Here is a 109871-nt window from a genome sequence, read left to right as displayed (position 1 = left end):
TGACCGAAGCGCCGTCATCGATGACTGCCGCCAACCGCTCGACTCCCGGTTTTTCGAGGCGGTCGTCGCTTCCGTACACCCGAACCGTCTCGGTGCCGCAGGGGACGAATCCCATCCCGAGTGCGTCGGCGGTCGCGGCCAACCCGAGGCCGGCGTCGGCCTTCCCGGCGAGGACCTTCCGTGCGGGCGATTCGTGGGCACGGACGGCGAACTCGAAGCCGTCGATGGCCTCCACGAGGTCGTGGCGGTCGACGCCGCGCTCCTCGGCGAGGTCGGCGACGGCGTCGCCGAGGGTGGTCCGCAGCCCGGAGTCGGTCGTTCGGTTGACGAACCGTAGCTCTCGGTCGACGAGGTCGGCGAGGCCGTCGACCTCGTCGGGGTTATCGGCCGGGACGACCAGCCCCCACTCCCGGGACCAGCCGTCAAGCTCGGTCGCGTGGTCGGGGTCGGCGTCGCCCGAGACGACGGCCACGTCGGTGACGCCGTCTCGGAGCCGTCGCAGCCCCTGTCGGCTGCCGACGCCGAGATACCGCGGGCGCTCGACTCGGTCCAACAGTCGCGAGAGCGCGGGGTCGTCCTCGCCGGCGCCGAACAGACTGGGCGGGCGAACGTCCGCGGAGAACAACTGCACCTCGACTTCTTCGCCCGAATCGAGGTACTCCACGTCGGGGTCGACGGCGACGACGCCGTCGGCTTCGACGAGACTCGTCGTCGCGCCGCTACCCTTGTCGACCGGGTAGACGAGCGTGTTTCCGTCGCCGTCCTCGACTATACCGGCGGGCATGTATCGCAGTCGCCCCTCACTGTATCGCTCCCGGACGGCCATCTCGCCGGTGACGGTGGCGGTTCGCGGTTCCGGTAGTCCCGCGGCGTGGCGCACTGCGGGCGCGACGAACGTCCGGAAGATGGTCAGCGCCGAAACCGGGTAGCCGGGCAGGCCGATGTACGCGCTCCCGTCCAACCGCCCGACGAGCATCGGCTTGCCGGGCTTGACCGCGACACCGTGCAGCAGGAGTTCGCCCGTCTCCTCGACGACGCGGTAGATGACGTCGACGGCCGACGCCGAGGTCGACCCCGACGAAAGGACGAGGTCACACTCGCTTGCAGCCTCCCGGAGCACCGACTCCATCGCCTCGTAGTCGTCGCCGGCGTGGGGATACAGCCGTGCCTCGCCGCCAGCCTCCTCGATTGCCGTCGCCGTCGTGTAGCTGTTCACGTCGTAGATTTCGCCCGAATCGCTGTCCAGCGGTTCGCCGGGACGGACGAGTTCGTCGCCGGTCGAGATGATGCCGACGGTCGGCTTCCCACGGACCGGCACTTCGTCGACACCGAGGGCGGACAGCAAGCCGATTTCCCGCGGTGTCAACACGGTTCCGGGGCCGAGGGCCCGCTCGCCGGCGGCCACGTCGGCACCCGCGAACATCACGCGGTCGCCCGGCGCCAACGAGGTGCGGACGAGGACGGTTTCGCCGTTGGTGTCGGTGCGCTCGACCATCACCACCGCGTCGGCGCCCGGCGGGAGGACGGCACCGGTCGAGATTTCGGCACACTCGCCGTCTCCCACCTCCAGGTCGGGTTCGGCGCCGGCGTGGACCTCGCCGACCAACTCCAACTCGACGGGGTCGGCCTCGTCGGCACCGAAGGTGTCGGCGGCGTTCAGCGCGTAGCCGTCGACGCTCGCGCGGTCGAATCCCGGAACGTCGAGGACGGCGTCGATGCGCTCGGACAGCACGCGGCCGCGCGCCTCTCGGAGCGGGACGGTCTCGTCCTCTGCCCGGAGGTCCAGCGAGCCGATGGCGTCGTGGGCCTCGTCGGGGTTGGCCAAATCGCGGAACTCCTTTCTACGCATTGTACTCCCAGTCCTCGACGGTCACGGTTTCGCCCTCCGGTACCCCTTCGCGGCTCTCCTCGACGACGACCCACCCATCGGCAAGGGCGACACTGGAGAGGATGCCCGACCCGCTGGCCCGTGTCGGCGTCGCTTCGAATTCGTCATCGGACTCTTCGAGCTTCACTCGGACGAACGTCCGAACGCCGGGTTCGCTCCGTATCTTCCGGGTCAGTCTGGCCTCACGAGTCGGAATCGGGTTCCTCGGCATCCGACCGAGGTGTTTGATGAGCGGTCGGAGGAACTGGACGGCGTTGACGATAGCGGCGACGGGGTAGCCGGGTAACATCACGACCGTCGTGTCCTCTACGCGGCCGAGTGCGACCGGATGGCCCGGTTTCAGGGCGACTCCGTGGACGAACACTTCGCCGAGTTCCTCGACGACTTCGGGAATGAGGTCGCGCTCGCCGACGGAGGAGCCACCGGTCGTGACCACCACGTCGCGGGTGAGGTCGCGTTCGACGGCGACGCGGAGCGCCTCGTGGTCGTCGGTGACGATGTTCCGCCGTGTCACGTCGGCACCCCAGCGCTCGGCGAGTCGCGAGACGGTAAATCGGTTCGTCTCGATGACCTCGCCCGGGTCGGGGTCGGCCTGGACGAGTTCCTCGCCGGTCGGGACGACGGCCACCTCAGGGTGAGCGACCGCCTCCACGGTGTCGATGCCGATGGCCTTCAACAGCCCGAGGTCGGAGGGGCGGAGCTGATGGCCGGGTTCGTAGAGCCGCTGGCCGGCCTCGACGTCCTCGCCGACGGGGGCGACGTTTTCGCCTTCGGCGACGGCGTCGAACACTTCGAGTTCACCGGCTAGCTTCTCCGTCTGTTCGACCATCACGACCGAATCGGCACCCTCGGGAAGTTCGCTGCCGGTGTGAACGCGGACGGCGGCGTTCGGCCCGGCCGACTCCGCGGGTCGGAGTATCGCCGGTGAGCGGTCGGAGGCGCCGAAGGTGTCCTCGGCGCGCACTGCCCACCCGTCCATCGCGGCGCGTGCGTAGTGGGGAACGTTTCGGGCGGCGTCGATGGGTTCGGAGAGGGTCCGGCCGTCCGCCACCGAAAGGGGGACGCGCTCGGTTCTGTCTAGGGGGTCCACGTCGAGTAAGCGCTCGCGGGCGTCGGCCACGCGGGTGCGCTGTTTGAACCCTGTTTCGCGTACGTCGCTCATACCGAACTCTGAGGCCGGCAAGGTGAAAAAGGGTCGCGCCCCGCACAACGGCGAGACCGACACCCGTCGGTCACGGACGACGAACAGTGGGCGTCGATAGCCGAATCACCGCCACCGAGGGCTTTAACGCGCCGGCGGGCGTACCCCGCCGTATGCAACTGCGTGAGGCACTCGGCGAGCTCCCGGAGACGGTGTTCGCCGACTTACTGGAGAGCGACGATGCCTATCTACTCGTCGTCGACCTCCCCGGTGCGACGGCCGACACCCTCGACGTGACACTCGACGACGGCCGACTCCGCATCGAGGCGCGACGCGAGAAGTCGCTGCCGACCTCCTTTCGCTACGTGACCGAGGAGCGCTCGCTGTTCCTCGACGCCGAACTGCCGTTGCCGCCCGACGTTTCGGGCGCCGACGCATCCGGTGAGATGGAGCGTGGTGTCCTCACGCTGCGGCTCCCCAAATCCACCGAAGAGAGCGGCCAGCGGATTCCCATCTCCTGACGCGTGTACTCCACTCTTATCACTACGGCGTCCCCCGTACGTCTGCGACCCTTCCGGTCGTCGAGCGGCCGGTTCGGTGAGGTGTCTCCCCGGTGAACTTTCGCGTCTATCGGCGGTTCGTCGTCGTCGCCTACCAGTTCCTGCCGCTGCTCTTGGCGTACGCACGGGACCGAAAGCGATTCTTCCTGTTCGGCTCCGGCCGCCGAGTCACGGCGGAAACCCGACGGAAACGCGCCCAGGCGCTGTTGAACTCCCTCCTCACCCTCGGCCCGACGTTCATCAAACTCGGGCAGTTGCTGTCGACGCGGCCCGATATCCTCCCCCCGGAGTACGTCGAGGAGTTCGAGAGCCTACAGGACGACGTCCCCCCGGCCGACTGGCGGGAAGCGAAGCAGATTTTCGAGGAGGACATCGGTCCCGTGGAGACGACGTTCGACGAGTTCGACACCGAGGCGATAAGCGGCGCGAGTCTCGGACAGGTGTACATCGCCTCCCTCGACGACCAGCAGGTGGCGGTGAAGATTCGCCGGCCCGGCATCGAGGACCTCGTCGAAGCCGACCTCCGGGTCATCCGGTGGTCGCTGCCGATACTGATGCAGTTCGTCGACGACACGCGGTCGTTCTCCTTGGAGACGCTCGCCGACGAGTTCGAACGGACCATCCGCGAAGAGATGAACTACGAGCGGGAGCGCCGAATGCTCGAAGAAATCGGCGGGAACCTCGCCGACAACCCCAAGGTTCGGGTTCCCGTCGCGCTCCCGGAGTTATCCAGCAAGCGCGTACTCACGATGGAGTACGTCGGTGGGACGAAAATCTCCCAAATCGACAACCTCGACAGCCTCGGTCTCGACCGAACCACGCTCGCGGAGACGCTCCAGCGCGTCTACCTCCAGATGATAGTTCAGGACGGCGTCTTCCACGCCGACCCACACCCCGGAAATCTCGCGGTTCAGGACGACGGCACCATCGTCTTCTACGACTTCGGGATGTCCGGACGGGTCGACCCGTTCATCCAGGAGAAGATAATCGACTTCTACATGGCTATCGCCCGACAGGACATCGACGACATCCTCGACACCCTCGTCGAGATGGGGACGCTCAGTCCGCAGGCCGACCGCGAGGTGATGGCGAACGTCATGGAGTTGGCCATCGCCGACGCCCGGGGAGAGGACATCGAACAGTACCGCGTCCAGCAAATCATCCAGCAGGTCGAGGACACAATCTACGAGTTCCCGCTCCGGCTGCCGCCGAACCTCGCGTTGGTGTTGCGGGTGGCGACGGTCGTCGAGGGCGTCTGTGTCACCCTCGACGAGGACTTCGACTTCATCGAGGTGGCGACCGACTACCTCCGCGAACAGGGGTTCATCGAGGAGAGCGCCCGCGGGTTCATCGAGGACCGGGTGACCGAAGCCCGCGATTTCGGCGAGTCGATGGTTCGCGTCCCGCCGAAACTGGAGAACACGCTCGACCGCGTCGAACGTGGCGACGTGACCGTCCAACTGGAGATTTCCGACGACGAACGCGCCCTCGACACGCTCGCAAAGCGGTTGATTCTGGGCGGGCTGCTGTCGGCAACCGTGATGGCGTCGGCGGTGCTGTACGCCTTCTCGACGCTGGAGGCGTCGCTCGTCGCGGCCGCCATCTCGATTCCAGTCGCGGCGCTCCTGTGGCGGTCGTTCCGAACACGGAAGGGAATCCGAGCGACGCCACAGTTCACGCGGCAGAGCCTCCGAGAGCAGCGCGACGAGAAGTGACGATTCGCGCCGCTACGAGGCACTCATTATAAATGGTGGGTTATAACCGGAAATCGATACAAGATATTACAGTGTCACTAGCGAAGCGTGCGCCCTATGAGGGGAGATGGGTCGTTCGTCGACGACCAACGTGGCGTCTCTGCGGTGTTGGGGTTCGTCCTGATGTTCGCCCTCGTCATGACGACGTTTGCAATCTATCAATCCGACGTGGTCCCCCACCAGAACGCCGAGGTCGAATCGAGTTACAGCCAATCGCTGGACGGCGAAGTTTCGGAACTGCGGTCGACGACGATGGACGTGGCAGCCAGCGGCGCCTCCGCCTCCGAAACGGTTCAGGGCGCTCCCGACTACCCCGATAGGGCGTTGGGTATCAACGCGCCACCGCCGAAGAGTCGGCTATCGACGACTGCCGAACACGAGGTCTCGATAGCGGGTCTGGAGACCTCCTACGAGCAGTACTGGAACGGCACCGACCGGACGTTCGAGACGCGCCTGCTCGCGCTCGAACCCTCCTACAACTACATCCGGACCGAGGAGACGTACTACCTGGCGAACGGCGTCGGTGTCCACGAGTCCGGCAACGGCTCGTACGCCAGTTCGGTCGGCGGCGAAGTCGTCGACGGCGACCAAATCGATATCGTTCTGTTCGACGGCGACGTGGACCAACAGGCCAGCGTCCACGACGTGTCGCTGGAACCGGTCAGCACGAACTCCGAGTATCACTCCGTGACGCCCGAAGACGACGCGAGCATCGAACTCCCGACCGTTCGAAGCGAGTCCGCGTGGGACGAGATTGCCGCCGAGAACCCGAACATCAACGACACCGAGGTGACGTGTGGCGACGGGAGCGACCCGCCGTGTGATGCTCGGGTGAACACCGTCGAAATCGAACTCAACGAGAGCGTCGAGAGCTACGACTTCCGGGTGACGAAAGTGAGTCTCGAAGAGCCGTCTTCGGCCGACGGCACGTACGTTACGATGCGGCCGGCGGGTGGCGTCACCGCGTCCAACGGGCAGACGTTCACTGTTACCGTTCGCGACGAGTACGGGAATCCGGTTTCTGGTGCGTCAATCTCTCTGAACAGAACAGGTCCCGGAGTGCTCACTGCGTCGTCGGTGACGACGGACGATAGTGGAGAGGCTATCTTTGGCGTTAAACATGCGGAAATAGGGGTCACCCAGGTGACTGCAAAAATCGACGACGGCACCCCTGATTACGAAACAACCAGTCGCGTCGTCGGCGGTGCCGGTGCTGGCGGAACGCCAACGTTCGCCGCCTACACCTCTGGGCAGTACCGACCCGGAATGGGTGACATCGAGTCGCTGACGCTCTTGGAAGGACAGATGGTCCCCAACAGCGAAGAGAAGTGTCTGCTCTTGGGCGACGGTGGCGGCCTCCTCGGTGGTCTCCTCGGTGCCATCAACTGCGTTGACGATGACTTCCTGACACTTCAGGGAAGCCTTCGTATCCAAGCGGATAGCCAGCAGTACACCTTTAAATACCAGCTCGTCGACGACGACCGAAACGGCAACATCGATAGCAGCGACGACTCCGCCGTTGTCGAAGTAACCGACAGGGACGGCAACCGGTTGTTCTGGGGCGAACTGACGAACGGCGCCGCGAACCGAATCCTCTCCGACAGTGGGGCTGACCTGCTGGAACCCAGCAATTACGACGACGAGGAGTGGGAGTTCTGTGGAGTGTTCGGCCTGAGTTGTGCGCCGCGTGATCATACTGACTTCGACGATTTCGACCTTGATGACAGCGATGTCTTCGTCGAAGAGGCGTCCGGCCGAGTGACTGTCACGGTCGACGATAACTGAGGAGACGGCGGAGTGTTTTTCTGCTGTCTAATGGATAACTGAGTATGCAAATCCCACCCTTTGCCCTCGAACGCTGGTTCGAGGAGGTCGAATACGACGCCGACATCATGCTCGCCGAAAGCGGCATCCGACCGCTGGATGCGAGTCGCTTCGACACCGACCCCGGCAGTCTCGGCTACGTCGTCCCGACGGCCGGTGACCCCGAGTTTCGCGCCGCCGTCGGCGAGCATCACGGCCGGAGCGCCGAGGAGACCCTGTTCACCTGCGGCACACAGGAGGCGAACTTGCTGGCCTTCCTCGCGTTGGTCGAAAACCACGCCGTCGTCGTCACGCCGACCTACGGGTCACTGACGGCACTGCCGGCGTCGCTGGGAGCGACGGTGACGGAGGTCCCGCTCGAGGAGGATGGGTGGACTCTCGACGCCGATACCGTCACGGAGGCGCTCCGGCCGGATACCGACTGCGTGGTGGTCAACAACCCGAACAATCCGACGGGGCGATACCACGACGAGGCGACGATGCGGGCTATCTACGAGGCGTGTGCGGACAACGGGACGTACCTGCTGTGTGACGAGGTGTACCGACTGCTGGCCGAGGAGCCACTTCCCCCCGTCGCGAGTTTCGGCCGATATGGCGTCTCGACGGCGGGCGTCTCGAAGTCATTCGGTCTGGAAGGATTGCGCTTCGGGTGGCTGTGTGCCGCGCCCGAGGTCGTCGCCGCCGCCGCGAACTGGAAGGATTACACGACCATCGCGCCGCCGGTCTTCGGCCAACACGTCGCCGAACAGGCCTTCGAACGCCGCGAGGAGTTGCTCGAAGCGAACCGCGACCTCGCGGCCGACCACCGTGCCCTCGTCGCCGAGTTCCTCGACGAGCACGGCCTCGCGTGGTCGGCCCCCGACTGCGGCGTCAACGCCTTCGTCGAGGTGCCCGCGGGATTCGCCGGCGGGGAGTCGTTCTGTCGGGGGCTGGTCGAGGAGGAATCGGTCGTCCTCGCGCCGGGTGAGGCCTTCGGCTCCCCCGACCGGTTCCGCATCGGCTACGGGCTCCCGACGGCGGAACTCGAAGAGGGCTTGGGTCGGCTTGCGGCGTTTCTCGACCGACACCGCTGAGTTCGCGAGCGATTTTTGTCCCTCGGCTTCGAACACTGATTCGTGCAACAGGAGGTCGAGGCCGTCCTCTTCGACGTCGACGACACGCTGTGTCGGTATCGACGCTCGGGGGCGGAACTGCTGGATGCGTCCTTCGAGCGGACGGGCGTAGAGCCGTTCATCACCGTCGAGGAGTATCACGACCGCTACCCGGAGTTCGTCGATTCGAGCGATTCGATGGTCGACCTCCGCGAACGGTGTTTCGCGGCTATCGCCGACGAGAAGGGGTACGACCCGGCAACCGGCCGGGAAATCGCGCAAATCTACGCCGACGAGCGCGACCACGGCAACGTCGAACCGCTGCCGGGCGTCGACCGCGCGCTGTCGGCGCTGTCGGAGTGGCCCCTCGGCGTCGTCACGAACGGCGCGCCGTCGATGCAACGGCGAAAGCTCGAGGCGCTCGGACTGGCGGAATCCTTCGATGTGGTCGTCCACGCCGGCTACGACGCTCCGGCGAAACCCAGTCCCGAACCGTTCGAGGCAGCGCTGTCGACGCTCGACGTACGACCCGAGCGGACGGTTCACGTCGGCAACTCACTGGGGTCGGACGTTGCCGGCGCCCGTGCGGCCGGGGTGGGTTCGGTGTGGGTGCCGGACACCGACGAACCGGCCGAACCGGAGCCGGATTACACCGTCTCGTCGCTGTCGGACCTCCCGTCGCTTCTCGGCGTCGAGTAGAGCCTACCGGGGCGTCCGACGCCAGTCATCGGTGTTCGCGGTCGCCATTCGAACGAGTCGCTCGATGCGCTCTTCCATCCGTGGATGTGTCGCCAGTAGTCGCGTCAACAGTCCACCCTCGTCGCCGTGGATGTACAGCGGCGAGAGGGTTCCCCACCCCGGCGTGGCGGCGCGCTCGATTTTCACGAGTGCCCGCGCGAGCGCGATTGGATTCCCCGTCGCTTCGACGGCGCGGTCGTCGGCGGCGTACTCCCGGCGGCGGGAATGGGCACGCAGCGCCAGCGTCAGCACGAACAGCGACAGCACCACGAACTGCGCGACGCGAAACTGGACGATGGCGAGGTGCTCCGAGAACGGTCGGGGCGTTTCGCCGCGCAGCCACGAGAGCGCCCGGAGGACGCCGCCGACGAGGAGGCCGACCGGAAGCAACGCGAGATACAGGACGCCGCCGACGGTTCGGACTTGTGTGTAGCCGAGCGTCTGAATCAGCCCGTCGCGGCTCTCCAGGTGGGCGAGTTCGTGGGCGAGGACGGCCACCAGTTCCTCGGCAGTTAGTATCCTGAACAGGCCGTAATCGATGACGAGCGAACCGCCACGAGCGGTACCGAGTGCGAATGCGTTCGGGGCGTCCATCCGGGCGGTGTACACCGTCACGTCGCCGACGCCGATGTCTCGCCGGAGGGCGTCGACACGGGCGTAGAGCCACGGCGCCTCGGCCTCGGTGAGCTCTCTGGTGTCGAGTTCCGACAGCAACGCCTCGGTACCGAGTCGGTAGCTCAGATAGCCGACGACGACCGTGGCGACGACGAAGTACGCGACGGCGCGTACGGGGTCGGGACGGAGCTCCCACACCACCGTGAGCAACTGATAGCCGGCGAGTGCGGCCAGCAGATAGCCGGCGAGAAGCGTCACGCCGGTGAGCGCCATAAGGAACCGAAGACGGAGCCGTCCCATGCCGGATAAGACGGGTGGCCGCGTTAGGAGTCTTCCGTCCGGTTGCCGTCGACCGATACGTCGGTGACCGTCCCGACGCCCTTCGAACTGCCTTCCCGGAAGACGAACCGTTGGCCCTCCTCGACCATGTAGGGTCGGAACTTGAACCGAACGCGGGCGCGGCCGGTGTCGCCGGGGAGCAACTGCCCCCCCTCGGGATGAATCGAAACGGTCTCGGAGACCGTCTCGAGGTGGACGACCGGTTCGTAGCCGTCGTCGATGCGGGTCGGATGGTTGAGGACCATCACCTCGGCTTCGAACTCCCGGACTGGGTCGGGGTCGGCATCTCGGGGGAGCAACACCATCCCACGTTCGAGGTCGGCCTCGCCGATGCCCTTCAGGGCGATGCCGACGATACGGCCCGCCGACGCCTCGTCGACGCGGTGGTAGTGCATCTCGATGGAGCGGACTTCGACCTCCCGAAAGGCGCCGTCAGCGAGTGGGCCGACGAGTAACTCGTCGCCGGCCTCGACGCTGCCCGAGCGGACGGTTCCGGAGGCGACCGCCCCGACGCCCGTGACGTTGTACGTGCGGTCGATGTACATCGAAAAGTCGCCCTCGGTGGCGCTCGTCTTCGGGAGATGCTCGAATAGCTCGTCGAGGACGGGCAGGCCCTCCATCGTCACCGCCGACGTCGAGAGGACGGGGACGACCTGCTCGTTTATTTCCTCGATTGCGGCCTCGACGCCGTGGCGGTCGACCGACAGCGGCGTCTTGTCGGCGTTCCGGAGGAGGCGTTCGACTTCGCGTTCGACCTCGTGGACGCGCTCGTCGGACACCATATCCGCCTTCGTGATGGCGACGACGGTGGGGAGTTCGGTCGCCAGCAGGATACCGAGATGTTCCCGGGTCGTCTTCGTCGGACCGTCGTCGGCGGCGACGACGAGCAGGCCGTAGTCGAGTTTCTGGCCGACGAGGCCGCGAATCGTCGTCCGGAGCCACGGTTCGTGGCCGACGGTGTCGACGAAGGAGACGAGGCGGTCGGCCTCCTCGACGACGCGGGCGCGGTCGGACTTCCGGTGAGGGTTGTCCATCCGGACCGGTCCCTCCTCGTCGAAGCCGTAGACGCCATACGAGAGGTCAGCCGACAGCCCCCGGTCGACCTCGTGGGGCTGGACATCGAGGAAGCCGCGGGTGCCGCCCTGTCCGTCGTCGGGGTCGCCGGTGACGAGCGAGCCGACGAGCGTCGACTTGCCGTGGTCGACGTGGCCCGCGGTGCCGACGACGATGTGGTCGTCGTCGACGTCGAGGACGGCGCCCTCCTGTAGGGTGGCGACGCCGACGATACCCTCCTCGATGCCCCACGTCTGGACGTCGTCGATGTGGGCACCCGCCTCTTCGGCGAGCAGCGACAGTACGTCCATCGACTCGGAGAAGGCCTCCGGCGAGATGCCGGCGATACCGCCGTCGTCGGTGACGCCGACGACGTAGGTGGCCTCGCCGTCGCCCGACAGCACGCGGTGGCGCAGTTGCGCGGCGAGTGATTCCATCCGCCCGTCGGCGAGGTGGACCGAGCGAGTGAGCCGTTCCTTGAACTCGACGCTGCCGCCCTCCCGTTCGCCCCGTTCGAGGGCGCGCTGGAGTGCGGCCCGGTCGGCGCTCATGTGAGCGACGGTAACAACCACACGGGCAAAAGCTTTCCCCGGGGAATAGGCAGAAACGACCGTTTGATGCGGCTGTCTGTGGTGTTTTGGGACTGTACGTCTCCGGAACGGTACGAACGGCTATCGGGGAGGTTACCACTCGGTTCGAATCGCCTCCAGCGCCTCCAGGAAGCCGTCCGCGAAAGCCCCCTCGGTGACCACGTCGGCGGCCGAAAGCGCGTGGTCGTCGGCGTTGGCGACGGCGTAGGCCTTCCCTGCGACGCCGAAGACCTCGGCGTCGTTCTCCGAATCGCCGACCGCGACGAACTCCTCGGGATAGCAGTCCAACAGTCGGGCCGCCGTTTTCAGGCCCTCGCCCTTGTCGACCTCGGGCGATTTGACGTGGTAGGCGTAGCCCGTATCGACCACGTCCATCCCGTGGTCGGCGGCAATGTGCTCCAGTGGCTCCAGCGGTCGCTCCCGGGAGACGGCGAGTTCGGTCTCCCGCCAGCGGTTCACCATGTCGACGGGGCCCCATCCGAGGTCGTAGCCCGCGTCGAGGTAGTCGGCCGCGATCGCTTCTGCCCCCTCGGGGTCGCCGTTGTACACCACCTCGCCAGCGTCCTCGACGTAGACCGCGCCGCCGTTCTCGGCGATGACGTTCAGCGGGACGCCGAGGAACTCACAGAGGCCGACGGGGTACGGGAACGACTTTCCGGTGGCGATAACGACGGGGGCGTCCCACGCCCGGAGTGCGTCGAAAACGCGGGGGTCGATGGATTTGTCCGGCCGGGTGAGCGTTCCGTCGATGTCGGCGGCCAGCGGCGGCACCATATCGGGGTTCGGGACGCCGCAGGTATCAAGCCACCCCCTTCCGTACGGCGGTACGTGACGGTCAAACACGCACTCGACGACATCTACACCGTCGACCCACATCTGATGGGGACACCCGGTGCGCTCACGCTGTATCTAATCGACGCGCCGAACCCGACAATCGTCGATACCGGGTCGGCGAATTCAATCGACCGGATTCACGACGCCCTGAACGAAGTCGACATCGCACCGGAGGCGGTCGAACACGTCCTCGTCACGCACGTCCATCTCGACCACGCAGGTGGTGCAGGACACCTCGCCGATGACCTGCCGAACGCGACCTTCCACGTCCACGAGAAGGGGGTGCCCTACGTCACCAACCCCGAGCAGTTGGACCGACTGAAACGGAGCGTCGACCGGGCGATGGGCACCGAGAACGCCTACGGCGAACCGAAACTGCTTCCCGAGGAGCGCTGCCGCTCGGTGGGTGGCGGTGAGTCGGTCGACCTCGGCGACCGCGAACTCGAACTCGTCGACGCCCCCGGTCACGCGCCGCATCACTTCGCCGCCTACGACCCCGTAACGGAGGGGCTGTTCTCCATCGATTCGGCCGGAATGCATCTCGCCGGTGAGATGCGACCGACGACACCCCCGCCGGGGTTCGACCTCGAAGCCAACCTCGAAACCGTCGACCGGCTCCGGGAGTTCGACCCCGAGAAGAACTTCTATGGCCACGTCGGCCCGGGAGGAGAGGACGCTGTCGACGAACTCGACCGCTACGAGGCGATGTTACCGGAGTGGGTCGACCTCCTCGAAGAACGCCGCCAAGAACACGACGACGACATCGGCGCTATCGTCGAATCCCTTGAGGACCGCTGGCTGAGTCCGACCGTCCAGCGAGACGTGGCCGGCGTGTTGCACTATCTCGACAATCGATAGTCCGGGGCCACCCGCTATCCCAACTTCTCGTCGAGGATGAGTCGCGTCTTCGTGGAGACGACTTCGTCGAGTTCGCGTGCCCGCGTGATGAGGTCGTTGAGCGTTCCTGTGTCGGCGGTGTCGACGACGACGACGATGTCTTCCTCGCCGGAGACCTGCCAGACGAAGTCGACCTCGGTCCAGTCGGCGATGGACTCGGAGATGCCGCCGGTGTCGACGTCGACGGCGACGCCGACCTCTATCATCGCTTTGACGTTGCCGGTTCGGGTGGCGATGGTAAACCGTTCGATGACGCCGTCTTCGAGCAGTCGCTCGACGCGGTTTCGGACGGTCCCCTCGCTGGTCCCGACGCGGTCGGCAATCTCCGTGTAGGGGGTTCGGGAGTCCCGCCGGAGGATGGCGAGTATTTGACGGTCGAGGTCGTCCATTGAGATGTGACGATTCAGACTGCCCCCACTTACCGATTACGAATTTCGTAACGAATCTTCGAACACAAGCGTTATTTGGGGGTGCTTCATACGCATCTCGTAATGACGGATGCCTACGTGGCGCTGGAAAGCGGGCGTGTCGTGGAGGCACGCGCTCGCGCTCCCGGCCGCAGTCGTGGTGAACTGGTGTTTACGACAGCCTACACCGGCTACGAGGAGTCGCTCACCGACCCGAGTTACGAAGAACAGGTGCTGACGTTCTCGTACCCGCTCATCGGCAACTACGGCGTCCGAGAGGAGCGCTTCGAGTCCGACCGCGTCCATCCCCGCGCCGTCGTCGCCCGCGAACTCACCGAGGACGTCGCCGAGTGGCTCGAAAGCGAGGGCGTCCCCGCCGTCGACCATCTCGACACCCGCGACCTCGTCACCGGAATCCGAGAGGGCGGTGCGATGAAGTGCGGCATCGCCGCCGGCCCCGAGGCGACCCCCGAGGCTGCGAAGGAAGAACTCGCCGACTGTAAGGGCATGAGCGAGCACACCGACATCGGCTCGCAGGTATCCACTGACGAGCGACTCACACACAACCCCGACGGCGACGGCCCCACCGTCGCGCTCGTCGACTGCGGCGCGAAGGGCTCTATCACCGAATCGCTCGTCGAACGGAACGCGACGGTCGAAATCCTCCCGTACAACGCCACTGTCGCCGACGTGGCGTCGGTCGACCCCGATGTGTTGTTCATCTCCAACGGTCCCGGCGACCCCAAGAACTTCGAGGCCGCCGCCGCCCTCGTCGACGAGTACGTCGGAGAACTACCGCTTGCGGGCATCTGTCTCGGCCAGCAGGTCATCGCCGAAGCCCTCGGCGGCGAAACCGAGAAGATGGAGTTCGGCCACCGCGGCGTCAACCAACCGGTTCAGGACCTCCGCTCGAAGAAGGTCGTCATGACGACCCAGAACCACGGCTACACCGTCTCCGAACCCGGACAGCTCGAAGTCACGCAAATCAACGTCAACGACGACACCCCCGAAGGCCTCGAGAGCGACGAACTCGACATCATCACCCGCCAGTACCACCCCGAAGCGAACCCCGGCCCCAACGACACGCTCGATTTCTTCGACGACGTGCTCGCGCTGACCGAGGACGCGCCGACGCCGAACGCGGACTAACACCCACTTTTTGCACACTCCGGCGGTTCGCCAAGGGCGAACACGCCTCTGTGGCAAAAACTTGGGGAAAATATGCGCGAGAACCTCCAGTCGCGCGCCTTCGGCGCGCGGTAGTCGGTTCTCGCTACGGCGACTCGACGGCTGCGCCGTCTCGTCGCCGCGAACCGCGCTCGCTTCGCTCGCGCGGAGATTCATGCTTCGAACGATTACCAAACAGACGAGCGGTTTGCTGAAAAGAGCGCTTCGCGCTCTTTTCGCATACCACAGGAGCAGAGCTCCTGTATAGCTCGCAAATCTTCGATTTGCTTACTGATGAAAGACGCCTCTGGCGTCTTTCGAACCACTCCGGACGCGACCGAAGGGAGCGTCCGGGTCGTTTTTCCCATGTTTTTGCGAGGCGGGTTCCCGCAGCGACCGAAGGAAGCGAGGAAACCCCGCCTTGTAAAAAGTGGGTGTTCTAGTCCACGTAGTCGTACTTCCGCTCGCCCATCCGACCCCAGCCGTCGAAGACGAACTCGCCGTCGGGGGCGGTGAACTCCTCGAGCTCCGCTCTTCGTCGTGGTTGTGGGCGTCGTGGACCGTCTCGTACTCCTCGAAGGTGAGGTCGTAGCGCGATTCGAGCTGCTCGTCGATGTCCAGCGCCTCGATTTCGTCCTTCCAGCCCGGCTGGACCGTCTCGGCATGAATCTCGGCTTGGGCGCCCGACCCGTAGGAGCCGACGAGCAACGTCGCACCCGTCGCGTCCTCGCCGGCCTCGGCGAGTTCCTTCAGCCCCGAAACGCGGGCGACGTGAACCGACCCGGTGTACCAGTTGCCGACGTGCCGGGAGATGGTCAACGTCGGGTCGACGACCCGGTCGTACCACTCCCGATAACGGTCGGTGTCCTGGAGGGCATCGGTGTACTCCCGGACGGCGTCGAGATACTCGTCGTCATCCTCGAAGGCCTCCTCGCGAGGTTGGGGCCCGATTTCCTCGGCGAGGGCGTCCTCGATTTCGGTGTTGCGAATCATGTGCCGGTAGCCCAACACGGCGGCCTTCCGGACCATCCCCGGGAACGGCGTGTGGAACGGCACCAGCCGGATGTCGTAGGGGTGGACCTCGCCGGCGACGCTCTGGTAGTCGACGAGGGCCTCCCGCATCCGTGCGAGATACACCTGTACCGAGCGCTTGCCGTCGACACTGGGGAACTGCTGTTGGGGTTTCAGGAAGTCCGTCTCGTCGGCCGAGCCGTAGCCCTGCTCGGTCGACAGCTCGACGAGTGAGGGGTCCTCGCTGATGAGCATCGCCACGGCGCCGGCACCCTGCGTCGACTCACCGGGGTCGTCACGCGCATACAGCGCCGTGTCGGTGGCGATGACGAGCGCCGACCGACCGCGATTGCGCCCGGCCTGAATCCAGTTGAAGGCGTCGTCGATGCTCTGGGTCCCGGCGACGCAGGCGAACTTCCGTTCGCCCTTGTTGGCGTGGTGGAAGTCACCCTCGAAGACCTGCTCCAGACAGCCCGCGATGTACGTCGAGACGGGCTTGGAGTGGTCGAAGGCGCTCTCGGTGGCCACGTCGATGCGGCCGATGTCCTCGGGCTCCAACCCCTTCCGCTCCATCAGTTTGTGGGCGGCGTTGGCCCCCATCGTCACGATGTCCTCGTAGGTGTCCGGGAAGGAACTGGCGTGCAGGCCGAGTCCCTTCGTGTACTTCTCGGGTTCGTCGCCCATCGCGGGCGCGAACGTCTCCGCGAGGTCGAGTTTCAGTTTGCCGGCGTGGATGGCGATGGCGTCGATGCCTACGCTGGTCATGTAGGTGGGGTTGGTGGTTTAGTATAAGTGTTTGTCGACGTGTGGTTCGTCGATTGTCGAAATATCAGCTAATTCAATTACTTGTTCCTGAATCAGAGTCCGTGGCACTGTCGGTGTCTGTTACTGTGACAGTTGCTGTGTAAGGTCTCCCACCCTTGTTCAGGTTGGAAAATGTTTCAGTGACTTTAGTTCCTTCCTGATTGGATATGTCTATTCCTTGTCTGATAGCGTCTTGGTTGCCGTTTTTATCTTTTATGATTATCTCTGCTGTATCCAGATTTCCATCGGCATCGTCCGGTGTAAACTCCACCGTCAATTCTTTTTCAGAAGAGCTGTAGTCAACATTGTCAACCGTTACAGTCGGTGCTTGATTACCACCGCTACACCCATCGCCGCCACCGAAGAAGTCACACTCCGCCTGCTGTGCCCAGTCGCTTTCGCTGTCGGTGTCTTCGAAGTTGCCACCGTCTTGGGTTCGGTAGGCAACGTCTCCGTCTGTCGGTTGAGTGACCGAACTTCCATCGCTAAAGGAACCATCCCCGTAACCCATCCTATCGACGACGTTTCCGCTCGAATCTATCAGCTCGATGGTTTCTCCTGTGTTGGCGAGTTGGATGCTGCTCCACTCAAAGACCTTCGAGGAATCAACTGGCCACTGGTCTTCGAATGCGGTCTTATCTCGAGCCAGGTACACTTCTCCATCGAAATCCTGTGAGATGCCGTAGCTCGCGTCGTCGTCGCTGAGTGTCCACCCGTTCGTATCGACACCCGAAGGAATCTGCAGACGAACAAATTCACCGTTGGCATCGGTGAGTTTCGCAGGATTCGGCTCTACAGCCGTGATGAGCGCGTCCGAACTCGGACCGGGTCCGCCGCCATCCGTGTTGAACACCTGTATCTCGAAAATCGCGGATTCACTGTTCGGCGCACCGGGCACCGGATTGTTGCTACCGGTACAGGTGTATGCAACGGTGACTTCGGCGTTCGTGGACGTATCGCTCGGGGCTTGATACGTGAACGAGACTTGTCCATCTTCGCCGGTCGTCGCTGTTGTCGGTGACTCGGCAATGCTTCCGCCACCACTCGTCACCTCTGCACAGGTATCGACGCCCGATAGCGGATTCCCGTATTCGTCACGGACTTCCGCAACGACGCGTTGATTGCTCCCATCCGAAATGGTTGCGCCATCGCCGCTTTCTGTGGTGATATACGCCGTTGTTGGTGCGTCAACGCTACCATCTCCAACACCGACCTTGTCCGTCTGAAGGTCGTAGGTCGCATCCGCTTCGAGAACAATCGTCAGGGTGTTCGGGTCGGTCGTATCATCGTACGTACAATCTTGGATATATCGGTCGGGGTCCGTGTCTCCACCAGTCCCGACATCAGCACAGGTAGTGTCGCTCGAAGCAGCCCCATCGATTTGATTGTTGAGTAGTTCGCCAACCCAAACTGACTCGGGGATTTCCGTCTCGAACTGTATCTCGATAGGCGACCCGTCGCTCTCGATTGAAACACGATTCGACGACGTGCTCACTGGACGCGTGTCGAACGACGTACTCTGGAAGCCATTCTGGCTGTACTCTCCATCAATAAGCGCGAACGACAGTGAACGCCCGGAGACGATAGGTTGGCCACTTTGTGGTAGTAGTGTTCCGTCGTCGAAACCGTTGTAGATGACTGCGTGTTCGATGGTCGTTGTCGGTGCGTTGTCGTAGAGGTTGTAGTTGGGACGATAGCTGACCGGCCTTGTAGAGAATGAACGAGTCGTGGTTCCATCCCAGTAGTCGCCCGCTTCTCCGTCCGCTTCGGCGTTACGAATGGATACGGTGAGTTCCTCCCCCGTGCGTAGCGTTCCCGCGGCCGGACTGGGATTCAACGCGATTACCCTACTTGGGTAGGTCGTACCGAGTTTTACGGCGGTTGACTGCCGAGTTCCTTGGCCCGCAGTCCGGAGGATAGAACTACGGGTATCCTGCATGTCGTTTTGTACCTCTTGGTTGTGGTTGAACTCCACCTCGGCGTTCTGCTGTGGAACAACGAATGCCTGATACCCAGAAAAGGCCAAAATCAGTATCGTAAAGATAAGCAACGCTCCGATGACGACTGGTTGGCCACGTTCGTCATCGGCGAATGTCATAGCGGCCGTTCGCGCGTCGAGGATAAAAACACCACGCCGAAATCAGCGGCGTTACTCGTCTTCGTCGATGACTTCGGGGTCGGCGAGGGCGGTCCCCAGCGAATCCAGTCCGTTCACCCACTCGGCGACGAGGCCGTACTCGATGTCCTCGGCGACGTCCATGTCCAGCGACTCGCCGTCGAACAATAGCGTCCCGGCCTGGGCGCAGTAGGCGAGGGCGGCGTCGACGTCCTCTTCGGCTTCGGCGTCGGCGGCCGCGCGGATGTACTCGGTGACCGAGCCCTCCTCCGGTGGGCCGCCGGCGACGTACTCCTCGGCGGCGTAGAAGACACAGACAAGCGAGGTCTGGACGCCGTCGATGAGCATGCGCTTTTCCTCGTCCTCGAAGTCTACTTCCGAGAGGACGATGTCGCGGACGCGGGCCAACTCCTCGAGGGCGGCATCGTCGTCGATTTCGCCGTCCTCGTACTCGGCGACGATTTTCACGACGGCGATGGCGGCGTCGTCCTGGAGGTTCAACAGCAGGCGTGCGGAATCCTCGTCCTCGGGGTCGATGTCCTCGTCCCGGAGTCGGTCGAGCCAGTTGTTCCACCGCTCTTCAGTGTAGTACTCGCCGGGGGGTGTGCTCATGCTCGAAGGTACGGTGGACGGGGGATATGCCTTTTCCTTATCGCGCCGGACAGGCGCCGATTCGTACGGCGTGGTCAGTGGCGTGGGGATTCAACGCTCCCGTCTGGCTTCGCGACCGAGTTCCCGCTCGACGGCGGCGACCTTCTCGCTTGCGCGCTGGTCCCGCGTCCGTTTGTCGTCGATTTTCAGGAACGTGCTCACGCGGTCGGCGTCGACGGCCTTGTGTGCGGCGCCGACTGCCGCGAGCAGCGTGTCGATGTCGTCGGCTTCGACGACGGTTCCCATCGGGTTGGTCTCGTAGGACACGTCGAACTCGTCGAGGGCGGCGACGGCCTCTGCGACCTCGCTGGCCATGCTGTCTTCGACGACCGGTGCGACGCTGAGGAGTGCGACGACGCTCATACAGAAGCGAGGGCACCAAGGGATAAATAGCCGCCCGCCGACGCCGTCTGCATGAGCGACACCGATTTCGACCGACTCTCTGTCGACGCCAACGGCCTCACCTTCGAGTGTCTCCGCGCGGGCGACGGCGACCGCCTCGCGGTCTGTCTACACGGCTTCCCCGACGATGCCGGTTCGATGGCACCGATTCTCGATGCTTTGGCCGACGCCGGCTTCACCGCCGTCGCGCCGTACATGCGCGGGTACGGTCCGACCGACCCCGCACCGGACGGCGACTACTCTGCGATGGCGCTCGGCGCCGACGCCGTCGCTCTCGCCGAGACTCTGGGCGAGCGCTTCGAAACCGACGACGCCGTCCTCGTCGGCCACGACTGGGGCGCCGTCGCCGCCTACGCTGCCGACCGGGTCGACTCGACGGCGTTCTCGAAGATGGTCACGATGGCCGTTCCGCCGGGATTCGAAGGGTTGCTGTTGGAACATCCGCGACAGCTGCTCCGCAGTTGGTACATGTGGTTCTTCCAGGTTCCGGACGCGCCCGAACGCGCCCTCCGATGGCGGGAGTTCGCGCTCGTGGAGTTCCTCTGGGGGCTGTGGAGCCCCGATTGGGACTACTCCGACGAGCGCATCGAATCGGTCAAAGAGACGTTCAGAACCGGCGAAACGGTCGAACACGCCGTCGAGTACTACCGGGATACGGTCGGGCCACAGCTGTCGTCGATGGCCCGAGGGAACCTCCCCTCACTCGAGGACACGCCGCCCGTCGAGACGCCGACGCTCGCCATCGCCGGGGAGAACGACGGCTGTATCGGCCCGGCGCTGTTCGACCACGCCGGCGAAATCATCGAGGATTGTCGCGTCGTGCGCGTGCGCGAAGCAGGTCACTTCATGCATCAGGAACGGCCGGACGTGGTAACCGAAGAAATCGTCGACTATCTCGTCGAGTAATCGTCACAGAAACCCGTGGGGGATGTTGAACCGGAGGCAGACGTGCTCGCTCACTCCGTTCGCTGCGCGCGACTTCCAGGATTCAAATCCCGACCGCATTCGTGATTCGCGTCCGTCCGAGTACACGCTCGCTGACGCTCGCGGTACTCGGTGTGTTGCTCATTACAGAAATGCGCTGGCGGGGATTTGAACCCCGGTTGTGACCATGGCAAGGTCACGTGATACCACTACACTACCAGCGCGCCTTTCGCATCAACTCGTACCGGGGAGATGGATAAAAGGCTTGCGAAACCGCCGACTGCGTGGCCGTCCGTCGCTTGGCAACGCGCCACACCCCGAAACGCCTGTCAACGGCCGACACGGCGGGTGCATACCGCGATACTTTTAAGCTAGGATTCTGAAGGGATAGCACAGTCTGGTGAACGGAAACGGAAGCGACACGGCATGACACGCAGCGTACTCGTGCCGTCGTCTTTGACCCGGGAGGCCGAGGACAAACGCGAGGCGACTCGCAAACTCGGTTACGTCGCACGCGCGGCGGTCATCTTCCGGGTGGACCGACTCGTCGTCTACCCCGACCGAGGGGGCGACGACGGGCGGTTCGGCGACGGGTTCGTCGACACGGTACTGTCGTACGCCGCAACGGCACCGTACCTCCGAAAGGAGGTGTGGGCCCAGCGGGACGAACTGGAGTACGCCGGCATCCTGCCGCCGCTCCGCATCCGCTCACAGACCGGCTCCGGATCGGACGGTTCGGGGTCGTTAAGACAGGGAATCGTGACCGAGGTCGGATCTGACGGGCGCGTTCGGGTCAATTGCGGACTGCAACACCCGATCTCCCTCCCCGTCCCGCCATCGATGGCGGTCGAGGAGGGGGAGCGCGTCACCATCAGGGTCTCTTCGCGACGGCCGGTTCGCGCGAAACTCGTCGACGAACCCCTTCCGGGGTTCTCGGTGGAACGCGCGACCATCGACGACGCCCTCACACGACCGGACGCCGGCGTGCGCATCGCCGCCTCCCGGTACGGTGAGGAGTTGACGGTCGACCGCCTCGACCAACTGGTCGAGCGGACGGCCACCGACGGCCTGACAGTCACCTTCGGCGCCCCGGAACGGGGACTGCCGGAGATACTCGACTGTCAGCCAGGCGAGGAGGTCATCAGCGATGACGAACCCAAAGCGCGGTTCGACCTTTGGCTCAATACGGTTCCGAACCAGGGTAGCGAGGTCGTGCGCACCGAAGAAGCGGTGTTCGCCACGCTCGCGCCCCTCACACTAGAGTGAGACACAATGCCACAACCAAGCAGACCACGCAAAGGCTCGATGGGCTTCAGCCCCCGCAGCCGTGCGGCCAGTGAGGTCCCGCGCTTCAACTCCTGGCCGGACGACGAGGGACAGCCCGGGCTCCAAGGCTTCGCCGGATACAAGGCCGGCATGAGTCACGTCGTTGCTATCAACGACGAGCCCAACTCCCCCCGAGAGGGCCAGGAGGAGACCGTCCCGGTGACCGTCGTCGAGACGCCACCGATGCGGGCTGTCGCCGTCCGAGCTTACGAAGACACGCCGTACGGACAGCGCCCCCTGACCGAGGTGTGGACCGACGAGGTCCACGAGGACCTCGAACGGGCACTGTCCGTCCCAGAAGAACAGACCGGAGACGCCGAAGGCCAGATTCGGGAGGCACTCGACGCGGGTGACCTCGCTGACGTGCGGATCATCACCCACACCGTCCCGAGCGGCCTTTCGAGCGTTCCGAAGAAACGTCCCGACGTGATGGAGACACGCGTCGGCGGCGGTTCGCTCGCGGACCGATTCGAGTTCGGTCTCGACCTCGTCGACGACGGCGGGGAGCACGCGGCCACGGACGTGTTCCGTGCCGGCGAGTACGCCGACGTCGCGGGTATCACGAAGGGCAAGGGGACGCAGGGTCCCGTCAAGCGATGGGGCGTCCAGAAGCGGAAGGGCAAACACGCCCGCCAGGGCTGGCGCCGACGTATCGGCAACCTCGGCCCGTGGAACCCCTCGCGCGTCCGGTCGACGGTCCCCCAACAGGGCCAGACCGGCTACCACCAGCGCACCGAACTGAACAAGCGCCTGCTCGCCCTCGGCGACGAGGAAGTCACCCCCGACGGTGGCTTCGTCAACTACGGCGAGGTCGACGGCGCCTACGCGCTGGTGAAAGGCTCCGTGCCGGGTCCGAACAAGCGCCTCGTGCGCTTCCGACCGGCGGTGCGACCTGCCGACCAACCGCGCCTCGACCCCGAGGTGCGCTACGTCTCCACCGTCTCCAATCAGGGATAACCCATGAAGGCAACAGTACGTGACCTGAACGGCGACGACGCGGGCGAGGTCGACCTGCCGGACGTCTTCGAGACGCAGTTCCGGCCCGACCTCATCAAGCGCGCCGTCCTCGCCGCACAGGCCAACCGACAGCAGGACTCCGGTACAGACGAGTACGCGGGTCTTCGAACCCCGGCGGAATCCCACGGCAGCGGCCGCGGGATGGCGCACGTCCCCCGACAGAACGGGCGTGCCCGGGAGGTGCCCCAGGCCGTCTCCGGCCGACCGGCACACCCGCCGAAGGTCGAGAAGGACCGCGGACTCGACATCAACACGAAAGAGCGCAAACTCGCCACCCGCAGCGCCATCGCGGCGACCGCGGACGGCGACCTCGTCGCCGAACGCGGCCACGACTTCGACGGAGACCTCGAGATTCCGCTCGTCATCTCCGACGAGTTCGAGGACCTCCAGAAGACGAAGGAGGCCGTCGAGACGCTCGAGGCACTCGGTGTCTATTCGGACATCGAGCGCGCCGAGGACGGCAAGTCCGTCCGAGCCGGACGCGGGACGACCCGTGGCCGGAAGTACACCCAGCCGAAGTCGATTCTCGTCGTCACGAGCGAGGAGCCCTCGCTGGCCGCCCGCAACCTCGCGGGCGCCGACGTGACGACCGCCGCCGAGGTCAACACCGAAGACCTCGCTCCCGGCACCCACGCCGGGCGACTCACGCTGTGGACCGAAAGCGCCCTCGAGGAGGTGGCCGAGCGATGACGTTGAAACACCCGCTCGTCACCGAGAAGGCGATGAACGCCATGGACTTCGAGAACAAGTTGCAGTTCATCTGTGACTCCGGAGCCACCAAAGGCGAAATCGCCGACGCTATCGAGGCGCAGTTCGACGTGGCCGTCGCGTCGATTAACACGCAGAATACGATGAACGGCGAGAAGAAAGCGACCGTGCGTCTCTCCGAGGACGACGACGCACAGGAAGTCGCATCGCGAATCGGGGTGTTCTGAACATGGGACGACGAATCCAAGGCCAACGACGCGGTCGCGGTACGTCCACGTTCCGGGCGCCGTCGCACCGCTACAAGGCGGACCTCTCGCACCGTAACGTCGAGGACGCGGACGTCATCTCCGGTGAGGTCGTCGACATCGAGCACGACCCCGCACGGAGTGCGCCGCTCGCCGACGTCCAGTTCGACGACGACGACCGCCGACTCGTCCTCGCACCCGAGGGCATCACCGTCGGCGACACGATTCAGGTCGGCGTCTCCGCCGAAATCGCTCCCGGGAACACACTCCCACTCGCGGAGATTCCCGAGGGCGTTCCGGTGTGTAACGTCGAACGACAGGCCGGCGACGGTGGGAAGTTCGCACGCGCCTCCGGCGTGAACGCGACGCTTCTCACTCACGACCGCAACGCGGCGGTCGTCCAGTTGCCCAGCGGCGAGATGCGCCGCCTGTCGCCGGACTGCCGCGCCACCATCGGCGTGGTCGCCGGCGGCGGTCGAACGGAGAAGCCGTTCGTCAAGGCCGGCAACAAGCATCACAAGATGAAATCGCGGGGCACGAAGTACCCGCGCGTCCGCGGTGTCGCGATGAACGCCGTCGACCACCCCTTCGGTGGCGGCGGCCGACAGCACCCCGGCAAACCCAAAAGCATCTCCCGGGACGCGCCGCCGGGCCGCAAGGTGGGCGACATCGCCTCCAAGCGGACCGGTCGGGGCGGCAAAGGAGGTAGAGAATGAGTTCGGAATACCAAATCGGCCACGAGGGTGACTTCACCTACCGTGGTCACACGCTCGACGAGTTGCAGGAGTTGGAACTCGACGAGGTTGCGGAACTGCTTCCCGCCCGACAGCGGCGAACTATCAAGCGGGGCCTCTCGACTGAAAAGCAGAAACTGCTCGAGAAGGCACGCTCGCGTGGCGCCGAGGAGACCGCGAACGACCCGATTCGAACCCACCTGCGGGATATGCCTATCCTGCCGGAGTTCGTCGGATTGACGTTCGCCGTCTACACCGGCCAGAGCTTCGAACGCGTCGAGATCGAACCCGAGATGATCGGGCACTATCTCGGCGAGTTCCAGCTCACGCGTTCGTCCGTCGAACACGGACAGGCGGGCATCGGGGCTACCCGCTCCTCGAAGTTCGTCCCGCTCAAATAATCATGGGAATCAGCTACTCAGTCGACGCCGACCCGGACAAAACGGCGAAAGCCATGCTTCGGGAGCGTCACATGAGCCACAAGCACAGCAAGGAGATCGCCCGCGAAATCAAGGGCAAGACCGCTTCCGATGCGGTCGAGTACCTCGAAGCGGTCGTCAACGAGGAGAAGTCCGTCCCGTTCAAGTCCCACAACTCCGGTGTCGGCCACCGAAACGACATCGAGGGCTGGGACGCGGGTCGGTACCCCAACAAGGCCTCGAAGGCCTTCCTCGACCTCCTGGAGAACGCCATCAACAACGCCGACCACCAGGGCTTCGACGGTGAGGCGATGACCATCGCCCACATCGCCGCCCACAAGGTCGGCGAATCGCCGGGACAGAAGCCCCGCGCGTTCGGTCGCGCCTCGGAGTGGAACACCCCGCAGGTCGACGTGGAACTAATCCTCGAAAGCGAGGAGGAGGACGAATAATGGCAGACGAACACCAATTCATCGAGAACGGGCTTCAGCGAACCCAGATTGACGAGTTCTTCTCGGACGAACTCTCCCGTGCCGGCTACGGCGGGATGGACGTCGCGAAGACGCCGATGGGCACCCAGATTGTGCTCAAGGCCGAAAAGCCCGGTATGGTCATCGGCAAAGGCGGGAAGAACATCCGGAAAATCACCACTGAACTGGAGGAGCGGTTCAACCTCGAAGACCCGCAAATCGACGTTCAGGAGGTCGACGAACCGGACCTCAACGCCCAGATCGTCGCCGACCGACTCGCCAACGCCCTCGAACGGGGTTGGTACTTCCGGAAGGCCGGTCACACGACCATCGACCGCATCATGGACTCCGGCGCCCTCGGCGCCGAAATCGTCCTGAGCGGGAAAGTGACGGGCGCACGCTCACGCGTGGAGAAGTTCAACCGCGGCTACATCAAGCACAACGGCGAACCCGCCGAGACCATCGTCGACAGCGGCGTCGGCGTCGCGGTCATGAAACTCGGCACCATCGGCGTGCGTGTGAAAATCATCCCGCCGAACGCGGAACTCCCCGACGACTTCGAGGTCTACGAGGACGTCGAGGTCGAGGACTTCGTCGAAGAGCCGGAAGGCGAAATCGAGGACCTCCTCGAAGAGCCCGAGGACGCCGAAGCCGAATCCGTCGGCACCGAGCCCGAGGAAGTCGCCGACGAGGCGGCGGAGACGGAGGTCCCCGACGACATCGAAGAGGAAATCATCGACGAGGAGGTCGACAGCGAGGAAGGCGCATCGCCGACGTCGCCGCCGGACTCCGCGGAAGAGGACGAACCGGAAGAACTCGACGAGGACATCGAGGCCGAAGCGGCCGACCTCGTCGAGGAGATGGAAGCGGAAGCGGACGAAGACGAAAACGAGGAGGCTGAGGAATAATGGCCATCCTACACGTCGACGAAATCCGCGACATGACGCCCGCCGAGCGCGAGACGGAGCTCGAACAGCTCGAAACCGAGCTGCTCAACGAGAAGGCCGTCCTCGCCGCCGGTGGTGCCCCGGAGAACCCGGGTCGCATCGGCGAACTCAAACGAACCATCGCGCGCCTGAAGACGGTTCAGCGCGAGGAGGGCGACTTCGAAGAATGACCCCAAAGTCGCTCGTTCGCCACGAACTCGCCGGCCTCGATGTCGAGGTCACCGATTCGCCCAACCCCGACCTCGTCGGGATAGCCGGGCGCGTCGTCGACGAGACGACGAACATGCTGCTCGTGGCGACGAGCGACGGGGTCAAACAGGTGCCGAAGGCCGCGGCGACGTTCCGGTTCACCGTCGATTCCACCGACGTGGTGGTCGACGGCGAACGGCTCGTCGCTCGCCCCGCCCGACGCACCGAGCAGATTGGAGGTTCACTATGGCAATAGGACTCGACGTAACTCAGCCTCCGGAACCGGATAATCCGGAGGAGTACGACTACGAGACGTGTCCGTTCTTCGGTGAGTTGCCCGTCCGCGGGCAGGTCATCGAGGGGACGGTCGTCTCGACAGACATGGAACGTACCGTCGTCGTCGAGCGAGAGTACGACGTGAAGGTACCCAAGTACGACCGCTACATGAAGCGGCGGTCGCGCATTCCGGCCCACGTGCCGGAGGTACTGGAGCCGCTCTCGGTCGGCGATGAAGTAAAGATCGCAGAGACACGACCGCTCTCGAAGACGAAGAGCCACGTCGTTGTCGAAGTCGCGGGAGGTGAGGAGTGATGGAGGCGCTGAACGCCGACGTCACTCAGGGGCTCGAGAAGGGCTCGCTCATCACCTGTGCCGACAACACGGGCGCACGAGAGCTGAAGGTCATCTCCGTCTCCGGCTACTCGGGGACGAAGAACCGACACCCGAAGGCGGGTCTCGGTGACAAGGTGACCGTCTCGGTCACGAAAGGGACGCCGGAGATGCGGCGGCAGGTGCTGGAAGCGGTCATCATCCGCCAGCGCAAGCCGGTCCGTCGTCCGGACGGCACGCGCCTCAAATTCGAGGACAACGCGGCCGTCATCATCGACGAGAACGAAGAGCCCCGCGGGACCGAACTCAAGGGTCCCATCGCTCGTGAAGTCGCAGAGCGATTCGGGAGCATCGCCAGCACGGCGACGATGATAGTATGACACGACAACCAACCAAACAGCGCAATCGACAGGAGCGCGCCCCGCTGCACGAGAAGCAGAAGCAGGTTCGTGCGCCGCTCTCGCCGGAGCTCCGCGAGGAGTACGGCCAGCGGAGCGTCCGCGTCAACGTGGGCGACACCGTGGAGGTCCAACGCGGCGACTTCGCCGGCGACGCCGGCGAGGTCATCGACGTCGACCTCCGTGCGGCCGTCATCCACGTCGAGGAAGTGACCCAGGAGACGGCGGACGGCGAGGAGGTTCCCCGTCCGCTCGAAGCCAGCAACGTCCAGGTGACCGAGCTGGACCTCTCCGACGACGTGCGCGAGGCGCGACTGGAGGAGGATAACGAATGACGAAACACCAGAAACGACTCTCGGTTCCGAAGTCGTGGCCGGTCGAACGGAAAGAGGAGACCTACACGACGAAGGCCGCCGCGGGTCCGCACGGCGAGGAGGGGGTTCCGCTCCTCATCGTCCTGCGCGACGTGCTCGGCTACGTCGACTCGAAGAAGGAAGCGCGCTACGCGCTCGAACAGGACAGCGTTCTCATCAACGGGAAGGCCGTCTCCGACGAGCGTCGACCGATCGGGATGTTCGACATCCTCGCGTTCGTCGAACGTGAGGAGTACTACCGCGTGTTCCCCGACGAGGGTGGTCGGCTCTCGCTGACGCCCATCGACGCCGATTCCGCGGGCTCGAAACTCGGCAAAATCATCGGCAAGACGCAGATCACTGGCGGCGACACGCAGTTGACGCTGCACGACGGCCAGACACTGCTCGTCGACGACGCGTCCGAGTACGACACGAACGACTCCATCGTCGTCTCCAACGACGACGGCGAGGTCGTCGCCCACTTCACCTACGAGGAGGGCGCCCTCGTGACGGCCGTTCGTGGCGCACACGCCGGTCGAATCGGGACCATCGACGAGATTCAGGTCACGCCCGGTTCCTCGGCGAACAACGTCCTCATCGAGGGCGACGACGACCGCTTCGAGACGGTCGAGGAGTACGTCGTCGTCATCGACGAGAACTTCACGGACGGAGGTGACGACGAATGAGCTCGGAATCAGCCGACTCGGAGTTCCACGAGATGCGCGAGCCGACCGTCGAGAAGGTCGTCGCCCACATGGGCGTCGGCGAAGGCGGTGAGCCGCTCGCGACAGCCGAGAGCATTCTCGGCGAAATCACGGAACAGCAGCCGGTTCGAACGACGGCGAAACGCACCATTCAGGACTTCAACGTCCGCGAGGGCGACCCGATCGGTGCGAAGGTCACGCTCCGCGGCGAGGCCGCGGAGGCGTTCCTCGAAACCGCACTGGATATCGCCGACATCTCGGCGAAGCAGTTCGACGAGACCGGCAACTTCAGTTTCGGCATCGAGGAGCACACCGACTTCCCGAGCCAGGAGTACGACCCGACCATCGGGATCTTTGGTCTCGACGTGACGGTCAACCTCGTCCGGCCGGGCTACCGCGTGACGAAGCGCGACAAGGTGTCCCAGCCGATTCCGTCGAACCACCGACTGACCGCCGAGGACGCCATCGCGTTCCTCGAAGCGAACTACGACGTGGAGGTGACCGAATGAGCGAATCCGAACAAGAGACAGGCGAGCAGGCCGCAAAGCGAACGGGCCAGCTCGAAGCATGCCAGCGCTGCGGGCGCGAGCAAGGACTCGTCGGCAAGTACGACATCTGGCTGTGCCGACAGTGCTTCCGCGAAGTCGCCCGTGGCATGGGCTTCAAGAAGTACAGCTAACAATGGCGGACAACGACCCACTGGCCAGCGCGCTGTCGGGACTCGACAACGCCGAGAGCGTCGGCCACCTAGAGCAGACGATACAGCCCGCCTCGAACGAAATCGGCTCCGTACTCGAGGTCTTCTACGACCGCGGGTACGTCGACGGATTCCAATTCGTCGACGACGGGAAAGCCGGTCGATTCGAGGTCGAACTGAAAGGAGCGATCAACGAGTGTGGCGCGGTCAAACCCCGCTATTCGGCGGGCGCCGACGACTACGAGAAGTGGGAGAAGCGGTTCCTCCCCGCCCGTGACTACGGGACGCTCGTCGTCACGACCAGCCACGGCGTGATGAGCCACTACGAGGCCCGCGAACAGGGTATCGGTGGCCAAGTGATCGCGTACGTCTACTGACCATGCGAAAGGAAATCGACATTCCGGACGAGGTCACGGCGACGATGGACCACTTCGACATCACCGTCGAAGGGGACAACGGGAGCGTCACGCGACGCCTCTGGTACCCCGACGTGACGGTGTCCGTCGAGGACGGTTCGGTCGTCATCGAGACCGACGACGAGAACGCGAAAGCCCGTGCCACGGTCGGCACCTTCCAGAGCCACGTCACGAACATGATTCACGGCGTGACCGAGGGCTGGGAGTACAACATGGAAGTGTTCTACTCTCACTTCCCCATGCAGGTCTCCGTCCAGGACGGAGCGGTCGTCATCGAGAACTTCCTCGGCGAGAAGGCGCCGCGACGGACGCCCGTCCGCGGCGACACCGAGGTCTCGGTCGACGGCGAGGAGCTGACCATCACGGGCCCGAGTATCGAGGACGTCGGCCAGACGGCGGCCGACATCGAACAGCTGACCCGGGTTCCCGACAAGGACACCCGCGTCTTCCAGGACGGCGTCTACATCACACAGACGCCCGAACGAGGTGAGGTCTGATGGCTGACGACGAAGAATACGAAGAACTGACCGACATCAGCGGCGTCGGTCCCTCGAAGGCCGAGGCACTGCAAGAGGCCGGCATCGAGACCGTCGACGAGGTCCGCGAGCGTTCCCAGGAGGAGCTCGCGGAGGTCGACGGCATCGGTAACGCCCTCGCGGCGCGTATCAAAGCCGACGTCGGCGGCCTCGAAGTCTCCGAGGACACCGAGGCCGAAGTCGAAGAGGACGAACCGGAGGAAGCCGAGGAGACGCCCGACGAGGACGTCGAGACGGAACTGCAGCCACGCGGACTGGCCGAGAAGACCCCCGAGTTGAGCGACAACGAGGAGCGACTTCTCAAACAGCGCCAGCGCGTCGGCAAGCCGCAGTTCAATCGGCAGGATTACCACAAGAAAAAGCGGACGCCGACCTCGTGGCGCAAGCCCCGCGGTGGGCTCTCGAAGCAGCGCCGCGGCATCAAGGGCAAGGGCCCGAAAGTCGAGGCCGGCTACCGAACGCCGAAGGCGGTGCGCGGCAAGCACCCCAGCGGCTTCGAGGAGGTTCGCGTCGAGAACGTCGACGACCTCGACGGCATCGACGGGGACACGGAAGCCGCCCGAATCGGCTCGACCGTCGGCGCTCGCAAGCGCGAGCGCATCGAGGAGGTCGCCGAGGAGGAGGGCATCCGCGTGCTCAACCCGACCTACGTCGAAGTGGAGGTAGAGGAATGACTGACCTGAAAGCACAGAAGCGACTGGCAGCGGACGTGCTCGGCGTCGGGAAGAACCGCGTCAAGTTCGACCCCGACGCACAGGGCGAAATCGCCGACGCCATCACGCGCGACGACATCCGAGAGCTCGTCGACAGCGGCGTCATCTCCGCGACCGAGGCCAAGGGCAACTCCCGCGGCAAGGCTCGCGAACGGGCGAAGAAGCGTTCCTACGGCCACCAGAAGGGACACGGCTCCCGGAAGGGGAAGGCCGGAGCACGACAGAACAAGAAGGAGGATTGGACGAGCCGCATCCGCGCACAGCGTCGCGAACTCCGCGAACTGCGCGATGACGGCGAAATCGACCGCTCGCAGTACCGTGAGCTGTACGACCAAGCCAGCGGTGGCGAGTTCGACAGCGTCGCGGACTTGCGACGGTACATCGACGACAACTACGGTGAAATCTGATGGCAACGGGACCAAGATACAAGGTGCCGATGCGGCGTCGCCGCGAGGCCCGAACGAACTACCACCAGAGGTTGCGCCTGCTGAAATCCGGAAAGCCACGCCTCGTTGCTCGCAAGAGCAACAACCAAACCAGGGCGCAGCTGGTCGTGACCGGCACGAACGGTGACGAAACGCTCGCGAGCGCTTCCTCGAGTGACCTCGAGGAGTTCGGCTGGGAAGCCCCAACGGGCAACCTGCCCGCGGCGTATCTGACCGGCCTGCTGGCCGGCAAGCGAGCCGTCGAGGCCGGCCTCGAAGAGGCAGTTCTCGACATCGGGCTCAACACGGCGACCCCCGGCAACAAGGCGTTCGCAGTACAGGAAGGTGCAATCGACGCAGGTCTGGAGATTCCGCACAACGACGAGGTGTTCGCTGACTGGCAGCGCACCCGCGGAACCCACATCGCCGAATACGCCGAACAAGAGGACGGCCTCTACAGCGGCGACTTCGATGCGACGGAGCTTCCGGACCACTTCGACGAGGTGCGAGAGCGCCTGGAGGATGAACTATGAGTAACGGATGGGAGCCGCGTACGCGGCTCGGACGCAAGGTAGCAGAGGACGAGATCACCTCGATGCGTGACGCCCTGCAGTCGGGGCTTCCGCTGAAGGAACCGGAGATCGTCGACCAGCTCCTCCCTGGACTGGACGACGAGGTCCTGGACATCAACATGGTCCAGCGGATGACCGACTCCGGTCGACGCGTGAAGTTCCGCTGTGTCGTCGTCGTGGGCAACCGCGACGGCTTCGTCGGCTACGCGCAGGGTCGAGACGATCAGGTCGGTGGTGCGATTCAGAAGGCCATCAACGTGGCCAAACTGAACATCATCGACGTCTCGCGTGGCTGTGGGTCCTGGGAGTGTGGCTGCGGCCGCCCCCACACCGTCGCGCTGCGGACGACCGGCAAGGCCGGCTCCGTCGAGGTCGAACTACAGCCCGCCCCGCGTGGGCTGGGACTGGCCGGCGGAGAGACCGTCCGGCACGTTCTCGAACTCGCGGGCATCGAAGACATCTGGACGCGCTCCAGCGGGAACACCCGAACGACGGTCAACTTCGCGAAGGCGACGTTCAACGCCCTTCGTGCGACCGCGGAGGCCCGCGTTCCCGAGCGAACCCTCGAAAAGCGTGAGGTGGTCGAATGAGGGCCATCGTCCAGCTGCGCGGTGAGGTCAACCAAAGCGAGAGCGTCCGGGACACCCTCGGCATGCTCAACCTCCACCGCGTCAACCACGCCACGTTCGTCCCCGAGACGGACGCCTACCGCGGCATGGTGACGAAGGTCAACGACTGGGTCGCCCACGGCGAACCCACCGAGGACATCGTCGCACTGCTCGTCAGTAACCGTGCCGAACCCGCCGAGGGCGCGGCCGACATCGACGACGAGTGGGTCGTCGAGAACACCGACTACGACGACGTCGACGCCCTCGCGTCGGCGCTGGTCGACGAGGAGACGACGCTCCAAGAACAGGGGCTCTCGCCGACGCTCCGTCTGCACCCGCCGCGTGGCGGCCACGACGGCGTCAAGCATCCGACGACCGAGGGCGGCCAACTCGGCCCCCACTCGACGGAAGACATCGACGCACTGCTGGAGGCGATGCGATAATGACATCCAAGAAACGACGACAGCGCGGCTCTCGCACGCACGGCGGCGGTACGCACAAGAACCGCCGCGGCGCCGGCCACCGAGGCGGGCGCGGTCGTGCGGGCCGTGACAAACACGAGTTCCACAACTACGAACCGCTCGGCAAATCCGGCTTCAAGCGACCGCAGAAGACCGACCGGACGGTCGAGACCGTCAACCTCCGTGAACTCGACGAGGACATCGCGATTCTCGTCGAGGACGGCGTCGCCGAGGAGTCCGGCGACGGCTACGCCATCGACGCTCGGGACCTCGTCGAGGACGGCCACGAGGCCGACTCGGTGAAGGTGCTGGGCGCCGGTCGCGTCTACAACGCTCTGGAGGTCACCGCCGACGCCTTCTCCGACAGCGCCGAGGAAGCGCTCTCGGAGGCCGGCGGCGAAGCGGTCCTCTCGGAGCGCGGTGAAGCCGCCGAAGAGGCCGACAAAGATACAACCGACGAGGACAACGAGGAAGCGTAATGAGCTGGAAGGAGGTCGCCGAACCGGTACTCACGCGCCTGCCCGCAGTGAAGCGACCGACGGGACACGTCCCGTTCCGTCGGAAGCTCGGCTGGACAGCGGGCGTGCTCGTGTTGTACTTCTTCCTGACGAACGTGGCCATCTACGGCCTCGGGCAGAGCTCGGACATCTTCGGGCAGTTCCGAACCATCCTCGCGGGCGCACAGGGGTCGCTACTGCAGGTCGGTATCGGTCCCATCGTCACCGCGTCCATCGTGCTGCAGTTGCTCGGTGGCGCCGACCTCCTCGGACTGGACACCGAGGAGAACCCCCGCGACCAGGCCATCTATCAGGGCCTCCAGAAGCTCCTTGTCGTCGTGATGACGGCACTGACGGCGTTGCCGATGGTGTTCGCCGGCTTCCTACAGCCGAGTCCGCAGGTCGCAGCCGGATTGCCGTTCGGGACGACGGGACTGGCGTGGCTGATGTTCGCCCAAATCTTCGTCGGCGGCCTCCTCATCCTCTACATGGACGAGATTATCTCGAAGTGGGGGGTCGGCTCCGGTATCGGCCTGTTCATTATCGCCGGGGTGAGCCAGCGACTCATCGGTGGCTTCATCGCCTGGAGCGGTCTGGGTGCCGGCTACGTCGGGTTCTTCCCGCGGTGGGTCGGCATCCTCACCGGTGATATCGAGGTCGGCTCGCCGCTGACCCAGTCGGGGCTGTTCGACCTGTTCCTCGGCCCCGGTGAACTGCTCGGCCTCATCACGACGCTGTTCATCTTCGGCGTGGTCGTTTACGCCGAATCCGTCCGCGTCGAGATTCCACTGAGTCACTCCCGCGTGAAGGGCGCCCGTGGTCGCTTCCCCGTGAAGCTCATCTACGCGAGCGTCCTGCCGATGATTCTCGTTCGCGCCCTGCAGGCGAACGTCCAGTTCCTCGGCCGCATCCTCAACGCACAGTGGACTGGCATGCCGGCGTGGCTCGGTGACTACACCCAGCCACAGGCCGGCGGATTCGCCGAACCGATCGGCGGGCTGTTCTACTACGTCGCGCCGATTTACACGCCCGAAGACTGGATGTGGTGGCTCGGTGAGACCACCGCTGCGCCGTGGCAAATCATGCTCCGTGTGGGTATCGACCTCACGTTCATGATTTTCGGCGGCGCCATCTTCGCCATCTTCTGGGTGGAAACGACGGGCATGGGGCCGAACGCGACGGCCAAACAGATTCAGAACTCCGGGATGCAGATTCCCGGGTTCCGACAGTCGCCCGGCGTCACCGAGAAGGTCTTAGAGCGATACATCCCGCAGGTCACCGTCATCGGCGGTGCCCTCGTGGGACTGCTCGCGGTCATGGCGAACATGCTCGGTACCATCGGTCAGGTCTCCGGAACGGGTCTGCTGCTTACGGTGTCTATCACGTACAAACTGTACGAGGAGATAGCCGAAGAGCAGATGATGGAGATGCATCCGATGATGCGGGAGATGTTCGGCTAACACGCCGTTCATCGCGTCATCACCACGGCCGATTTTTTGCACACTGACCGACCAGCAGTGGAGTTTCGTCTCCGCCGCCGATGAGCGGCGCTACTCGGCCTTCGCTTTCGAGCGGCCGAGGACCCGGTCGGCCAAACTTCCGAGGGCTTTCAGCGCGACGTTCACGTACAGTCCAACGAGGAAGGACACGCCGGCCGCAAAGCGCGGTCCGGACGTCTCGACGACACCGCCGAAGTCGCCGAGAAAGAGGTACACGCCCGCCGCGAGTACCCACGCGGCCGGAATCCGCATCGCCATCGCGGCCAGTTGCTCGATTTCGCCCCACTCGGTGTATCGCTCCAGTTCGCCCATCAGTTTCGTGAACACGTAGCCGAGTGCCCCGAGGCCGGCATACAGATAGACGTACAGCGGAACCGTTACGCCGGCTGCGTCGGTACCGCTCGATGAGGTTGCCACCAGTGGTTCGACGACGCCGACGGAAAGCACCATTCCCACGAGTGTTAGTGCAGTGAACACTGCGATGACCGTCCAGTTAGCGAGCGACCACCCCGGTCCCTCCTCGATGTCTTCTCGTACGTTCGCGTTCGCTTCCGTCCCCGATTCGCCACCCATGTGAGTTCACCCTTCATTCACTTCCGCACTCTTTGTTAATAATTCACGTGGGTCGGATGTGGAGTGTGTGCCTCCGAATCCGACGGCACGGCCGTCCGAATGCTCTTGTTCGTCCGCGCTGACGGTTGAAAATATGAAGCGGAGTCAGACGTTCCTTCTCGGGCTGATTGGCGTCTTCGCAGCCCTCGCGTTCATCATCGTTTTGCCGTTCGTGGAGTACGTCGTCTTGGCGGCGCTACTCGCGTACGTTCTTCACCCCGTTCATCGACGGCTCGAGGCCCGTCTCGGTGAGACGACGGCGGCCGTAGCGCTCATCGTCGGGACGCTTCTGGCTATCGTCGCACCGCTTCTGTACGTCATCTCGGTGTTCGTCGCGGATTTACGCAGTATCGCTCGCGGGGGCTCCGGACTCAACGTCGCCGTCGTCGAGACGCAAATCCTCGAAGCGACTGGCATCGAGGTCGACCTCGCGGAGATACTCACATCGAGTGCCCAACAGATATTCACGGTGCTCTTCGGCGGCGTCGGCGGCGTCGTCGCCACAACCCTGAAAATCGGGATGGGTATCGCTGTGATGGTGTTTCTGCTGTACTACCTGTTGTTGGAGGGAGAGGCGTTTGTCGTGTGGTTCTACGACCTCGTTCCGCTGCCCGACCACGTCACCGACCGACTGCTGGAGAAACTCGATGCCACCACGTGGGGCGTCGTCGTCGGGCACATTTCCGTGGCCGTCGCCCAAGCGTTGCTCGCCGGTGTCGGACTCTGGGTGGCGGGGGTTCCCGACGCTTCCTTCTGGACGTTCATCATGATTATCCTGTCACTGTTACCGCTCATCGGTGCGTTCATGGTCTGGGGTCCGGCCGCCGCCTACCTCGTCGTCGTCGGCGATGTCGGAAGCGGTGTCCTGTTGGCGCTGTACGGGTTAATCGTCGTCAGTCTCTTCGACAACTACGCTCGACCCATAGTCATCGACCGACGGGCACACATCAATCCGGGTGTCCTTCTTCTCGGTGTCGTCGGCGGTATCTACGCGGTCGGCTTCACCGGTGTATTCGTCGGTCCCATCGTCATCGGTGTGTTAGTGGCCGCCATGGAGACCTATCGTACCGAATTCGACGCTGTGTAACGTCTCGTGGCCGGTCTCGGTGCTGATTGAGATAGCAAACGATGGCTCCGTCGGCGTATACCCGATAGTAACCGACTTACCGTCGGCCCGTGTGGACGGCGGTATGCACGTCGTCATCATCGGTGCTGGGGAGGTCGGAACGTCCATCGCGGGGAGTCTCGCCCAATCCCACGACGTCGTCGTCATCGATATCGACTCCGAACGGGCCGACCAACTCAAGTACGAACTCGACGTGATGACGCTGGCGGGTGACGGCACCGCCTCGTCGACGCTCCAGCAGGCCGGCATCGAAGAGACGGACATGGTCATCGCCAGCACCGACGACGACAGGACGAACCTCGTCGCCTGTGAGACGGCGAAGACGCTCGCGAGTCCGTTCACCATCGCCCGAGTCAAGAGCGTCGAGTACCTCCGAACCTGGGAAATCACCGAGAAGGCCTTCGGCGTCGACTTCATGGTGTGTTCGGACCTCCTGAGCGCCGAGAACATCGTCCGTATCGTCGGGTTGCCGGCCGCAATCGATGTCGACCCCTTCGCCGGCGGCTGCGTCCAGATGGCGGAGTTCGAGGTCATGGAGGGAAGCCCCGTCGCGGGTCAGACCGTCGCCGAGGCCGACCGCTTCGAGTCGCTGACGTTCGCGGGCGTGTTCCGGGACGGCGAGTTGATACTCCCACGTGGGGACACGCTCATCGAGGCCGGCGACCGGACGGTCGTCATCGGCAGTCCCGAGAGCGTCCAAGACTTTGCGACGGATATCGCCCCGGAGACGACGCCGGGGGCGGCCGACGAAATCGTCATCATCGGCGGGTCCGAAATCGGCTATCACACCGCCCGATTGCTCGAAAACCGGGGACTGAAACCGCGACTCATCGAGCGTGACCCCGAGCGCGCACGCCAACTCGCCGAGGAGTTACCGAACACGCTCGTGATGGAACACGACGCCACCGACACCGAGTTCCTCGCCCGCGAGCACGTCGACGAGGCCGACATCGTCGTCGCCGCCCTCGACAGCGACGAAAAGAACCTGCTCGTGTCGATGCTCGCAAAGCGAATCGGTACCGACCGCATCGTCGCCGTCGTCGACAGCGGCGACTACGTCTCGTTGTTCGAGGAAATCGGCATCGACATCGCCATCAATCCCCGACAAGTCACTGCCGAGGAAATCACTCGGTTCACCCACGAAGGGGTCGCTGAGAACGTCGCGGTGTTAGAAGACGACCAAGCGGAGGTCTTGGAGTTGGAGCTGACCGACAGCAGCGACTTCATCGGCCGTACGATACAGGACATCGCCGGTGACATCGACGCCGACTTGGTCATCGGCGCAGTGACGCGGAACCGCGAACTCGTCACACCGCGGGGTGATACGGTGTTGGAAGCCGGCGACCACCTCATCGTCTTCGTCGAATCGTCGTTCATCGACGAACTCACCTCGATGGTCTGAAAGATGGCGGTCGTCCGAGTCGACTGGCGCGCCAGCCTCGATTTGACCGGACAGATACTACTGTATCTCGCTGGGCCGCTGTGTTTTCCGCTATTGGTGGCTCTCTACTACGGCGAGTCGACAGTGCCGTTCCTCGCGGCCATCGCCGTAACCGTCGTCCTCGGCTGGTCGTTACGTGCGCTCCCCGGCGAACCCGGTGAACTCGGCCCGCGGGAAGCATTCCTCGCCGTCGCGTTGATTTGGTTCCTGGTCGCCGCCGTCGGGGCCGTTCCGTTTTTCGTCGCCGGCGTCGGCATCATCGCCCACCCGGTCGATGCCATGTTCGAGGCGATGAGCGGGCTGACGACAACGGGAGCGACCGTCCTGCGTGATTTCTCGATTCACTCGCGGTCGATACTCATGTGGCGGCAAGTGCTCCAGTGGCTGGGCGGCCTCGGCATCCTCGTTCTCGCGACGGCGATACTGTCGGAACTCGGGGTCGGTGGTGCCCAACTGATGGAGACCGAAACCCAGACCCGCAACGTCAGCAAACTCACGCCGCGCATCGCCGCGACGGCACGGCTCATCTGGGGGCTGTACATCGGCCTGACGCTGCTGGCGGTCGCGGTGTACTACGGGCTCCATCTGCTGAACCTCGCGCCGAACATGGGTTTCTACAACGCTGTCGCCCACGCGCTCACCTCGGTATCGACGGCGGGGTTCTCGCCGGAACCCAACAGCATCGGCGCGTTCTCGCCCGCGATTCAGTGGGCCGTCATCCCGTTCATGCTCGTCGGGTCGACGAGTTTCGTGCTGCTGTACTTCGCCATCAACGGCGAACCGATGCGCCTACTGCGCAACGAGGAGTTCCACTTCTATCTGGGCGTCGTCGCAACCGGCAGCGTCATCGTCGGGGTGGCGCTGGCAGTCGACCCGACCGTCCCCTTCGACACGGAGGCGACAATCCGACATGCGGTGTTCAACGTCGCCTCCATCGTGACGACGACGGGGTATGCGAGTGCTGACTTCGAGTTGTGGTCGCCGGCCGCCAAACACGTCCTGTTTCTCTGTATGTTCATCGGCGGGATGGTCGGGTCGACGACCTGTTCCATCAAGTCACTGCGGTGGCTGGTCGCGCTGAAGGCGTTCAAGCGGAACCTCTTCACCAGCATCCACCCCGAGGCGGTTCGTCCGGTTCGGGTCTCGGGCAACCCCGTCGAGGAGGAGACGATTCGCGACATCTACGCGTACCTGCTCTTGAGCCTCGTCATCTTCACCCTCCTTACGGTGTTCATCGTCGTCGACGGCACGCGGGCACCGACCGAAGTCACGGAGTTCGAGGCCCTCGGCGCGGCGGCATCGACGTTCCTCAACATCGGCCCGGCGTTCGGCGACGCCGGGCCATACGGCACTTACGCGACGTTTCCGCGGTCGACGCGGGCGGTGATGATTGGCTTGATGTGGGTCGGCCGCATCGAAATCATCCCCGTCTTGGTGCTGTTCACGAAGGCGTTTTGGACCTCCTGACGGACCGGTCGATTCAAGGGTAGCGAACGTGATTCGACGCTACATGCACGGTGAGGACGGATGACGCTCCGCGTCGATTGGCGGGCGACGGCGAGTCTCGTCGGGACGGTCGTGAAGTATCTCGCGGTCGCAATGGCGGTTCCGTTCATCATTTCGCTGGTGTATCGGGAGGACATCTGGGTGTTCGCCGTCTCGATGGCACTCGCGGTCGGTTTCGGATTGGCGCTCGAACAACTCGACTCAGACCCGGATATCAAGCCGGCAGAGGCGCTGTTACTCGTCGCGTCGTCGTGGCTCGTCGTCGGTGTCATCGGTATGGTGCCGTACCTGTTGGCGGGCTACGGGACATCCTCGACGCTCGCCCATCCGGTCAACGCGCTGTTCGAGTCGATGTCGGGCTTCACCACGACTGGTGCGACCGTTATGGGCGAGATATCGACCGACCGTCACTCCCACGCCATCATGATGTGGCGCCAGATTACCCAGTGGCTCGGCGGGATGGGTATCATCGTCCTCATGGTCGCCATCCTGCCGGAATTGGCGGTCAACGGCGCCCAACTGATGAAAGCCGAGGCGCCGGGACCGGACCTCCAGAAACTGACGCCCCGAATCGCCGAGACGGCCCGCGTTCTGTGGCTGGTCTACTTCGCCTTTACCGTCCTCCTCGTGGTGTTGCTGTACGGGCTCTCTTGGACGAGCTACGCGCCGAACATGGACCTCTACAACGCTGTCGCCCACGGGTTTTCGACGCTACCGACTGGCGGGTTCTCACCGCAGGCCGACAGTATCGCCGCCTTCTCGGCCGTCGTCCAGTGGACGGTTATCCCGTTCATGGTCGTCGCCGGCACCAACTTCGCGCTGTTCTGGCATCTCTTGGACGGTGACGTTCGGACTCTGCTGAACGACCCCGAGTTCCGGGTGTACGCCGGTGCCATCGCGTCGCTGACGGGCATCCTCGCAGTCCTGCTGTACGGTGGTGCGGCCCCAGCACAGGAACTCGGCGGTGTCACACAGGGCAACGCGCCCAACGCCTTCCGGCAGGCGGCGTTCCAAATCGGGTCGCTGCTGAACTCCACAGGGTATGCGACCAGCGACTTCGCACAGTGGGACGGCTCCGCACAGGCCGTGTTGTTGTTCGCGATGTTCATCGGTGGCTCCGCGGGGTCGACCGGCGGGGGCATCAAGGTCATTCGCTGGCTCGTCATCATCAAGGCGGTTCGCCGGGAACTGCTCACGACCGCCCGTCCGGACGCCGTTCAGCCCCTCCGTCTCGGCGGCTACGTCGTCGACGAGGATGTGGTTCGTGGCATCATGGCGTTTACGCTGCTGTACTTCCTGTTGTTCGGTGTGTCGACGGTGTTCTTTGTCGTCGACGCCCTCCGGGTCGGCTACGAGTTGAGCGTCCTCGAGGCGATGAGCGCCTCGCTGGCCACGCTCGGCAACATCGGCCCCGGGTTCGGCTCGATAGGGCCCTTCGGGAGCTATCTCGACTTCCCGATGGAGACGAAACTCGTGATGGTGTTTCTGATGTGGGTCGGTCGCCTCGAAATCGTGCCAGCCTTGGCCGTCTTCACCGGTCCGTTCTGGAAGCGCTGAACGGGCTCATTCCACACGGAGTTCGTACCCCTCGTCGGCGCCGTAGAGGTCTCGAAACAGTGACTCGACGAAATCGGCGGCGTGTTTCGGGTCGGTGACCGCCGAGAGATAGACGACTTCGTCGTCGGCCTTCCGGGTGTCCGGCTGTTTGATTTTGAACACGTGATACGCCGACAGCAACGCGTCGAGACGGTCGCGTTCGTCGGCGTCGAGTTCCAGCCGGAGCTGTCGGTCGTCGTACTCGACGCGACGGCCGACAGCCTCGAAGGCGACGGGGGCGCCGCCCTCCCGTCGGTGGGCGACGATGGCCTCGACGACCAGTCGGCGCCTGTCTTCGGGCGTCGTCGCCTGGGGTGACATACCGGACCGTCGGCGCGCCGCGGTATGAAGGCGACGCTCGGTGGTCCGTCACCGTTTTCTACCCGTGCTTCGTGGGTCGGTTGTGTCGCTGTACGAACGTTTCGAGGACCTCGACGACCGCACTCGCTCGCGTCTCGACGACGCACTGATGGCCGATGAGGCGTTCGTCGTCGGAGCGCGGGCGACCGACGGACTGCTCGCGCGGTGGTGTACCCGTGTCGTCGTGACGACCGACCGCGTGCTGGAGATACGTCACGTCGGCCTCGATTGGTCGGTCGAGGGGCACAGACGGGAACGGATTCACGACGCCCGAGCGACCGATGACGGCACTCGACTCCGGTTCGAGGCCAGCCTCGACGAAGTCGAATATTCTTTCGGAGACGCCGCAATCGTCGACCGACTCCTTACGGAACTGGCCTGAAAACTATCTCAACAGACCAAAACGGTCGCGTAGACCTGTCCGTCGGCGGTGGCGACGCCGACGCCGAGATGGTCCGCGCCATCGGCCAGCAACACCCGCCGGGCGTGGTCATCGTCCATCAACCCGTCGGCGATTTGGCGACCCAACTCCGTTTCGGAGTCGTCGTCTATCGGAGTCCTGTAGAGACCTTCCAGTTGCGCTCCCGAAAGCAGTGTATTACTGTGTTCGACCCGGCAGGAACCGAGACCGACTGCTTCGAGCCGTGCTTGGGTCCCGACTCCGCCCGCCTCGTGGGCCACTGTCCCTTCCGCGGCCATTCGCTCACTGTGGACCGATGCCGCCTCTTTGAGTTTCGACGGAATCGTGCCAGTCGTCGACAGCGAGGCGTCGTAGGCGGGCTGTGGCGTCGGTCCGACGTTCGCGTAGTAGTTCCGGTACAGCGCCAACTCCTGCTGTATCGACCGAACGAATGCGGCGGTGTCGATGTCACGAGGCGGTTGCGGCGTGGCGGTCGGTGTGGCAGTGGGCGTCTCCGTCGGTGCCTCAGTCGGTGTGACGGTCGGCGTCGGCGTGGGTGTGGGTGTCTCCGTCGGCGTCCCGTCGGCGGTACCGACGTTCCCGTTTTGTGGCGTCGACTCGCCGGGGTCGCCCATCGTCGGCGACTCACCCAGTCCGGGAACCGCCCCCGGCGCCCCGACGGCAAACAACACGATACCCCCCACGAGCGCCACTGCGAGCAACGCCAGTTTGTTTCTCCGTCCCATTATTCGAGCTACGTCCGGAGTCGGCGGCGGCCCACCCCTCCGTCGAACCTTACGGCGTGTTGTTATGATAGTCGCTTAAATATTTGGTTCGCCTTCGGCGGTAAACCGGTGGATGCGGCCGGTTCGATGGTCGTCCCTACCACATGTTTCATATGGCCCGCGAATGAATGACACGAAAATGACTAGAAGTCGTCGCTCCGTGCTGGCTGCGGTCGGAGCGCTGGGGTCGGGATTGCTGGCGGGGTGTCAGACGGGACAGTTCGGGAACGACGCCGGCTCCCAGCGGACCCCGGATTCGACACCGACGGAATCGAGGGCGACTGCGACGCCCGAACCGACCGATTCGGCGACGCCGACGGAGTCGGTGAGTCGCTCGACGGACACGGCCGAAACGCACGCACAGTCCGTCGAACAGGTCGACCGCATCTACGAGAAGTTCGTCCTGCCGGCCGGCGAGCGCAAGACGTGGAGCCTTTCGTTCGACTCGCCGGTCACCGTCAGCATCGACCTCATCGTCCGCTCCGGGCCGCCAATCGACGTCATCCTCTTCGACGACGAACGGGAGTACCGGGCGTATCTCCGGAACGACCGCGCCCGCTACGTCGATTCGGGTAGCGCCTTCTACGTTCTGAACCTCGACGACCTCACGACCGACCTCTCACGCGGCGACTACTGGATCGCGTTGGACAACTTCTCGTGGCGTGAAGGCGACGAGTTCCAGCGGGCCTTTCCGTCGATTCCTCAGCAGGACTCCGACGAGTCGGGGACGATGCGCGTACAGTTCGGCCTCACCGCCGAGACCTGAACGGGGCGACACCGAGACGATTCAGACAAGCCTTTTACTGGAGGGGTAAAAGCGCCAGTATGAGCCAGCCGAAGATTCTGCTGCTCGGGCCGCCGGGGGCCGGTAAGGGAACGCAGTCGAAGAACATCGCCGAGACCTACGACGTCGACCACATCACCACCGGCGATGCGCTTCGGGCCAACAAGGACATGGAGACCGAACACGGGACCCCGCGGTCGTTCATGGAGGCGGGCGAACTCGTTCCGGACCCGGTCGTCAACGAAATCGTCCAGGCGGCACTGGAGGACGCCGACGGCTTCGTCCTCGATGGGTACCCGCGGAACCTCTCGCAGGCGGAGTACCTCGACGACATCACCGACCTCGATTTGGTCGCCCTGCTGGACGTCGACCGCGGGGAACTCGTCGACCGACTCACCGGCCGACGCGTCTGCTCGGAGTGTGGCGCGAACTACCACGTCGAGTTCAGCCCGCCCGAGGAGGACGGCGTCTGCGACGAGTGCGGTGGCGAACTCATCCAGCGCGACGACGACAACGAGGAGACCGTCAAGGAGCGCCTCAACGTCTTCGACGAGAACACCCAGCCGGTCATCGACTACTACGACGACGAGGGCGAACTCGTCCGCATCGACGGCGAGGGAACGCCCGACGAAGTGTGGGCTGACCTGCAGGCAGCCATCGACGACGCCTTTTGAACGGCGGGGAACTGCTTTTCGCCGTCCGTCCGCTCGCCGAGTCGAGCACGCCGCCAAGGTAAAAGGTTGATTACCCGTCCTTGACTAGGGAGGGTAATGGCACGCACGGCATCGAAAGTACAGGAACTCGTCCGGGAGGACCCCGAGATGGAGTCCGCCATCGAGTACGTCCTCGAACGCGCCGACGAGGAGACGGTCTCGTGGGGCGACGTCTCCGACGAACTCACGAGCGGACAGTGGGGACGGCTCATCGAGAAGGGCGTCCTCGTCGACTCCGACGGCGAGGGGTTCGACCTCGAAAATCCCGACGCGGTGCGGGAGGCGCTCGAAGACGACGACCTCGAGATACCGGACGCCCCCGACGAGGGCTCCTCGTGGACGAAGTGGGACAAACTCGCCGCGGTCGGCTCGGTGTCGATGTTCGCCGGATACACGTTCTCCTCGGTCCGAGACCCGCTGGCGAGCACCCTCGACATCCTTCTCGGCCCGCTTTTGGATTTGCTCCCGTTCTTCGCCGTCGTGATGGTTCTGGCGCTGTTTACGGGGCTGTACTCGACGCTCCTGCAGGCGAACCTCATGGACATGGAGCTGATGGGCGAGTACCAACAGCGGATGAAAGACATCCAAGACAAACGGAAGGAGGCCAAGGAGCGCGGTGACGACGAGGAACTCGAACGCATCCAAGACGAGCAGATGGAGGCGATGGCCGACAACATGGGCATGTTCAAAGAGCAGTTCCGCCCGATGGTGTGGATTATGCTGCTCACCATCCCGGTGTTCCTGTGGATGTACTGGATTGTCGGCTTCCGCGGCAGCCAGGCCCACGCGAACCTCGCGACGATGGTGATGCCCATCGTCGGACCCGTCGAGTGGACCGACGGCTTCGTCGGGCCGATTCAGGCGTGGATCGTCTGGTACTTCGTCTGCTCGATGTGCTTCACGCAGGTCATCCGCAAGGCGCTGAACATCCAGACGACGCCGACGTAATCCGGTCTCGTTTTCCGTTGCGGTTCCGCGTTCCGTCCCCGTTTCGTCGCCCCGAAGGGTAACCTCTTTCAGTCACAGCGGCGGAGTACTGATATGTTAGTGACCATCTCCGGCCCCGCGGGCAGCGGGAAGAGTACGGCCGCTGCCTCCCTGGCCGAGGCACTCGGATACGAACACGTAAGCGGTGGTGACATCTTCCGGGAGTTGGCCGCCGACCGCGGCCTCACGCCGCTGGAGTTGAACAAACTCGCCGAGGAGGACGACCAGATAGACCGCGACCTCGACCGTCGGCAACGGGAAATCGCAGAAGAGCGAGACGACGTAGTCCTCGAATCCCGGCTGGCCGGGTGGATGGCCGGCGAACACGCCGACTTCCGGGTGTGGCTCGACGCGCCGCTGTCGATTCGCGCCGAACGCATCGCCGACCGCGAGGACAAGTCCGTCGAACTCGCACGCAAGGAGACGAAGGAACGCGGCGACAGTGAGGCGCTCCGGTATCGGGAGTACTACAACATCGACATCGACGAACTCGGCATCTACGACCTCGCGCTCAACACCGCCCGACTCTCGCCGGAGGGCGTCCTCAACGTCGTGCTCACTACGCTGGAGTCCTACGACGTCGAGAGCGACGAAGGGAAAGCACCTGTCGAGAACGTCCGCTACGAGTTCTGAACATGGAGGAACGTGGGCCGCCCGACGACCGTGACCCGGCGACGCTGCTCGAATTCGGCGTCATCAATCTCGATAAGCCACCGGGACCGTCGGCCCACCAGGTCGCCGCCTGGGTCCGGGATATGGCCGATGTTGGACAGGCGGCCCACGCGGGGACGCTCGACCCCAAAGTCACCGGCTGTCTCCCCATCCTGACCGGGACGGCCACGCGTGCCGCACAGGTGTTCGACGACAGTCGGAAGGGGTACGTCTCGGTGCTGGAACTGCACGCAGCGGCGCCGAACGACCTCGAATCGACCCTCGAGGAGTTCGAGGGGCCGCTGTACCAGAAGCCGCCGCGAAAATCGGCCGTCGCTCGACGGCTTCGGGTCCGGACGATACACCGTCTCGACGCGCTCGAAGTCGACGGCAGACGTGTCTTACTGGACGTGGAGTGCGAAAGCGGGACCTACATCCGAAAACTGTGTCACGACCTCGGCCTCGCGTTGGGTACTGGCGCCCACATGGGCGACCTCCGGCGGACGAAAACCGGACCCTTCGACGACCGGACGCTCGCCACGCTGCAGGATTTCGCCGACGGCCTCGCCTTCTGGCGTGAGAACGACGACGCCGAACTATTACGGGAAGTCGTTCAACCGGCCGAACGGGCGCTGGAGTTCCTCCCTTCGGTGACCGTCGCCCCCTCGGCGGCACGCGAAATCGCAAACGGCGCGCCGGTGTACGCACCCGGCGTCATCGACGCGGACCTGGATGAAGCCGACGACGGCACGTTGGTCGTCTGCTACACGCCCGACGGCGCAGCGGTGTGTCTCGGACATCTCGCCGGTGACCCCGACGCCGACAGTGGCGAAGTGGTCGAACTGGAACGCGTCCTCGTGTAGGCCGAATCGAAACGAAGAGGTTAAAGGCCGGTGCGCCCTCCGTCGAAATGCAAGGGACCGTGGGGTAGTGGTATCCTCTGCGGATGGGGTCCGTTGGACCCGTGTTCGAATCACGGCGGTCCCACTACAAGTTCTCTAACTGCCTGATTAGTAGATGCTTAGTTACCTCTGCGTCCAAAACCCTCTCTAAATCCTACCACCAAGCACCGACCTCAACAGCGAATGTGGCCGGTGGCATTTCGGTATTAACCCGTAATATCACACCATATCAAACCTTTTGTAGGTTTCCTTCGATTTCTTCGTATGGAGGTTGAATTCTCGTGTGACTGCGGTCACGATATCTCTGAGTTTACGCGGGGGAAGGAGACGAAGAACGTGAAATTGGAATGCTCGAACTGCAGGGCCGTGTGGACGCTCACGCTGACGAATATTCGGTCGGGTGAGCGGCCGGCGTAGCGGCCATAAAATCAATTTCGCTTTTCTAACTAACCGTAACCTCGATTCCAGCAGTGACCGTCCCCTCAGTTGAGCTCCGGCTTGACATTCGATGAGGCACCGCTGGCCGTGAGACGAGTCATACCGATGTGGTCTGGACCGACGGCGGCACAGCCTGACGACACCCCTCAAGAGTCGTACCCGTATTCGGTCGCCTCCCACCGGGAGACGATGGCCTCAGCCAGCTCGCTCGAGGAATGGGACTCGACCAGATGGTCCTGGAGATGCTCCGAGTCGTCGAGTTCCAGATGGCAGAGTGGACATTGAACCTGCGGCTTCGAGGCCATGACCTCTCAGTCGGCCCGTAGTCACAAAAACACCGGACAACGTATGACTCTCGATGACGGCGCTTTCCGACGACGAAACAGGAATACGGTGTTGTCCATCGAAAACCATCAGAGCAGATACCGTAAAGCCGCCCCTACGACCCCGGTAAAAACCGAATAACGATGTCCTTCGCGCTGTCCCAATAGGATGCGGTTCCGGGTCTTCATGGTCAGCCGGGGGCGGTGGAGCGTCCCCGGATTCCGATATTGATACTGGAGTGTTCACGATGAAACGCCAGCGAAGTTAACCAGATAGGTCGAACCGCACGGCCGTGTTTCGCGGTAGTCGTATAACGGCGATTACGTTTGTAACCCGAACACGGTATCGCGTAGACGCCTCAGTAGCCGTCGAGCGTTCCCTGTTGCTCCCCGTAACCGTACAGCAACGCCCAAAAGAGGGCGATGCCGAGCGCCCACAGCAGGAACGCCGACACGAGCCAGACGGACATACGGAACAAAACGGGAACATCTCGGATTGTTATCAACCGCCTAATACCATCTCGGCGGTAGGTATATCCTTCCGTGTGCGTACATCTGGCATGGATGTTGTACGGCTGGGTGAGACTGATGTTGAACGACGAGATGGGACCATGTTCGAGACAGGGGTGCACGTAAAGCCGGGGGTTGAGGACCCCTTCGACGGGAACAGGAGGCTCTCGACGAACGAGGTGTTCTTCGGGCTGGGTGAGCGAACGGCGGTACACGAACACACGAGTCGCCAACCCCTCTCTGTCACCGGCGGTGAGGGATCGATAGTGTCCGCGGTCTCGATTGTCGTCAAAGACGACCACGACGGAACGATTGCCGTCGAGCGCCCTGAACGGAGACGCTCGGAGTAGCGACCGCAGAACCAATGAGTCCACTACGAACCCACGCACCAGTAATCGAGGAGTTGTGGGCGCTTCTCTCGAGTTATCGTCGCGGGATTCGGACGGCCACCGAAGCCCGTCTCCGAAGCGTCGCCGAAACCCCGTCCGACGAGCGGCTGCTCGAACTCCTGTCGGAGCCGTTCGACTCCGTCGACGACGCTGCAGAACGGTTGGCGAACGCGGCGGCGCACCTCCGGGACCGAAACGACAGACGCTCGGTGTTTCTCACGGTGTACAGCACCATGACGGAGGCCGTTCGAGCGGGTATCGATTCGGCGACTTTCGAGGATTCGGAGTGGGTCCGGGCGTACCTCGTCACGTTCGCCGAACACTACCGCCGGGCGCTTCTCGCCTTCGAGCGGCGTGAGTTCGGTGCCGTCCCACGCCCGTGGCGAATCGCCTTCGCCGCATCCCTTCGGGGTGAGACGCTCGTCACGCAGGACGCGCTGCTCGGCATCAACGCCCACATCAACTACGACCTCACGTACGCACTCGACGAAGTCGCTATCGACCCGAACCGCGAAGCGAAGCGGGCGGACCACGACCGGATAAACGATGTTCTCGAACGGCTCACCGACGTGGTCCAGGAGACGCTCGCTTCGGTGTACGGTGCGGAGGGCATCTCCGAACTTGACGCGGCTCTCGGGGAATTCGACGAGCGACTCTCGCTTTCGGGTCTCGCGGGGAGCAGACACTTCGCGTGGCGGAACGCCGTTTTGCTCGCTGACTGGCCGTCGTGGCTGGCACCCCGGTACGTCGACTGGCGGACTCGAACGGTCGCCACCGGCGTGGCCTCGGCCATCCTCATGCCGAGTATCGACGCCACGGTAGCTGAGCGACTCCGGGACCTCGAGTCGGAAGGAACGACGCTTTCGTCGTTCGACACGGCGTTTCGGCGACGGGCACGAGCCAGTGTCGGCGTACTGTGATGGCTATCCGGGACAATTCGACCCGATTCGACGGGGCCCGTCGCTAGAAATCTCCGTGACCGGACCTTTAACACTCTCCCGTCGCCGAACTCGCGTATGACTCTCCTCGTCCCGTTCGACGGGTCCGAACTCGCCGAGGCGGCGCTCGTCCGTGCGACGGAGTTCGCGGTCGTGTTCGACGAAGACGTGTTGGCCGTAAGCGTCATTCCGAAGGGGAACGCCGGCTACGCGAGGAAACGTGGCTGGCTCGGCGAGGAAGAGCCCTTCGCCATGCAGCCCATCGTCTCGAAATTACACGAGCAGGTCGTGGGACTGGCGCCGAGTGCGGACTTCAGACACAAGACGGTCGACAAGTACGCACCGTCGGGGTCCATCTCGACTCGCATCCGAAAAGTCGCCAAACGGGAGGACGTATCGATGGTGTTCATCGGCAGCGACAACGCCGGCCACCTGGTGACGAGCGTCTCGAGCGTCGGCGGTAACGTCGCCACCGACGAAGCCTACGACGTGGTCATCGTCCGCAATCGGAGTCCGGCGAAAATCGCGAAACTGAAGAACGCCTCCCCTCACCGACACACGAAGTCCGACTTCTACCTCCCGGAGTGAGTCTCGGCGTGGTTTCGTCTGAACTGCCCGGCGGTCCGTGGCGACGAACCTGTGTGCATATATACGGGGATGTGTAACGCCAGATGTGCCCGACGGATTCGATGGAGACACCGACGAGGTCGGCTGTCCGGACGAAATCGACGACACGCCCACCGTGTCGTGTACCCAGTGTAACCGGGAGTGGGACCTCGAATACGAACTCGACGACCTTCGCGTCGGCAATCAGGCGCTCGAACGGTTCGCGTTGGACCACAAACGCCACACCGGACACTTCCCCGACGAGGTGACGCCGTGGGTCGTCGCCTGCCGACAGTGTCCCGACGGCGACGAGTTCCTCTCGGAGCGGCCCGCACAGCGCTGGGCGGAGACTCACGCCCGCCACACGCGACACAGCGTGACGGTTCGCGGCGACGACGGCGACGACCCGACGGTCGTCGAACCCGACGACTGAACGGCGGCGACTCGACACAACCGCACGCAACTTTTTTCGAACGGCCGGCCGACGTACGGCCGTGAGCAACGAGGGGTCGAGCGACTCGGACCTCGAAGACGTCGCAGTCGGGGAAATCCGCTCGCAACTCGCGGAGCTGGAAGCCACCGTCGACGACGACGCCGAGCGACGGGAGGTCCGTGACGTGATGTCCCTCGTGGACCGTCTGCCGGAGCCGTCCGTCTCGGAGACCATCCGGAAGTTCACCCGACGCGACATCGCGGAGGCCACCGTCGGCGCGATTATCCTCTCGATTCCGATGTTGGTCGAAGACGGCGTCTTCGACATCGCTGCGTATCTCCTTTCGACGCCGGTGTTGTTCCTAGTGAACGCCGCCTTCGTCGTCCTGATGGCGATTTCTCTGCTGTACTTCGCCGACTTCCGTGAGGTAATCGTCAACCGACCCATCTTCGGCCTCGTACCGCGGCGACTCGCCGGCGTCCTCATCGTCGCGTTCCTCACCGCAGCGTTCACGATGACGCTGTGGGGCCGCATCGACTGGGCCGACCCCTCGGTCGCTCTCGCCCGCATCTCCGTGGTCTGGACGGTCGCCTCCTTCGGGGCCGCGCTGGGCGATATCCTCCCCGGTGAATCGTCCGGGACCGACATCAACGACGAACTCGAGGAACTCGGCGAGCGGTTGGGTATCGGCGACGAGGAGGGGCGGTTCTAGAACCACGAACTTTTTGCACGGGTGGCCTGCGGCCACCCGGCAAAAACTTCGATGAAAAATAGCGGCTCGTTCCCTACGGTCACTCGCCGCTACCGGCGGCACAGCCGCCGGAGAACCGCGTTCAGTCGTCGCGCTTCACGCCGGGGTTCGTCACCGCGCCGTTGGCGGCAGAGCCGAATGCCATGCCGTACTTCGCCAACACGCCCGTCGGATACGAGGGCTCGGGCTGTTCCCAGTCCTCGAGACGCGCTTCGAGTTCTTCGTCGGTGAGGTCGACCTCGATGCTCCGTTCGGGGATGTCGATGGTAACGTGGTCGCCGTCCTCGAGGGCCCCGATGGGACCGCCGACGAACGCCTCGGGGGCCGCATGGCCTATCATCGGGCCGCGGGTCGCCCCCGAGAAGCGGCCGTCGGTGAGCATCGCCACGTCGTCCTCGTGGCCGGCGCCGACGACGGCGGCGGTCACGCCGAGCATCTCCCGCATCCCGGGGCCGCCCTGCGGGCCCTCGTTGCGGATGATGATGACGTCGCCGGATTCGATTCGGTCCTCCTGGACGTACTTCATCGCCGACTCCTCGTCTTCGAAGACGCGGGCCGGCCCCTCGTGGAAAAAGGCGTCGTCGCCGGTCACCTTCAGCACCGCGCCGTCGGGAGCGAGGTTGCCGGTGAGAATCTTGATGGCGCCCTCCTCGTGGATGGGGTCGTCGACGGTGTAGAGGAAGTCCGCCTCGATGTCTTCGTCGTCGGGGAGGTGGCCGGTCTCTTCGAGCACGTCGAGTTCCTCCTCGATGGTACGGCCGGTGACGGTCATTGCGTCGCCGTGGATGTAACCGCCCTCCAGCAGACGCCGGATGACGACCGGCACGCCCCCGATTTCGTGGAGGTCGTTCATCACACGCGTCCCGCCGGGCTGGAGGTTGGCGATTTTTGGCGTGCGCTTCGATATCTCGTCGAACTCGGTGATGTCGAGGTCGATGCCGGCCTCGGCGGCCAACGCGAGGACGTGGAGGACGCCGTTGGTCGACCCACCCAAGGCGACTTGGACGGCGATGGCGTTCTCGAAGGACTCCTTCGTGAGGATGTCGGAGGGCTTGCGGTCCTCCTGGACGCACTCGAGGACGAGTTCGCCGGCGCGTTCGGCGACCTCGTAGCGCTCGTCGCCTTCGGCGGGCGGGGAGGCCGACCCGAGCGGCGCCATCCCGAGCGCCTCGCTGATGGAAGCCATCGTGTTGGCGGTGAACATCCCACCGCAGGACCCGGCGCCGGGACAGGCGTGGTGTTCCATCTCTTCGAGTTCCGCTTCGCTCATGTCGCCGGAGGCGACGGCGCCGACGCCCTCGAAGACGTTCTGAATCGTGATTTCACGCCCGTCGTGTTCGCCGGGCATGATGGACCCGCCGTAGAGGAACACGGAGGGGAGGTCCGTCCGGATGGAGGCCATCATCATGCCGGGGAGGTTCTTGTCACAGCCCGCGACAGTGACGAGGGCGTCCATGCGCTCGCCGAAGGCGACCAACTCGACGGAGTCGGCGATGACTTCCCGGGAGATGAGGCTGGCTTTCATCCCCTCGGTTCCCATCGAGATGGCGTCGGAGATGGTGATTGTGCCGAACTCGATCGGCATGCCGCCGGCGCCGTCGACGCCGTCGACCGCCGACTGCGCCACGTCGTCGAGGTGGACGTTACACGGCGTGATGTCGGCGGCGGGGTTGGCGACGCCGACCATCGGCGAGGCGAGGTCCTCGTCGTCGTACCCCATCGCGCGGAACATCGCGCGGTGCGGGGCACGTTCGGTCCCCTCGGTGACTTCGCGGCTGCGGAGGTGCTCCGGCTTCCCGCCCTCGTCGGCCTCCCGCTCGGGTGGCTCCTGTTGGCTCATGTGTACACCCTCGCCGTCGACCGACTTAACGACCAGCAATCGACTCACTTCTTGCAGGCTGTTTTGCGCTCGGAATATGGTCTCTTTTCACCGGTGAAAAATGTCCGAACGTCCATTTTTTACGGAAAGAGACTGTACGTTACTAGTAATATTAGGGTGTGAGTTAAGCTACCTCACAACTCACGGTTGGATATGCGACCAGCTACGCAGAAATCGGGGACCGAACTGTACGAGTGCTTCGACTGTGGTCGGCGAACCGAACACGCGGAATCGCTCGTCTGTACGGCCTGCGGCGGCGAGCTGTGGAACCTCTCGCAGTCCCGGGACCTCTGAGGCGTGAATCGCTGCCGCTGTCGAAACGCACAACCCGGCCAGCGTCGAACGACAGAGCATGCGCGCCCGTGTCGAAGCCGGCGCTCGCCTCCACGTCGGCTTCGGAAACCTCTCGCTGGCCCACGAACGGCTCTACGGCGGCGTCGGCGTCGCCCTCGACGAGCCACGGGTCGTTCTCGAAGCCGAGCGGGCCGAGGCAGTCGTCTGTGAGGACCCGGTCGTCAGGGGGTACGCCGAGGCAGTCTGTGACGTGCTCGACGTGCCGGGCGCCGAGTTGACGGTCGAGGAGACGCTCCCGCGGCACGTCGGGTTGGGGAGCGGAACGCAACTCACGCTGGCGACGCTCGCGGCCGTCGCGACCGTCTATGGCCGCGACCCGAACATCCGAGCGCGTGCGCCGGCACTCGAACGCGGTGGCCGAAGCGGCGTCGGCGTCGCGGCCTTCGAAGCAGGTGGGTTCATCGTCGATGCCGGCCATCCGACCGAGCGATTCACGACGGCGCCGCCGGACCCCGGCGAATGGGAGGTGCCGGCGGTCGTCGCACGCCACGACCTCCCCGCCGACTGGCGGTTCGTTCTCGTGTTGCCCGACGCCGAACCCGGACGCAGCGGCGCCACCGAAGACGAGAGCATGCGGTCGGTCGTCGAGAACGCCGACCCGGCCGTCGCCGACGAACTCGCCTCGCTGCTCGTCCGCCGCCTCCTGCCGGCGGCAGCGGAGGGTCGGCTGGCGGCCTTCGGCGATTCGGTCGGCGCCTTCGGAAGACTCAACGGCGCGTGGTACGCCGACGAACAGGGCGGCGTGTACCGGCCGCCGGCCGGTCGCCTCATCGACGAGTTGGCCGAGACGCCCGCACTCCGAGGCGTCGGCCAGTCCTCGTGGGGGCCGGCTGTCTACGGCGTCACCGACGCCGACTCCGCGGTGGCGGCGCGAGAAGCCGCCGAAACTGCACTTACGGAGACGGGCGTCGACGGCGACGTGCGCGTGGTCGAACCGCGAAACGTCGGCGCACGCGTCGAAACCCACTAAACGCTTTAAAGCCGGGGGACCGAACGGGTGTGCATGGACCGCATCCCGTTCGGGATTCGACGCTTGGACACGACCATCGGGGGTGGTGCGCCGCCCGGCAGCGTCGTGCTGCTGTCGGGGGAAGCCGGCGCCGGCGCCCGGGAGTTCATGTACACCGCGGCCATCATGAACGGCCTCGCGAAGGGCGACCCCGAGCTGTTCGACCTCTACTACGGCGGCATCGACGACCGCGCCTCCGCCCCGGAAGAAGTCCACTACATCTCCTTTACCTCCGAGAAACGGCAGGTGAACCGCGAGATGACCCTCGCGATGGACGAAGAGGTCGTCGAGGCGGGCATCGACAACATGTCGTTTCACGACCTCTCGCCGGAGTACTTCCGTCTCAGCCCCGTCCCACGGGAGTGGTACGCGGAGAAGACGGCGAACATCTCCGATTTGGGACAGACCCAGGACAGAAAGACGGTCACGGAGGCACTCGGTGACCGACTCACGAGCCACGCTGCCGGCAACGTCGTCGTCATCGACTCAATCGCCGACCTCATCGGCTCTCGAACCGACAGCCTGCCGTGGAGCGACATCCCGGTCCTCTTGAAGGGACTCTCGCGGGCGGCCTACGAGTGGGGCGGTCTCATCCTCGTTCACATCAACCAGGAGACGCTCGGAGCCGAGAAACACGGCCAACTCGTCGACGCCGCCGACGGAACGCTCCTGTTCGAGTGGGAAAGCGGCGGGAGCGCCCGCGCGCGAACGATGGTCGTAAAACAGTTCCGCGGGGTCCTCTCGCGGATAGAAGACGAGAACATCGTTCGCTTCGAGACGGAAATCGGCGATGCCGGCTTCGACATCAGCGACGTTCGGAAAATCCGGTGAGTGGGGATTCCGTCCGGTTCACGTCGCGATACGGCCGAACCCTTAACTGCGTGTCGTTGATAAAAGAGAGCAATGGCTACGGAGTCGGCTGACGAGCCCGAAATGTCGGTGACGCTACCGTCGGAACTCGAACGGTGGCTCGACGACCGGGCCGACACCCTCGATGTCGACCGCGAGGAACTGGTCGTCCAGTTGCTGAGCACCTATCGAACGACGGCCGACCTCGATGGCGACGAAACGCCGTCCTTCGAGAAGCCGACGCTCGACGCCGAATTTCTCGACGACATCGAGCGCCGAATCGACACGGTCGACGAAGCGGAACTCGAGCGACTGGAGCGCCGCGTCGGCTCTTTGGAGTCCGAACTCGACGACCACGTCGAGGACATCAGAAGTCGCGTGCTCCAACTCCGCGATGGGCTGGAAGACCGCGCGGCAGCGGACCACGACCACGCCGAAATCGACCAACTGAACCGACGAGTGGACGGCCTCGCCGAGGACATCGACGGGCTCGGAACCGACGTGGCGAACCTCTCGGATAGCGTCGAGGCAGTCGAGGAGCAACTCGACGACGTATCGTCGAAACTCGGCCGACTGGCGCGCATCGTCGTGGCGCTACGGAACCGAAGCGACGACGTCGACACCGAACGGGAGCGGCACCTCGAGGACCTCAAGCGGCGGGCCGGACGGGAGGGAATCAGGTCGGCGAAGTGCAGCGGCTGTTCGAGCTCCGTCGACATCGCGCTGCTGACCGAACCCGCCTGCCCGAACTGCGGCATCGAGTTCGGCAACGTGGCGCCGTCGACCTCCATCTTCGGAAGCCCGAAACTGACCGCCGAGGACCCGCCAGCAATCGAAAGCGGGGAAGACACCGATGAGTGACGACGACGGCCGCGACGATGCAGTCGGCGACGCGGAACGCGACGACCCCTTCGCGGAACTGGACCGCGACGTCGACGGCGACCTTGCCGACGTGGACCCCGACGAACTGTTCGACGAGATGGATGTCGGCGATGTCGACGAAGATGCTCTCTGGGACGCCCTCGAAGACGGGGAAACGTCCGAGGCCGTCGCCCGGGTGGATTCGGTCGCGGCAGCCGACGAAGACGTCGACCGGGAGGGCGATACGGCCGTCGTTCCGAAGAGTCGATACTGCCAGTCGTGTGAGTACTTCTCGACGCCGCCGGACGTGTCCTGCTCACACGACGGCACCGAAATCGTCGAACACGTCGACATGGAGTCGTTCCGGGTTCGGAACTGTCCAATCGTCGCCAAGCGGCGCGGGCCGACCGACGAGATTCTGACCGACGAAGAGTGAATCCACACGGTTTTGCCGCTCCGACCGCTAGCGGCAGCCATGCAGTTCTGCGACGAGTGTGGTTCGATGATGCACTCCGAGGACGGCGAGATGGTGTGTTCGTCCTGCGGGGCGAGACAGTCGAAAGACGAAGAGCGAGCCGCGGAGTTCGTCACGACGGAGGCCCAATCCGAGACCGAACTCATCGAAACCGAGGAGGGTGCGAACTTCGAGGGCAAGCCGACCGCGGACGACGTGACCTGCGAGAAGTGCGGTCACGGGAAGGCGTGGTACACCATCAAACAGACCGGCGCCGCCGACGAACCGCCGACGCGCTTTTTCAAGTGTCAGGACTGCGGGTACCGCTGGCGGGAGTACAACTGACCGCTCGGCTGTCGTTCGCATAGTCTGTCGCCACGGCAACACTTTAACGCCAGTCGGTGGTCGTACTGACCATGCCCGCGAAAGCGACGGACTCCCCCACCGACTACGAGGAAATCGACCGCTGGATGGGCGGCGTCGGCTGGATTGCACATCCCGAGGAGACGATGCAGCGAGCCAGCCACGCCCTGTTGACCAACGACGGCGTGTGGCTGGTCGACCCAATCGACGCCCCTGGGGTCGACGCCCTCATCGAGGAGTTCGGCGACGTCGCCGGCGTCGTCGTCCTCTCGAATCACCACACCCGCGATGCCGACACGTTCGCCGTGCGCCACGACGTGCCGGTGACGCTGCCGGCACCGATGACCGACGTGGCCGGCGCCATCGACGCGCCGACCGACCGTCTCGACGTGGGCGGGACGCTCGGCGAGTACGAACTCATCGAGGTCGCCCGGAGCGGCAGCACCTGGCAGGAGTACGCGCTCTACGACGGCGAGACGCTCGTCGCGTCGGAATCCGTCGGCGCCGCCGACTACATGCGCGTCGGCGACGAGCGCCTCGGCGTCATGTTGCTCCGTCGGCTGACACCGCCTCGGGAGGCGTTTGCCGACCTCCAGCCGAACCGGGTGCTCTCCGGACACGGTCCCGGCGTCCACGAGGATGCCGACGACGCCCTGACGGACGCCATCGACAACGCCCGACGGCGGTTCCCGAAAGCCCTCGTCGCTAACGGTCTCGCGCAGGTCCGAACCGTCGCAGCCGCGTTGCGAACCTGACGCCGTCCCCCCGTCCGTCGTCCGTCCGAAAATCGCGCCCTTGAAACGCTCGCCGGCCGACCGTCCCACAATGAGCGACGACAGCGAGACCTACGAACCCCCCGAGCGCGAGGAGTTCGACCACGACCCCGTCGAGCACGCACGCGTCACCGCGGGGATGTCCGTCGCCGACCTCGCCGACGAATACGGCAAGGCGGGCATCGGTGCCGCGAACCTCGGGGAAGCCATCGACGTGACAGGCGAGATATTCGCCAGCGAGGAGACGACCACCTTCTTCGGCCTCGCGGGGGCGATGGTTCCTGCCGGGATGCGAGCCATCGTCGCCGACCTCATTCGAGAGGGCCACATCGACGCGCTCGTGACGACCGGTGCGAACCTCACCCACGATTCGATCGAGGCCATCGGCGGCAAACACCACCACGGCCGGGAGGAGCACCCCGACCTCGAAGAGCGGGACTTCGACGAGCAGTTGCGCCACGAGGAAGTCGACCGCATCTACAACGTGTATCTCCCACAGGAGCACTTCGCGCTGTTCGAGAACCACCTTCGGGAGGAGGTGTTCGACGCCGTCGGCGAGGAGGTCGTCTCTATCGCCGAGTTCACCCGCGAACTCGGCCGGGCCAACAGCGAGGTCAACGACCGTGAGGGCATAGACGAGGACGCTGGCATCGCCGCCGCGGCATACGAGAACGACGTGCCCGTCTACGTCCCGGCGATTCAGGACTCCGTCCTCGGGTTGCAGGCGTGGCTCCACTCGCAGGTCTCGGGCTTCTCGTTGGACGCCCTGAAGGACATGTCGCCGCTGAACGACCTCGCCTACGAGGCGGAGTCGACGGCCGCCATCGTCGTCGGTGGCGGCGTCCCGAAGAACTACGTCCTCCAGACGATGCTCGTGACGCCGGAGGCCTACGACTATGCGGTCCAGTTGACGATGGACCCGCCACAGACGGGTGGGCTCTCTGGGGCGACGCTCGACGAGGCGCGGTCGTGGGGGAAACTGAAGGAAGACGCCCGGAACGTCTCGGTGTACGCCGACGCCACTATCACGCTCCCGCTCGTGGTCGCGGCGGCGCTCGACCGGCGCGACTAGTCGAATCACCCGTCGGATTTTTGCCCGACGGCGAAGAGACGACTGCCATGGGGGCGTATCAAGTGTTCGTCTGGCTGTTCGCGTGGGGGTTCGTCGGCGCGTCAATCGTCGTCGCCTCGACGTCCGGTGACCCGACGACGGTGACCGACAGCCTGATTCAGTTCGTCGGGCTGTTCTATCTCGATACGGTGTCGACGCTCCGGGAGTTCACCGAACTGACCGCAATCGCTCCCCGGTGGACGGATGCGGGGTACGCAGTCGTCTCCGTCGTCCCGCTGGGGGTTCACGTATTCCTCGCGACTGCTGCGGCCGCCTATCCCGACGAAGAGCCGCTCGGGGCCGGGGACGCGGTGTTCGGTCTCGGTACGATAGTCGGCTTCTGTGCGGTGCTCGCTGGGCTCGTTTTCGGACTCGGCGCACAACTGCTCGCGGGGTCGATTATCGCCGTCGGCATCGGCGTGGCGATGTTCGGTATCGAAGTCGCGTTCGGTTCCTGACCGGGCGTTTCTCTCCCGGCGTGGAGACACCCTCTCAAAGGGTGTGCGTGTTCGTACTCCCGCACTCCGGACACTGGGTGAGCGTCCCGAGCGGTGGGTGTTCGACGCGACTCCACGCATCGGAGCCTGGGGGTGCCTCGAAGCCACACTCCAGGCAACGTTGTACGGTACCGAGGGACATGATGATTGTTAGCATTGGAGCGTACTTAACAGCTATTCCAACAGCCTGTCACGTCGCTTTGGCGACCGGAATCTTCGGTGTTTTGAAGCGGCACACCTGAGGCATGGATTTGGGTGTTCCACGACCGTCGAAAACCCTCGCTGCCGGGAGTGGGGCGGATTTCGAGAGAACCGCCACGCCTATTTCATTTCAACCCGTCGGCAGATTCACATGAGCGACGCACGGGAGCTGTTCGAGGAACTTCAGGCACAGATGGAAGACACCGGTCAGACACTGGGCGACCTGCTCCAGCAAGCTGTCGAGGACCCCTCCTCGGCACCCGACATCGCCGTCGAACTGCTGGAGGAGGCCGCAAACACCGGTCAGTCCGTCGGCGAACTGCTGCAGGACGCCGTCGAATCCAGCGACGAAATCGCCGGGGAGTTCACCGACGGGAACTTCCTCGTCGACTTCGGCGAGGACACGCTGTCGATGGACTTCGACAACGACCTCCTGCTCGTCGACCCCTCCGACGAGGAGTTTGCCGAACTCCTCCGGCAGTTCGACGTCTTCGGCGTCGGCGAGCAGTTCGGCTTCATCCCCCCGGCCGACGAGGAGTAACGACGGAACGCACTTGCCGTTCGACGTTTTATCCGTGAGTGGCCGATGACGAGCCAGCGGGCCGAGTCGGTGTAGGCAGCCGACGGTGACGAGCCCTATGAGTGCCGAGGCCGACATTTTGACGGTAGAATGAGTCTCTGTGGTATCTGGTTGTGGCCACAGTAAACATAGGTCCCGGTCAGGGCTGCGCCGGACTGGCAGACGCGGATTTACGAACGGTACCGAGCAAACACACAGTATGGCCGCCGAAATTTCCGGCCGGGTTCGAGAAATCGCGGAGGCCCGCGGCCTTCCGGAGTCCGAAGTGTTCGAGCGGGCACTCGAACGCGGGCTCGAGGACCTGTGGGAGGACCTCGTTCTTGCTCGGTACCTTGACGGCGAACTCGACCGCGAGGAAGCAATCGAGCACGTCGGTCGGACGAAAGTCGAGCGAGCGGAGCGAGAGCGTGAGGTCGTCGAGGAAGACGTTGACTGGGGCTTGAACGCGTGACGCCTGCGGCCGTTTCTGACGCAGGACCGCTCATTCACCTCGCCGAAATCGACTCACTCGAACTGCTCTCGACGTTTGACACGCTCCTCGTCCCGGAGTCGGTTTACGAGGAGGTCGATGCCGGTGGTGTTCCGGACGGGGGGCCGACCTCTCGTACGAACTCGTCGAAGCCGACGAAAGCCGAGTCGGAACTGAGGAACTGGACGCCGGAGAACGCGCCGCGATTGCGGTCACAAAAGAGCGTGGAGTCGTTCTTCTACCCGACGACCTCGCCGCGCGCGAGACAGCATCCGAGGCGGGCGTCGAAGTACGCGGTTCTATCGGCGTCATCGCGCTCGGGTGTGTCGCGGATTGCTCGACAGAGACGAAGCGGCATCCCGTATGCGAGCACTCCAGCGTGAGACGAGTCTCTTCGTGACCGAGGCGGTTGTGGAGCGCGGCATCCAGATGCTGGACGAACAGTAAGGGGATGAGCGGACTCTATAGTCGAAAAAAAGTGATACCTTCCTGCCGATTACGAGGTGTCGAACCAGTCGTCGTAGGTGTCGTCGACTTCTATGACTCCATCGTCAGTAGTCCCGCCAGCGTAGTAGTCATCGAAATTCGGATAATCCGTGGAAATCGTCGTAGCCTCTGCAGGCGCGTCGAAGTCTACATCGGGAACGACGATGATGTTGGGCACGTCGGCCTCGTTGTCCCAATTTTCTGTTACATCTCCGCCGATATCATCGTCGCTGATACCGCTTTGCACCGTCCCGAGGTCGACCGCAGCGGCCCCGTCTGGCTCCATGACGGTGTCGTAGACCTCGAACAGGACATTGTTCGCTGCCACGTCGGGACGTGGCGAGTTCGACGGCGGGTTTTCTGTCCCGCTGGTTATCGTGACGGTAATCGTGACCGTATCGTCGATCGTGCTTGTCTTGCTCCCTAATTCGGCAGTGTCGAACAGCGCGACATCGAGTAGTCCGCTTTCGCCTACTGGACCACTCGTTTCGTCCGTTGTGCGACCAGAGCTGAGGTCATCCGAACCGCTCCTGCTTAGCTCGTACTCCCAATCCATGGTGTCGCTGCTGAGGAAGTCCCGTTGGATGCTGATGACGTGACTGTCACCGGCTTGGTATTCCTCGGCGCTGAACTCCATGTCGATGGTCTGGAGTTCGTCACCGAGGTACGTCTCGGTAATGCTCGCACGCATTCCGAAGTCGTTGTAGTCGAAGTCGCCCGAACTAGGCCGGTCCTCGTAGCCGATGTACGATTCCGAGGGCACTTCCAGGGTCTCCATGTCCGGGATGACCTCGCTATCGACACTGATCGAGCGTGCGGCCTACGTGAGCTTGCGCCGGACCCTCTGCTCAAGTTCCAGGAGTTCGTCCAAGCGGTCCTCAGGGAACAATGAGATGGGAGAGATCACCGAGTGAGGCGAGTTCACGCGTGCGTGTTGGAAAATTAAAGATGCCTGTTACGTCCGAAAAAACCGCTACACTGCGGTCTACTGCGACGTGCAGGGGAGGTCGAACGCGATGTTCGGGTCGTGTCCCGAAGGGAAACGTAGTTCGACTTTCGCGATGTCGCCAGTGAGCAGGAAGGTGTAGTCTCCGATGTCACCTTCCTCAGCACCACAGGCGTCTCCCTCCACGTTGAGGTTCTCGTAGACCACCGTGCTCAGCGCGGACGTTTCGTAGCCCTTCGTGGGGTTCACGGATCCGTCGGTATAATACTCGATTGTCTCCGAGTCCACCACCATGCCGCCGCTGTTGAAGGCCGTGATTTCGATCAGGTGCTTACTGGCCCCGGTCGGGTTGAAGTCACCGAAGTCGAGCATCCGTAGCTCGAACTCGGAGACCGGGTTGTCGAACGTGAAGTCAAGGTTCTGTGGGGCCTTCGCTTCCTTGGCATTGATGTCACCGAAGCCAATATCGATCGTCTCGCCCATGCACCCGTTCGTCAGGGAGCCATCGCCGTTCGGTGCTCCGTAGAACCCGGGGTCCTTTCCTTCCTCAGCCGCAACGATCGTGTTGCCAGCGACCGACGACGTGATCGTGACGTTGCCGAATGTGCTCCCGGTGATTTCGTCACCAGCTTGGAGGTCGGCAAGGATGTCGATACACTCCTCCTCCTCCACGCAGAACTGGAGGTTGCTGATAGCAGCCGTCTGGCCGCCGGCACCATCTAATCCGGGCTCGAACGTTCCGCCAGTGGAAAGGAGGTCTTTGACTGTGACACAGTCTCGGCCGCCGTAGGCCATCACCTTGGTCGCGAGATAGCCATCGGCGACGCTCCATTCGACCGAGATCGGCTCACATTCCCCTTCTTTCGACGTGTAGCTGTCGATGGTGATGAAACCGGTGTCCGTTTCCTCCTCGAAGTAGCAATCGACGAGAATCTCTTCACCGTCCTCGTTCTCCTCGTAGACCTCGACGAACTCGATTTTGACGTAGGTCGAGTCGTCGTCCTCGCACTCGAAGTCCTTGAAACAGGGCTGACCGCTACCATGGCCCTTAGCTGAAGCCAGTCCCGGAATTCCGACGATTCCGGCTCCCACTGTCGCACCTTTTAGTACTGTGCGTCGGTTGATACCGTATCCTCTTACTGAATTATCTTTCATTTGTCTTCACCCTGTCCGCGATTCGATTATCGTCAACTGTAGGGATATAGTGGTAATACAGTTTCAAACCGTTCATCTCCCGGGGTGACAGTATTCAGCGAAGCCTAACTTCCCCCCCACTCAGTCCCGAAAATTGCGATACTCGTGTTCCGATTTCATTTTCTGATATCACCGGTAGTTACTACTTAAGAACGTTCACGCCGCTCTCTCAGTTGGCCAACCGAGGCGGCCTCATTGGAGGCTCACGACTGGTCGTTGAGCCACCTCGTGAGGGCGCATCCTCTCGCTCTGTATCTGCTCCGGTCGATTCGTTCTTGATTAGCAGGAACACGTCTGTGCCCCCTCGGACCACAACGTCGCCACTGTGTTCTTTGTCTAATCCTGTTGGTCCCGGATTCGCCTCAGTAGTCGGTCGAACGCGTACACAGGGGATGTTCGAGACGCCCTCTAGCTCCGTAGGGAGGCTTCGGCGGCGTACGGTGTCAGGAAGCTGGTGGTCGAGGAGAACTGGGTTCTGGTGACGTTCGACGGGGAGGCCCTTTGGCTCGTTGAGAGTCCCGGATTCGAACACGTGTCGTGAGTGCCGAGGCCAGCTTTCTACCCGCGCATCTACGAAGGGACGTGAAGTGGACGACCGTCCCACTCGCTCGCAAACACTCAAATCCCCGACGCACCTAGAGGACACGTGAAAAAGTCGCTTCTCGTCTACGACGGTAGCAACCCGCTGTTCCGCGCCGCCGTCGAGGCGGCGACCCGTCGGTCGGACGAACTCGTGGCCGTCCGCTGGGACTCCGAGCCAGTACAGGCGTTCCTCGAAGCGCAGTTCGACGCCCGACCCTTCGCGTTCATCTTCGTCGAGGATGACGCCGTCCACGTCGGCGAAGAGACCGTCGGGCGGGTACTCGGTCGGATGGGCTTCGCTGACTCGCTCGTTGATGGGCTGAAACGAACCTACGCTGTCGGGGGCGCTACGTTCGGCCGGTTGGTACACGGACGAACGGTAGCGGACCTCAGCGGAACGTTCCCGCTGTCGGCGGATGCCGAAGCCCATCTGGCGGAACTCCGTCGGGTTCGAGAGATACCGGTTCAGGATGGCCCTCCCGCAGGGCCCTGATTAGCCTTCTGCAAGCGCTTGCTGGACTGCCACCTCGACCGGCGTCTGCTCGATGGGAACGACCGACTGCAGGTCCCGCTTGGGGTCGACGGTCACGGGGTTTCGCATACTCTCGACTAACGGCCGGGCGATGTCGTACTGGACGTCCGTCGTCAGTCGGAGCCAGTGTGAAGACAGTGCCGGAGACATTATCGGAACCGGCACGATTAGGACACGCTTTCCTTTCTCCTTGGCGGTCAATTTGAGCAGTGACTCGTAGGACCACACTGTCGGCGCGCCGATGTCGTAGATACCGCCTCGAGTCTCTTCGACGTCGAGGACGCCGATTAGGTAGGCGATGGCATCGTCGATGCCAATCGGCTGACACGGTGTCCGCACCCACTTCGGGACCGTCATCACGGGTAGGCGGTCGGTGAGGTCGTCGACGATGCGGAAGCTCGCGCTGCCGGAACCGATGATAATCGCTGCTCGGAGGACGGTTAAATCGAAGCTCCCGGTTTCGAGCACCGACTCGACCTCTCGGCGGGAGGCGAGGTGTGGCGAGAGGTTTCGTTCGTCGCCGCTGATGCCGCTCAGGTAAATCACTCTGTCGACGCCGGCTTCCGATGCTAGTTCTCGGAACCGGCGGGCGTAGGTCCGGTCTAACTCCGCGAAATTCTCGGCCGTCAGCGAGTGAATCAAGTAGTAGGCCGCGTCGATTCCCTCACAGAGCCCCTCCAGCGATGCCGGATTACTGAGGTCGCCTTCGAATATTTCAACGTCGTCCGGGAACCTCGACTGACTCGCGCTTCTGGAGAAGGCAACGACTTCGTGGCCGGCCGAGCGCAGTGACTCGACGAGCCGCCCGCCGACGAACCCGGTCGCTCCAACGACGAGAACACGCATTGATGTCTATACGTGCCGCGACGACATGGGTGTTCGGTTGGTTCACTGGTGCCGGCGCCGCTGGCGGCAGTGCCGAACCGAGTGGCTCCCTGCGGCGTGTCGGGAGCGACTATGCATAGAAGACGAGTCGTGAGACCGGTGCCAGTCTCTTAGGTGATTTCTGACGTGAGGTCGTTTAACGACGTGTGGTGGCGTCCCCGCTGTCGTTCGGGGTGCTCAAAGGAGAAGCGAAATCACAGCCAACACCAAGAAGATGATGACGAACCACTTTGCGATGGTCATCGTGACTCCGGCGACCCCGCGTGCACCGAGGACTGCTGCGACGATTGCAATTACGAAAAATATGACCGCCCACTGAAGGAAATCGCCTGATAATTGTAGCGGGACCAAGCTAGCAACCCCGGCCGACAACTGGTGTTCGACCGACGCCGCGATTGTAGTGGTCTCCATATCGGTAGCAGTAGGGATACGTCATTAGTTATGGAGTTTCAAAACCGAGCGGACGTGAGTAAGCCAAGTCCCAGCAGCGATAGAACGTGACGCCCTCGAGGTAGAACCGTCAAGTCGAATCCGCTAGTGGATTGACGACTGCGAACGGTTCTGACGCTCGGTAACCCGGTGGTCCCCGGGGCCAGTGAACAGTTCTTAGCCCACTCGGTCCGTTCGTCGGGTATGTCACCGGAATTCACCGCCGACCGGGAGATAAGCGCCCGAGACGAGAACGTCCATCGAACCTGGAGCAACGCTCTCGACCCCATCGCGTCGGTCGAACCGGGGTCAGTCGTACGATTCGACTGTCGAGGGGCACCGGACGGTCACTTCGACAGCGAATCGACGGCCGAAGACCTCGAGACGATGTCCTTCGAAGGGCATCCGTTGACCGGCCCCGTTCGAATCGAGGGCGCCGAACCGGGTGACGTACTCGCCGTCGAGTTCCTCGAGTTCCAGCACAAGGGGTTCGGTGTGAGCTACTTCTATCCGGGCGATGCAGGGAAGGGACTGCTTCCCGAGGCGTTCGACGACCCCGGGCTCCACGTGTGGGACCTCGAGGGCGATGTCGGCCGGTTCGCGAACGGAATCGAAGTTCCACTACACCCGTTTCCGGGTGTCGTCGGCGTCGCGCCGTCGGAACCGGGGACCCACAGCACCGTCCCACCGAGGCGGGTGGGCGGGAACATAGACATCAAACACCTCACCGCGGGGTCGACGCTGTACCTCCCGGTCGAGACCGAGGGTGCGCTGCTCAGCATTGGCGACTGCCACGCGGCACAGGGCGACGGCGAGGTGTGTGGGACCGGTATCGAGGCGCCGATGGACGTCACCGCTCGCCTCTCCGTTCGGTCCGATATGGACATCGACGGCCCACAGTTCGAGACGACAGGGCCGTTCACGGCGACGGGTGCCGACGAACCGACCTACGGGACGACAGGGGTCGCAGACGACCTCATGGAAGCGACCGAACTGGCCGTCCGGCACATGATTGACCACCTCGAAGCGGAGCGGGGACTCACCCGCGAGAAGGCGTATCTCCTCTGTTCTGCCACGGTCGATTTGAAAATCAACCAGGTCGTGAACCGACCGACGTGGACGGTGTCGGCGTACCTTCCCGAGAGCATCTTTCCGAGTGACGACGCTGAGTAACTCAGTGGCCCGTGTCTCTGTGTACCGTTCACACGATATGTCGGACTAATGAAAACTACGGGTTCTGTCGGATTCGTTGGTGTTTATTCCGAATCGGACACGATTTCTCAAAATCTCCCACACAATCCGTATTGTGTCTCAAAAACGTTCTATAGTAAATACTCGTACACTAATTCTGCGAAATAGAAAACAGATGCGGAACCCTTATCCGTACACCGCTATTCGAATTAATTGCAATGGTAAACGGTAAGGTTGATTTCTTCAACGACACAGGCGGCTACGGTTTCATCGCGACTGAGGACTCTGACGACGACGTTTTCTTCCACATGGAGGACGTTGGCGGTGAGGATCTGACGGAAGGGACGGAAATCGAATTCGAGATCGAACAGGCCCCCAAGGGCCCCCGCGCGACGAACGTCGTCCGCGCGTAATTACGGTTACTGCACCGTCGCCACACGGCGACGCCGCGTAACTTCGCTTCTTTCGAGGACTGCTCCGATAGCGACGGCACTACTGAGGGCGCAGGAACGGGTTTCGACCGATTCCCGACGGCCTCGTTTTAATAATCACCCCCACGAGACGGCAGTATGGTCACTCGATACTCGAACGGACGCACGCCTCGGAGGCGACGATGGTAGACGTCGCCTTCTCCGCGGCGCGAGTCCTCCTCGCTCTGTTCTTGGTCGTCCTGAACGGCTTTTTCGTCGCCTCGGAGTTCGCCTTCGTCCGGGTTCGGTCCACGTCGGTCGAACAACTGGCCGAGGAGGGCCGTGCCGGCTCCGGCGTCCTACAGGACGTGATGGAGAACCTCGACGACTATCTCGCGGCGACGCAGCTCGGTATCACCATCGCCTCGCTCGGTCTCGGGTGGATCGGCGAACCGGCCGTCGCAGCGCTCATCGAGCCGGTTCTCGAATCACTGCTACCGGCGAGTCTCATCCACCTCGTGGCGTTCGCAATCGGCTTCAGTTTCATCACGTTCCTCCACGTCGTCTTCGGCGAACTCGCACCGAAGACTATCGCCATCGCCGACGCCGAGCGCGTCTCGCTGCTGTTGGCGCCGCCGATGAAACTCTCCTATTACCTGTTCAAACCCGGCATCGTCGTGTTCAACGGCACCGCCAACGCCTTCACCCGACTGCTCGGCATCCCGCCGGCCTCCGAGAGCGACGAGACGCTCGAAGAGCGCGAAATCCGGCGCGTGCTGATGCGGTCGGGAGAAGAGGGCCACGTCGAGATGGCCGAAGTCGACATGATAGAGCGGGTCTTCGACCTCGACGACACCGTGGTTCGGGAGGTGATGGTGCCGCGGCCGGACGTGGTGAGCGTTCCGGCCGACCTGTCGCTGTCGGAGTTGCGGACGATGGTTCTCGACGCCGAGCACACGCGCTATCCCGTCGTCGAGGCCGACGACGCCGACCGCGTGGTCGGGTTCGTCGACGTGAAAGACGTGCTCCGCGCCAGCGAGACCGGGTCGGAGTCGGCGACAGCCGGCGACCTCGCACGCGACATCGTCGTCGTACCGGAGACGACGACGGTCAACGACCTCCTCTTGCAGTTCCGGGACGAACAGCGACAGATGGCCGCCGTCATCGACGAGTGGGGGGCCCTCGAAGGCATCGCGACCGTCGAGGACGTCGTCGAGGCCATCGTCGGCGACCTCCGAGACGAGTTCGACGCCGAAGGGCGCGAACACTCGATACGGAGCCTCGACGACGACACCTACGATGCCGACGGCTCCGTCACGCTGTCGACCGTCAACGACGCACTCGACACTGATTTCGAAGGCGAGGGCTTCGAGACGCTCGCCGGGTTGGTGCTGTCCCGTCTCGGGCGGGCCCCTGAGGTCGGCGACAGTATCGAGGCGGACGGGTACGTCGTCGAGGTGACGAGCGTCGACGGCGCTCGAATTTCGACGCTCCGAATCAGGACCGCCGAAGCGGACCCGGATACGTCGACGGAGTAATCACCCATCGACGGTCGGTACATCCCGAAATCCAGAAGGTTTACGCCCCAAGAGCGGCCGAACGTACCCGTGCTCGAACTCGCTATCGTCCTGAAATGGCTCGTTGCGTTCGCGGCCCTGACCGCGGTCGGTGCGCCGCTGGCGGCGGCCGCCTTCCCGCGGCTTCCCCGCCGCGGTGCGGCGCTGGCCCTCCCCGCGGCCGTCGTCCCGCTTGCCCTGTTCGTCTTCTGGATCGGACAGGTGACCTTCGGTCTCCACACCGTCGTCGTCGGCCTCGGTCTCGTCGTCGCGGCGTCGGCGCTGGCGTATCGCCGCGGCGCCGAACCGGAGTGGCGCGCCGTCGCCGGCGGCTACGCCGTCTTCGCCGTCGGATTCCTGTTTCTCGTTTCCTTTCGGATGTACAACGCCGGCATCACGCCGGCCGGCGGCGAGCAGTTCCTCCACTTCGGCTTGGTGAAGGCGCTGTTGCGTGCAGGGACGCTGCCGCCCGAGGACTTCTGGTTCGCAGGCGAACCGCTACGGTACTACTACGGCACCCAGATGCAGGTCGCAGCTTACACGCTGTTGACCGACACCGCGCCGCGGTACGGCTTCAACCTCGGTATCGCCGCTTTCTACGGCTTCCTCGTCGTCTCGGCGTACGGACTCGTCGGCGCGGCGACGGCGCTCCGTGGTCGCTCCTACCGTCTCGGCGGCGCACTCGGCGTGTTCTTCGTCGCCCTCGCGGGCGCGCTGACGACCGCCGTCCGCCTCGGATTCGGCCTGCTTCCCCGCGAGACCGCCCTCGAGTACGGTCGGCCCGCCTTCGATGCGGTCCGGCACATGCCCTACGAGGAGGCCGTCGTTCGGCTGAGCAACCCCTTCGAGTGGGGGTGGTTCTACACCCGCTACGTCGTCCCGAACACCCTCCAGGAGTTCCCGCTGTACTCCTTCGTGAAGTCCGACCTCCACGGCCACGCGCTGGCCAACGGCTACATCCTCTTCGCCGCTGCCCTCGCGCTCAGTTACTACCTGACGCCGGCCGAAGAACGCGGCCGGCGTCTCGCCCTCGTCTACGGCGGGATGGGACTCGTCGCGGGCGTCTTCGGCTTCATGAACACGTGGTCGCTGCCGACCGTCGTCGGACTGGCGTGGCTCGCACTCGCTGCCGCCGACGCCCACCCGGCGACGCTCCTCCCCGCGTCGGCGACCGCCTGACGTTCGACGCCGACTTCGAAACCGACCGCCTCGAATGGCTCGGCGCCGAACTGTGGCGCATCGTCCTCGCCGGCATCCTCGCGGCCGGTGTCGGGTTGGTCGGCGTCGCCTTGGCCTCGCCGTTCCTCATTTTCGGCAACGTTCCGACCAACGAAGGTGTCGGCTTCCTCCCGCCGCGGACCGACCTCTGGCCGTTCCTCGTCATCTACGGCAACGTGCTGGCGCTGTTCGCCGGCTACCTCCTCTACAGCGGCCGCGAGGCGATTCGTGACGCTTCGCCCGTCGCCGTCGCTGCCGTCTCGCTGTCGGGGCTGGCCGCCGTCGCCGCCTTGCTCTGGGTCGTCGACTTCGCGGTGCTGGCGGTCACCGGCCCGCTGTTGCTCGGCGCGTGGTGGCTCCTCCGAACGGACCGCATCGGCTTCGAGGGACTGTTGCTCGTCGCCGGTGTCGGGCTGATTCTCTCGATGGAAATCGTCTACGCAAAGGTGTGGCCGCCGACCCAGATTCGCTGGAACACGACGCTGAAGGTCGCCGTCCAGGGGTGGACGCTGGCCGCGGCGGGGATGGGCGGTGCGAGCGCGCTCGTCCTCACGGACGCACGTCAGTATCTCGCGGAGCGACTGTCGACGGAATCCTCGGACGCTCGGGCTGAAGGCGCCGCCCGCGCCGACGGCGGCGACGAGGTGCCGAGCGGCCGAATCCCTTCGATGCCGACGCCGACGCGCTCCGCTGTGGTCGCTGGAACACTCGTCGTCGCGGTCATCCTCCTGAGCAGTCCGTTCGCCGTCCTGACGTTCGCCGGCGAGGTCGGCTCCGACGCGGCCGCCGACCGCGAGGCGACCCTCGACGGACTGGCGACCCACGAGCGCTGGCACGCCGAAGAGATGGAGGCCATCCACTGGCTCGACGACCGGCAGGGGACGCCGACCATCGTCGAGGCACCGGGCCGAGCGACGTACCGCTGGAGCAGTCCCGCCTCGACGCTGACCGGCGTGCCCGCGGTCATCGGGTGGGACCACCAGCAAGGGTATCGCGGCGTCGAGGCGTTCGAGCGCCGCGCCGAGGAGGTCGACGCCGTCTACGACGGGCCGTGGTCCGACGCCGCAGCGACACTCCAAACTTACGACGTGCAGTACGTCTACGTGGGTCCCAACGAGCGCGAACAGTACGGCGAGAACCTCCGGGCGTTCGACGAACGGCCGGAGTTATCGGTCGCCTTCGAGAACGAGGCGGTGACGATTTACGAGGTCGACCACTCCGCCCTCTCAGACGCCGAGAGTGGCTGACGGCGTTCAGCCGGCCGTCTCGTTTCCGGGTGCCGTCTGCTCGATGACGTACCGCTGGCCCACCATCGGGTCCAGCAGGCTGTCGACCGGCGCACGGTCGTCTCTGAGTATCGGCACGTCGTCGGTCGGTTCGTCGTTCCGATAGCTCCCGATTTCGCTCTCGAGGTCGATACCGATGTCGCGCTGGCGGTTCCGTTCGCGGAGCTCGGCCTCAGTCACCTGCCCGGGGTTCTTCGTGGCGACGACCTCGATGTTCTGGACGACGCTCCCGCCCGCCGTCGGGAAACTGTACACCTGCGGGTACACCTGCTCCATCGTCCGGTACTCAGCGCGGTAGAAATCGGAGGCGGGTCCGCTCGGCGCGGAGATGATGTTCGCAAACAGGATGCCGTCCTCCGAGAGGCGGTCGTTGGTCAACTGCATGAACTCCACCGTCGTCAACTGGAACGGCACCTTGTCCTTCTTGTAGGCGTCGAGGACGATGAGGTCGTAGGTGTGGTTCGTGTTCCGGAGGTATCGTCGACCGTCGCCGTTGTGGATGTTGAGTTGCTCCGACTCCTCGACGCGGAAGTACTCCTTGGCTACGTCGATGACTTCGGGGTCGATTTCCACCACGTCGACGGTGGCGTTGTACTCGGCGGCGAACCGTTTCGGGCCAGTGAAACCGCCACCGCCGACGAACAGCACTCTGTCGATGTCGTCGGGGTCCTTCGCGAACAGATACGGCATGTGGAAGTATCGTGTGTACTCGAAGACGTGGCGGTTCGGGTCGTCGAGGTCCATCGCGCTGTGGCGTTGGCCGTCGAGATACAGCGTTCGGGTGTCGCCGAGGTCTGCCACTTCGAGTTCCTGATACGGCGTCTGGGTCTGGTAGACGACCTGTCCGCCCGTCGAGACGCCGACGGCGCCGCTACCGATGGCGGCGACGAGGAGCACCGTGACGCCGACCGTAGCGAACAGCGGTTCGCGGTTCATCCTCGGCAACGAGATGGACAGTGCGGTGCCGACCAACAGCAGGCCGAACAGGAAACTAATGGCCTCGATACCGAGCGACGGGATGAGGAAGAAGGTGGTTCCGAAGGCACCGAGGATGCTCCCGACAGTGCCGACTGCGTACACCCGACCGGAGGCCTCGCCGATTTCGTCGGTGTTCGTCAACTCGGCCGCGTAGGGACTGATGAAGCCGAGCAGGTACGTCGGCGGGCCGAACAGTAGCGTGATGGCCGGTAGCGAGGCGAATCGACTGGGTAACGGGAACGACGACCCCGCCGCCAACAGCAAGTCACCGGCAAAAATCAACAGCGCGACGTAGGCAGCCGTCCCGAGCAACAGCCACGTCAGACGGTTGACGCTGGCCCGCTCGGCGGCGCGCTTGCCGCCGAAGTGATAGCCGAGACTCAGTGCCGCGAGGAACACGCCGATGATGCTCCCCCAGGTGTAGATACTGCTGCCGAACTGGGGAGCGACCATGCGACCGGCGAGTATCTCGAGTCCCATACTCGCCACGCCGGAGACGAACACCGCGAGTTCGGGTGCGGTCACCCGACCGAACGACCGACCCGGAAGCGAATCCATATGCTAGCCGCTATGGCTTTCCGGGAATAAAGGTTGTCGAGGCGGAAGCGACGGTTACTCGTCGTCGAGCAGCGCGGCGTCGCCGTACTCCTCGCGGAGTCGTTGGAGGTACTCCCGGCCCTCTTCGACTCGCGGCGTCGGTTCGGCGTAGGCGTCCGCAAAGAGGTCCTCGGGGTCGGCCTCCACGTCAGTCCCGCGGTCGATGGCGTCGGCGACCGTCTCCCGCACCTCCTCGCCGATGGCGTCGATGCGTTCCTCGTCGAGGGACCCCCGTTCTCTGAGGAACGTCTCCATCCGGGGAATCGGGTCCCACTCCTTCCACTGTTCGACTTCCTCGTCGTCGCGGTAGGCGGTGGGGTCGTCGGCGGTCGTGTGGGCGCCGAAGCGATACTGGATGGCCTCGACGAGCGTCGGCCGCGTCTCGGCGTCGGGGTCTTTCGCCTTCGCCAGCGCCTCCGTAACGACCTCGTAGGTCGCAAGCGGGTCCATCCCGTCGACGACGACGCCGGGAAGCCCGTAGGCGGCCGCCTTCTCGGCGTACGACTCGCTGGCGGTCTGTTCGTCCGCCGGGTGGGAGATGGCCCACCCGTTGTTGTTGCAGATGAACACCGCGGGCACGTCGAAGACGCCGGCGAAGTTCAGCCCCTCGTGGAAGTCGCCCTCGCTGGTCGACCCCTCGCCGAAGTGACAGACGACGGCGTTGTCGTCGCCCTGTAGTTTCGACGCCCACGCCATTCCAGTCGCGTGCGGGATGTGTCCCGCGATGGAGATGTTCAGCGGCGCGATGTTGTGGTCGGTCAGCGCGGCGTTGCCCGATTCGTGGCCCATCCAGTAGCGGACGTACTCCGCCAGCGGCCCGCGGTCGACGACGGCGCCGTGTTCCCGATACTGGTACAGTATCCAGTCGGCGTCGTCGACGGCGTACATCGACCCGAATTGGGACCCCTCCTGTCCAGCCAGCGGGGCGTAGGTGCCGACCCGGCCCTGTCGCTGGAGGCTGACCATCCGCTCGTCGAAGTGCCGTGCCAGCCGCATGTCGGCGTACAACTCCACCAACTGCTCGTCGGGCAGCGGCGGCTCGTAGTCGTCGTCCAGCGGCCGACCCTCCGAATCGAGTCGCCGGTGTATCTCGTCGTCCGAGCCGAATGTCATACGCCTCGTTCCACCGGGAGGGTCATATCGGTTCGCCCTCCGGTGAGACGGCTGTCAGGAGCGACCGACTGCGCCGACGGTGACGCAACGCTTTTTCCGCCCGGCGCTCTCCGAACGCGTATGACCGACTACATCGTCGAGGAAGAACAGCAACTGTCGCCCGTCGTCGTGGCCTCGTCAGCCGTTCTCGTGGCCGCGTTCGTTCTCGGATTCCTGTATCAACTCGCGCTGTTCGTCCTCTGAATCGCTGCGAGCGTTTAAGTCACACAGTACGAAGTTCGGGGTATGAACCCCTCGGCGTACGACCTCTCTGAGCTTCGGCACGCCGCCGGTGTCCACGAGCGAGGCGGTGCCCTGGAGTCTGTTCGGTCGGAAACCGCCGGCCGCCGACGGGGGCTGCCACCCCGTATTCGCGGCGACGAACACCGCGACGAGGCCCGGTACCGCGAGTTGCTCGCCCGCGAGCTCGAACTCGCAGGTGACCCTGACCCACCGTATCTGCGTCGACTCCCGCGGACCTACGTCGGGACGACGACGGTACTCGACTGGGTGGACTTCCTCGTTCGGAAGGCCGGCCGACCCGGCGCCCGCGAGGCACTGTCATTTTACGAACAACAGGAGTGGCTTGCCGACCCCGCGGCGTCGTCGGTCCGGTCCCACGTCGACGCCGTCGACGATGCCTGCGACGACACCGACGCCGAATTGTCGGCATCGGACCACCAACTGTCGCTGTTGTACGTCGCCCGCCTCGCCGCGCTGAACGAACGGTAGCGGCCTTCAGATTGCGTTTCGGCCCACGTATCGAACGCTGAACCACCGCGGATTTATACGATAGTCGGGGTGTGAGTGGGTGTCATGAGTAGTGATTCCCAGTCCAGCACCGACGCCGACCTGCCCTCGGAGACCCCGGTGGGCGTGAAACTCGGCAGTACCCGAACCGTCGTCTCGACGCCCGACGACCTCGAACGCACGCTGACGTGTCTCGCAACCTACGAGGACGCGCTCACCGGCGAGGAGCGGGTCCTCTACGGCGAAGAAGCCGCCGTCGAGTACCCCGACCGCGTCCGGTACATGCTCCGGTCGGGGCTGCCCGAGGACGACGACAACGCCGAGGACGCCGCCACGTTCTTCGAGGCGTTCATGGAAGCCAACGGCGTCCCAGCCGAGAGCGGCGTCGTCTACGCCGTCCCGACCATCGACAACGAGGAAGGTATCGCCAACCTCGAATCGGTCATCGAATCGTCGTCGGTCGGCGAGTCGCTGGTACGGGCCTACCCAGAGTCGCTGTGCGGTGCCGTCCCCGCATTCGACGGCCTCGACGCCGTCGACAGCATCTTCCTGTCTATCAATCTCGGGTCGACGAACCTCGAAGCCTGCGCCTACCGTCGTGGCGAGCAGCTCGCGCCGTTCGCGACCGGCGGCGTCACCGGCAACGAGGTCGACCGCCGCATCGTCGCCTACGTCGAAGAGGAGACACAGGGCCGCGTGAAAGTCGACATCACGACCGCTCGCGAGTACAAGGAGGACCACGCCGACTTCGAGAACTTCGAGCCGTTCACCGACGTCATCCAACAGCCCGGCGGCGGCGCCCACGAGTTCACCATCGAGGACAGCGTGATGGACGCCGTCGACGAGTACCTCGACGAAGTCGTCGAAGCCGTCGCCAACGACTTCCTGCCGGAGTTGGCCAACGACTACATGAAAGTGTACCAACTCGCCTTGGATGAGCGCATCGTCCTCACCGGCGGGATGGCCTGCATTCCGGGTCTCGTCGAGGAGTTCCAGCGCCGACTGAGCGAGGAGCTCCAGCGTGACGTGGAGGCGACCGCTGCCGACCGACCTGACCTCGCCGCCGCCGAGGGCGCCCAGCGCATCGCCGAACAACTCCTCTTACATCAGGGCTGAATGGTTCCCGGTCGAAGCGGAATTTTTTGGTATCTGACTGCGACCCCCCAGCCATGTCCGATTCCCTCCAACGGACGATTCGACGTTGTACTGCCGTGTTGGCCATCCCACTGTCGCTATTCCCGATGGTGTACGTCGCCCGACTGGAGACCGACGGCTACCCGTACACGAACCTGACCCTCGAAGTCGCCGACGAAATTGCGCTCGCCGTACTGATGGGTGCCGTCGGCTACCTCGTCGTGAGCGTCCTCCTGCAGTTCATCGTGGCCGACCCGACCCCCAGCCAGGGGGTCGACGACACCGGGGCGAACTGATGCGTCACTCGACTGTGGCTGTTCTCGCGTCCGAGACAGTCACAGCGTCCCCGACAACACCAGCAGGTTCCACGTCGTGACGAGTCCGCCGACGACCGCCAGCGCAAGCGGGACGGCGGTCCGGCCCGGCGTTCGCAACACGCGCCACACCAGGTAAAACAGCGTGAACACGACCGCCTTGAGGCCCAACAGCGCGACTGGGCCGTAGGCGTGGATGAATGGCCCGGCGACGGGACCGGCTTCGGCGGCTCCGCCGACTGAAAGCCCCCAGAACGTCGTCGCGGTGTCGCCGATGCCGTACAGCAGCACCGCCGCGACCCACAGCGGGCGCTCGGCGCCGGCGAGTAACTCGAAGGGGCTCCGGGCGGGCGTGTCGGCGCTCACTGGGCACCCTGTCGAGTCAGGGCGTAATAACGGCGGCGGCTGTGAGCGCGACGAGCAGTGTCGCCCCGAACAACAGGAGGAAATCGGCGGTCGGCGAGATGTAAGCGGTCGACTCCGACTCGACGCCCTCCGTCTCGACGGCCGTGGCGTGGTCCGTTGCCATACCCATCGTAGCGGTCACGTCCGATTTAAACTCCGCTCGGTATCGAGCGTCGAATCGTCGGTCGAAATCGACTGCAGTGTGTCACCGAAACGCACTGGCGGCGCCGATGGAAGCCCTCTTGAACGCCAGCGAGCAACCGACGGTATGAGCTACACGGTCGGACTCGTCGGCAAGCCCTCGGTCGGCAAGTCCACCTTCTTCAACGCCGCGACGATGAACGACGTGCCGGAGGGTGCGTATCCGTTCACGACTATCGACCCCTCCATCGGCGAAGCGTACGTCCGCGTCCCCTGTGCCGCCCCGGAGTTCGACGAGACGTGTACGCCCGATTCGGGATTCTGCCGGTCTGGCGAGCGGTTCGTCCCCGTCAAACTCGTCGACGTGGCCGGTCTCATTCCGGGTGCCCACGAGGGCGCCGGCCTCGGCAACCAGTTCCTCACCGACCTCAACGAGGCCGACGTGTTGGTCCACGTCGTCGACTTCTCGGGGACGACCGACGCCGAGGGGGAACCCACCGAGGGCCACGACCCCCGCGAGGACATCGAGTTCCTCGAAGACGAACTCGACATGTGGTATCTCGACATCCTCGAACGCGGCATCGAGCGCTACGAGGGCGCCTACAACACCGCCGAGACGGACATCGAAGTCGAACTCGCAGAACAGATGACCGCCTTCCGAACCAACGAAGACGAAATCAAGCGGCTCATCCGACGGGTCGGCTGTGGGTTCGACCCCGGCGAGTGGGACGACGACGACCGCGAGACGCTCGCCCGTGAAATCCGGCAGGCGACGAAACCCATCGTCATCGCGGCCAACAAGATGGACACCCCCGAAGCGCAGGCCAACTACGAGGCAATCACGTCGGACCCCGACTACGACCACCTCGAAATCGTCCCGGCCAGCGCCCACGCCGAGAAAGCACTGAAGGCGGCCGACGAGGACGGCGTCGTCGAGTACGTCCCCGGTAGCGCCGACTTCGAAATCGTCGGCGACATCTCCGAGGAGCAGGCCGCGGGCCTCGACCGCATCGCCGAGTTCGCCGCCCAATACGACGGCACCGGCGTCCAAGCCGCACTGGAGACCGCGCTGTTCGATACGCTCGACCTGCTGGCTGTGTTCCCCGGCTCTTCGGGCGGACTCGGCACTGCCGACGGCAAAATTCTCCCGGACTGTTTCCTGTTGCCGCCGGATGCGACCACCTCGGATTTCGCCTACCACATCCACTCGGACCTCGGCGACGGCCTGCTCCACGGCGTCGACTGCCGTGCAGGCCGGCAAATCGCCGGCGACCACGAACTCGACCACCGCGACGTGGTCGAACTCATTACGACGAACTGACTGCTGACGGGGGCCGTTGCTGCGGGAGAGAGGTTCTTATCTGTCGAGTGCGTATAACGGACGTGCCCGAGAAACGCGACCGGAACCTGCGGCGACCCGACCACGCCATCCCGCCGCAGACCGACGAGATACGCGCGGAACTGGAGGCGGGCGACCGCGAACTGCTGCACTGTCTGAACTGCGGTCGGCAGTTGGTCGCGCTTCGACACGGCGAGCGGTGTCTGTTCTGTGGCTCCGGCGCCACCGTCGTCGAGGAGTGGCGCTGAGATTTTCGCTGGTACGTCCGGTTCGGCCCTTCTGTAAGCATACGCCGAGCACAAGCGAGGCGTTTCGCCGGACGAGAGCGCCGTAGGCGCTCGAAGTCCGGTAGCGCACGACGACTACCGCGCTCGACCTGAGGGAGAGCGCGACATGGGTTGCGGCCAGAGGCCGCAACCTCATAACGTGGCGGCGAAGCCGCCACGCGGAGGAGTGCGCGCATATTTTCCCCAAGTTTTTGCCGGGAACCGGTGTCGCGCGCCGAACGGCGCGCGACCCGTGTTCCCGTGTAAAAAGTGGGTGGCTAGCGATACAGCGACATGTAAATCATCGCAAAGCCGACGATGAACGGCACCGTTTCGGCGATTTGCAGGTAGAACAACTCTCGGCCGAGGTCACCGCTCACCCCGACCTGTGTCGTGAGGTTCGTCATCGCGACGCCCATACTGATGAACGCGAACCCGATGAACGCGTACTGCAGTCGGTCCGACCCACGCTTTGTGTACGCCTGAAAGCTGATGAGCGTCAGTCCCAGCGAGAGTCCGAAGAGAACGAGTCGCATCAGAATCAACACGCCCTGCAGGATGTCGACCATGTGCGGGGGATTCCTGCCGTCGTATTAAAACCACCCCCCGGCGGGTCGAATCGACCCGTGACTGCCGGCGTCTCACTCGGCGCCGAGGTCGTCCCACAACTGCGTGAAGCGGTCCGGGAGGTTCTCGCGTCGGTAGATGCGGACCTTGTACTCGTCGTCCTCGAGTTGGATGACGGTGCTGTCGAAGTTACACTCGTAGACGTTGTAGTGGTTGCCGTCTTCGGCGACGGCCGTCTGTTCGATGATGAGGTCGTGGTCCTGTAACAGTTCGAGTCGGCGGTAAATCGTCGGGAGCGACAAATCACACTCCTCGGCGAGTTCCTTCGCCGAACGGGGCTGGCGACTAATCGCTGCCAGCACCGTCCGTGCGTGTTGGTCGCCGATTGTATCGAGGACATCCTCGATGCTACGGTCGTCTGCCACAATCCGTCTCAGGAAGGGCAGAATAAAAACGTTTCCGACGGTCGCGCCGTCCCCCAATCCGTGACAGCCCGTTTGAAGTAGGTGGCCATCGGAGTGGCCTGCATGTACGATTCCGTGCTGTTACCGACCGACGGAAGCGACGGGGCCGCCGAGGCACTCGAACACGCCATCGGAGCCGCAACCGCCTACGACGCCGACCTCCACATCATCTCGATTGTCGACCGCCGGGTCGTCTTGGCTGCCGACACCGACGAGAAGGAGACCGTCCGGACCGAACTGTCCGACGACGCGACCGAGGCCGTAGAAGACCTCTCCGCCCGGGCTGCGGAATCGGACATCGAGGCCACGACGGCGACCACAGAGGGCGTTCCCCACCGCGAGATTCTACGCTACGCCGAAGACAACGACATCGACTTGCTCGTTCTCGGCACGCACGGTCGGACCGGCCGCGAGAAACGCCTCCATCTGGGGAGTACGACCGAACGCGTCGTCAAGGAGTCCGAACGCCCCGTCGTCGTCGTCAACATCGGATAACCCGAACTACTCGACGGTGTTCCGCAGCGTCCCGATTCCCTCGTAGTGGATTTCGATTTCGTCGCCCCGCTCCAACAGACCGGGGTTGGCAGGACTGCCGAAGGAAATCACGTCGCCCGGCTTGAACGTAAAGCGCTCCGAGAGGAACGAAATCACTTCTCGCGGTTTGATGAACATGTTCTCGGTGTTGTCCTCCTGTCGGAGTTCGCCGTTGATGTGGGTCGTCATGTCGAGGCCGACGGGGTCGACGTCGGCGACGACGGGGCCGAGCGGTCCCGAGGAGTCGAAGGCCTTCCGGGCGGTGCGGCGCTCCTGGTCGAGGCAGTCGAGGTCGTTGAGGATGGTGTAGCCGCGCACTACGTCGTCGACTTCGCTTTCCTCGACGTTCTTGCACTCGGTGTCGATGACGGCGGCCAACTCGCCGGCGTACGTCAACTCCTCGGTGAAGGAGGGGTACGGAATCGGCGTCTCGGGGTCGTGCAGCGAGACGGGGGGTTTGATGAAGAAGTCCGGCACCTCCGGCACTTCGTAGTCCATCTGGTCGACTTTCTCGCCGAAGTTGCGACCGACGCAGTAGAACACGGACGGTTCACACGGCGCCAGCAACTCGTACTGAGCGGGTTCGTACGTCCCCTCGTCGGTGTGGACGGTGCCGTCGTCGTCGTACTCGCCTTCGAGGACGCCGTCGGGCGTCTCGATGCGTGCCTGTTTCATGTTCGGGCCGGCGGCCGCCCCGGACTTACGTGTTGTTATCGTCACCGAGGTGTGTCACGTCGCCGATGGAGATGGTGACGTTCCAATCAGCAGTCGCCATCACAACGGCTCGATGTCGTCGACCGAGACGACGACGAGCGTTCGGTCCTCGCCGGACATCGGTGAGGCGCTGACGGTCAGCCAGAAGTCCCCGCTGGGAAGCGATGCTTCGCAGTCGACGTCCCGCATCGCGGTTCCGGCGCCGGCGACGACCTCCCAGAGGTACTCACCGTCGGCAATCGGCTCCCCGTCGGCGTTTCGGAAGGTCACCGACGGCTTCGCCGGTGAGAGACCGAGCAGTTCCTCTCGCTCCATGCCGAACACTTCTGCGGCCCGGTCGTTCGCACGCCGGATGTGGCCGTCCCGCTCCATCAACAGCAACGGCGCTGGCGTTACCTCGAGAATTCGGTCGGTGAGGTCCCGCTCTCGCCGTAGGCGTCGTTCAGTTTCGCGACGCTCGCTTATATCGCGACTGTTGACGACGAACCCCTCGATGTCCGGGTCGTCGAGTCGGTTGGCACCTCGGGATTCGATGTACCGCCAGTCGCCGCTTTTGTGTCGGAAGCGGTACTCGACGGTGGGTCGGTAATCGGGGTTCGACAGCGATTTAGCGAACTCGCGCTCGACGCGCTCGCGGTCCTCGTCGTGGACCCTATCGAAGGCACTCTCGCCGCGGAGTTCCCGTGGCACGAATCCGGTCACCTCCTCCATCGAGGGGCTGACGTACTGGAAGGTACCGGTGTCGTCGAGGAGACACACCGTCGCCGGGGAGTGTTCGATGAGGGCTCGAAACCGAGCGCGTTCGGTGCGGATGGCTTCGGTGGCCTGCTCCCGTGTTCGTTCGACCTGTTCGGTCGCTCGCCGTGCGTCGACGACGCTCTCGATGCGATGAGCCAGTCGAGTGAACCGCTCGGAGCCGCCCGATTTCGTGATGTAATCGGTGACACCCAGCGAGATGGCGTCGCTCGCGACGTTCTCGGAGCCTTCGCTCGTAAAGAGGATGAAGGGAATGTCGTCGTCGAGGACGCGGACCTGTCGGAGCAACTCGAGGCCGTCGGTACCGGGCATCTCGTAATCGGAGACGATGCAGTCGAACTCATCGAGGCGGTCTGTCACCGCCTCCGGGTCCGTTATCGGGGTCGCCCGGAGCCGGCCGCTCGTCGATTCGAGTCCCTCCGCGGTGAGGTCACACAGCTCCGCGTAGTCGTCGACGCACGCGACCGATATCGGCCGCTCGATGGCCGCATCAGTGGCCGATGTCGAATTTATCGCCATTTGTGAACACGGATTATACACTCATGATATAAATTCTATGGTCACTATCGCTGGACGAAATACACCGGTGCGGTCACTCGGAGGGGTACGCGACCGGCAGCGCCTCCGGGACCACTTCGAGTTCGGCCGCAGTTACCGGCTCCGAGACGGGCGTTCCGTCGAGTTCGACCGGGAGGCCCGCTTCCGAACGGAGCCGTGCGGTCTCACCCGTGGCGTATCGAACCGACGGGTCGTCGATTATCCGACCCGCTCTGGCACGCCTTGCGAGCCGAGCGGCCGCACGAGGCCCGACCGATTCGACGACGAGGGCGTGGAGGAGTCCGTCGCCGCGTCTGGACTCCGGGAGCAGTTCGAAGTCGCTCCCGCGGTAGCGACCGCCCCCGACGGCGACGATTCGCGCGGCGCCGTGGTACATCGGGTCGCCGCCGACCGATAGCGACAGTTCGACGGGGTCGTCGGCCAGCGTCGCCCACCCGGTCGCGAGGAGGTACGCGAGCGGTCCGGGCAGTCGTCGCAATCGCTCGGCGTAGCCGAGTGCGCTCCGGAACAGTCCGGCAGTAAATCCGAGCACGAAATACGTCGGGTCGATTCGAGGTGTCGTGTCGGCTCGACCGACCTCCAGCGGCCGCGTCTCCAGCCCGTCGGCCAACCGAGCGGCGACGTGCCGCCAGTCGGAATCGCCGTAGAGATGCCGATACGAGGAGTTCCCCCTGCCGGCCGGGACGACGAACAGCGGTGCCTCGATGTCTGCGTCGACGAGCGCCGAAGCCACTTCACGGAGGGTTCCGTCGCCACCGATAGCGACCACGAGGTCGGCCCATTTCGCTTGCTCTAGAGCCGCAGTCGGTACGTCGTCCGCGCCGGTCGTGATTGTCGCATCGACTTCGGCTTCGGGGAACTGGTCGGACAGTTCGGCGAACAACTCCGCCGCGTTCCCGCTGCCGGATTGAGGGTTGACGACCGCACCCACGCGCTCGGGTTTCACGACGACTCCTCCGGGGCGAACGCCCCCAGCGAGACGGACGGGGCGCTGTCGACGGCGAACAGTTCGTCGACCCGTTGGGTCGCATCGGACGGTCCGACGCCAGCGGCTTCGAGCCCCGAACGGCACTTGTTGCGGGCGACCGCCCGTATCTCTTCGAGCGGCTTGCCGGCGAATCCCGATGGATGGTCGACGGTCGTCTCGATGGTCCGGCCGTCGGCGGTGGTCACCTCGACGCGGGCGCCCATGCGCTTGTCGGCCTCGGAGAGGTCCGTCGGGAGCGGTCGCTTGCGGGCGAAGCGAAGCAGCGTCGGGAGGTGCCGGAGCGTCGCGCCGACGCCGACGGTTTTCGCCGCGTACCCCACGACGGGCACTCCGACTCGGCGGAGCATCGCGCCGACCGGCACTTCGGACTCCAGTGCAGCCATCGTAAACGACGCGTCGTGGTGGACGAACACCCGGTCGGCCAGCCGCCAGACGTCGGCGTCACCGACCCGTCCAGCCAACTGTCGCGGCGTGTGTTCTCCGTCGATGAGCGCCACCGCGACGTTGAACGGAATCGTAAACGACAGCGCAGAGGCGGGGCTGTTCGGGCCGTCGAGGTACGGCGAGGCGCGGTCGTCGACCTCCGTCGCGAACAGCGACCCGTATACGTCGACGCGTTCGATGGTGGTTCGGCCGCGGTCGAACCGCCCACGAGCCTCCAGTGCGGCCTCGATTGGCGCCGTCACGTACGCACAGCCGGGGACGCCCTTCACCGTCACGGCGCGGGTGTGCCACCGCTCGCCGAACCCCTCCAGGAACTCCGGAAGCGGCAGGTCGGCGAAGGAATCGAGGAACCCCTCGTCGGCTTCGGTGAGGTCCGGACGGCCCGAGAGCCCTGCGCGTGCGGAGTCGACGGCGGCGATGCCGCTCTTGAGGGGTTCGCTCGCGCTCCAGACCTTCGCGTCGCTCCCGAGGAACGGCGATTCGAGTGGCCACGGTGGCTGTAACAGCGCGGTTCCGAGGGCGTCGCTCAGCGTTTCGGTGTCGCCGCCCTCGATGACCGCCCGTCCCACTGCGGCAGCGACCGCGTGGATGTAGGCGGTCTGTTGTCCCCGGAAGGGACCGATTGCCGCCGCGGCGGCCAACCGTGCGGCCACCTCGTTTGCGGCGACGTGTGCGACGAGCAGTCGCTCGCCGCTCGCCCCCGTCGATTCGGCGTACGCCAGCGGGACGAAGACGCTGCTGTGGCCGGTGTGGCCGCCGAGGACGGTGTCGTCGAAGTCCAACGCCATCGACAGCGCGGCGTTGCCGGCCGCCGCACCCTCCGGCGACAGGTCTCGCCCCCCGAGGAACGTCGCGTCGCCATCGGCGTGGCTCTCGGACGCAGTCGCGATTCGCTCGCCGAGGGGATGAGAGCACGTCCACACCGCCGCACCGACGGTGCTGACCAACTGTGCGCGTGCGGCCCACCGCACCGGACGCGGCACGTCGCGGTACTCCAACTCCGTCGCCCACCGGGCGGCACGCTCCAGGAACGGGTCGAGTTCCGTTTCCTCCTCGCCGCCGAGCGGTAGGCGGTCGGTGACGGTCATTGTTGGCCAGTCGTCGCCCGTCGGTTTAGGCGTTCGCCCGGCCCAGACCGCCCCCGCGGGACGGGTTTACCCTTCGACCTTCCGAACCAACTCCGGACCGTCGTTGGCTGGGTTGTTCACGGCCGTCGAGACGGGATACGACCGGAGGCCGTCTTCGGGAGCGGGGTCCAGCGGGACGGACGCCCCGTCGAGCCACGCCGTCTCCTCCTCGCGGGCGAGAATGACCGCCATTCGGTGATGCAGCGGCTCGACGACTCCGTTCGGCTCCGTCGTCACGATGGTGAACGTCTCGATTGGGTCGGCCTGCCCTGCCGACCCGCTCTCGCCGCCGTCGAACTCCCCGAGACCGGTCTGGAGTGTGTCGGGCGTCCACCGCTCGTAGAGACCGGCCATCGCGAAGGGCCGGTCGTCCTCGTAGGCGACGCGATAGGGCCGTTTCCCGCCACCGGTGTCGGCCCACTCGTAGAAGCCGTCGGCGAGGACGAGACAGCGCCGTTGCTCGTAGGCCTCGGCGAAGGCGGGCTTTTCGTCGACCGTCTCCGCGCGGGCGTTGATGTGGCCGTCGCTCCGGTCGTCGGCCCAGCGCGGGACGAGCCCCCATTCGAGCCGCTGGATGGCGTCGGGTTGCTCTCCGGTGATGACTGGAAGCCGCTGGCTCGGTGCGGCGTTGTACCGCGGCTCGAACTCGAAGGCGAACGTCGCATCGAAGCGGGATTCGAGTTCCTCCGGTGGCGTGAACAGACTGTAACGGCCACACATGACTCCGACTACGGACTCCGATTCGATATAGGTGCCGGCGGTTGACGGATAGCGAACAGGCGGGAATGCGTAACCGGCGGCGGGTCCCACGCTACGGCCTCGACCGACCGCCGGCCTCTCTCAGGTCACGGGCGGTCTGGTCGCGGTATCCGATAAAAAGGGTCGGTCGCTACAGTCTGTCGGCCGTCGGCTTTGCTTTCACGACGATGGTGTCGGCGACGAGGTCGCCGACCCGCTGCTTGCGGTCGGTGACGAAGATGGCGACGAGGCCGACGATGTAGAAGAACGGCAGTGCGTCGACGATTCGCAGCAGCGTCCGAATGGCCGAATCCCGATAGGTAATCGGGTCACCGTCCTCGGTGACGACGACGATGTCCATCACCATCTTCCCGACGGTCTGCCCGTACTCCGCCTCGAAGTAGATGAAGTAGGCGAAAAACAGGAGTGTCCCGAGGCCGCCGACCAGCACTCCGAGGGTCTCGGAAATCACTGCCAAAACTTCGGAGACGACGCCGACTAAGAGGCCGAACCCGACCGCGTCGATGAGAAACGCGAGGATTCGTTTGACGACGACGTCGCCCTCGGTACCCAAATCGGGAAGCGGCCGTTCGAAGGTTACCATGTCCGTTCGGTGCACGTCGGTTGGGGATAAAGATACAGGAAGCCGATTCGGCCCAGGTGGTTCGCTCCATCCGGCCGTCGAGCCGACTCCGCCCGCGAATTTAAACGACAAGCCGCCGTAGCGGCCCCGTGGCCGACGACGACGACCCGACGTTCGCCATCTCGACGCGCCCCCAGCGTCGCTACCCGCGGGGCGGCGGCGTCGAGTACGAAGGCGAGACGGTGTTTTCGGTGCGGCCGAGTGCCGACTTCGACGACCGCGACCTCGTCGTACTCGTCCAGTCGGTGCTCGACGCCGGTCCCTACCGGTACGGCGATTGGTTCGACTTACCGATGCCGCTGTATCTCGTCCACGACGACGACACCGGCGACACGTTCCGCGTCGCGGTCCGCGACGGTGCCGTCGAGTTCCACGTCCTCCCGGCGACGAACTCGGCGGGATTGCGCGGGTTGTATCGCCGACTGACCGACGCGACGGACTCCTCGTGGTCGGTCACGCGAAAGGGCGACTGAGCGGACCTTTGGACGAATTTGTCAGAATCGGATTAAGGGTGGATTCGAGAGTGACCGATACGGATGAGCGACGACGGCATACACAGACGAACGTTCGTGAAGGGTATCGGCATCGCAGCCGGGACGGCGGCCTTCGCAGGCACGGCCGCGGCGAACTCGGGCGTCTCGACTGCGGTTCTCGACGAGCGGTTCGACCTCGACGGCGGCCTCCAGGAGGCGCTCGTCGTCTTCGATTCCGCCGACGACGCCGAACGGCTCGACACGCTCGACCTCGAAGAGGGCTACCGCCTGTTCGAACACCTCGGCATCGCGTGGACGCACCTCCGGCCGGCCCAAATCGAGACCGTCGCCGGTTGGGACTCGGTTCGGCGGGTCAAGCGCACCGAACAACTGGAGTGGCACAACGACGACACCTCCCGGAAGTCGATGGCTGTCGAAGCCGTCCACGAGGACATCGGCTACACCGGCGAGGACGCCCACGTCGTCGTCATCGACTCGGGGCTCAACGCTAGCCACCCCGGAATCGGCTCCGACCGCGTGGAGGCGAACTTCCGGTACGTCGACGAACCGACCGGGCCGCGGGACCCTCTGTGGGTCGACGCCGGCCCCGGCGACACCGACACCGTCGGCCACGGCCAACACTGTGCGGGCATCGTCGCCGGCAACGGTGAGGGCGGCGTCAACGGCACCTACGAAGGGATGGCGCCCGACGCGACCATCACCAGCTACGCTGTCGTTCAGGGGGTCTACCTCCCGTACGTGGTCGCGGCGTGGGACCACCTCCTCGGCCGCATCCGGACCGAACCCGACTTCGACCCCGACGTGGTGTCGAACTCCTACGGCGTCTCCCGGAACAACGTCTACAATCCGAACGACCCCGTCAACGTCGCCACCTGGGAGGCCTTCAACGAGGGCGTCCTCCCCGTCTTCTCCTACGGCAACGACGGCCCGGACCTCGGGTCCGGCAACCGATTCGCGAAGGCACCGCACGTCCTCGGCGTCGGCGCAGCGGAGAAGACTATCTCGCCGGAGGACAACGCCAACAACCGCTCGATTACGGGCTTCTCCTCGCGCGGACGCGAGGTCGACGACGAGACGTTCTACAACCGCGAACAACTGCTCCGGAACCTCCGGGAGTTCCACGCCATCCAGCGCGGTGCCCACGCGACCGTCGACAGCGGCACGTTCACCGGCACCGTCGGCCCCGGAGTCAACACCAGTCCCGGGGCGGCCGCCGTCGACGAAGACACCGGTTCGGCCTACGAGCGGCTCGAAACCTTCGAGAACGTCGACCTCGTCGATTTGACGCTGACGCTTGACCCCGAGGGTCAGTGGGTCCGGATGCGCGTCCACGAGGACCAAGGCGGCGAGTGGGTCGAAATCGCACAGTCCCGGGAGGAACCGCTGAAGCAACACCACACGCTCACCGTCGACGTCGACGGCGGGAAGACCTACCTCGTGGAACTCGAACCCGAAGACGCCGTGGCGGCCGACTACACCATCGAGTACGAACAGTACGAGAAGGCCGACGGCGACCTGAGCGAGGCTCGGCCGCTGACCCTGTTCCGCCCCGGCATCAGCGCCCACGGCAACCTCGTGTTGAGCACGCAGGACAAAGCCGACGTGCTCGGCCCGCTCGGCGAGACGGGCGACGCCGAACCGTTCTACGGCCGCCTCTCGGGTACGTCGATGTCCTGTCCCGGCGCGGCGGGTATCGCCATGTTGGTCCAGGAGGCCTACCGCGCCGAGAGCGGCGGCGAGGAACTTTCTCCCATCGACCTAATCCGCGTTTTGGAACACAGCGCGGCCGACTTCAACCCCGACTACAGCGTCACGAACACGGGCGCCGGGTTCGTCGACGCCGAGGCAGCAATCGAGACGGCAGAGGCGCTGGCTGGCGGCCTTTCGGTCGCTGACCTCGACACCGGACTCGACGCGCTCGTCGAGGATGTCGAATCGGTCGAACCGCCCGAGCAGTTCGACCTGACTGCCTCCGGCAGTCGCGAGGAAGACGCGACGGTGTTTACCGGTGGACAGACGACCCGCGTCACGGTAACGCTGCGTGACTTCGACACCGGCGCCGCCGATTCCGTCCGCGTGGTCGACTCGTTCCCCTCGGAGTGGAACTTCCTCGAATACGGCGGCGAGTACGAGTCCTTCGACAACGACGCCGGTACCGTCGACTTCGGCACCGTCTCGGCTTCGGACATCGAGAACGGTTCCGAGACGTTCACCTACTTCATCGAGGCACCGGAGGGCGTCCAAGCCAGCGGGCCGTACACTTTCGGCGCCGCCGAGGCCACCGTCGAAACGTGGGCCGTCCCCGAGGAGAACCGTGGCTCCGAGTCGGCAACGTTCGGCGGGACGACCGACGTGGTGGTTATCGGGCAGTCGACGTAAAGGTCGTAGCCGTCGCCCTTTCCGTTACTTTGCCGCAAAAGCGGGGACAGGGATGCCTCCGTTCCGGGTGTCGAAGTGGTCGCTCCCACTCACACCCACTGGTATCCAGTATCAACCGACGTATCAGTGTTTACCCAAATTCGACCCGAATCGCAGTTCTCACCCACAACCGACTTATCGACCCGAACCGACGCACCGATATGAGCGTCTCTCGCGTCGTCGAGTTGGAGGGCCACATCATCGACTCGGGGATGATGCAGGCCGCGTTCGGTATCGTCATGGACCACGGTGGCTCCTTCGACGTCGAGGAGTTCGACATCGGCCGCCACAAGGACAAGGAGTCCTACGCCCGCATGCTCGTCACCGCCGACACCGAGGAGGACCTCCAGCGCATCGTCCACGAACTCCACCAGAACGGGGCGAACCTCGCCGACCCCAACGACGCGAAACTGGAACCGGCCCCCGAAGACCAGGTCGTCCCGCACGGCTTCTACTCGACGACGAACCACCCCACCCAGATTCGCTACGAGGGCGAGTGGGTCGACGTCGAACACATCGAGATGGACTGTGCGGTAATCGTCGAGGAAACCGACTCGGGCGTCCGCGCGTACACGAAGGTTCTCAACGCCATCGAGGAAGGCGACCGAGTGGTCACCGGCGAGGCCGGCATTCGGGTCCAACCGCCGGAACGGCCCCGGAGTCAGGAGGGCGCCTTCGGGTTCATGCAGGGCGGCATCTCCAGTGAACGGCCCTCCGAATCGACCATCGAGCAGATAGCCGAGGCCATCGAGGAGACGAAAGCCGAGGGCGGCGACGTGTTGGTTGTCGCCGGCCCCGCGCTCATCCACTCCGGCGCCCGCGAGGATATGGCCTCGCTCGTCGAGGAAGGGTACATTGACTACCTCTCTATCGGCAACGGCTTCGCCGTCCACGACATCGAGCGTGACCTCTACGGTACGTCACTCGGCGTCAACACCGAGACGCTGGACCACGCTCGCCACGGTCACAAACACCACATCTACGCCATCAGCGAGGTCATCCGCGCCGGCGGCATCGAGGAAGCCGTCGAGGAGGGCCTCCTCGAATCCGGCGTCATGTATCAGTGTGTCCAAAACGACGTGCCCTACGTCATCGCGGGGTCGATTCGGGACGACGGCCCGTTGCCCGACACCATCACCGACGCCATCGAGGCACAGAACGCCATCCGCGAGCAGGCCCACGAGGCGGATATGGTGTTGATGCTGTCGACGCTGCTGCACTCCGTTGCCGTCGGCAACTGTCTGCCGTCGACGACGCGGGTCGTCTGTGTCGACATCAACCCGGCGACGGTGACCCAACTGCTCGACCGCGGGTCGGCACAGGCGGTCGGCATGGTCACCGACATCGGGACGTTCGTGCCCATCCTCGCGGAGAATCTGCTCGAGGAAGGAGCCGTCGAGCTGGACGATTAACGCTACGCGCCCGGGACGCCTTCCCGGTAGGTTATCAGCGCTGCTTTCGCGTCGGCGATGGCGTCGGCCGTCTCGCCGGTCGTCTCGTCTGTGAGTTCATCAAGTGTCCGGTCCATCCGCGCGAGGGCACCGTGGTCGAGTTGCCGGCCGGCATCGAGTGCCTTCGACACCTTCTCGACGATGCGGTCGAGTCGCTGTTCAGCGTCGCCGTCGGCGAGATCGCGCGCGGCTTCGAGCGCCTCGAGGGCCGACTGGAGTTCGTCCGCGCTCATGTGTCGAGGGGGATTGCGACGACCGGCACGTCCGAGGTCAGCAGCACGTCCTGTGCGGTGGAGCCGAAGACGATTTTCCCGGTCCTGCTCCGCTGTCGGATGCCGATGACTACCTCGTCGACGTTGTACTGGTCGACGAACTTCTGGATGTCAGTCGAGGGGTCGTTCCCCCCGGACGAGCTGGTGAGTTTCGGCGTTCGGAATCGACTCTGTGAGTTCCTCGGCCGCCTCCTTTCCGTCGAGGACGTCCCGGTCGGACGTGCTGTCGCCGCCTTTCAGGGAGTTGACGACGTACACCGTGTCGTCGTCGGTGACTCGGTTCTTCAGGTACCGCCGGAGTCGTTTGCTGGTCGTCTCGTTGTCGGTCGCTGCCAGGAACGTCGTCATGTGCATCCACGACGACCGGTACCCTATTAAAACCGTCCGCTGACGTAGATATGCACTTTCGTGCATATATTTTCGACTTCTCGAACCAGAGTATGCAGTTTACTGCAGCCGAACCGGGGCTATCATTAGCCATGCGCCGAAAGACGGTGTACGCTCAGTTTCCCATGACAGCCAACGGTAGCCCCTACGCGCCCCACACGCCGGCCGAGACCGAGGCGATGCTCTCGGCGGTCGGCGTCGACCGCGAGGAGGCACTCTTCGACATCCCCGACGACGTTCGATTCGACGGCGAGTTCGGCATCGACGCCCGCAGCGAGCAGGCGACACGCGAACTCGTCGAGGACACGCTCGCGAAAAACGACGACCTCGTCGAGTTTCTCGGACGCGGCCACTACGACCACTACGTCCCCTCGATGGTTGACCACCTCTCGGCGCGCTCGGAGTTCCTGACGAGTTACACCCAGTACCAACCCGAGGTCGCTCAGGGGTTCCTCCAGGCGCTGTTCGAATATCAGTCGATGCTCGTGGAGTTGACTGGTCTGTCGGTCGCCAACTGCTCGATGTACGACGCGGCGACGGCGTTGGGCGAGGCGGCGACACTCGCCGTCCGCGTCCGTGAGACCTCCGGTGACCGCGTCCTCGTTCCCGAGACGCTGTCGGCGGGCCGTCGGGGCACGCTGGAGAACTACATCGCCGGTCACGACATCACCGTCGACACCTATTCGATGGACGACGGCAACGTCGACCGCGAGGCGCTGACCGAATCCGTCGACGAGGAGACGCTCCTCGTCTACGCCGAGAACCCGACGGTTCGCGGTACTATCGAGGAAGGGCTCGATGCGGTCGGCGAACTGGCCGACGACAACGACGCGCTGTTCGTTCTCGGTTCGGACCCGGTCGCACTCGCCTTGCTGCAGGAACCGGCAAGCGTCGGCGCGGACGTGGTCGTCGGTGATGCCGCGACGCTCGGCCTCCCCTCGGCCTACGGGATGGGACTCGGCATCTTCGCCTGCCGAGAGGAGTTCCTCCGGCAGGTTCCGGGCCGCCTCGTCGGTGCCAGCGAGGACACGACGGGCCACCGTGTCTACACGCTCACCCTCCAGACCCGAGAACAGCACATCCGCAGGGAGCGGGCCACCTCGAACATCTGTACGAATCAGGCGTGGGTCGCCCTCCGGACGGCGATGCACGTCGCCTGGCTCGGCCCCGACGGCCTACTCAACCTCGCAGAAGACTGTGTCACGCTCGCACGTAACCTCGCGGACCGACTCAACGACATCCGAGGAGTGAAGGCGCCGGTCCACGACCGGCATCACTTCCGGGAGTTCGTCGTCCGGACGGACCAACCCGCCTCGGCGGTCGCCGCGGACCTCGAATCCGCGGGCTACGCCGTCCACGTCGTCGGCGAACACGAACTGCAGGTCTGCGTGACCGAAACCAACGAGGCCACCATCGATGGCTTCGTCGCCGCCTTCGAGGAGGCCGCACGATGACCGACGAGTCGCCGCTCGGCTACGACCAGGCACGGTGGACCGACGACGAGGACACCTACGAGCCGCTGCTCTCCGAGAAGAACACCGAATCGGTCGCCATCGACTCGACGCTGCCCGACGACCTCACGCGCGACGAACTCGAACTGCCGAACCTCTCGGAACCCGAACTCGCCCGCCACTACACGCGGCTCTCGGAGATGAACTACGGCGTCGATTCCGGACCGTTCCCGCTCGGCTCCTGTACGATGAAGTACAACCCCAAGTTCACCGAGGACGTGGCCGCAGTCGCCGACGCGTCGGTCCACCCCGACCGCTCCGAGCGGAGCACGCAGGGGACGCTCGAACTCCAGTACGAACTCCAGCGGTATCTCGGAAACATCGGTGGGATGGACGCAGTGACGCTGCAGCCCCCTGCCGGTGCCGCCGGCGAGTTCGCCGGTATTCTCATCGCGAAAGCGTACCACGAGTCCCGGGGCGACGACCGAAGCGAGGTCGTCATCCCCGATTCGGCCCACGGGACGAACTTCGCGTCGGCGGCAATGGCGGGCTACGACGTGGTGACGCTTCCCTCCGGCGAGGACGGCCGCGTCGACCTCGAGGCACTCGACGCCGCACTCTCGGAGGACACCGCCGCGTTGATGCTCACCAACCCGAACACGCTCGGGCTCTTCGAGCGGGACATCACCGAAATCAGCGAGATGGTCCACGACGCCGGCGGCCTGCTGTACTACGACGGCGCGAACCTCAACGCCCTGCTCGGCCACGGACGACCGGGCGACATGGGCTTCGACATCATGCACTACAACGTCCACAAGACGTTCGCGACGCCACACGGCGGCGGCGGCCCCGGAGCGGGACCGGTCGGCGTCGTCGAGGAGTTGGCCGAGTTTCTCCCCGACCCGCACGTCCGTGAATCCGATGGTGGGTACGAACTGTACGCTCCCGAGAACTCTATCGGGAAGGTCCACGGCTATCAGGGCAACTGGCTCGTCGCGGTGAAAGCCTACGCCTACATCGCCCGCCTCGGCGACGAGGGGCTGGCCGACGCCTCCGCGAAAGCCGTTCTCAACGCCAACTACCTCGCCGAGATGGTCGACTACGAGGTGCCGTTCGGGCCGTTCCACCACGAGTTCGTCGCCTCGGCCGGCGAGCAGGACGCCGCCGACGTGGCGAAACGGATGCTCGACTACGGCGTCCACCCGCCGACGACGAAGTGGCCAGAAATCGTCGGCGAGGCGCTGATGACCGAACCGACCGAAATCGAGAACAAACGGACGCTGGACCAACTCGCCGCGGCGTTCAACGCCGCCCGGGCCGACGACATCGAGACGCTGGAGGCCGCCCCCGAACGAACCGCGGCACGCCGAATCGACCAGGTGTCGGCCGCGCGGGACCCGCAGCTGTCGTGGCAGGCGCTCGACGACGAATAGCCCGCTCGTTTTTTCTCACTCGAAGCCGCCGTCCACAGCCACGACTCTGCGCGAATCGGGCGATTTGCTATCGCAATATATGATTTATGAGTTGACTGTCCTCCGGAGTCAATCCGCGGTTTCGAGGGATTCGGTCCGGTTTCGGAGGTGTTCGATGCGGTCTTCGGTGGCAGGGTGTGTTCGGAACGGCCCCGTCGTGATATCCGACGCTGCCGGTGGCAGGATGTCCATGACTGCGACGGAGTGCTCCCACTCGCGAAGGTCGGTTTCCGGTCGCGTTCTGGCGTCGCCGAGTCGACGGAGCGCGCTCGCGAGCGCTGCGGGGTCGCCCGTCAGTTCGGCAGCGCCGGCGTCGGCACTCCACTCGCGTCCGCGCGAGAGGATAGCCGTCCCGAGTTGGCCGTACAGCTTCAACAGAAAGAAAACGCCGTTCCAGATGCGGTCTCCGAAGTCGTGGGGGTCGTCCTCCATCCATTCGTCGGCGGCGAGTACCGGTCCGAGTGCGGCACCCATCACGCGACTGTCTCCGTTGGCCAGGTGGCTGATTTCGTGTGCTAAAACAGCCTCGAGTTCGTCCCCGGTGAGCGTCTCCAGCAGTCCCGTCGATACCACGATGATTGCGTCGTCCCCGTATCCTATCGTCACGGACTCCGGACGGGCCGTTTCGGTGATATGGACCGCCGGCTCGGGAACGTCGGCCAGCTGTGCGAGACGACTTACGGTTGTGGCTACGTCTGGATGGCTCTCCTCAATGGGGTGACTGTCCTCGGCGAGCGTTTCGCGCAACTCCCGAATCCGGGCCCGAACGTCCGCGACCGTCACCCATAGCGCGAGAACGACGCCGAGTCCGAACACGACGGCGAGACCGACGGCCGTCGACAAGGCGGCCCGTAGCGCTGCGCTTCCCTCGACGAGCGTCAGGTAGAGACAGCCGAGCAGTCCGGCGGTAACGGTCAGGGAGATGGGTGTCGTCGGCGGAATCACGTACTCCGTCTCGGTGTGGTTCCGAACGTAGGGCCACCCGCGAACCACGCCTACGATGGCGGCTATCGCGGCAGAGGCGACGGCCCACGCCGGCACAGGGAGGGCTGTCGACAGCCGTGGCAGGTCGGCAAGTGCGTCGACGCCCTCGTACACCCACCCGAAAATCGCAAACCCGAGCATACCGCCGAAAATCGAGAGAATCACGGCGAGAACGAGCGATATCGACAGAAGGATGCCGAGCGCGACGGCCATTCGAGCGAGAAGCGAGAGCCGCAACCGGAGCTTCATGCTATCCGACGCACGCACCGAACCGATAAATTACTCGGGGTCCGACCTACGCCGAGGCGGAGGTGTCGATGCCGTTGATGGTGACGAAGCCGTAGTCACACTCCGGGCAGTGCCACTTCTTTTTCCGACCGAGGTGGATGCGCATGCTCGCGGCCTTGTAGAACTCCCGGCTCGATTCACAGACCGGACAGTCGTCTTCCAGTGAGAGGCTCATGAGTCGCCCTATTCGGGGCGGACAGTTGTAGTTTACTGGTCGGCGGCTTGCAACTGAGCGGCGCCCTTTTAATGATAAACTGTATGTGGGGATATCGAATCGACGCGCATGCGTTCGGGTCGGCCGTAAGCGAACGCCGATATGAACGTGCCTGTCATGGCCACCACAACGCACAAGGGGGACCTTTACCATTGTTAGAGGGACTCATGAGTACACCAGTCATCGTCGACGCCGTTCGGACGCCGTTCGGCAAGCGTGACGGCTCGTTCAGCGACACCCACCCACAGGACCTCGCGGCAGAACCACTGCACGCCCTTCGGGAGCGAAACGACTTCGACCCCGAAACCATCGAAGACGTCATCTACGGCTGTGTGACGCCGGTCGACGAGCAGGGGCTCAACATCGCCCGACTGGCGCCGATGGTCGCCGGCTGGGGCGACGGCGTTCCCGGCGTCCAACTGAACCGGATGTGTGGCTCCGGCCAGCAGGCCATCAACTTCGCGGCCGGCCAAATCGCTGCGGGCCACCACGACGTCATCATCGCCGGTGGCGTCGAACACATGACGCGCGTGCCGATGGGGTCGGACGGCAACAGCGTCACGGACACGTACTTCGAGTACTTCGACGAACTCACCACACAGGGTGAGGGTGCCGAGCGCATCGCCGAGAACTACGGCTTCTCCCGGGAGTACCTCGACGAACTCGCCGCGGAGTCCCAATCGCGTTGGGGTAAGGCCGCCGAGGCCGGCCACTACGACGACCAAGTCGTCCCCGTCGAGACGGAACTGGACGACGACCGTGTCACTGTCCAGGAGGACGAACACCCCCGTCCCGACACGACCGCCGAGAAACTCGCGAACCTCCCGCCGTCGTTCCGCAGCGCCGAGAACGGCTTCCACCACGCCGGTAACTCCTCGGGCATCGTCGACGGCGCGGGCGGGCTACTCATCGCCAGCGAGGAAGCCGCCGAGGAACACGGCTGGGACCCGATGGCCCGAATCGTCGACAGCCACGTCGTCGGCGTCGACCCCATCACGATGCTGACAGGTCCGATTCCGGCGACCCAGGAGATTCTCGAGCAGAACGACATGAGCATCGACGACATCGACCGCTTCGAGGTCAACGAGGCCTTCGCGGCCGTCGTCGCCGCCTGGCTCGAGGAGACCGGCGCCGACTGGGAGAAGACGAACGTCTGGGGCGGTGCCATCGCCCACGGCCACCCGCTGGGTGCGACCGGCTCCGCGCTCGTCGGCAAACTCCCCTACCAACTCGAGGAGTGCGACGGCCAGTACGGCCTCTCGACGATGTGTATCGGCTTCGGGCAGGGCATCGCGACCATCATCGAACGGCTGTAAGGTCGATTTCCGACCGGCATTTTATTGCTGTCGTCCGCGTAGATGGGTCGATGACCACCGTCACGGCCGACGAGAACGACCTCCGAGAGCGTATCATGGCGTTCCTCCGACGGAACTTCCCGCAGATAGAGATGCACGGCGGCAATGCGGCGATTCAGCAACTCGACGTGGACGCCGGCAGCGTCACCATCCGTCTCGGCGGCGCGTGTTCGGGGTGTGGCGTCTCGCCGATGACGACGCAGGCGCTGAAGACGCGGCTCGTCCGAGAAATCCCCGAAATAACGCAGGTCGACACCGAAACCGGGGACGGGGACGCGGGAACGCCCCGTGGATTCGACGCCGACGACGTACCGTTCTGAGGGAGGCTTTTATCGACGGACGCCGAGGGTCGAGTATGCAGGAAACGAGACGACAGGTTCTCGATTCGGTCGCCGACGGTCCGGTCGCCGGGCCACAGCTGGCCGAACGGCTCGGTGTCTCTCGGGCGGCGGTGTGGAAACACGTCGAGGCGCTCCGCGAGGAAGGGTTCGGAATCGAGAGCAGAGACGACGGCTACGTTCTCACGTCCGTTCCGGAGTTCGGCGGTGCGGCCGTCGAGTTCGGTCTCGACGCACCGTTCGAAATCGAGTACCACGACGCCATCGACAGCACGAACAACCGCGCACGGGAGTTGGCGGCCGACGGCGCGTCCGATGTCGCCGTGCTCGCGGACGAACAGACCGGCGCCCGGGGTCGTCTCGAACGTGCGTGGTCGGCGCCGTCGGGCGGCATCTGGCTCAGTATCGTCTGCCGTCCCGACCTCACGCCGGCGCAGGTGCCGATATACACTCTGGCGGCGGCGGTCGCCACGGCCGAAGCACTCCGCGATGTCGGCGTCGATGCCGGCATCAAGTGGCCCAACGACGTCCTCGTCGGTCCCGACGAGAAGAAAATCGTCGGCATTCTCACCGAGATGGAGGGCGAGGCCGACCGCGTCTCGTGGGTCATTCCCGGCATCGGCATCAACGCCAACGTCGATTTGAGCGAGGTTCCCGAGACGGCGACGACGATTCGAAACGAGGTCGGTGACGTGAACCGTGCCGAGTTGACCCGGGCGATACTCGAACGGTTCGACGAATTACGGCGGGACCCGGAGTCGGTCCTGCCGGCGTGGCGTGACCTCTCTATCACGCTCGGCCAGCGGGTCCGAGTCGAGACGGCCACGGGCGAGGTAGTCGGGGAGGCCGTCGACGTCGAGTTCCCGGGAACGCTCGTCATCGACACCGAAGCAGGTGAGAAACGCGTGTCGGCGGGCGACTGTGAACACCTCCGGCCAGTCTGAACTCCCGATTCCGACGAGGAGGTGTGACGCTACCTGAGGACTTCCGAGACGGCAGGGTCGGCCGCGAACGGGCGTTCGTCGGCGGCCTCTTCGGATAACGGTTCTTCGATATCGCCCACCCGGACGGTCAACACCGGCACCTCAGAGCCGCGGACGACCCGTTCGGCGACGCTGCCGAGCAGGAGTCGGTTGAGTCCGCCCCGTCCGTGGGTGCCCATGACGACGAGGTCACACCGGTTATCGCGGGCGTATTTGACGATTTCTTTGCTCGGTGGCCCCTCGGCCATCGCGGTGGCGGTTTCGGTCTCGCGGAGACGTTTCTCGGCGTTGCGAAGCGCGGCCTCTCCCTCTTCGCGGAGCATCGAAGTGACGCTCTCCCAGGACGTCTCCATCGGAAGGCTCGCAAAGCCCGCGGTGTCGACGACGTAGAGGAAGTGCACTTCGGCCTCGTGGGCTCGCGACAGTTCCGACGCGTGGTCGATTACCCGGTCCATGCCGCCCGACCCGTCAGTCGGAACGAGAATTCGATTGTACATTGTCACCACACCACACGAACAATGGCGGCACCGGCACAAACCCTTTTCGACCGTTCACGGACGAATATAGGCGGCTTACGCGCTGTCTCGGGGCGTGACGACGTTCTTCACGTCGTCGACGCCGGCGCGACGAACCACCGCACGAACCGGGTCGCGGGCGCCGGTGAGGTTGTCCGAGTCGCCGTCGAGAACGAACAGTCGGGCCTCCCGGCCGGGTTCGACGACGCCGCAGTTCAGCCCCGCGATGTCGGCGCCGGCGGCCGTCGCCATCCGCAGCACTTCGGGCGCGGTTACGTCACACAGTTTCGCGGTGAACTCCATCTCTCGGAACATCGACGGACTGTTGAGCATCACGTTGTCGGTGCCGAGCGCGACCGACGTGCGTTCGAGCAGGTCCGAGACGGGCGGGACGCCCACGTCGGTGACGAGGTTCGACCGTGGACAGACGACGACAGGCGTCTCGCTGTCCTCCAGCCGTTCGAGGTGCATCTCCTCGGCGTACACCATGTGGATGACGAAGTCGGGGTCGAGGTCCAAGGCGGGGTTGATGTCGTGTGGGTCTCGCTCGCCGGCGTGGATGCCGAACGGCTTCTCCGCGTGCAGGGCAGCGTTGCGCTCCGCGGAGAAATCGGCATCGCGGGCGCCGCTGGCACCGTAGCCGTCGGCTACCTCCAACACGTCGATTTCCTCGCGACCGAAGACGAACGGCTCGATATCGAGGCGTGCCGCAGCATCGAGCAGCGCCTGAACGCCGTCGACGCCGCCCTCTCGGAACTCCAGAAACGCCGTCGTTCCGCCCGATTCCATGAACGACAGCGAGCGACGCATCGCCTCGACCAACTCCTCCCGCGTCGCATCGGCGAGCAGTCGGTGTTTGAGGCCGTCGGGCGGTGCGACGAGTTCGTCCAGCGAGAGGCCGCGGCCGGCCTCCTTGGCGATGGAGTCCCCGATGTGCGTGTGCGCGTTGACGAACGCCGGACAGATGATGTCCGTTGAGGCCGTCTCGACCTCTTCGATGGCCGTTATTTCGCCGTCCTCGACGACGACACGGCCCTCGACCGGTTCGTAGTCGGCTCCGGCGAGTATCGTCCCCGACAGTTCCATGTCTCCCTCTGTGGCGGCCTCAGATAAAAACAGGCCCGTTCTCGGATCGTCTTTCTCCGTAACGGGTTTCCGAGTCAGGGCGCCGTTAGAACTCGTCCAACGTCGCGTTGATGCTCTTCCGTACGTCGACGACCAGGGCGTCGAGGTCGAGGCCGAGCACCTCCTCGGTGGCCTGTCCGACGCGGTCGGTCGCTTCCTCGGGCGCGTAGACGCCGAGGCGCCACTGTTCGTGTTGGGCGCGGCGGAGGGCGCCCACCAGCGTCGACTGCGTTCCGAGTTGTCGCACCTCGCCGCTGACGACCACACGACTTGTCGACTCGCGCATCTCCGGCCGGGAGGGAACGTCGAGTACGACCCAATCGGGGTCGACGTTCGCGCGGTCGGCGATATCCCGCTCGAAGGCCGCGATTTCATCGTGGTCGGCGTCGACGATGTCGTCGGGAACGTCCCGCAACTCCGCCCACACTGCCCGCTTGTAGAGGTCCCGGTCGTCGAGTCGTCGTGCGAACTCGGCCGAGTCCGGACAGTCCCGCAGGGCGACGGTGAGGTCGCGGTCGTCCATCCGACGGACCGTTCCGGCGTCGGCGCCCCCAGACGACAGAAGCGCCTCCGTACCCCGCCGGAGCATCGCCTTCGAGATGCGGGCGACGTGGTGGTTGTACACGACGGGATTCATCAGCGCACGGGCGAGTAGCAGCGATTCGGCCGTCTGGACGTTGCCGTCGGCGAGTACGAGTTCGCCGTCGACGAACCGCAACTCCCGGACCAGCCGTCCCGTGTCGATAGTGCCGTAGGGGACGCCGGTGTGGTGGGCGTCGCGAACGAGGTAGTCCATGCGGTCGACGTCGAGTTCCCCGGAGACCAACTGGCCGAACTCGCCGTCGCCGGAGACGAGCGCGGCGACCCGGGTGGGGTCGATATCGTGAAGCGCGAGGACGCGAGCGATTTCGCCGCCGGTCAGGAGGTCCTCGACCTCGTCGTGGTACTTCCCGGTGTGGCGGGCGACGAGCTCCTCGATGTTGTGGCTGAACGGGCTGTGTCCGATATCGTGGAGGATGGCGGCGGCGCGGACCCGTTCGGCCCGCTTGCCCTCGATGCCGAGGTGGTCGAGCGCGCGCGTGGCGAGGTGATAGACGCCGAGTGAGTGTTCGAAGCGGGTGTGGTTGGCGCTCGGATAGACGAGTTCGACGGTGCCGAGTTGTTTGATGCGTCGGAGGCGCTGGACGGCGGGGGTGTCGAGGAGGTCCTCGGAAACCCCCTCGACGGCGATGTGGTCGTGGACGCTGTCCTTTATCGTCGCCATTACGCCCGCCTTTCGACGGCATCAGATAAAAACCGTCGTGCAGCTACGTGGGTTCGTCGTGTGCCTGTGGCTCTCGTTTCCGGTTACGATTCCTCCGAGAGGAACTCCAACGTTTTCTCGTCGCGCTCACCGTCGTAATACTGCTCTAAAGCGGTTCTAAACGGGGAGGCATCATCCGCGACTGCTTCGAAGAGCGTCATCGACGAGCGGAATTTCAAATCGTCGGGTGACCCGAAGACCTCGTGTGCCGAGCGCCCATCGATGTCGTTTACGAGTTCCGTACACTCGCGCAACCGTGGGCCCAATATCGGATGTTCCAGATAGGCTTCGGCCTCTTCGCGCGAGGAAATCGCATACCGCTGTGCCTTCCGACTACTGCCGAGGCCGGCAACCTGCGGAAAAATAAACCACATCCAATGGCTGCGCTTCTCTCCCGAACCGAGCTCCTGTTTGACCTGTGCTATCACCGGGTTCTGCGCCTCGACGAAGCGCTGCAAATCGTACGGCCCCCCAAAATCAGCCATTACGACGAACTGTAGAACGGATTGTCAGATATACTCTTGGTTCAGAGTCGAAACGGGGCGCAAGAAGCCGTTCTTCACGCTTGATGCGGAGTACTGCTCGCCGGAATCGTGTGGAATCCAACAGCGACCGTAGCCGTTCTCTCGGAACCCGAGTGCCCGTCGAAGTATCCACACTCTGGGCACGTGTCGGCACCGTCTAACGGCGTACCACAGAGAGCGCAGTTGGGGCCCTCGAACGGCTGTCAGAGAAGCCGACCGAGGAAGACATCGACGAACGTGAAAAATATCGGGAGCAGAAGCGAGGAAATCAGGCGGATGATGATTCCCACAGAAAGCGGATAGAGGCTCACGCTATCGTACTCGTTGAATTCGTCACGGAGTCGCTGCATTTCGAGCCGTGTCGCCACCTCGTCGAGCGTCCCAGTATCGTCCGTCGTCCCATCCGATTCCTCAAGGTTGGCAGCTTGCCGCTGTAGCTGCCTGATTTTCCGCCGGCGTTTCTCGAGTTCTTGCTCCTGGATGTCCCGGGCGCGCCGATTCACGTACACGGTGGGATAGACGAACGACACCCCGATAGCGACGACATAGATGCCCACTGCGAGGTACACGACGGCACGATACCCTCCTTCCGTGCCGAGCAGGAACGCCAACGGAAGGGCCAACGACCCGACCGAAATCAGCATCGTCGTCCAGATTGCAAGGTGGCCAATCATGCTCAATCCCCCGAGGCCATCCGGATGGAGTGGCTCGATTTGTAACTCCAGTTCTCCCACCGCGCGAATCGTCCGAACCGCGGTTACTGCACCGTGGAACCCGATACCCGTAATCAGTCCCCACCAGACCGCAAACAGCAGATAGGCCCACAACGCGGGGTCGCTGAAGCCCGCGATGCCGACCGTCTCGAAGTAGCCGATATTCAGCCCGACCAAGCCGACGATTAGGGCCGTCCACGGCACGACGAAGTACCACGAGCGCGTGGTGAAGATTCGCTTGTACTGCTCGCCGATGCGCTGGACGGCCGTCGGATTCGTCGCTAAATCGGCACTCTCCTCGACGAACGTCGGGAAGACACGAACGTCCCAGTACCAGATGGCTGCAGGGCCGATAACGGGAACGCCCATCGCTAACAGGTGGGCGATGAGGAAGTCCCTCGGCATTCGACCGTCCGCCAGTACGAAAAACAGGGCAGTCAGGAACACCGGGACCATCCCCAACGTAACCGTCCCGCTGACGAGCGGCGGCAATCCGAGACGGTCCTGAATCCTATCAATAAGCCGAGTAACCCATATCCGAGACAGTGTCCCACCCTGTTGGCTCATTGTATGGCTATGCGGACAGAACTGGCTTCAAATTATGGCCGATGGAATCGGCGATGAGAGTAACGAGGCAGCTTTCATCTCTGTCGCCGTGCTACGTGGTCGTATGAACGTCACAGTCTACGGGGAACTCCGTGCAGCGACGGGCAGCAAGACCGTCGAACTCGATGTCGCCCCCGAGACGGTCGCGGACGCACTCACCGCGTTCATCGATACCTACCCCCGCGCTCGCTCGGCTATCTTGGACGACGCCGGCGAGGTCCGGCCGAGCGTCCGCATCATGGTCGACGGTGAGCGTGCCGACCTCGGCGAGGACTGTCCGTCGGATGCGACAGTACAGCTCTTTCCCGCGATGCAGGGCGGCGCGAAAGACGAGAGCTAAGGGTTTGCAGGGAACCATACACCTCTCGTCTACAGGCTGTAGTGATTTCGAACGGTCTCCTCGAGGCCGCACTGCTCGAGGAGGTCGGTCGGCGCCAGCATCGACAACTGAACGACGCCGGGGAGGCGAGCGATTTCGACGCCGCCCGAGAACGTACAGCGAGCGCGGACTTCCCCTTCGGTCATGCCGAAGAGGGTGCCCGCTCGTTCGAACGCGTTGTCCGTCGCGTCATTGATGGTCGCACCGCTGCCGATAATCTGAATCGGTGCCGCATCGCGCACCTCGTCGACGCCGTACTCGTCGGCGAGGGTGTCGCCGGCCTCGCGTTCGGCGTCCGTGTAGGGCCTCGCGATATCCGGCAGGTCCGACTCGTTCGGGAGCAGCAGTGGCCCGTCGATATCGAGGCCCTTGATGACCTCGACTTCGAGTTCGGTCCGGCCGCTGACGTCCGTCGTGTGTAAGGAGAGTTCGCCGTCGCCCTGGTTGGCATGGAGGTCGCCGACGTACAGGCCGGCGCCATCGATTTTCACCGGACAGATGAGCGTCGCACCGGGCCGGACGTCGTTGGAGTCCATGTGGCCGTCGGTGCGGTCCGCCAAGGCCTCTTCGTCCGGCAATCCCCAGTCGTGGTCGGCGCCGATGAGGAACTGTCCGAAGTCGCCGGCGTTGTGGGAGTCAGGGAGTTCTCGCGACGGCGTCGTTCCGATGTTCCCGATAAACGGCCGGAGGTGGCCGAGCGTGCCCGGAATCCCGTCGGGCTTGTACAACAGAATCGGATGCTGTCGAGAGTTCTCCGGCAACGCCATCGCCTCGTGGGCGCGGTCGGCGAGGTCGTCGGCCCCCTCGGGACCGACAGTGAGGCCGACCGAGCGGTCCTCGTCGAAAGCGACGGTGTAGCCGAACTCGAAGCCGAACGACGAGGCGTTGGCGCCACATTCGGCACACCGGATTGCGTCCTCGCCGGTTCCCTCGACGACGCTGTCGGGCCACTCCGTCCCGCATTCCGGACAGACGTGGTCGACGAACGGGTCGTCGCCGAAGGCCCCCTCACGTTCGGCCATGCTACCGGTACTGGTCGCGACGCTGGTCACCTCGACGTCTTTGATACGGACTACGAGAGCGTCACCGGGTTCGGCGTTCTCGACGCGAATCGGGCGTGTGACTTCGTGGCCGCCGCGGAACTCCGGCGTAATCATCGGCCCCCAGCAGGCTGGTGGGGTGTGCGTGCGGACGGTACCGCCGTCGGCGACCGTGCCCGCCCACTCCTGGTCTGGACCGACGAGACCGAGCGTATACTGGTCGACTTCGAGTTCTTTCTGGACTTGCTGAGACATCGCCCTAGTGTGTTAGTCGGTCCCAATCTTAAAATCGACTCTAGATCGGTTGACCTGACGGACGGATGTCGGGTCTCGAAAGCCACATTCAAAGGATTATCCAACGACGGCCGAGTTCGTATCGATTCATACGAGAGATGGCGTCTCTCTCAACAACGCTTTTGCAGATTCTACGGCACAGTGTGAACAAGAGACGAATGCACGACCAGATAGCGACTCCAACCGAGCCGGAGGTGCGTTGACGTGCCAACCCCACATGTCGGCGTCGACGTCGGAGGGACGTTCACTGACGTGGTGTTAGCGACAGCGGATGGCTTGACGACGGCGAAAGTCCCCACCACTGCAGACCAGAGTGAGGGGGTGTTTGACGGAATCGAGAAAGCGTGTCTGACGGCCGATATCGACGTCGAAGATATCGAGGTGTTCACGCACGCGATGACGGTATCGGTGAACGCGCTTCTGGAACGGGACGGAGCAAAGACGGCACTGGTGACGACGGATGGCTTCCGCGATGTGCTTGAAATCGGCCGACAGACTCGTCCGGATTTGTACGACCTTTCGGCCGAGCGGACCGACCCGTTAGTCCCACGTCGACGCCGGTTCGAAATCGATGAGCGAACGACCCCCGACGGCGTCAAGCAAGAAGTTGACCTTGGAGCCGTCGACGAATTGAGCGACCAGCTTGAGTCGGCAGAAAGCATCGCTGTCTCTCTGTTGCACTCCTATGCCGATTCGTCCAACGAGGCAGCTATTGCAGAGCGCCTTCGCGACCGGTTCGATGTTCCAGTCTCCGCGTCGCACGAAATCCTCCCCGCATTCCGCGAGTATGAACGGACGTCAACGACAGTTGTCAACGCCTACGTTCGGCCTGCAATCGATTCGTATCTGGGACGAATTACCGATAACGCAGCGAAACTCGGGATTCCAGAGCCACGTGTGATGCAATCGAACGGCGGCATCGCTGACCCCGAGACGGTTCGTGAACACGCGGTAACGACGGTCCTTTCGGGACCTGCGGCGGGTGTCGTCGGTGCCGCTGCCAGTGCCGAATCAGCGATTTCGGCGGCCGGGCTCGAAGGACTCGTGACGTTCGATATGGGCGGTACCTCGAGCGATGTGAGTCTGGTCCGTGACGGCGACGTTGCGCGGACGACCTCGGCCGAGATAGGCGGGCACCCTATCGCGACGCCGATGGTCGATGTGACCACCGTGGGCTCCGGTGGTGGAAGCGTCGCCTGGGTCGACGCTGGGGGCGCATTGCGCGTCGGCCCCGAGTCGTCGGGTGCCGAACCCGGTCCAGCGTGTTACGGACGTGGCGGAACGAAACCGACGGTTACGGATGCGAACGTGGTCCTCGGATACATCGGGGAAGATGCAGCTCTCGGCGGCGAGGTTTCGCTCGATGTCGATGCCGCCTGCGAGGCCTTGGCGTCGTTAGCTGACGAAGCGGGACTCGATTCGGCACGGGAGGCTGCAGCAGGCGTGTACCGAGTTGCCAATGCGAAAATGACACGGGCGATTCGGTCGGTCACCGTCGAGCGAGGGCACGACCCGCGGGAGTTCGGATTGGTCGCCTTCGGTGGCGCTGGACCGATGCACGCCGCCGCGCTGGCGAATCGCTTGGAGATGGACCGGGTCATCGTTCCGCTGGCAGGTGGTGTGTTGTCTGCCTATGGCCTGTTGGGGGCCGACGAGAAACACGACCGAATGCGAACGCATCGAACACTGCTCGGCGACGCAGACGTCTCTCGACTCGAGTCGATATACGCGGCCTTGACCGACGAACTGCTGGAGGATGTCCAGACCACCAGCACCCCAATCGTCGAGCGAACAGCTGAACTCCGGTATGCGGGGCAGAGCTTCGAGTTGGCTATCGATGTCAACGACCCCGTTAACTTGGACGCCGTCGCGACTCGATTCGGTGCGGCCCACGAACAGGCCTACGGATATCGGATGAACGAGCCGGTCGAGTTAGTCACGCTCGGGGTCTCCGCCCGTGTCGAACACGACTCCCCACAAACGCAGTACGAGGGAACGGATAGCTCCAGTGTCGGCACCCGTGACGGATATTTCGATGGCGAACGTTACGATGTTTCCGTCTGGAATCGAGATACGGTTCAGGCCGGGACATCGATTTCAGGGCCTGCAGTTCTCGAAGACAGCGAAAGTACGACCGTCGTGCCGCCCGGCTGGTCCGGTTCAGTGCGCGACGATGGCGGTCTCGTACTCGAGCGAGGTGAGACACGATGAATCTCGATGCCGTTACACTCGAGGTCGTGCGAAACCAGCTGGAAGGAATCGCTGACGAGATGGGGGATGTGCTCATCCACGGTGCGTATTCTCCGAACATCAAGGAACGGCAGGATTGCTCGACGGCGTTGTTCGATGCAGACGGTCGGATGGTTGCCCAAGCCGAGCACATCCCCGTCCATTTGGGCGCTATGCCCGAAGCGGTTCAAGCGGTCCTCGACCGGAACCCGGTGCCTGGAGAGGCATACGTCTTGAACGACCCGTTTACAGGCGGAACCCACCTTCCAGACGTGACTATCGTCGCGCCGATTGCTGTCGAGGGAGAAATCATCGGGTACGGCGTCACCCGGGCACATCACGGCGATATCGGCGGCATGACGCCGGGAAGTATGCCGGCCGGCGCGACGGAAATCTATCAGGAAGGTCTTCGGTTGCCAGTTGTGCGACTCGTCTCTGAGGAGAACATACACGCGGATGTGATGGACCTCGTTCTGGCGAACGTTCGAAACCCGAACGAGCGGCGTGCGGATATTCGTGCACAGCTCGCAGCGAACGACCGGGCTATCGAGCGGGTTCGCGAACTCGTCGAGAAACACGGCTGGCCGACGGTCGAGGCGGCGTTCGATGCGGTTATCGACTACTCGCGAAAGCGTATCGAAAACGAACTCGAGGAGATTCCGGACGGCGTCTATCGAGCCAACGACCGACTCGAGGGCGACGGTGTGACCGAAGAGGAGATTCCAATCGAGGTGACGGTAACGGTTGATGGCACGACAGTCGATGTTGATTTCTCTGGAACATCCAGCCAAGTTGCAGGGAATATGAACGCACCGCTGGCCGTCGCGAAGAGTGCGGTGTATTTCGTCGTCCGAGCCGTCACGGACCCGGATATACCGCCGACAGCGGGCTGTTACCAACCGATTTCGGTTCGGGCACCCGAAGGTTCGTTGCTCAATCCGACCCATCCCGCTGCCGTCGTCGGCGGGAACGTGGAGACGAGCCAGCGAGTCACCGACGTGGTGCTTGATGCCTTTGCCGAGGCGGTTCCAGAGCGCGTCCCTGCCCAAAGCCAGGGGACGATGAACAATCTCATCATCGGAACCCGAAGCGGCGATGGGTTCACGTACTACGAGACGATTGGTGGCGGGTTCGGCGGGCGTGCATCCGGTGACGGAATCGACGGCGTCCAAGTCGGCATGACGAACACGCTCAACACACCGATTGAAGCGCTCGAGGCGGAGTACCCGATGCGTGTCGAGCGGTACGAACTGAGAGACGGCAGTGGCGGTGATGGAAAACACCGTGGCGGCCTCGGTATCGAACGTTCGATTACCGTCGAGACGGATGCGACGGTGTCACTGTTGACGGAGCGCCGAAAATTCTCACCCCGAGGCGCCCACGGCGGGGCGGATGGAACGACGGGTGCGAACCTGATTGACGGAACGTCAGTTCCGGCGAAAACGACCGTCGATGTCGATGCCGGAACGACCGTGACGGTCAAAACACCGGGCGGTGGCGGCTACGGGGACCCGACAGAACGGTCGGCCGCCGAACGTGCCGACGACCGTCTCGATGGGAAGACCAGTGACGACGACGCGTGAGTCAGCGACCTTCCATCGGTTTCGGATTCGTCGTACTCGGGATTCGATTCGGCGAGTCCAAGGTTTATAACGCCCGTTAGGCACACCAGCGACGCGGTCTGTAGTTCACGCGGCGGTGTCGAGTCTTTCGTTCCTTGAAACGTGTGTGACCCACCAACTGCCGAAATTGGGTGAGAATTCGGAAAACCCTCTTGAAACAGTTCTGGGTAGTTCGGGTATCACCAGTGCGTGCGGGAACCACCGGAGAACGGGCGTTCGAGTGACCGGCGCTGGATTCCGACAATGAGCAACACGAACACGCGAACGGACGTCGAGCGGGGAACCGAAGCAGCCGAATCACCGACCGAACGCCGCACGGCTGATTCACGGGAACGCACGGAGGCCTGTCCGGAGTGTGACGGGCGGCTCGAATCGGCGGCCGATACGGGCGAAACTGTTTGTAGCGAGTGTGGGCTGGTCGTCGAGGAGGACGAAATCGACCGCGGGCCGGAGTGGCGCGCCTTCGACTCCGCCGAGCGCGACCGGAAGTCCCGCGTGGGCGCGCCGACGACGAAGATGATGCACGACGAGGGCCTGTCGACGAACATCGGCTGGCAGGACAAAGACGCCTACGGCAACTCCCTGTCGAGTCGTCAGCGCCAGAAGATGCGACGGCTCCGCACCTGGAACGAACGGTTCCGGACGCGAGATTCCAAGGAGCGCAATCTCAAGCAGGCGCTCGGCGAAATCGACCGCATGGCGAGTGCGCTCGGCCTCCCCGAGAACGTCCGGGAAACCGCCTCCGTCATCTATCGGCGGGCCCTCGACGACGACCTTCTTCCGGGGCGCTCCATCGAGGGCGTGGCGGCCTCGGCGCTGTACGCCGCCGCCCGACAGGCCGGGACGCCTCGCAGTCTGGACGAAATCGAGCGCGTCTCCCGTGTCGGCCGCAGCGAAATCTCACGAACCTACAGGTACGTCGTCCGGGAATTGAAACTGGAAATCCAGCCCGCGGACCCGAAGAGCTACATCCCGCGGTTCGGCAGCGAACTCGACGTCGACGAGGCGGTCGAACGCCGCGCTCGGGACTTACTCGACAGTGCCGCGGCCGCCGGCATCGTCTCGGGGAAGTCGCCGGTCGGCCTCGCCG

General features: G+C 64.3%; 122 protein-coding genes, 2 tRNA genes and 4 pseudogenes (1 of these 128 running past the window's edge). 86 read left to right on the top strand and 42 right to left on the bottom strand.

The features are described from left to right. Both GJ631_RS05070 and glp read right to left on the bottom strand, forming a co-directional pair. A protein-coding gene (locus tag GJ631_RS05070; protein ID WP_156708100.1) for a molybdopterin biosynthesis protein crosses the window boundary here: on the bottom strand, nucleotides 1–1849 show its 5' portion. 32 nt of this gene lie to the left of the window's left edge; the window shows 1849 of its 1881 coding nt (coding positions 1–1849); its start codon is at nucleotides 1847–1849; its stop codon lies beyond the left edge, outside the window. Further along, nucleotides 1842–3050, bottom strand: coding sequence for a gephyrin-like molybdotransferase Glp (glp, locus tag GJ631_RS05065; protein ID WP_156708099.1), 1209 nt, complete (start codon nucleotides 3048–3050; stop codon nucleotides 1842–1844). The genes GJ631_RS05070 and glp overlap by 8 nt, the downstream gene beginning before the upstream one ends. A 152-nt stretch (nucleotides 3051–3202) precedes the next feature. On the opposite strand from glp, the gene GJ631_RS05060 reads away from it, so the two are divergent. From GJ631_RS05060 to GJ631_RS05040, 5 genes are all read left to right on the top strand, one after another. Further along, entirely contained in the window at nucleotides 3203–3550 is a 348-nt protein-coding gene (locus GJ631_RS05060) for an Hsp20/alpha crystallin family protein (protein WP_156708098.1), read from the top strand. Between the two features lie 92 nt (nucleotides 3551–3642). After that, nucleotides 3643–5304, top strand: coding sequence for an ABC1 kinase family protein (locus GJ631_RS05055; protein WP_370518561.1), 1662 nt, complete (start codon nucleotides 3643–3645; stop codon nucleotides 5302–5304). Between the two features lie 96 nt (nucleotides 5305–5400). Next, entirely contained in the window at nucleotides 5401–7128 is a 1728-nt protein-coding gene (locus GJ631_RS05050) for an Ig-like domain-containing protein (protein WP_156708097.1), read from the top strand. 44 nt (nucleotides 7129–7172) lie between these two features. Next, nucleotides 7173–8240 carry an aminotransferase class I/II-fold pyridoxal phosphate-dependent enzyme gene (locus GJ631_RS05045; protein WP_156708096.1) on the top strand — a complete coding sequence of 356 codons (1068 nt, stop codon included), beginning with the start codon at nucleotides 7173–7175 and terminating at the stop codon, nucleotides 8238–8240. A 42-nt stretch (nucleotides 8241–8282) separates the two neighbouring features. Continuing rightward, the gene (locus GJ631_RS05040; RefSeq protein ID WP_370518560.1) at nucleotides 8283–8957 is read left to right on the top strand and encodes an HAD family hydrolase; all 675 of its coding nucleotides are present in this window, start codon (nucleotides 8283–8285) and stop codon (nucleotides 8955–8957) included. A 3-nt stretch (nucleotides 8958–8960) separates the two neighbouring features. On the opposite strand, the gene GJ631_RS05035 is transcribed toward GJ631_RS05040, so the two are convergent. The 3 genes from GJ631_RS05035 to GJ631_RS05025 form a co-directional block, all read right to left on the bottom strand. After that, nucleotides 8961–9911, bottom strand: a complete 951-nt coding sequence (locus GJ631_RS05035) for a M48 family metallopeptidase (RefSeq protein ID WP_156708095.1) — start codon at nucleotides 9909–9911, stop codon at nucleotides 8961–8963. A 23-nt stretch (nucleotides 9912–9934) separates the two neighbouring features. After that, on the bottom strand, nucleotides 9935–11554 hold the full coding sequence (locus GJ631_RS05030; protein WP_156708094.1) for a GTPBP1 family GTP-binding protein: 1620 nt from the start codon (nucleotides 11552–11554) through the stop codon (nucleotides 9935–9937). A gap of 132 nt (nucleotides 11555–11686) precedes the next feature. After that, complete coding sequence (locus GJ631_RS05025; protein WP_156708093.1) at nucleotides 11687–12367, bottom strand: HAD hydrolase family protein; 681 nt, start codon at nucleotides 12365–12367, stop codon at nucleotides 11687–11689. Nucleotides 12368–12421: 54 nt separating this feature from the next. Here GJ631_RS05025 and GJ631_RS05020 point away from each other — a divergent pair, with 54 nt between their 5' ends. Continuing rightward, on the top strand, nucleotides 12422–13285 hold the full coding sequence (locus tag GJ631_RS05020; RefSeq protein ID WP_156708092.1) for an MBL fold metallo-hydrolase: 864 nt from the start codon (nucleotides 12422–12424) through the stop codon (nucleotides 13283–13285). A gap of 14 nt (nucleotides 13286–13299) precedes the next feature. On the opposite strand, the gene GJ631_RS05015 is transcribed toward GJ631_RS05020, so the two are convergent. Next, nucleotides 13300–13713 carry an Lrp/AsnC family transcriptional regulator gene (locus GJ631_RS05015; RefSeq protein WP_156708091.1) on the bottom strand — a complete coding sequence of 138 codons (414 nt, stop codon included), beginning with the start codon at nucleotides 13711–13713 and terminating at the stop codon, nucleotides 13300–13302. Nucleotides 13714–13815: 102 nt separating this feature from the next. On the opposite strand from GJ631_RS05015, the gene carA reads away from it, so the two are divergent. Continuing rightward, nucleotides 13816–14880: a glutamine-hydrolyzing carbamoyl-phosphate synthase small subunit gene (gene carA / locus GJ631_RS05010; protein ID WP_156708090.1), complete on the top strand. Its 1065-nt coding sequence runs from the start codon at nucleotides 13816–13818 to the stop codon at nucleotides 14878–14880. Between the two features lie 457 nt (nucleotides 14881–15337). On the opposite strand, the pseudogene hmgB reads toward carA, so the two are convergent. The 4 genes and pseudogenes from hmgB to GJ631_RS04990 all read right to left on the bottom strand — a co-directional run bounded on the left by hmgB (nucleotide 15338) and on the right by GJ631_RS04990 (nucleotide 19843). Next, a pseudogene (gene hmgB / locus GJ631_RS05005) lies at nucleotides 15338–16674 on the bottom strand (hydroxymethylglutaryl-CoA synthase). 73 nt (nucleotides 16675–16747) lie between these two features. Continuing rightward, nucleotides 16748–18811, bottom strand: a complete 2064-nt coding sequence (locus tag GJ631_RS05000; protein ID WP_156708089.1) for a hypothetical protein — start codon at nucleotides 18809–18811, stop codon at nucleotides 16748–16750. A 51-nt stretch (nucleotides 18812–18862) separates the two neighbouring features. Beyond that, nucleotides 18863–19441: a DUF2150 family protein gene (locus tag GJ631_RS04995; protein WP_156708088.1), complete on the bottom strand. Its 579-nt coding sequence runs from the start codon at nucleotides 19439–19441 to the stop codon at nucleotides 18863–18865. Between the two features lie 90 nt (nucleotides 19442–19531). Next, nucleotides 19532–19843, bottom strand: coding sequence for an MTH1187 family thiamine-binding protein (locus GJ631_RS04990; protein WP_156708087.1), 312 nt, complete (start codon nucleotides 19841–19843; stop codon nucleotides 19532–19534). Between the two features lie 51 nt (nucleotides 19844–19894). Here GJ631_RS04990 and GJ631_RS04985 point away from each other — a divergent pair, with 51 nt between their 5' ends. Next, nucleotides 19895–20788 (top strand): alpha/beta fold hydrolase, encoded by an 894-nt coding sequence (locus tag GJ631_RS04985; protein WP_156708086.1) that lies wholly within the window; start codon nucleotides 19895–19897, stop codon nucleotides 20786–20788. Nucleotides 20789–20959: 171 nt separating this feature from the next. Here GJ631_RS04985 and GJ631_RS04980 read toward each other — a convergent pair. Next, nucleotides 20960–21030, bottom strand: a tRNA-Gly gene (locus tag GJ631_RS04980). Between the two features lie 202 nt (nucleotides 21031–21232). Between GJ631_RS04980 and GJ631_RS04975 the strand changes: the two genes are divergently transcribed. From GJ631_RS04975 to secY, 25 genes and pseudogenes are all read left to right on the top strand, one after another. Then, nucleotides 21233–22072, top strand: a complete 840-nt coding sequence (locus GJ631_RS04975) for a putative RNA uridine N3 methyltransferase (protein WP_156708085.1) — start codon at nucleotides 21233–21235, stop codon at nucleotides 22070–22072. Nucleotides 22073–22078: 6 nt separating this feature from the next. Next, the gene (locus tag GJ631_RS04970; RefSeq protein ID WP_156708084.1) at nucleotides 22079–23089 is read left to right on the top strand and encodes a 50S ribosomal protein L3; all 1011 of its coding nucleotides are present in this window, start codon (nucleotides 22079–22081) and stop codon (nucleotides 23087–23089) included. A 3-nt stretch (nucleotides 23090–23092) separates the two neighbouring features. After that, nucleotides 23093–23839: a 50S ribosomal protein L4 gene (gene rpl4p, locus GJ631_RS04965; protein ID WP_156708083.1), complete on the top strand. Its 747-nt coding sequence runs from the start codon at nucleotides 23093–23095 to the stop codon at nucleotides 23837–23839. After that, a complete protein-coding gene (locus tag GJ631_RS04960; protein ID WP_156708082.1) occupies nucleotides 23836–24084 on the top strand; it encodes a 50S ribosomal protein L23 in 249 nt (82 codons plus the stop codon). Before rpl4p ends, GJ631_RS04960 begins: the two co-directional genes overlap by 4 nt. Before the next feature lie 2 nt (nucleotides 24085–24086). Continuing rightward, on the top strand, nucleotides 24087–24818 hold the full coding sequence (locus GJ631_RS04955) for a 50S ribosomal protein L2 (protein ID WP_156708081.1): 732 nt from the start codon (nucleotides 24087–24089) through the stop codon (nucleotides 24816–24818). Beyond that, complete coding sequence (locus GJ631_RS04950) at nucleotides 24815–25237, top strand: 30S ribosomal protein S19 (protein WP_156708080.1); 423 nt, start codon at nucleotides 24815–24817, stop codon at nucleotides 25235–25237. The genes GJ631_RS04955 and GJ631_RS04950 overlap by 4 nt, the downstream gene beginning before the upstream one ends. Nucleotides 25238–25239: 2 nt before the next feature. Beyond that, entirely contained in the window at nucleotides 25240–25707 is a 468-nt protein-coding gene (locus GJ631_RS04945) for a 50S ribosomal protein L22 (protein WP_156708079.1), read from the top strand. Next, complete coding sequence (locus tag GJ631_RS04940; RefSeq protein ID WP_156708078.1) at nucleotides 25707–26633, top strand: 30S ribosomal protein S3; 927 nt, start codon at nucleotides 25707–25709, stop codon at nucleotides 26631–26633. Before GJ631_RS04945 ends, GJ631_RS04940 begins: the two co-directional genes overlap by 1 nt. Then, complete coding sequence (gene rpmC / locus GJ631_RS04935; RefSeq protein ID WP_156708077.1) at nucleotides 26633–26842, top strand: 50S ribosomal protein L29; 210 nt, start codon at nucleotides 26633–26635, stop codon at nucleotides 26840–26842. Before GJ631_RS04940 ends, rpmC begins: the two co-directional genes overlap by 1 nt. Beyond that, nucleotides 26839–27117, top strand: coding sequence for a ribonuclease P protein component 1 (locus tag GJ631_RS04930; protein WP_156708076.1), 279 nt, complete (start codon nucleotides 26839–26841; stop codon nucleotides 27115–27117). The genes rpmC and GJ631_RS04930 overlap by 4 nt, the downstream gene beginning before the upstream one ends. After that, nucleotides 27108–27434 (top strand): annotated as a pseudogene (locus GJ631_RS04925) (30S ribosomal protein S17); the annotation flags it as partial. The gene GJ631_RS04930 and the pseudogene GJ631_RS04925, both read left to right, overlap by 10 nt. 17 nt (nucleotides 27435–27451) lie before the next feature. Further along, on the top strand, nucleotides 27452–27850 hold the full coding sequence (locus tag GJ631_RS04920) for a 50S ribosomal protein L14 (RefSeq protein WP_156708074.1): 399 nt from the start codon (nucleotides 27452–27454) through the stop codon (nucleotides 27848–27850). Then, entirely contained in the window at nucleotides 27847–28203 is a 357-nt protein-coding gene (gene rplX, locus GJ631_RS04915; protein WP_156708073.1) for a 50S ribosomal protein L24, read from the top strand. Before GJ631_RS04920 ends, rplX begins: the two co-directional genes overlap by 4 nt. Continuing rightward, nucleotides 28200–28907 (top strand): 30S ribosomal protein S4e, encoded by a 708-nt coding sequence (locus GJ631_RS04910; protein ID WP_156708072.1) that lies wholly within the window; start codon nucleotides 28200–28202, stop codon nucleotides 28905–28907. The genes rplX and GJ631_RS04910 overlap by 4 nt, the downstream gene beginning before the upstream one ends. Next, complete coding sequence (locus GJ631_RS04905) at nucleotides 28904–29434, top strand: 50S ribosomal protein L5 (RefSeq protein WP_156708071.1); 531 nt, start codon at nucleotides 28904–28906, stop codon at nucleotides 29432–29434. Before GJ631_RS04910 ends, GJ631_RS04905 begins: the two co-directional genes overlap by 4 nt. Further along, entirely contained in the window at nucleotides 29431–29604 is a 174-nt protein-coding gene (locus tag GJ631_RS04900) for a 30S ribosomal protein S14 (RefSeq protein WP_156708070.1), read from the top strand. The genes GJ631_RS04905 and GJ631_RS04900 overlap by 4 nt, the downstream gene beginning before the upstream one ends. A gap of 2 nt (nucleotides 29605–29606) precedes the next feature. Beyond that, entirely contained in the window at nucleotides 29607–29999 is a 393-nt protein-coding gene (locus GJ631_RS04895; protein WP_156708069.1) for a 30S ribosomal protein S8, read from the top strand. A 2-nt stretch (nucleotides 30000–30001) separates the two neighbouring features. Beyond that, nucleotides 30002–30535, top strand: coding sequence for a 50S ribosomal protein L6 (locus tag GJ631_RS04890; protein WP_156708068.1), 534 nt, complete (start codon nucleotides 30002–30004; stop codon nucleotides 30533–30535). Further along, entirely contained in the window at nucleotides 30535–31248 is a 714-nt protein-coding gene (locus GJ631_RS04885; RefSeq protein WP_156708067.1) for a 50S ribosomal protein L32e, read from the top strand. The genes GJ631_RS04890 and GJ631_RS04885 overlap by 1 nt, the downstream gene beginning before the upstream one ends. Then, a complete protein-coding gene (locus tag GJ631_RS04880; RefSeq protein WP_156708066.1) occupies nucleotides 31245–31694 on the top strand; it encodes a 50S ribosomal protein L19e in 450 nt (149 codons plus the stop codon). Before GJ631_RS04885 ends, GJ631_RS04880 begins: the two co-directional genes overlap by 4 nt. Further along, nucleotides 31694–32245 carry a 50S ribosomal protein L18 gene (locus tag GJ631_RS04875; RefSeq protein ID WP_156708065.1) on the top strand — a complete coding sequence of 184 codons (552 nt, stop codon included), beginning with the start codon at nucleotides 31694–31696 and terminating at the stop codon, nucleotides 32243–32245. The genes GJ631_RS04880 and GJ631_RS04875 overlap by 1 nt, the downstream gene beginning before the upstream one ends. After that, nucleotides 32242–32874 carry a 30S ribosomal protein S5 gene (locus GJ631_RS04870; RefSeq protein ID WP_156708064.1) on the top strand — a complete coding sequence of 211 codons (633 nt, stop codon included), beginning with the start codon at nucleotides 32242–32244 and terminating at the stop codon, nucleotides 32872–32874. Before GJ631_RS04875 ends, GJ631_RS04870 begins: the two co-directional genes overlap by 4 nt. Beyond that, complete coding sequence (locus GJ631_RS04865) at nucleotides 32871–33335, top strand: 50S ribosomal protein L30 (protein WP_156708063.1); 465 nt, start codon at nucleotides 32871–32873, stop codon at nucleotides 33333–33335. The genes GJ631_RS04870 and GJ631_RS04865 overlap by 4 nt, the downstream gene beginning before the upstream one ends. Next, nucleotides 33335–33832 carry an uL15m family ribosomal protein gene (locus GJ631_RS04860; protein ID WP_156708062.1) on the top strand — a complete coding sequence of 166 codons (498 nt, stop codon included), beginning with the start codon at nucleotides 33335–33337 and terminating at the stop codon, nucleotides 33830–33832. The genes GJ631_RS04865 and GJ631_RS04860 overlap by 1 nt, the downstream gene beginning before the upstream one ends. Continuing rightward, a complete protein-coding gene (gene secY / locus GJ631_RS04855; protein WP_156708061.1) occupies nucleotides 33832–35310 on the top strand; it encodes a preprotein translocase subunit SecY in 1479 nt (492 codons plus the stop codon). Before GJ631_RS04860 ends, secY begins: the two co-directional genes overlap by 1 nt. Nucleotides 35311–35400: 90 nt before the next feature. On the opposite strand, the gene GJ631_RS04850 is transcribed toward secY, so the two are convergent. After that, entirely contained in the window at nucleotides 35401–35922 is a 522-nt protein-coding gene (locus GJ631_RS04850; protein WP_156708060.1) for a hypothetical protein, read from the bottom strand. Between the two features lie 133 nt (nucleotides 35923–36055). Here GJ631_RS04850 and GJ631_RS04845 point away from each other — a divergent pair, with 133 nt between their 5' ends. The 4 genes from GJ631_RS04845 (at nucleotide 36056) to GJ631_RS04830 (ending at nucleotide 41591) form a co-directional block, all read left to right on the top strand. After that, on the top strand, nucleotides 36056–37048 hold the full coding sequence (locus GJ631_RS04845; protein WP_156708059.1) for an AI-2E family transporter: 993 nt from the start codon (nucleotides 36056–36058) through the stop codon (nucleotides 37046–37048). A 103-nt stretch (nucleotides 37049–37151) separates the two neighbouring features. Then, nucleotides 37152–38489 (top strand): Trk system potassium transporter TrkA, encoded by a 1338-nt coding sequence (gene trkA, locus GJ631_RS04840; protein WP_156708058.1) that lies wholly within the window; start codon nucleotides 37152–37154, stop codon nucleotides 38487–38489. 3 nt (nucleotides 38490–38492) lie between these two features. Continuing rightward, nucleotides 38493–39995 (top strand): TrkH family potassium uptake protein, encoded by a 1503-nt coding sequence (locus GJ631_RS04835; protein ID WP_156708057.1) that lies wholly within the window; start codon nucleotides 38493–38495, stop codon nucleotides 39993–39995. Between the two features lie 60 nt (nucleotides 39996–40055). Then, nucleotides 40056–41591, top strand: coding sequence for a TrkH family potassium uptake protein (locus GJ631_RS04830; RefSeq protein ID WP_156708056.1), 1536 nt, complete (start codon nucleotides 40056–40058; stop codon nucleotides 41589–41591). A gap of 6 nt (nucleotides 41592–41597) precedes the next feature. Here the strand turns inward: GJ631_RS04830 and GJ631_RS04825 are convergent, their stop codons facing one another. Next, on the bottom strand, nucleotides 41598–41951 hold the full coding sequence (locus GJ631_RS04825) for a hypothetical protein (protein ID WP_156708055.1): 354 nt from the start codon (nucleotides 41949–41951) through the stop codon (nucleotides 41598–41600). A gap of 82 nt (nucleotides 41952–42033) precedes the next feature. Here GJ631_RS04825 and GJ631_RS04820 point away from each other — a divergent pair, with 82 nt between their 5' ends. Further along, nucleotides 42034–42372 (top strand): hypothetical protein, encoded by a 339-nt coding sequence (locus tag GJ631_RS04820; RefSeq protein WP_156708054.1) that lies wholly within the window; start codon nucleotides 42034–42036, stop codon nucleotides 42370–42372. Nucleotides 42373–42380: 8 nt separating this feature from the next. Here GJ631_RS04820 and GJ631_RS18485 read toward each other — a convergent pair whose 3' ends face one another. After that, nucleotides 42381–43136: a hypothetical protein gene (locus tag GJ631_RS18485; RefSeq protein ID WP_197424835.1), complete on the bottom strand. Its 756-nt coding sequence runs from the start codon at nucleotides 43134–43136 to the stop codon at nucleotides 42381–42383. A gap of 178 nt (nucleotides 43137–43314) precedes the next feature. On the opposite strand from GJ631_RS18485, the gene GJ631_RS04810 reads away from it, so the two are divergent. The 11 genes from GJ631_RS04810 to GJ631_RS18925 all read left to right on the top strand — a co-directional run bounded on the left by GJ631_RS04810 (nucleotide 43315) and on the right by GJ631_RS18925 (nucleotide 51561). Then, the gene (locus tag GJ631_RS04810; protein ID WP_156708053.1) at nucleotides 43315–43941 is read left to right on the top strand and encodes a hypothetical protein; all 627 of its coding nucleotides are present in this window, start codon (nucleotides 43315–43317) and stop codon (nucleotides 43939–43941) included. A 59-nt stretch (nucleotides 43942–44000) separates the two neighbouring features. Next, complete coding sequence (locus GJ631_RS04805; RefSeq protein ID WP_156708052.1) at nucleotides 44001–44633, top strand: adenylate kinase; 633 nt, start codon at nucleotides 44001–44003, stop codon at nucleotides 44631–44633. Nucleotides 44634–44729: 96 nt separating this feature from the next. After that, nucleotides 44730–45620 (top strand): DUF106 domain-containing protein, encoded by an 891-nt coding sequence (locus tag GJ631_RS04800; RefSeq protein ID WP_156708051.1) that lies wholly within the window; start codon nucleotides 44730–44732, stop codon nucleotides 45618–45620. A gap of 93 nt (nucleotides 45621–45713) precedes the next feature. Further along, nucleotides 45714–46292, top strand: a complete 579-nt coding sequence (gene cmk / locus GJ631_RS04795; RefSeq protein ID WP_156708050.1) for a (d)CMP kinase — start codon at nucleotides 45714–45716, stop codon at nucleotides 46290–46292. Between the two features lie 2 nt (nucleotides 46293–46294). Beyond that, nucleotides 46295–47173, top strand: a complete 879-nt coding sequence (locus GJ631_RS04790; RefSeq protein WP_156708049.1) for an RNA-guided pseudouridylation complex pseudouridine synthase subunit Cbf5 — start codon at nucleotides 46295–46297, stop codon at nucleotides 47171–47173. 53 nt (nucleotides 47174–47226) lie between these two features. After that, a tRNA-Pro gene (locus GJ631_RS04785) sits at nucleotides 47227–47297 on the top strand. Nucleotides 47298–48584: 1287 nt separating this feature from the next. Next, nucleotides 48585–48833: a hypothetical protein gene (locus GJ631_RS04780; RefSeq protein WP_156708048.1), complete on the top strand. Its 249-nt coding sequence runs from the start codon at nucleotides 48585–48587 to the stop codon at nucleotides 48831–48833. 14 nt (nucleotides 48834–48847) lie between these two features. After that, nucleotides 48848–49792 (top strand): DUF5995 family protein, encoded by a 945-nt coding sequence (locus GJ631_RS04775; RefSeq protein ID WP_156708047.1) that lies wholly within the window; start codon nucleotides 48848–48850, stop codon nucleotides 49790–49792. A 96-nt stretch (nucleotides 49793–49888) separates the two neighbouring features. Next, entirely contained in the window at nucleotides 49889–50398 is a 510-nt protein-coding gene (locus GJ631_RS04770) for a universal stress protein (RefSeq protein WP_156708046.1), read from the top strand. 85 nt (nucleotides 50399–50483) lie between these two features. After that, complete coding sequence (locus tag GJ631_RS04765) at nucleotides 50484–50849, top strand: hypothetical protein (protein WP_370518559.1); 366 nt, start codon at nucleotides 50484–50486, stop codon at nucleotides 50847–50849. Nucleotides 50850–50910: 61 nt separating this feature from the next. Further along, a complete protein-coding gene (locus GJ631_RS18925; RefSeq protein WP_156708045.1) occupies nucleotides 50911–51561 on the top strand; it encodes a DUF2391 family protein in 651 nt (216 codons plus the stop codon). Between the two features lie 121 nt (nucleotides 51562–51682). Here GJ631_RS18925 and ilvD read toward each other — a convergent pair whose 3' ends face one another. Beyond that, entirely contained in the window at nucleotides 51683–53440 is a 1758-nt protein-coding gene (gene ilvD / locus GJ631_RS04755; RefSeq protein WP_156708044.1) for a dihydroxy-acid dehydratase, read from the bottom strand. 192 nt (nucleotides 53441–53632) lie between these two features. Between ilvD and GJ631_RS04750 the strand changes: the two genes are divergently transcribed. The 12 genes and pseudogenes from GJ631_RS04750 (at nucleotide 53633) to GJ631_RS19430 (ending at nucleotide 61447) form a co-directional block, all read left to right on the top strand. Next, nucleotides 53633–53773, top strand: a complete 141-nt coding sequence (locus tag GJ631_RS04750; RefSeq protein WP_156708043.1) for a rubrerythrin-like domain-containing protein — start codon at nucleotides 53633–53635, stop codon at nucleotides 53771–53773. Between the two features lie 58 nt (nucleotides 53774–53831). After that, on the top strand, nucleotides 53832–54803 hold the full coding sequence (locus GJ631_RS04745) for a beta-ribofuranosylaminobenzene 5'-phosphate synthase family protein (protein WP_156708042.1): 972 nt from the start codon (nucleotides 53832–53834) through the stop codon (nucleotides 54801–54803). Between the two features lie 33 nt (nucleotides 54804–54836). Next, nucleotides 54837–55673, top strand: a complete 837-nt coding sequence (locus tag GJ631_RS04740; RefSeq protein WP_156708041.1) for an HTR-like protein — start codon at nucleotides 54837–54839, stop codon at nucleotides 55671–55673. A 72-nt stretch (nucleotides 55674–55745) separates the two neighbouring features. Next, nucleotides 55746–56552: a hypothetical protein gene (locus GJ631_RS04735; protein WP_156708040.1), complete on the top strand. Its 807-nt coding sequence runs from the start codon at nucleotides 55746–55748 to the stop codon at nucleotides 56550–56552. Next, the gene (locus GJ631_RS04730) at nucleotides 56545–56988 is read left to right on the top strand and encodes a hypothetical protein (protein WP_156708039.1); all 444 of its coding nucleotides are present in this window, start codon (nucleotides 56545–56547) and stop codon (nucleotides 56986–56988) included. Before GJ631_RS04735 ends, GJ631_RS04730 begins: the two co-directional genes overlap by 8 nt. Before the next feature lie 39 nt (nucleotides 56989–57027). Continuing rightward, complete coding sequence (locus GJ631_RS04725; RefSeq protein WP_156708038.1) at nucleotides 57028–57351, top strand: transcription factor S; 324 nt, start codon at nucleotides 57028–57030, stop codon at nucleotides 57349–57351. Nucleotides 57352–57422: 71 nt separating this feature from the next. Then, nucleotides 57423–58124, top strand: coding sequence for a hypothetical protein (locus GJ631_RS04720; protein ID WP_156708037.1), 702 nt, complete (start codon nucleotides 57423–57425; stop codon nucleotides 58122–58124). A gap of 70 nt (nucleotides 58125–58194) precedes the next feature. Then, the gene (locus tag GJ631_RS04715; protein ID WP_156708036.1) at nucleotides 58195–59214 is read left to right on the top strand and encodes a deoxyhypusine synthase; all 1020 of its coding nucleotides are present in this window, start codon (nucleotides 58195–58197) and stop codon (nucleotides 59212–59214) included. Between the two features lie 47 nt (nucleotides 59215–59261). Continuing rightward, entirely contained in the window at nucleotides 59262–59711 is a 450-nt protein-coding gene (locus GJ631_RS04710; RefSeq protein WP_156708035.1) for a hypothetical protein, read from the top strand. A 391-nt stretch (nucleotides 59712–60102) separates the two neighbouring features. Continuing rightward, nucleotides 60103–60492: a hypothetical protein gene (locus GJ631_RS04705; RefSeq protein ID WP_156708034.1), complete on the top strand. Its 390-nt coding sequence runs from the start codon at nucleotides 60103–60105 to the stop codon at nucleotides 60490–60492. A gap of 238 nt (nucleotides 60493–60730) precedes the next feature. Next, complete coding sequence (locus tag GJ631_RS04700; RefSeq protein WP_156708033.1) at nucleotides 60731–60982, top strand: hypothetical protein; 252 nt, start codon at nucleotides 60731–60733, stop codon at nucleotides 60980–60982. Then, a pseudogene (locus GJ631_RS19430) lies at nucleotides 60979–61447 on the top strand (nucleic acid-binding protein). Before GJ631_RS04700 ends, GJ631_RS19430 begins: the two are co-directional and overlap by 4 nt. 49 nt (nucleotides 61448–61496) lie before the next feature. Here the strand turns inward: GJ631_RS19430 and GJ631_RS04690 are convergent. Both GJ631_RS04690 and GJ631_RS04685 read right to left on the bottom strand, forming a co-directional pair. After that, entirely contained in the window at nucleotides 61497–62264 is a 768-nt protein-coding gene (locus GJ631_RS04690) for a hypothetical protein (RefSeq protein ID WP_156708032.1), read from the bottom strand. Between the two features lie 207 nt (nucleotides 62265–62471). Continuing rightward, nucleotides 62472–63524, bottom strand: a complete 1053-nt coding sequence (locus GJ631_RS04685; protein ID WP_156708031.1) for a hypothetical protein — start codon at nucleotides 63522–63524, stop codon at nucleotides 62472–62474. Between the two features lie 748 nt (nucleotides 63525–64272). Here GJ631_RS04685 and GJ631_RS04680 point away from each other — a divergent pair. Further along, complete coding sequence (locus tag GJ631_RS04680) at nucleotides 64273–64701, top strand: hypothetical protein (protein WP_156708030.1); 429 nt, start codon at nucleotides 64273–64275, stop codon at nucleotides 64699–64701. Here GJ631_RS04680 and GJ631_RS04675 read toward each other — a convergent pair whose 3' ends face one another. Together GJ631_RS04675 and GJ631_RS04670 are read right to left on the bottom strand one after the other, a co-directional pair. Then, a complete protein-coding gene (locus GJ631_RS04675) occupies nucleotides 64702–65586 on the bottom strand; it encodes an NAD(P)H-binding protein (protein WP_156708029.1) in 885 nt (294 codons plus the stop codon). A gap of 216 nt (nucleotides 65587–65802) precedes the next feature. Further along, complete coding sequence (locus GJ631_RS04670) at nucleotides 65803–66036, bottom strand: DUF1328 domain-containing protein (RefSeq protein ID WP_156708028.1); 234 nt, start codon at nucleotides 66034–66036, stop codon at nucleotides 65803–65805. A gap of 222 nt (nucleotides 66037–66258) precedes the next feature. Between GJ631_RS04670 and GJ631_RS04665 the strand changes: the two genes are divergently transcribed. The 5 genes from GJ631_RS04665 to GJ631_RS19180 all read left to right on the top strand — a co-directional run bounded on the left by GJ631_RS04665 (nucleotide 66259) and on the right by GJ631_RS19180 (nucleotide 71676). Further along, nucleotides 66259–67227 (top strand): acetamidase/formamidase family protein, encoded by a 969-nt coding sequence (locus GJ631_RS04665; protein WP_156708027.1) that lies wholly within the window; start codon nucleotides 66259–66261, stop codon nucleotides 67225–67227. Nucleotides 67228–67463: 236 nt separating this feature from the next. Beyond that, nucleotides 67464–67658, top strand: coding sequence for a cold-shock protein (locus GJ631_RS04660; protein ID WP_156708026.1), 195 nt, complete (start codon nucleotides 67464–67466; stop codon nucleotides 67656–67658). Nucleotides 67659–67858: 200 nt separating this feature from the next. Then, entirely contained in the window at nucleotides 67859–69193 is a 1335-nt protein-coding gene (locus tag GJ631_RS04655) for a hemolysin family protein (RefSeq protein WP_156708025.1), read from the top strand. Nucleotides 69194–69262: 69 nt separating this feature from the next. Then, a complete protein-coding gene (locus tag GJ631_RS19185) occupies nucleotides 69263–70390 on the top strand; it encodes a DUF2298 domain-containing protein (RefSeq protein ID WP_156708024.1) in 1128 nt (375 codons plus the stop codon). Then, a complete protein-coding gene (locus tag GJ631_RS19180) occupies nucleotides 70324–71676 on the top strand; it encodes a DUF2298 domain-containing protein (RefSeq protein ID WP_156708023.1) in 1353 nt (450 codons plus the stop codon). The genes GJ631_RS19185 and GJ631_RS19180 overlap by 67 nt, the downstream gene beginning before the upstream one ends. 6 nt (nucleotides 71677–71682) lie before the next feature. Here GJ631_RS19180 and GJ631_RS04640 read toward each other — a convergent pair whose 3' ends face one another. Together GJ631_RS04640 and GJ631_RS04635 are read right to left on the bottom strand one after the other, a co-directional pair. Next, a complete protein-coding gene (locus GJ631_RS04640) occupies nucleotides 71683–73251 on the bottom strand; it encodes a spermidine synthase (RefSeq protein ID WP_156708022.1) in 1569 nt (522 codons plus the stop codon). A gap of 54 nt (nucleotides 73252–73305) precedes the next feature. Then, entirely contained in the window at nucleotides 73306–74403 is a 1098-nt protein-coding gene (locus GJ631_RS04635; RefSeq protein ID WP_156708021.1) for a thiamine pyrophosphate-dependent dehydrogenase E1 component subunit alpha, read from the bottom strand. 120 nt (nucleotides 74404–74523) lie between these two features. On the opposite strand from GJ631_RS04635, the gene GJ631_RS19175 reads away from it, so the two are divergent. The 4 genes from GJ631_RS19175 (at nucleotide 74524) to GJ631_RS04620 (ending at nucleotide 76622) form a co-directional block, all read left to right on the top strand. Further along, entirely contained in the window at nucleotides 74524–74646 is a 123-nt protein-coding gene (locus GJ631_RS19175) for a hypothetical protein (protein ID WP_255453902.1), read from the top strand. Nucleotides 74647–74688: 42 nt separating this feature from the next. Then, nucleotides 74689–75174, top strand: a complete 486-nt coding sequence (locus GJ631_RS04630; RefSeq protein WP_156708020.1) for a FlaD/FlaE family flagellar protein — start codon at nucleotides 74689–74691, stop codon at nucleotides 75172–75174. Nucleotides 75175–75258: 84 nt separating this feature from the next. Beyond that, on the top strand, nucleotides 75259–76308 hold the full coding sequence (locus tag GJ631_RS04625; RefSeq protein WP_156708019.1) for a rod shape-determining protein: 1050 nt from the start codon (nucleotides 75259–75261) through the stop codon (nucleotides 76306–76308). Between the two features lie 53 nt (nucleotides 76309–76361). Next, nucleotides 76362–76622 carry a hypothetical protein gene (locus tag GJ631_RS04620; RefSeq protein WP_156708018.1) on the top strand — a complete coding sequence of 87 codons (261 nt, stop codon included), beginning with the start codon at nucleotides 76362–76364 and terminating at the stop codon, nucleotides 76620–76622. A 39-nt stretch (nucleotides 76623–76661) separates the two neighbouring features. Here GJ631_RS04620 and GJ631_RS04615 read toward each other — a convergent pair whose 3' ends face one another. Continuing rightward, on the bottom strand, nucleotides 76662–77006 hold the full coding sequence (locus GJ631_RS04615) for a DUF5658 family protein (protein WP_197424833.1): 345 nt from the start codon (nucleotides 77004–77006) through the stop codon (nucleotides 76662–76664). Nucleotides 77007–77022: 16 nt separating this feature from the next. Further along, nucleotides 77023–77169: a hypothetical protein gene (locus GJ631_RS04610; protein WP_156708017.1), complete on the bottom strand. Its 147-nt coding sequence runs from the start codon at nucleotides 77167–77169 to the stop codon at nucleotides 77023–77025. A gap of 144 nt (nucleotides 77170–77313) precedes the next feature. Between GJ631_RS04610 and GJ631_RS04605 the strand changes: the two genes are divergently transcribed. Together GJ631_RS04605 and GJ631_RS04600 are read left to right on the top strand one after the other, a co-directional pair. After that, nucleotides 77314–78507: a redox-regulated ATPase YchF gene (locus tag GJ631_RS04605; protein ID WP_156708016.1), complete on the top strand. Its 1194-nt coding sequence runs from the start codon at nucleotides 77314–77316 to the stop codon at nucleotides 78505–78507. A 62-nt stretch (nucleotides 78508–78569) separates the two neighbouring features. After that, the gene (locus GJ631_RS04600) at nucleotides 78570–78773 is read left to right on the top strand and encodes a hypothetical protein (protein ID WP_156708015.1); all 204 of its coding nucleotides are present in this window, start codon (nucleotides 78570–78572) and stop codon (nucleotides 78771–78773) included. Between the two features lie 296 nt (nucleotides 78774–79069). Here GJ631_RS04600 and GJ631_RS04595 read toward each other — a convergent pair whose 3' ends face one another. Further along, entirely contained in the window at nucleotides 79070–79360 is a 291-nt protein-coding gene (locus GJ631_RS04595; protein ID WP_156708014.1) for a hypothetical protein, read from the bottom strand. Between the two features lie 72 nt (nucleotides 79361–79432). Then, complete coding sequence (locus GJ631_RS04590) at nucleotides 79433–79783, bottom strand: helix-turn-helix domain-containing protein (RefSeq protein ID WP_370518558.1); 351 nt, start codon at nucleotides 79781–79783, stop codon at nucleotides 79433–79435. Between the two features lie 102 nt (nucleotides 79784–79885). Here GJ631_RS04590 and GJ631_RS04585 point away from each other — a divergent pair, with 102 nt between their 5' ends. Then, nucleotides 79886–80317 (top strand): universal stress protein, encoded by a 432-nt coding sequence (locus GJ631_RS04585; protein ID WP_156708013.1) that lies wholly within the window; start codon nucleotides 79886–79888, stop codon nucleotides 80315–80317. A 6-nt stretch (nucleotides 80318–80323) separates the two neighbouring features. Here the strand turns inward: GJ631_RS04585 and GJ631_RS04580 are convergent, their stop codons facing one another. The 6 genes from GJ631_RS04580 to GJ631_RS04555 form a co-directional block, all read right to left on the bottom strand. Further along, nucleotides 80324–81031 (bottom strand): fumarylacetoacetate hydrolase family protein, encoded by a 708-nt coding sequence (locus tag GJ631_RS04580; protein WP_156708012.1) that lies wholly within the window; start codon nucleotides 81029–81031, stop codon nucleotides 80324–80326. A gap of 99 nt (nucleotides 81032–81130) precedes the next feature. Beyond that, nucleotides 81131–82345, bottom strand: a complete 1215-nt coding sequence (locus GJ631_RS04575) for a PAS domain S-box protein (RefSeq protein WP_156708011.1) — start codon at nucleotides 82343–82345, stop codon at nucleotides 81131–81133. A 73-nt stretch (nucleotides 82346–82418) separates the two neighbouring features. Beyond that, complete coding sequence (locus tag GJ631_RS19425; protein ID WP_156708010.1) at nucleotides 82419–83330, bottom strand: diacylglycerol kinase family protein; 912 nt, start codon at nucleotides 83328–83330, stop codon at nucleotides 82419–82421. Next, the gene (locus GJ631_RS04565) at nucleotides 83327–84904 is read right to left on the bottom strand and encodes an MmgE/PrpD family protein (protein ID WP_156708009.1); all 1578 of its coding nucleotides are present in this window, start codon (nucleotides 84902–84904) and stop codon (nucleotides 83327–83329) included. The genes GJ631_RS19425 and GJ631_RS04565 overlap by 4 nt, the downstream gene beginning before the upstream one ends. A 66-nt stretch (nucleotides 84905–84970) precedes the next feature. Beyond that, entirely contained in the window at nucleotides 84971–85663 is a 693-nt protein-coding gene (locus tag GJ631_RS04560; RefSeq protein WP_156708008.1) for an SOS response-associated peptidase, read from the bottom strand. 169 nt (nucleotides 85664–85832) lie between these two features. Continuing rightward, nucleotides 85833–86285, bottom strand: coding sequence for an RDD family protein (locus GJ631_RS04555; protein WP_156708007.1), 453 nt, complete (start codon nucleotides 86283–86285; stop codon nucleotides 85833–85835). A 128-nt stretch (nucleotides 86286–86413) separates the two neighbouring features. On the opposite strand from GJ631_RS04555, the gene GJ631_RS04550 reads away from it, so the two are divergent. The 3 genes from GJ631_RS04550 (at nucleotide 86414) to GJ631_RS04540 (ending at nucleotide 90648) form a co-directional block, all read left to right on the top strand. Next, nucleotides 86414–86797, top strand: a complete 384-nt coding sequence (locus GJ631_RS04550) for a hypothetical protein (protein WP_370518557.1) — start codon at nucleotides 86414–86416, stop codon at nucleotides 86795–86797. A 63-nt stretch (nucleotides 86798–86860) separates the two neighbouring features. Further along, nucleotides 86861–89197, top strand: a complete 2337-nt coding sequence (locus GJ631_RS04545) for a S8 family serine peptidase (RefSeq protein ID WP_156708006.1) — start codon at nucleotides 86861–86863, stop codon at nucleotides 89195–89197. Between the two features lie 200 nt (nucleotides 89198–89397). Further along, nucleotides 89398–90648, top strand: coding sequence for a TIGR00300 family protein (locus tag GJ631_RS04540; RefSeq protein WP_156708005.1), 1251 nt, complete (start codon nucleotides 89398–89400; stop codon nucleotides 90646–90648). A gap of 2 nt (nucleotides 90649–90650) precedes the next feature. On the opposite strand, the gene GJ631_RS04535 is transcribed toward GJ631_RS04540, so the two are convergent. The 3 genes and pseudogenes from GJ631_RS04535 to GJ631_RS04525 form a co-directional block, all read right to left on the bottom strand. After that, the gene (locus GJ631_RS04535) at nucleotides 90651–90920 is read right to left on the bottom strand and encodes a hypothetical protein (RefSeq protein ID WP_156708004.1); all 270 of its coding nucleotides are present in this window, start codon (nucleotides 90918–90920) and stop codon (nucleotides 90651–90653) included. Further along, nucleotides 90917–91078 (bottom strand): annotated as a pseudogene (locus GJ631_RS04530) (universal stress protein); the annotation flags it as partial. The pseudogene GJ631_RS04530 and the gene GJ631_RS04535, both read right to left, overlap by 4 nt. After that, the gene (locus GJ631_RS04525; RefSeq protein WP_156708003.1) at nucleotides 91071–91307 is read right to left on the bottom strand and encodes a hypothetical protein; all 237 of its coding nucleotides are present in this window, start codon (nucleotides 91305–91307) and stop codon (nucleotides 91071–91073) included. The gene GJ631_RS04525 and the pseudogene GJ631_RS04530, both read right to left, overlap by 8 nt. A gap of 164 nt (nucleotides 91308–91471) precedes the next feature. On the opposite strand from GJ631_RS04525, the gene gcvPA reads away from it, so the two are divergent. Then, complete coding sequence (gene gcvPA / locus GJ631_RS04520; protein WP_156708002.1) at nucleotides 91472–92800, top strand: aminomethyl-transferring glycine dehydrogenase subunit GcvPA; 1329 nt, start codon at nucleotides 91472–91474, stop codon at nucleotides 92798–92800. Continuing rightward, nucleotides 92797–94230: an aminomethyl-transferring glycine dehydrogenase subunit GcvPB gene (gcvPB, locus tag GJ631_RS04515; protein ID WP_156708001.1), complete on the top strand. Its 1434-nt coding sequence runs from the start codon at nucleotides 92797–92799 to the stop codon at nucleotides 94228–94230. The genes gcvPA and gcvPB overlap by 4 nt, the downstream gene beginning before the upstream one ends. 108 nt (nucleotides 94231–94338) lie before the next feature. Here gcvPB and GJ631_RS04510 read toward each other — a convergent pair whose 3' ends face one another. Further along, the gene (locus GJ631_RS04510; RefSeq protein WP_197424831.1) at nucleotides 94339–95502 is read right to left on the bottom strand and encodes a M48 family metallopeptidase; all 1164 of its coding nucleotides are present in this window, start codon (nucleotides 95500–95502) and stop codon (nucleotides 94339–94341) included. Nucleotides 95503–95548: 46 nt separating this feature from the next. Further along, complete coding sequence (locus GJ631_RS18480; protein ID WP_197424829.1) at nucleotides 95549–95716, bottom strand: hypothetical protein; 168 nt, start codon at nucleotides 95714–95716, stop codon at nucleotides 95549–95551. Between the two features lie 206 nt (nucleotides 95717–95922). Between GJ631_RS18480 and GJ631_RS04505 the strand changes: the two genes are divergently transcribed. The 3 genes from GJ631_RS04505 to GJ631_RS04495 are packed head-to-tail and all read left to right on the top strand — an operon-like array spanning nucleotide 95923 to nucleotide 98392. Next, entirely contained in the window at nucleotides 95923–97071 is a 1149-nt protein-coding gene (locus GJ631_RS04505; RefSeq protein ID WP_156708000.1) for a thiolase family protein, read from the top strand. Between the two features lie 50 nt (nucleotides 97072–97121). Further along, a complete protein-coding gene (locus tag GJ631_RS04500) occupies nucleotides 97122–97430 on the top strand; it encodes a NifU family protein (protein ID WP_156707999.1) in 309 nt (102 codons plus the stop codon). A gap of 35 nt (nucleotides 97431–97465) precedes the next feature. Continuing rightward, entirely contained in the window at nucleotides 97466–98392 is a 927-nt protein-coding gene (locus GJ631_RS04495; RefSeq protein ID WP_156707998.1) for a biotin--[acetyl-CoA-carboxylase] ligase, read from the top strand. A gap of 29 nt (nucleotides 98393–98421) precedes the next feature. On the opposite strand, the gene GJ631_RS04490 is transcribed toward GJ631_RS04495, so the two are convergent. From GJ631_RS04490 to GJ631_RS04470, 5 genes are all read right to left on the bottom strand, one after another. Further along, the gene (locus GJ631_RS04490) at nucleotides 98422–98928 is read right to left on the bottom strand and encodes a universal stress protein (protein WP_156707997.1); all 507 of its coding nucleotides are present in this window, start codon (nucleotides 98926–98928) and stop codon (nucleotides 98422–98424) included. Between the two features lie 75 nt (nucleotides 98929–99003). Further along, entirely contained in the window at nucleotides 99004–100032 is a 1029-nt protein-coding gene (locus GJ631_RS04485; protein ID WP_156707996.1) for an amidohydrolase family protein, read from the bottom strand. Nucleotides 100033–100117: 85 nt separating this feature from the next. After that, nucleotides 100118–101335 (bottom strand): HD domain-containing protein, encoded by a 1218-nt coding sequence (locus GJ631_RS04480; RefSeq protein ID WP_156707995.1) that lies wholly within the window; start codon nucleotides 101333–101335, stop codon nucleotides 100118–100120. An 83-nt stretch (nucleotides 101336–101418) separates the two neighbouring features. Then, nucleotides 101419–101832: a DUF1810 domain-containing protein gene (locus tag GJ631_RS04475; protein ID WP_231753889.1), complete on the bottom strand. Its 414-nt coding sequence runs from the start codon at nucleotides 101830–101832 to the stop codon at nucleotides 101419–101421. Between the two features lie 269 nt (nucleotides 101833–102101). Further along, nucleotides 102102–103016: a hypothetical protein gene (locus tag GJ631_RS04470; RefSeq protein WP_156707993.1), complete on the bottom strand. Its 915-nt coding sequence runs from the start codon at nucleotides 103014–103016 to the stop codon at nucleotides 102102–102104. 265 nt (nucleotides 103017–103281) lie between these two features. On the opposite strand from GJ631_RS04470, the gene GJ631_RS04465 reads away from it, so the two are divergent. After that, complete coding sequence (locus tag GJ631_RS04465) at nucleotides 103282–103557, top strand: ubiquitin-like small modifier protein 1 (RefSeq protein ID WP_156707992.1); 276 nt, start codon at nucleotides 103282–103284, stop codon at nucleotides 103555–103557. A 29-nt stretch (nucleotides 103558–103586) separates the two neighbouring features. Here the strand turns inward: GJ631_RS04465 and GJ631_RS04460 are convergent, their stop codons facing one another. Then, the gene (locus tag GJ631_RS04460; RefSeq protein ID WP_156707991.1) at nucleotides 103587–104891 is read right to left on the bottom strand and encodes an acetamidase/formamidase family protein; all 1305 of its coding nucleotides are present in this window, start codon (nucleotides 104889–104891) and stop codon (nucleotides 103587–103589) included. Between the two features lie 243 nt (nucleotides 104892–105134). On the opposite strand from GJ631_RS04460, the gene GJ631_RS04455 reads away from it, so the two are divergent. From GJ631_RS04455 to GJ631_RS04445, 3 genes are all read left to right on the top strand, one after another. Then, nucleotides 105135–107141 (top strand): hydantoinase/oxoprolinase family protein, encoded by a 2007-nt coding sequence (locus tag GJ631_RS04455; protein ID WP_370518556.1) that lies wholly within the window; start codon nucleotides 105135–105137, stop codon nucleotides 107139–107141. Beyond that, on the top strand, nucleotides 107138–108742 hold the full coding sequence (locus tag GJ631_RS04450) for a hydantoinase B/oxoprolinase family protein (RefSeq protein WP_156707990.1): 1605 nt from the start codon (nucleotides 107138–107140) through the stop codon (nucleotides 108740–108742). The genes GJ631_RS04455 and GJ631_RS04450 overlap by 4 nt, the downstream gene beginning before the upstream one ends. Nucleotides 108743–109024: 282 nt before the next feature. Further along, the coding region (locus tag GJ631_RS04445) for a transcription initiation factor IIB family protein (RefSeq protein WP_156707989.1) at nucleotides 109025–109871 on the top strand (847 nt) is incomplete at its 3' end.

The sequence above is a fragment of the Natronomonas sp. CBA1123 genome (assembly GCF_009741925.1).
Lineage (GTDB): Archaea > Halobacteriota > Halobacteria > Halobacteriales > Haloarculaceae > Natronomonas.
The sequence above is the reverse complement of the archived record's forward strand: the minus strand, read 5'-3'. Positions and strand labels throughout refer to the sequence as shown.

Excerpts from the sequence above, each read along its gene's own strand:
- glp (WP_156708099.1), bottom strand. The coding sequence starts at position 3,050 with ATGAGCGACGTACGCGAAACAGGGTTCAAACAGCGCACCCGCGTGGCC.
- GJ631_RS05060 (WP_156708098.1), top strand. The coding sequence starts at position 3,203 with ATGCAACTGCGTGAGGCACTCGGCGAGCTCCCGGAGACGGTGTTCGCC.
- GJ631_RS05050 (WP_156708097.1), top strand. The coding sequence starts at position 5,401 with ATGAGGGGAGATGGGTCGTTCGTCGACGACCAACGTGGCGTCTCTGCG.
- GJ631_RS05045 (WP_156708096.1), top strand. The coding sequence starts at position 7,173 with ATGCAAATCCCACCCTTTGCCCTCGAACGCTGGTTCGAGGAGGTCGAA.
- GJ631_RS05035 (WP_156708095.1), bottom strand. The coding sequence starts at position 9,911 with ATGGGACGGCTCCGTCTTCGGTTCCTTATGGCGCTCACCGGCGTGACG.
- GJ631_RS05030 (WP_156708094.1), bottom strand. The coding sequence starts at position 11,554 with ATGAGCGCCGACCGGGCCGCACTCCAGCGCGCCCTCGAACGGGGCGAA.
- GJ631_RS05025 (WP_156708093.1), bottom strand. The coding sequence starts at position 12,367 with ATGGTGCCGCCGCTGGCCGCCGACATCGACGGAACGCTCACCCGGCCG.
- GJ631_RS05015 (WP_156708091.1), bottom strand. The coding sequence starts at position 13,713 with ATGGACGACCTCGACCGTCAAATACTCGCCATCCTCCGGCGGGACTCC.
- carA (WP_156708090.1), top strand. The coding sequence starts at position 13,816 with ATGACGGATGCCTACGTGGCGCTGGAAAGCGGGCGTGTCGTGGAGGCA.
- GJ631_RS05000 (WP_156708089.1), bottom strand. The coding sequence starts at position 18,811 with ATGACATTCGCCGATGACGAACGTGGCCAACCAGTCGTCATCGGAGCG.
- GJ631_RS04995 (WP_156708088.1), bottom strand. The coding sequence starts at position 19,441 with ATGAGCACACCCCCCGGCGAGTACTACACTGAAGAGCGGTGGAACAAC.
- GJ631_RS04990 (WP_156708087.1), bottom strand. The coding sequence starts at position 19,843 with ATGAGCGTCGTCGCACTCCTCAGCGTCGCACCGGTCGTCGAAGACAGC.
- GJ631_RS04985 (WP_156708086.1), top strand. The coding sequence starts at position 19,895 with ATGAGCGACACCGATTTCGACCGACTCTCTGTCGACGCCAACGGCCTC.
- GJ631_RS04975 (WP_156708085.1), top strand. The coding sequence starts at position 21,233 with ATGACACGCAGCGTACTCGTGCCGTCGTCTTTGACCCGGGAGGCCGAG.
- GJ631_RS04970 (WP_156708084.1), top strand. The coding sequence starts at position 22,079 with ATGCCACAACCAAGCAGACCACGCAAAGGCTCGATGGGCTTCAGCCCC.
- rpl4p (WP_156708083.1), top strand. The coding sequence starts at position 23,093 with ATGAAGGCAACAGTACGTGACCTGAACGGCGACGACGCGGGCGAGGTC.
- GJ631_RS04960 (WP_156708082.1), top strand. The coding sequence starts at position 23,836 with ATGACGTTGAAACACCCGCTCGTCACCGAGAAGGCGATGAACGCCATG.
- GJ631_RS04955 (WP_156708081.1), top strand. The coding sequence starts at position 24,087 with ATGGGACGACGAATCCAAGGCCAACGACGCGGTCGCGGTACGTCCACG.
- GJ631_RS04950 (WP_156708080.1), top strand. The coding sequence starts at position 24,815 with ATGAGTTCGGAATACCAAATCGGCCACGAGGGTGACTTCACCTACCGT.
- GJ631_RS04945 (WP_156708079.1), top strand. The coding sequence starts at position 25,240 with ATGGGAATCAGCTACTCAGTCGACGCCGACCCGGACAAAACGGCGAAA.
- GJ631_RS04940 (WP_156708078.1), top strand. The coding sequence starts at position 25,707 with ATGGCAGACGAACACCAATTCATCGAGAACGGGCTTCAGCGAACCCAG.
- rpmC (WP_156708077.1), top strand. The coding sequence starts at position 26,633 with ATGGCCATCCTACACGTCGACGAAATCCGCGACATGACGCCCGCCGAG.
- GJ631_RS04930 (WP_156708076.1), top strand. The coding sequence starts at position 26,839 with ATGACCCCAAAGTCGCTCGTTCGCCACGAACTCGCCGGCCTCGATGTC.
- GJ631_RS04920 (WP_156708074.1), top strand. The coding sequence starts at position 27,452 with ATGGAGGCGCTGAACGCCGACGTCACTCAGGGGCTCGAGAAGGGCTCG.
- rplX (WP_156708073.1), top strand. The coding sequence starts at position 27,847 with ATGACACGACAACCAACCAAACAGCGCAATCGACAGGAGCGCGCCCCG.
- GJ631_RS04910 (WP_156708072.1), top strand. The coding sequence starts at position 28,200 with ATGACGAAACACCAGAAACGACTCTCGGTTCCGAAGTCGTGGCCGGTC.
- GJ631_RS04905 (WP_156708071.1), top strand. The coding sequence starts at position 28,904 with ATGAGCTCGGAATCAGCCGACTCGGAGTTCCACGAGATGCGCGAGCCG.
- GJ631_RS04900 (WP_156708070.1), top strand. The coding sequence starts at position 29,431 with ATGAGCGAATCCGAACAAGAGACAGGCGAGCAGGCCGCAAAGCGAACG.
- GJ631_RS04895 (WP_156708069.1), top strand. The coding sequence starts at position 29,607 with ATGGCGGACAACGACCCACTGGCCAGCGCGCTGTCGGGACTCGACAAC.
- GJ631_RS04890 (WP_156708068.1), top strand. The coding sequence starts at position 30,002 with ATGCGAAAGGAAATCGACATTCCGGACGAGGTCACGGCGACGATGGAC.
- GJ631_RS04885 (WP_156708067.1), top strand. The coding sequence starts at position 30,535 with ATGGCTGACGACGAAGAATACGAAGAACTGACCGACATCAGCGGCGTC.
- GJ631_RS04880 (WP_156708066.1), top strand. The coding sequence starts at position 31,245 with ATGACTGACCTGAAAGCACAGAAGCGACTGGCAGCGGACGTGCTCGGC.
- GJ631_RS04875 (WP_156708065.1), top strand. The coding sequence starts at position 31,694 with ATGGCAACGGGACCAAGATACAAGGTGCCGATGCGGCGTCGCCGCGAG.
- GJ631_RS04870 (WP_156708064.1), top strand. The coding sequence starts at position 32,242 with ATGAGTAACGGATGGGAGCCGCGTACGCGGCTCGGACGCAAGGTAGCA.
- GJ631_RS04865 (WP_156708063.1), top strand. The coding sequence starts at position 32,871 with ATGAGGGCCATCGTCCAGCTGCGCGGTGAGGTCAACCAAAGCGAGAGC.
- GJ631_RS04860 (WP_156708062.1), top strand. The coding sequence starts at position 33,335 with ATGACATCCAAGAAACGACGACAGCGCGGCTCTCGCACGCACGGCGGC.
- secY (WP_156708061.1), top strand. The coding sequence starts at position 33,832 with ATGAGCTGGAAGGAGGTCGCCGAACCGGTACTCACGCGCCTGCCCGCA.
- GJ631_RS04850 (WP_156708060.1), bottom strand. The coding sequence starts at position 35,922 with ATGGGTGGCGAATCGGGGACGGAAGCGAACGCGAACGTACGAGAAGAC.
- GJ631_RS04845 (WP_156708059.1), top strand. The coding sequence starts at position 36,056 with ATGAAGCGGAGTCAGACGTTCCTTCTCGGGCTGATTGGCGTCTTCGCA.
- trkA (WP_156708058.1), top strand. The coding sequence starts at position 37,152 with ATGCACGTCGTCATCATCGGTGCTGGGGAGGTCGGAACGTCCATCGCG.
- GJ631_RS04835 (WP_156708057.1), top strand. The coding sequence starts at position 38,493 with ATGGCGGTCGTCCGAGTCGACTGGCGCGCCAGCCTCGATTTGACCGGA.
- GJ631_RS04830 (WP_156708056.1), top strand. The coding sequence starts at position 40,056 with ATGACGCTCCGCGTCGATTGGCGGGCGACGGCGAGTCTCGTCGGGACG.
- GJ631_RS04825 (WP_156708055.1), bottom strand. The coding sequence starts at position 41,951 with ATGTCACCCCAGGCGACGACGCCCGAAGACAGGCGCCGACTGGTCGTC.
- GJ631_RS18485 (WP_197424835.1), bottom strand. The coding sequence starts at position 43,136 with ATGGGACGGAGAAACAAACTGGCGTTGCTCGCAGTGGCGCTCGTGGGG.
- GJ631_RS04810 (WP_156708053.1), top strand. The coding sequence starts at position 43,315 with ATGACTAGAAGTCGTCGCTCCGTGCTGGCTGCGGTCGGAGCGCTGGGG.
- GJ631_RS04805 (WP_156708052.1), top strand. The coding sequence starts at position 44,001 with ATGAGCCAGCCGAAGATTCTGCTGCTCGGGCCGCCGGGGGCCGGTAAG.
- GJ631_RS04800 (WP_156708051.1), top strand. The coding sequence starts at position 44,730 with ATGGCACGCACGGCATCGAAAGTACAGGAACTCGTCCGGGAGGACCCC.
- cmk (WP_156708050.1), top strand. The coding sequence starts at position 45,714 with ATGTTAGTGACCATCTCCGGCCCCGCGGGCAGCGGGAAGAGTACGGCC.
- GJ631_RS04790 (WP_156708049.1), top strand. The coding sequence starts at position 46,295 with ATGGAGGAACGTGGGCCGCCCGACGACCGTGACCCGGCGACGCTGCTC.
- GJ631_RS04780 (WP_156708048.1), top strand. The coding sequence starts at position 48,585 with ATGTTCGAGACAGGGGTGCACGTAAAGCCGGGGGTTGAGGACCCCTTC.
- GJ631_RS04775 (WP_156708047.1), top strand. The coding sequence starts at position 48,848 with ATGAGTCCACTACGAACCCACGCACCAGTAATCGAGGAGTTGTGGGCG.
- GJ631_RS04770 (WP_156708046.1), top strand. The coding sequence starts at position 49,889 with ATGACTCTCCTCGTCCCGTTCGACGGGTCCGAACTCGCCGAGGCGGCG.
- ilvD (WP_156708044.1), bottom strand. The coding sequence starts at position 53,440 with ATGAGCCAACAGGAGCCACCCGAGCGGGAGGCCGACGAGGGCGGGAAG.
- GJ631_RS04750 (WP_156708043.1), top strand. The coding sequence starts at position 53,633 with ATGCGACCAGCTACGCAGAAATCGGGGACCGAACTGTACGAGTGCTTC.
- GJ631_RS04745 (WP_156708042.1), top strand. The coding sequence starts at position 53,832 with ATGCGCGCCCGTGTCGAAGCCGGCGCTCGCCTCCACGTCGGCTTCGGA.
- GJ631_RS04740 (WP_156708041.1), top strand. The coding sequence starts at position 54,837 with ATGGACCGCATCCCGTTCGGGATTCGACGCTTGGACACGACCATCGGG.
- GJ631_RS04735 (WP_156708040.1), top strand. The coding sequence starts at position 55,746 with ATGGCTACGGAGTCGGCTGACGAGCCCGAAATGTCGGTGACGCTACCG.
- GJ631_RS04730 (WP_156708039.1), top strand. The coding sequence starts at position 56,545 with ATGAGTGACGACGACGGCCGCGACGATGCAGTCGGCGACGCGGAACGC.
- GJ631_RS04725 (WP_156708038.1), top strand. The coding sequence starts at position 57,028 with ATGCAGTTCTGCGACGAGTGTGGTTCGATGATGCACTCCGAGGACGGC.
- GJ631_RS04720 (WP_156708037.1), top strand. The coding sequence starts at position 57,423 with ATGCCCGCGAAAGCGACGGACTCCCCCACCGACTACGAGGAAATCGAC.
- GJ631_RS04715 (WP_156708036.1), top strand. The coding sequence starts at position 58,195 with ATGAGCGACGACAGCGAGACCTACGAACCCCCCGAGCGCGAGGAGTTC.
- GJ631_RS04710 (WP_156708035.1), top strand. The coding sequence starts at position 59,262 with ATGGGGGCGTATCAAGTGTTCGTCTGGCTGTTCGCGTGGGGGTTCGTC.
- GJ631_RS04705 (WP_156708034.1), top strand. The coding sequence starts at position 60,103 with ATGAGCGACGCACGGGAGCTGTTCGAGGAACTTCAGGCACAGATGGAA.
- GJ631_RS04700 (WP_156708033.1), top strand. The coding sequence starts at position 60,731 with ATGGCCGCCGAAATTTCCGGCCGGGTTCGAGAAATCGCGGAGGCCCGC.
- GJ631_RS04690 (WP_156708032.1), bottom strand. The coding sequence starts at position 62,264 with ATGGAGACCCTGGAAGTGCCCTCGGAATCGTACATCGGCTACGAGGAC.
- GJ631_RS04675 (WP_156708029.1), bottom strand. The coding sequence starts at position 65,586 with ATGCGTGTTCTCGTCGTTGGAGCGACCGGGTTCGTCGGCGGGCGGCTC.
- GJ631_RS04670 (WP_156708028.1), bottom strand. The coding sequence starts at position 66,036 with ATGGAGACCACTACAATCGCGGCGTCGGTCGAACACCAGTTGTCGGCC.
- GJ631_RS04665 (WP_156708027.1), top strand. The coding sequence starts at position 66,259 with ATGTCACCGGAATTCACCGCCGACCGGGAGATAAGCGCCCGAGACGAG.
- GJ631_RS04660 (WP_156708026.1), top strand. The coding sequence starts at position 67,464 with ATGGTAAACGGTAAGGTTGATTTCTTCAACGACACAGGCGGCTACGGT.
- GJ631_RS04655 (WP_156708025.1), top strand. The coding sequence starts at position 67,859 with ATGGTAGACGTCGCCTTCTCCGCGGCGCGAGTCCTCCTCGCTCTGTTC.
- GJ631_RS04640 (WP_156708022.1), bottom strand. The coding sequence starts at position 73,251 with ATGGATTCGCTTCCGGGTCGGTCGTTCGGTCGGGTGACCGCACCCGAA.
- GJ631_RS04635 (WP_156708021.1), bottom strand. The coding sequence starts at position 74,403 with ATGACATTCGGCTCGGACGACGAGATACACCGGCGACTCGATTCGGAG.
- GJ631_RS19175 (WP_255453902.1), top strand. The coding sequence starts at position 74,524 with ATGACCGACTACATCGTCGAGGAAGAACAGCAACTGTCGCCCGTCGTC.
- GJ631_RS04630 (WP_156708020.1), top strand. The coding sequence starts at position 74,689 with ATGAACCCCTCGGCGTACGACCTCTCTGAGCTTCGGCACGCCGCCGGT.
- GJ631_RS04625 (WP_156708019.1), top strand. The coding sequence starts at position 75,259 with ATGAGTAGTGATTCCCAGTCCAGCACCGACGCCGACCTGCCCTCGGAG.
- GJ631_RS04620 (WP_156708018.1), top strand. The coding sequence starts at position 76,362 with ATGTCCGATTCCCTCCAACGGACGATTCGACGTTGTACTGCCGTGTTG.
- GJ631_RS04610 (WP_156708017.1), bottom strand. The coding sequence starts at position 77,169 with ATGGCAACGGACCACGCCACGGCCGTCGAGACGGAGGGCGTCGAGTCG.
- GJ631_RS04605 (WP_156708016.1), top strand. The coding sequence starts at position 77,314 with ATGAGCTACACGGTCGGACTCGTCGGCAAGCCCTCGGTCGGCAAGTCC.
- GJ631_RS04595 (WP_156708014.1), bottom strand. The coding sequence starts at position 79,360 with ATGGTCGACATCCTGCAGGGCGTGTTGATTCTGATGCGACTCGTTCTC.
- GJ631_RS04585 (WP_156708013.1), top strand. The coding sequence starts at position 79,886 with ATGTACGATTCCGTGCTGTTACCGACCGACGGAAGCGACGGGGCCGCC.
- GJ631_RS04580 (WP_156708012.1), bottom strand. The coding sequence starts at position 81,031 with ATGAAACAGGCACGCATCGAGACGCCCGACGGCGTCCTCGAAGGCGAG.
- GJ631_RS04575 (WP_156708011.1), bottom strand. The coding sequence starts at position 82,345 with ATGGCGATAAATTCGACATCGGCCACTGATGCGGCCATCGAGCGGCCG.
- GJ631_RS04565 (WP_156708009.1), bottom strand. The coding sequence starts at position 84,904 with ATGACCGTCACCGACCGCCTACCGCTCGGCGGCGAGGAGGAAACGGAA.
- GJ631_RS04560 (WP_156708008.1), bottom strand. The coding sequence starts at position 85,663 with ATGTGTGGCCGTTACAGTCTGTTCACGCCACCGGAGGAACTCGAATCC.
- GJ631_RS04555 (WP_156708007.1), bottom strand. The coding sequence starts at position 86,285 with ATGGTAACCTTCGAACGGCCGCTTCCCGATTTGGGTACCGAGGGCGAC.
- GJ631_RS04545 (WP_156708006.1), top strand. The coding sequence starts at position 86,861 with ATGAGCGACGACGGCATACACAGACGAACGTTCGTGAAGGGTATCGGC.
- GJ631_RS04540 (WP_156708005.1), top strand. The coding sequence starts at position 89,398 with ATGAGCGTCTCTCGCGTCGTCGAGTTGGAGGGCCACATCATCGACTCG.
- GJ631_RS04535 (WP_156708004.1), bottom strand. The coding sequence starts at position 90,920 with ATGAGCGCGGACGAACTCCAGTCGGCCCTCGAGGCGCTCGAAGCCGCG.
- GJ631_RS04525 (WP_156708003.1), bottom strand. The coding sequence starts at position 91,307 with ATGACGACGTTCCTGGCAGCGACCGACAACGAGACGACCAGCAAACGA.
- gcvPA (WP_156708002.1), top strand. The coding sequence starts at position 91,472 with ATGACAGCCAACGGTAGCCCCTACGCGCCCCACACGCCGGCCGAGACC.
- gcvPB (WP_156708001.1), top strand. The coding sequence starts at position 92,797 with ATGACCGACGAGTCGCCGCTCGGCTACGACCAGGCACGGTGGACCGAC.
- GJ631_RS04510 (WP_197424831.1), bottom strand. The coding sequence starts at position 95,502 with ATGAAGCTCCGGTTGCGGCTCTCGCTTCTCGCTCGAATGGCCGTCGCG.
- GJ631_RS18480 (WP_197424829.1), bottom strand. The coding sequence starts at position 95,716 with ATGAGCCTCTCACTGGAAGACGACTGTCCGGTCTGTGAATCGAGCCGG.
- GJ631_RS04505 (WP_156708000.1), top strand. The coding sequence starts at position 95,923 with ATGAGTACACCAGTCATCGTCGACGCCGTTCGGACGCCGTTCGGCAAG.
- GJ631_RS04500 (WP_156707999.1), top strand. The coding sequence starts at position 97,122 with ATGACCACCGTCACGGCCGACGAGAACGACCTCCGAGAGCGTATCATG.
- GJ631_RS04495 (WP_156707998.1), top strand. The coding sequence starts at position 97,466 with ATGCAGGAAACGAGACGACAGGTTCTCGATTCGGTCGCCGACGGTCCG.
- GJ631_RS04490 (WP_156707997.1), bottom strand. The coding sequence starts at position 98,928 with ATGTACAATCGAATTCTCGTTCCGACTGACGGGTCGGGCGGCATGGAC.
- GJ631_RS04485 (WP_156707996.1), bottom strand. The coding sequence starts at position 100,032 with ATGGAACTGTCGGGGACGATACTCGCCGGAGCCGACTACGAACCGGTC.
- GJ631_RS04480 (WP_156707995.1), bottom strand. The coding sequence starts at position 101,335 with ATGGCGACGATAAAGGACAGCGTCCACGACCACATCGCCGTCGAGGGG.
- GJ631_RS04470 (WP_156707993.1), bottom strand. The coding sequence starts at position 103,016 with ATGCCGAGGGACTTCCTCATCGCCCACCTGTTAGCGATGGGCGTTCCC.
- GJ631_RS04465 (WP_156707992.1), top strand. The coding sequence starts at position 103,282 with ATGAACGTCACAGTCTACGGGGAACTCCGTGCAGCGACGGGCAGCAAG.
- GJ631_RS04460 (WP_156707991.1), bottom strand. The coding sequence starts at position 104,891 with ATGTCTCAGCAAGTCCAGAAAGAACTCGAAGTCGACCAGTATACGCTC.
- GJ631_RS04450 (WP_156707990.1), top strand. The coding sequence starts at position 107,138 with ATGAATCTCGATGCCGTTACACTCGAGGTCGTGCGAAACCAGCTGGAA.